This is a genomic window from Endozoicomonas sp. 8E (assembly GCF_032883915.1).
Classification (GTDB): Bacteria; Pseudomonadota; Gammaproteobacteria; order Pseudomonadales; family Endozoicomonadaceae; genus Endozoicomonas_A.
Map to the genome: position 1 here is coordinate 5,680,230 of NZ_CP120717.1, position 115,343 is coordinate 5,795,572.

Annotated in this window: 98 protein-coding genes and 1 pseudogene; 51 read left to right on the forward strand and 48 right to left on the reverse strand. The window is 46.6% G+C overall.

The genetic code is table 11. The annotated features are described in order from the left end of the window. Positions 1-14: 14 nt before the first annotated feature. The 4 genes from groL to P6910_RS19850 all read right to left on the reverse strand — a co-directional run bounded on the left by groL (position 15) and on the right by P6910_RS19850 (position 3,454). A complete protein-coding gene (groL, locus tag P6910_RS19835; protein ID WP_317142982.1) occupies positions 15-1,661 on the reverse strand; it encodes a chaperonin GroEL in 1,647 nt (548 codons plus the stop codon). Between the two features lie 55 nt (positions 1,662-1,716). Continuing rightward, on the reverse strand, positions 1,717-2,010 hold the full coding sequence (locus tag P6910_RS19840; RefSeq protein ID WP_257252343.1) for a co-chaperone GroES: 294 nt from the start codon (positions 2,008-2,010) through the stop codon (positions 1,717-1,719). Positions 2,011-2,147: 137 nt separating this feature from the next. Then, positions 2,148-2,615, reverse strand: coding sequence for an FxsA family protein (locus tag P6910_RS19845; protein ID WP_317142983.1), 468 nt, complete (start codon positions 2,613-2,615; stop codon positions 2,148-2,150). Between the two features lie 116 nt (positions 2,616-2,731). Next, positions 2,732-3,454, reverse strand: coding sequence for a HugZ family protein (locus P6910_RS19850; protein WP_317142984.1), 723 nt, complete (start codon positions 3,452-3,454; stop codon positions 2,732-2,734). Positions 3,455-3,975: 521 nt separating this feature from the next. On the opposite strand from P6910_RS19850, the gene P6910_RS19855 reads away from it, so the two are divergent. Next, positions 3,976-5,028, forward strand: coding sequence for a hypothetical protein (locus tag P6910_RS19855; RefSeq protein ID WP_317142985.1), 1,053 nt, complete (start codon positions 3,976-3,978; stop codon positions 5,026-5,028). A gap of 243 nt (positions 5,029-5,271) precedes the next feature. Continuing rightward, positions 5,272-6,033, forward strand: a complete 762-nt coding sequence (locus P6910_RS19860; protein WP_317142986.1) for an SDR family oxidoreductase — start codon at positions 5,272-5,274, stop codon at positions 6,031-6,033. A gap of 48 nt (positions 6,034-6,081) precedes the next feature. Here the strand turns inward: P6910_RS19860 and P6910_RS19865 are convergent, their stop codons facing one another. Further along, positions 6,082-7,026 (reverse strand): DUF481 domain-containing protein, encoded by a 945-nt coding sequence (locus tag P6910_RS19865; RefSeq protein ID WP_317142987.1) that lies wholly within the window; start codon positions 7,024-7,026, stop codon positions 6,082-6,084. Positions 7,027-7,433: 407 nt separating this feature from the next. On the opposite strand from P6910_RS19865, the gene P6910_RS19870 reads away from it, so the two are divergent. Together P6910_RS19870 and P6910_RS19875 are read left to right on the forward strand one after the other, a co-directional pair. Beyond that, positions 7,434-7,748, forward strand: coding sequence for an MGMT family protein (locus P6910_RS19870; protein WP_317142988.1), 315 nt, complete (start codon positions 7,434-7,436; stop codon positions 7,746-7,748). 3 nt (positions 7,749-7,751) lie between these two features. Then, complete coding sequence (locus P6910_RS19875; protein WP_317142989.1) at positions 7,752-7,946, forward strand: hypothetical protein; 195 nt, start codon at positions 7,752-7,754, stop codon at positions 7,944-7,946. Between the two features lie 144 nt (positions 7,947-8,090). Here P6910_RS19875 and P6910_RS19880 read toward each other — a convergent pair whose 3' ends face one another. The 4 genes from P6910_RS19880 to P6910_RS19895 all read right to left on the reverse strand — a co-directional run bounded on the left by P6910_RS19880 (position 8,091) and on the right by P6910_RS19895 (position 12,138). Further along, a complete protein-coding gene (locus P6910_RS19880) occupies positions 8,091-9,656 on the reverse strand; it encodes an AmpG family muropeptide MFS transporter (protein ID WP_317142990.1) in 1,566 nt (521 codons plus the stop codon). Positions 9,657-9,903: 247 nt separating this feature from the next. Then, a complete protein-coding gene (locus tag P6910_RS19885; protein ID WP_317142991.1) occupies positions 9,904-10,389 on the reverse strand; it encodes a YajQ family cyclic di-GMP-binding protein in 486 nt (161 codons plus the stop codon). A 96-nt stretch (positions 10,390-10,485) separates the two neighbouring features. Further along, positions 10,486-10,707, reverse strand: coding sequence for a dodecin (locus P6910_RS19890; protein WP_317142992.1), 222 nt, complete (start codon positions 10,705-10,707; stop codon positions 10,486-10,488). 255 nt (positions 10,708-10,962) lie between these two features. Next, positions 10,963-12,138, reverse strand: a complete 1,176-nt coding sequence (locus P6910_RS19895; protein WP_317142993.1) for a MerR family transcriptional regulator — start codon at positions 12,136-12,138, stop codon at positions 10,963-10,965. 276 nt (positions 12,139-12,414) lie between these two features. Here P6910_RS19895 and P6910_RS19900 point away from each other — a divergent pair, with 276 nt between their 5' ends. Further along, entirely contained in the window at positions 12,415-12,690 is a 276-nt protein-coding gene (locus tag P6910_RS19900; RefSeq protein ID WP_317142994.1) for a DUF1778 domain-containing protein, read from the forward strand. Between the two features lie 139 nt (positions 12,691-12,829). On the opposite strand, the gene P6910_RS19905 is transcribed toward P6910_RS19900, so the two are convergent. Together P6910_RS19905 and P6910_RS19910 are read right to left on the reverse strand one after the other, a co-directional pair. Next, complete coding sequence (locus P6910_RS19905; protein WP_317142995.1) at positions 12,830-13,972, reverse strand: RNA-guided endonuclease TnpB family protein; 1,143 nt, start codon at positions 13,970-13,972, stop codon at positions 12,830-12,832. 11 nt (positions 13,973-13,983) lie between these two features. Beyond that, positions 13,984-14,268: a hypothetical protein gene (locus P6910_RS19910; protein WP_317142996.1), complete on the reverse strand. Its 285-nt coding sequence runs from the start codon at positions 14,266-14,268 to the stop codon at positions 13,984-13,986. A 75-nt stretch (positions 14,269-14,343) separates the two neighbouring features. Here P6910_RS19910 and P6910_RS19915 point away from each other — a divergent pair. Further along, positions 14,344-14,774, forward strand: a pseudogene (locus P6910_RS19915) (GNAT family N-acetyltransferase); the annotation flags it as partial. 118 nt (positions 14,775-14,892) lie between these two features. Here the strand turns inward: P6910_RS19915 and P6910_RS19920 are convergent. Next, positions 14,893-16,851 (reverse strand): AarF/UbiB family protein, encoded by a 1,959-nt coding sequence (locus P6910_RS19920; protein ID WP_317142997.1) that lies wholly within the window; start codon positions 16,849-16,851, stop codon positions 14,893-14,895. 418 nt (positions 16,852-17,269) lie between these two features. Further along, positions 17,270-18,946, reverse strand: coding sequence for an AarF/UbiB family protein (locus P6910_RS19925; protein WP_317142998.1), 1,677 nt, complete (start codon positions 18,944-18,946; stop codon positions 17,270-17,272). A gap of 512 nt (positions 18,947-19,458) precedes the next feature. Here P6910_RS19925 and P6910_RS19930 point away from each other — a divergent pair. Next, positions 19,459-20,376, forward strand: coding sequence for a 2-dehydropantoate 2-reductase (locus tag P6910_RS19930; RefSeq protein ID WP_317142999.1), 918 nt, complete (start codon positions 19,459-19,461; stop codon positions 20,374-20,376). Between the two features lie 37 nt (positions 20,377-20,413). Here P6910_RS19930 and P6910_RS19935 read toward each other — a convergent pair whose 3' ends face one another. Further along, positions 20,414-20,938, reverse strand: a complete 525-nt coding sequence (locus tag P6910_RS19935) for a hypothetical protein (protein WP_317143000.1) — start codon at positions 20,936-20,938, stop codon at positions 20,414-20,416. A gap of 153 nt (positions 20,939-21,091) precedes the next feature. Here P6910_RS19935 and nadC point away from each other — a divergent pair, with 153 nt between their 5' ends. The 3 genes from nadC to P6910_RS19950 all read left to right on the forward strand — a co-directional run bounded on the left by nadC (position 21,092) and on the right by P6910_RS19950 (position 24,775). Next, on the forward strand, positions 21,092-21,970 hold the full coding sequence (nadC, locus tag P6910_RS19940; protein WP_317143001.1) for a carboxylating nicotinate-nucleotide diphosphorylase: 879 nt from the start codon (positions 21,092-21,094) through the stop codon (positions 21,968-21,970). A 16-nt stretch (positions 21,971-21,986) separates the two neighbouring features. Further along, positions 21,987-23,003, forward strand: coding sequence for a UDP-glucose 4-epimerase GalE (galE, locus tag P6910_RS19945; protein ID WP_317143002.1), 1,017 nt, complete (start codon positions 21,987-21,989; stop codon positions 23,001-23,003). 89 nt (positions 23,004-23,092) lie between these two features. Beyond that, positions 23,093-24,775, forward strand: coding sequence for a helix-hairpin-helix domain-containing protein (locus P6910_RS19950; protein ID WP_317143003.1), 1,683 nt, complete (start codon positions 23,093-23,095; stop codon positions 24,773-24,775). A gap of 104 nt (positions 24,776-24,879) precedes the next feature. Here P6910_RS19950 and P6910_RS26915 read toward each other — a convergent pair whose 3' ends face one another. Further along, positions 24,880-25,353, reverse strand: coding sequence for a pilin (locus tag P6910_RS26915; RefSeq protein ID WP_410493843.1), 474 nt, complete (start codon positions 25,351-25,353; stop codon positions 24,880-24,882). Positions 25,354-25,493: 140 nt separating this feature from the next. Between P6910_RS26915 and P6910_RS19960 the strand changes: the two genes are divergently transcribed. Continuing rightward, entirely contained in the window at positions 25,494-25,934 is a 441-nt protein-coding gene (locus P6910_RS19960) for a hypothetical protein (RefSeq protein WP_317143004.1), read from the forward strand. Here the strand turns inward: P6910_RS19960 and P6910_RS19965 are convergent. Then, a complete protein-coding gene (locus P6910_RS19965) occupies positions 25,927-27,198 on the reverse strand; it encodes an O-antigen ligase family protein (protein ID WP_317143005.1) in 1,272 nt (423 codons plus the stop codon). The two genes, P6910_RS19960 and P6910_RS19965, sit on opposite strands and share 8 nt — an antisense overlap. Positions 27,199-27,868: 670 nt before the next feature. Between P6910_RS19965 and P6910_RS19970 the strand changes: the two genes are divergently transcribed. Continuing rightward, a complete protein-coding gene (locus tag P6910_RS19970) occupies positions 27,869-28,852 on the forward strand; it encodes a transposase (RefSeq protein ID WP_317143006.1) in 984 nt (327 codons plus the stop codon). A gap of 522 nt (positions 28,853-29,374) precedes the next feature. On the opposite strand, the gene P6910_RS19975 is transcribed toward P6910_RS19970, so the two are convergent. Beyond that, the gene (locus P6910_RS19975) at positions 29,375-30,397 is read right to left on the reverse strand and encodes a hypothetical protein (RefSeq protein ID WP_317143007.1); all 1,023 of its coding nucleotides are present in this window, start codon (positions 30,395-30,397) and stop codon (positions 29,375-29,377) included. 459 nt (positions 30,398-30,856) lie between these two features. On the opposite strand from P6910_RS19975, the gene P6910_RS19980 reads away from it, so the two are divergent. The 3 genes from P6910_RS19980 (at position 30,857) to P6910_RS19990 (ending at position 33,918) form a co-directional block, all read left to right on the forward strand. Continuing rightward, positions 30,857-32,704 (forward strand): hypothetical protein, encoded by a 1,848-nt coding sequence (locus tag P6910_RS19980; protein ID WP_317143008.1) that lies wholly within the window; start codon positions 30,857-30,859, stop codon positions 32,702-32,704. Between the two features lie 574 nt (positions 32,705-33,278). Then, on the forward strand, positions 33,279-33,512 hold the full coding sequence (locus P6910_RS19985) for a FitA-like ribbon-helix-helix domain-containing protein (RefSeq protein ID WP_317143009.1): 234 nt from the start codon (positions 33,279-33,281) through the stop codon (positions 33,510-33,512). Further along, the gene (locus P6910_RS19990; RefSeq protein ID WP_317143010.1) at positions 33,499-33,918 is read left to right on the forward strand and encodes a type II toxin-antitoxin system VapC family toxin; all 420 of its coding nucleotides are present in this window, start codon (positions 33,499-33,501) and stop codon (positions 33,916-33,918) included. The genes P6910_RS19985 and P6910_RS19990 overlap by 14 nt, the downstream gene beginning before the upstream one ends. A gap of 97 nt (positions 33,919-34,015) precedes the next feature. Here the strand turns inward: P6910_RS19990 and P6910_RS19995 are convergent, their stop codons facing one another. Continuing rightward, complete coding sequence (locus P6910_RS19995) at positions 34,016-34,345, reverse strand: type II toxin-antitoxin system HicB family antitoxin (RefSeq protein ID WP_317143011.1); 330 nt, start codon at positions 34,343-34,345, stop codon at positions 34,016-34,018. 538 nt (positions 34,346-34,883) lie between these two features. On the opposite strand from P6910_RS19995, the gene P6910_RS20000 reads away from it, so the two are divergent. After that, positions 34,884-35,702, forward strand: coding sequence for a GNAT family N-acetyltransferase (locus P6910_RS20000; RefSeq protein ID WP_317143012.1), 819 nt, complete (start codon positions 34,884-34,886; stop codon positions 35,700-35,702). A 288-nt stretch (positions 35,703-35,990) separates the two neighbouring features. Here the strand turns inward: P6910_RS20000 and P6910_RS20005 are convergent, their stop codons facing one another. The 9 genes from P6910_RS20005 to P6910_RS20045 form a co-directional block, all read right to left on the reverse strand. Then, a complete protein-coding gene (locus P6910_RS20005) occupies positions 35,991-36,431 on the reverse strand; it encodes a type II toxin-antitoxin system VapC family toxin (RefSeq protein ID WP_317143013.1) in 441 nt (146 codons plus the stop codon). Continuing rightward, positions 36,428-36,736, reverse strand: a complete 309-nt coding sequence (locus tag P6910_RS20010; RefSeq protein ID WP_317143014.1) for a type II toxin-antitoxin system Phd/YefM family antitoxin — start codon at positions 36,734-36,736, stop codon at positions 36,428-36,430. Before P6910_RS20010 ends, P6910_RS20005 begins: the two co-directional genes overlap by 4 nt. Before the next feature lie 568 nt (positions 36,737-37,304). Continuing rightward, positions 37,305-37,730 (reverse strand): type II toxin-antitoxin system VapC family toxin, encoded by a 426-nt coding sequence (locus tag P6910_RS20015; RefSeq protein ID WP_317143015.1) that lies wholly within the window; start codon positions 37,728-37,730, stop codon positions 37,305-37,307. After that, positions 37,730-37,942 (reverse strand): AbrB/MazE/SpoVT family DNA-binding domain-containing protein, encoded by a 213-nt coding sequence (locus P6910_RS20020; protein WP_317143016.1) that lies wholly within the window; start codon positions 37,940-37,942, stop codon positions 37,730-37,732. Before P6910_RS20020 ends, P6910_RS20015 begins: the two co-directional genes overlap by 1 nt. A 319-nt stretch (positions 37,943-38,261) precedes the next feature. After that, entirely contained in the window at positions 38,262-38,576 is a 315-nt protein-coding gene (gene tnpA / locus P6910_RS20025) for an IS66 family insertion sequence element accessory protein TnpA (protein ID WP_317143017.1), read from the reverse strand. 87 nt (positions 38,577-38,663) lie between these two features. Next, entirely contained in the window at positions 38,664-38,936 is a 273-nt protein-coding gene (locus P6910_RS20030; protein ID WP_317143018.1) for a CopG family antitoxin, read from the reverse strand. Further along, positions 38,933-39,211 carry a hypothetical protein gene (locus tag P6910_RS20035; protein ID WP_317143019.1) on the reverse strand — a complete coding sequence of 93 codons (279 nt, stop codon included), beginning with the start codon at positions 39,209-39,211 and terminating at the stop codon, positions 38,933-38,935. Before P6910_RS20035 ends, P6910_RS20030 begins: the two co-directional genes overlap by 4 nt. Before the next feature lie 419 nt (positions 39,212-39,630). Further along, a complete protein-coding gene (locus P6910_RS20040) occupies positions 39,631-41,253 on the reverse strand; it encodes a PglL family O-oligosaccharyltransferase (RefSeq protein ID WP_317143020.1) in 1,623 nt (540 codons plus the stop codon). 66 nt (positions 41,254-41,319) lie between these two features. Next, positions 41,320-41,742, reverse strand: a complete 423-nt coding sequence (locus P6910_RS20045; protein WP_317143021.1) for a prepilin-type N-terminal cleavage/methylation domain-containing protein — start codon at positions 41,740-41,742, stop codon at positions 41,320-41,322. Between the two features lie 666 nt (positions 41,743-42,408). Between P6910_RS20045 and P6910_RS20050 the strand changes: the two genes are divergently transcribed. The 3 genes from P6910_RS20050 to P6910_RS20060 all read left to right on the forward strand — a co-directional run bounded on the left by P6910_RS20050 (position 42,409) and on the right by P6910_RS20060 (position 43,442). Further along, a complete protein-coding gene (locus P6910_RS20050) occupies positions 42,409-42,627 on the forward strand; it encodes a hypothetical protein (protein WP_317143022.1) in 219 nt (72 codons plus the stop codon). Between the two features lie 256 nt (positions 42,628-42,883). After that, complete coding sequence (locus P6910_RS20055; protein WP_317143023.1) at positions 42,884-43,123, forward strand: type II toxin-antitoxin system ParD family antitoxin; 240 nt, start codon at positions 42,884-42,886, stop codon at positions 43,121-43,123. A gap of 1 nt (position 43,124) precedes the next feature. Beyond that, the gene (locus tag P6910_RS20060) at positions 43,125-43,442 is read left to right on the forward strand and encodes a type II toxin-antitoxin system RelE/ParE family toxin (RefSeq protein ID WP_317143024.1); all 318 of its coding nucleotides are present in this window, start codon (positions 43,125-43,127) and stop codon (positions 43,440-43,442) included. Between the two features lie 46 nt (positions 43,443-43,488). Here the strand turns inward: P6910_RS20060 and modC are convergent, their stop codons facing one another. From modC to moaD, 5 genes are read right to left on the reverse strand one after another with little or no spacing between them, the layout of a single operon-like run. Then, entirely contained in the window at positions 43,489-44,562 is a 1,074-nt protein-coding gene (gene modC / locus P6910_RS20065; protein ID WP_317143025.1) for a molybdenum ABC transporter ATP-binding protein, read from the reverse strand. Beyond that, complete coding sequence (modB, locus tag P6910_RS20070; protein ID WP_317143026.1) at positions 44,562-45,236, reverse strand: molybdate ABC transporter permease subunit; 675 nt, start codon at positions 45,234-45,236, stop codon at positions 44,562-44,564. Before modB ends, modC begins: the two co-directional genes overlap by 1 nt. Further along, on the reverse strand, positions 45,236-45,985 hold the full coding sequence (gene modA, locus P6910_RS20075; protein WP_317143027.1) for a molybdate ABC transporter substrate-binding protein: 750 nt from the start codon (positions 45,983-45,985) through the stop codon (positions 45,236-45,238). Before modA ends, modB begins: the two co-directional genes overlap by 1 nt. Then, positions 45,982-46,437 (reverse strand): molybdopterin synthase catalytic subunit MoaE, encoded by a 456-nt coding sequence (gene moaE, locus P6910_RS20080; RefSeq protein ID WP_317143028.1) that lies wholly within the window; start codon positions 46,435-46,437, stop codon positions 45,982-45,984. The genes modA and moaE overlap by 4 nt, the downstream gene beginning before the upstream one ends. Before the next feature lie 2 nt (positions 46,438-46,439). Beyond that, a complete protein-coding gene (moaD, locus tag P6910_RS20085; RefSeq protein WP_317143029.1) occupies positions 46,440-46,685 on the reverse strand; it encodes a molybdopterin converting factor subunit 1 in 246 nt (81 codons plus the stop codon). Positions 46,686-46,738: 53 nt separating this feature from the next. Here moaD and P6910_RS20090 point away from each other — a divergent pair, with 53 nt between their 5' ends. Beyond that, the gene (locus tag P6910_RS20090) at positions 46,739-47,296 is read left to right on the forward strand and encodes a hypothetical protein (protein ID WP_317143030.1); all 558 of its coding nucleotides are present in this window, start codon (positions 46,739-46,741) and stop codon (positions 47,294-47,296) included. 42 nt (positions 47,297-47,338) lie between these two features. On the opposite strand, the gene moaC is transcribed toward P6910_RS20090, so the two are convergent. From moaC to P6910_RS20105, 3 genes are read right to left on the reverse strand one after another with little or no spacing between them, the layout of a single operon-like run. Next, positions 47,339-47,812, reverse strand: coding sequence for a cyclic pyranopterin monophosphate synthase MoaC (gene moaC, locus P6910_RS20095; protein ID WP_410493844.1), 474 nt, complete (start codon positions 47,810-47,812; stop codon positions 47,339-47,341). Then, positions 47,812-48,336 carry a molybdenum cofactor biosynthesis protein B gene (gene moaB / locus P6910_RS20100; RefSeq protein ID WP_317143031.1) on the reverse strand — a complete coding sequence of 175 codons (525 nt, stop codon included), beginning with the start codon at positions 48,334-48,336 and terminating at the stop codon, positions 47,812-47,814. Before moaB ends, moaC begins: the two co-directional genes overlap by 1 nt. 26 nt (positions 48,337-48,362) lie before the next feature. Beyond that, positions 48,363-48,944, reverse strand: a complete 582-nt coding sequence (locus tag P6910_RS20105; RefSeq protein WP_317143032.1) for a molybdenum cofactor guanylyltransferase — start codon at positions 48,942-48,944, stop codon at positions 48,363-48,365. A gap of 174 nt (positions 48,945-49,118) precedes the next feature. On the opposite strand from P6910_RS20105, the gene P6910_RS20110 reads away from it, so the two are divergent. From P6910_RS20110 to P6910_RS20125, 4 genes are all read left to right on the forward strand, one after another. Further along, positions 49,119-52,331, forward strand: coding sequence for a hypothetical protein (locus P6910_RS20110; RefSeq protein ID WP_317143033.1), 3,213 nt, complete (start codon positions 49,119-49,121; stop codon positions 52,329-52,331). A 77-nt stretch (positions 52,332-52,408) separates the two neighbouring features. Continuing rightward, positions 52,409-53,893: a DASS family sodium-coupled anion symporter gene (locus tag P6910_RS20115; RefSeq protein ID WP_317143034.1), complete on the forward strand. Its 1,485-nt coding sequence runs from the start codon at positions 52,409-52,411 to the stop codon at positions 53,891-53,893. A 13-nt stretch (positions 53,894-53,906) separates the two neighbouring features. Continuing rightward, positions 53,907-54,254 (forward strand): hypothetical protein, encoded by a 348-nt coding sequence (locus tag P6910_RS20120; protein ID WP_317143035.1) that lies wholly within the window; start codon positions 53,907-53,909, stop codon positions 54,252-54,254. Between the two features lie 99 nt (positions 54,255-54,353). After that, entirely contained in the window at positions 54,354-55,139 is a 786-nt protein-coding gene (locus P6910_RS20125) for a YcgN family cysteine cluster protein (protein WP_317143036.1), read from the forward strand. A gap of 17 nt (positions 55,140-55,156) precedes the next feature. On the opposite strand, the gene P6910_RS20130 is transcribed toward P6910_RS20125, so the two are convergent. Then, on the reverse strand, positions 55,157-55,903 hold the full coding sequence (locus tag P6910_RS20130; protein WP_317143037.1) for an enoyl-CoA hydratase-related protein: 747 nt from the start codon (positions 55,901-55,903) through the stop codon (positions 55,157-55,159). 254 nt (positions 55,904-56,157) lie between these two features. Further along, positions 56,158-57,054, reverse strand: coding sequence for a 1,4-dihydroxy-2-naphthoyl-CoA synthase (locus P6910_RS20135; protein WP_317143038.1), 897 nt, complete (start codon positions 57,052-57,054; stop codon positions 56,158-56,160). Between the two features lie 226 nt (positions 57,055-57,280). On the opposite strand from P6910_RS20135, the gene P6910_RS20140 reads away from it, so the two are divergent. The 8 genes from P6910_RS20140 (at position 57,281) to P6910_RS20175 (ending at position 66,826) form a co-directional block, all read left to right on the forward strand. Further along, positions 57,281-57,688, forward strand: a complete 408-nt coding sequence (locus tag P6910_RS20140) for an SCP2 sterol-binding domain-containing protein (protein ID WP_317143039.1) — start codon at positions 57,281-57,283, stop codon at positions 57,686-57,688. A 146-nt stretch (positions 57,689-57,834) separates the two neighbouring features. Beyond that, positions 57,835-58,356 (forward strand): flavin reductase family protein, encoded by a 522-nt coding sequence (locus P6910_RS20145; protein ID WP_317143040.1) that lies wholly within the window; start codon positions 57,835-57,837, stop codon positions 58,354-58,356. 73 nt (positions 58,357-58,429) lie between these two features. After that, a complete protein-coding gene (locus P6910_RS20150; RefSeq protein WP_317143041.1) occupies positions 58,430-58,996 on the forward strand; it encodes a DUF4202 domain-containing protein in 567 nt (188 codons plus the stop codon). 11 nt (positions 58,997-59,007) lie between these two features. Next, positions 59,008-59,508 carry a protein disulfide oxidoreductase gene (locus tag P6910_RS20155; protein WP_317143042.1) on the forward strand — a complete coding sequence of 167 codons (501 nt, stop codon included), beginning with the start codon at positions 59,008-59,010 and terminating at the stop codon, positions 59,506-59,508. 66 nt (positions 59,509-59,574) lie between these two features. Further along, positions 59,575-60,999: a TolC family protein gene (locus tag P6910_RS20160; protein WP_317143043.1), complete on the forward strand. Its 1,425-nt coding sequence runs from the start codon at positions 59,575-59,577 to the stop codon at positions 60,997-60,999. Between the two features lie 91 nt (positions 61,000-61,090). Beyond that, on the forward strand, positions 61,091-62,197 hold the full coding sequence (locus P6910_RS20165; protein WP_317143044.1) for an efflux RND transporter periplasmic adaptor subunit: 1,107 nt from the start codon (positions 61,091-61,093) through the stop codon (positions 62,195-62,197). Further along, positions 62,194-65,286 carry an efflux RND transporter permease subunit gene (locus P6910_RS20170; RefSeq protein ID WP_317143045.1) on the forward strand — a complete coding sequence of 1,031 codons (3,093 nt, stop codon included), beginning with the start codon at positions 62,194-62,196 and terminating at the stop codon, positions 65,284-65,286. The genes P6910_RS20165 and P6910_RS20170 overlap by 4 nt, the downstream gene beginning before the upstream one ends. A gap of 103 nt (positions 65,287-65,389) precedes the next feature. Continuing rightward, positions 65,390-66,826, forward strand: coding sequence for a hypothetical protein (locus P6910_RS20175; protein WP_317143046.1), 1,437 nt, complete (start codon positions 65,390-65,392; stop codon positions 66,824-66,826). Between the two features lie 24 nt (positions 66,827-66,850). On the opposite strand, the gene P6910_RS20180 is transcribed toward P6910_RS20175, so the two are convergent. Continuing rightward, the gene (locus tag P6910_RS20180) at positions 66,851-69,586 is read right to left on the reverse strand and encodes a hypothetical protein (protein WP_317143047.1); all 2,736 of its coding nucleotides are present in this window, start codon (positions 69,584-69,586) and stop codon (positions 66,851-66,853) included. Positions 69,587-69,917: 331 nt separating this feature from the next. On the opposite strand from P6910_RS20180, the gene P6910_RS20185 reads away from it, so the two are divergent. The 4 genes from P6910_RS20185 (at position 69,918) to P6910_RS20200 (ending at position 77,910) form a co-directional block, all read left to right on the forward strand. Continuing rightward, positions 69,918-71,720 (forward strand): hypothetical protein, encoded by a 1,803-nt coding sequence (locus P6910_RS20185; protein ID WP_317143048.1) that lies wholly within the window; start codon positions 69,918-69,920, stop codon positions 71,718-71,720. A gap of 268 nt (positions 71,721-71,988) precedes the next feature. After that, the gene (locus P6910_RS20190) at positions 71,989-73,770 is read left to right on the forward strand and encodes a hypothetical protein (protein ID WP_317143049.1); all 1,782 of its coding nucleotides are present in this window, start codon (positions 71,989-71,991) and stop codon (positions 73,768-73,770) included. Between the two features lie 300 nt (positions 73,771-74,070). Next, positions 74,071-75,882 carry a hypothetical protein gene (locus P6910_RS20195; protein ID WP_317143050.1) on the forward strand — a complete coding sequence of 604 codons (1,812 nt, stop codon included), beginning with the start codon at positions 74,071-74,073 and terminating at the stop codon, positions 75,880-75,882. A gap of 219 nt (positions 75,883-76,101) precedes the next feature. Further along, complete coding sequence (locus P6910_RS20200; RefSeq protein WP_317143051.1) at positions 76,102-77,910, forward strand: F-box/WD repeat-containing protein; 1,809 nt, start codon at positions 76,102-76,104, stop codon at positions 77,908-77,910. Between the two features lie 368 nt (positions 77,911-78,278). On the opposite strand, the gene P6910_RS20205 is transcribed toward P6910_RS20200, so the two are convergent. The 4 genes from P6910_RS20205 to P6910_RS20220 are packed head-to-tail and all read right to left on the reverse strand — an operon-like array spanning position 78,279 to position 80,265. Next, entirely contained in the window at positions 78,279-79,445 is a 1,167-nt protein-coding gene (locus tag P6910_RS20205) for a hypothetical protein (protein WP_317143052.1), read from the reverse strand. Between the two features lie 39 nt (positions 79,446-79,484). After that, a complete protein-coding gene (locus P6910_RS20210) occupies positions 79,485-79,736 on the reverse strand; it encodes a hypothetical protein (RefSeq protein WP_317143053.1) in 252 nt (83 codons plus the stop codon). After that, positions 79,723-79,971, reverse strand: coding sequence for a hypothetical protein (locus P6910_RS20215; RefSeq protein WP_317143054.1), 249 nt, complete (start codon positions 79,969-79,971; stop codon positions 79,723-79,725). The genes P6910_RS20210 and P6910_RS20215 overlap by 14 nt, the downstream gene beginning before the upstream one ends. A gap of 51 nt (positions 79,972-80,022) precedes the next feature. After that, positions 80,023-80,265: a hypothetical protein gene (locus P6910_RS20220; RefSeq protein WP_317143055.1), complete on the reverse strand. Its 243-nt coding sequence runs from the start codon at positions 80,263-80,265 to the stop codon at positions 80,023-80,025. Positions 80,266-80,318: 53 nt separating this feature from the next. Here P6910_RS20220 and P6910_RS20225 point away from each other — a divergent pair, with 53 nt between their 5' ends. Then, the gene (locus P6910_RS20225) at positions 80,319-82,109 is read left to right on the forward strand and encodes a WD40 repeat domain-containing protein (protein ID WP_317143056.1); all 1,791 of its coding nucleotides are present in this window, start codon (positions 80,319-80,321) and stop codon (positions 82,107-82,109) included. 337 nt (positions 82,110-82,446) lie between these two features. Continuing rightward, positions 82,447-84,372, forward strand: coding sequence for a hypothetical protein (locus P6910_RS20230; protein WP_317143057.1), 1,926 nt, complete (start codon positions 82,447-82,449; stop codon positions 84,370-84,372). A 218-nt stretch (positions 84,373-84,590) separates the two neighbouring features. On the opposite strand, the gene P6910_RS20235 is transcribed toward P6910_RS20230, so the two are convergent. From P6910_RS20235 to P6910_RS20245, 3 genes are all read right to left on the reverse strand, one after another. Beyond that, positions 84,591-86,471, reverse strand: coding sequence for a hypothetical protein (locus tag P6910_RS20235; protein ID WP_317143058.1), 1,881 nt, complete (start codon positions 86,469-86,471; stop codon positions 84,591-84,593). A gap of 418 nt (positions 86,472-86,889) precedes the next feature. After that, positions 86,890-87,198: a hypothetical protein gene (locus tag P6910_RS20240; RefSeq protein ID WP_317143059.1), complete on the reverse strand. Its 309-nt coding sequence runs from the start codon at positions 87,196-87,198 to the stop codon at positions 86,890-86,892. 55 nt (positions 87,199-87,253) lie between these two features. Then, positions 87,254-87,625 carry a hypothetical protein gene (locus tag P6910_RS20245; RefSeq protein WP_317143060.1) on the reverse strand — a complete coding sequence of 124 codons (372 nt, stop codon included), beginning with the start codon at positions 87,623-87,625 and terminating at the stop codon, positions 87,254-87,256. A gap of 18 nt (positions 87,626-87,643) precedes the next feature. On the opposite strand from P6910_RS20245, the gene P6910_RS20250 reads away from it, so the two are divergent. The 4 genes from P6910_RS20250 to P6910_RS20265 all read left to right on the forward strand — a co-directional run bounded on the left by P6910_RS20250 (position 87,644) and on the right by P6910_RS20265 (position 91,199). Further along, a complete protein-coding gene (locus P6910_RS20250) occupies positions 87,644-88,147 on the forward strand; it encodes a hypothetical protein (RefSeq protein WP_317143061.1) in 504 nt (167 codons plus the stop codon). A gap of 46 nt (positions 88,148-88,193) precedes the next feature. Beyond that, entirely contained in the window at positions 88,194-88,322 is a 129-nt protein-coding gene (locus P6910_RS20255; protein WP_317143062.1) for a type II toxin-antitoxin system ParD family antitoxin, read from the forward strand. A 130-nt stretch (positions 88,323-88,452) separates the two neighbouring features. Continuing rightward, positions 88,453-90,384: a hypothetical protein gene (locus P6910_RS20260; RefSeq protein WP_317143063.1), complete on the forward strand. Its 1,932-nt coding sequence runs from the start codon at positions 88,453-88,455 to the stop codon at positions 90,382-90,384. 629 nt (positions 90,385-91,013) lie between these two features. Continuing rightward, positions 91,014-91,199 carry a hypothetical protein gene (locus tag P6910_RS20265; protein WP_317143064.1) on the forward strand — a complete coding sequence of 62 codons (186 nt, stop codon included), beginning with the start codon at positions 91,014-91,016 and terminating at the stop codon, positions 91,197-91,199. 636 nt (positions 91,200-91,835) lie between these two features. On the opposite strand, the gene P6910_RS20270 is transcribed toward P6910_RS20265, so the two are convergent. Then, positions 91,836-93,368 carry a hypothetical protein gene (locus tag P6910_RS20270; RefSeq protein WP_317143065.1) on the reverse strand — a complete coding sequence of 511 codons (1,533 nt, stop codon included), beginning with the start codon at positions 93,366-93,368 and terminating at the stop codon, positions 91,836-91,838. A 679-nt stretch (positions 93,369-94,047) separates the two neighbouring features. On the opposite strand from P6910_RS20270, the gene P6910_RS20275 reads away from it, so the two are divergent. The 4 genes from P6910_RS20275 (at position 94,048) to P6910_RS20290 (ending at position 102,364) form a co-directional block, all read left to right on the forward strand. Then, complete coding sequence (locus P6910_RS20275; RefSeq protein WP_317143066.1) at positions 94,048-95,964, forward strand: hypothetical protein; 1,917 nt, start codon at positions 94,048-94,050, stop codon at positions 95,962-95,964. Between the two features lie 260 nt (positions 95,965-96,224). Further along, positions 96,225-98,138, forward strand: a complete 1,914-nt coding sequence (locus P6910_RS20280) for an F-box/WD repeat-containing protein (protein WP_317143067.1) — start codon at positions 96,225-96,227, stop codon at positions 98,136-98,138. A 173-nt stretch (positions 98,139-98,311) separates the two neighbouring features. After that, entirely contained in the window at positions 98,312-100,303 is a 1,992-nt protein-coding gene (locus tag P6910_RS20285; RefSeq protein WP_317143068.1) for an F-box/WD40 repeat-containing protein, read from the forward strand. Between the two features lie 126 nt (positions 100,304-100,429). Next, positions 100,430-102,364: an F-box/WD repeat-containing protein gene (locus P6910_RS20290; protein WP_317143069.1), complete on the forward strand. Its 1,935-nt coding sequence runs from the start codon at positions 100,430-100,432 to the stop codon at positions 102,362-102,364. Here the strand turns inward: P6910_RS20290 and P6910_RS20295 are convergent. Next, positions 102,314-103,081, reverse strand: coding sequence for a hypothetical protein (locus tag P6910_RS20295; RefSeq protein WP_317143070.1), 768 nt, complete (start codon positions 103,079-103,081; stop codon positions 102,314-102,316). The two genes, P6910_RS20290 and P6910_RS20295, sit on opposite strands and share 51 nt — an antisense overlap. Positions 103,082-103,601: 520 nt before the next feature. Here P6910_RS20295 and P6910_RS20300 point away from each other — a divergent pair. The 5 genes from P6910_RS20300 to P6910_RS20320 all read left to right on the forward strand — a co-directional run bounded on the left by P6910_RS20300 (position 103,602) and on the right by P6910_RS20320 (position 112,449). Beyond that, positions 103,602-105,431 carry a hypothetical protein gene (locus P6910_RS20300; RefSeq protein WP_317143071.1) on the forward strand — a complete coding sequence of 610 codons (1,830 nt, stop codon included), beginning with the start codon at positions 103,602-103,604 and terminating at the stop codon, positions 105,429-105,431. A 499-nt stretch (positions 105,432-105,930) separates the two neighbouring features. Continuing rightward, a complete protein-coding gene (locus tag P6910_RS20305) occupies positions 105,931-107,742 on the forward strand; it encodes a WD40 repeat domain-containing protein (RefSeq protein WP_317143072.1) in 1,812 nt (603 codons plus the stop codon). 313 nt (positions 107,743-108,055) lie between these two features. Next, a complete protein-coding gene (locus P6910_RS20310; RefSeq protein ID WP_317143073.1) occupies positions 108,056-109,759 on the forward strand; it encodes a hypothetical protein in 1,704 nt (567 codons plus the stop codon). A 203-nt stretch (positions 109,760-109,962) separates the two neighbouring features. After that, a complete protein-coding gene (locus P6910_RS20315; protein ID WP_317143074.1) occupies positions 109,963-111,774 on the forward strand; it encodes a hypothetical protein in 1,812 nt (603 codons plus the stop codon). Positions 111,775-111,843: 69 nt separating this feature from the next. Next, positions 111,844-112,449 carry an RING finger domain-containing protein gene (locus P6910_RS20320; protein ID WP_317143075.1) on the forward strand — a complete coding sequence of 202 codons (606 nt, stop codon included), beginning with the start codon at positions 111,844-111,846 and terminating at the stop codon, positions 112,447-112,449. Between the two features lie 283 nt (positions 112,450-112,732). On the opposite strand, the gene P6910_RS20325 is transcribed toward P6910_RS20320, so the two are convergent. Next, positions 112,733-115,069, reverse strand: coding sequence for a hypothetical protein (locus P6910_RS20325; RefSeq protein WP_317143076.1), 2,337 nt, complete (start codon positions 115,067-115,069; stop codon positions 112,733-112,735). Between the last annotated feature and the right edge of the window lie 274 nt (positions 115,070-115,343).

Here is a 115,343-nt window from a genome sequence, read left to right on the forward strand (position 1 = left end):
CTTCGGGAGGATGACTACATCATGCCGCCCATACCGCCCATACCACCCATGCCGCCCATGTCAGGCATAGCAGGAGCAGCAGCGTCAGCAGGCTCATCAGCAACCATGGCTTCAGTAGTGATCATCAGACCAGCAACAGAAGCTGCCGCCTGCAGGGCAGAACGGGTTACCTTGGCAGGGTCCAGAATACCCATTTCGATCATGTCGCCGTACTCGCCGGTCGCAGCGTTGTAACCGAAGTTGCCTTCGCCGGACTTAACCTTGTCAACAACAACAGAAGCTTCATCACCGGAGTTGGAAGCAATCTGGCGGATTGGACCTTCCAGAGCGCGCAGAATCAGTTCAACACCGGCTTTCTGTTCAGCGTTCGCTGTTTCAACAGAGATCTTGGAGAGCGCGCGAACCAGAGCAACGCCACCACCAGCGACTACGCCTTCTTCTACAGCAGCGCGGGTAGCGTGCAGTGCGTCTTCTACACGAGCCTTTTTCTCTTTCATTTCCACTTCGGTCGCAGCACCAACCTTGACCACAGCAACACCGCCAGCCAGCTTAGCGACACGCTCTTGCAGTTTTTCCTTGTCGTAGTCGGAAGAGGAGTTTTCGATCTCGGCACGGATCTGCTCAACACGGGAAATGATATCAGCCTGGTTACCAGCACCATCAACAATGGTGGTGTCTTCTTTGGTGATAGCTATACGCTTGGCAGAACCCAAGTCTTCCAGAGAAGCTGCTTCCAGAGACAGACCTACTTCTTCAGAAATAACAGTACCACCGGTCAGGATCGCAATGTCCTGCAGCATGGCTTTGCGACGGTCACCAAAGCCAGGTGCTTTAACAGCAGCTACCTTAACAATGCCACGCATGTTGTTTACAACCAGAGTGGCCAGAGCTTCGCCTTCAACATCTTCTGCAATGATCAGCAGAGGCTTGCCAGCTTTGGCTACGTTTTCCAATACTGGCAGCAGATCACGGATGTTAGAGATCTTTTTGTCAACCAGCAGGATGAAAGGATTTTCCAGTTCAGCAGACATGCTTTCCTGGTTGTTGATGAAGTAAGGAGACAGGTAGCCACGATCGAACTGCATACCTTCTACTACGTCCAGCTCATTTTCCAGACCGGAACCTTCTTCAACGGTGATAACACCTTCCTTGCCTACTTTCTCCATGGCTTCAGCGATGATCTGACCCACCAGCTCATCGGAGTTAGCGGAGATAGTGCCTACCTGAGCAATGGACTTGCTGTCTTCGCAAGGTGTGGCCATAGCTTTCAGTTGTTCAACAACAGCCGCTACCGCCTTGTCGATGCCACGCTTGAGATCCATTGGATTCATGCCGGCAGCTACGTACTTCAGACCTTCGTTCAGAATTGACTGCGCCAGTACCGTTGCAGTGGTCGTACCATCACCCGCCTGGTCGTTGGCCTGCGAAGCGACTTCCTTAACCAGCTGAGCACCCATGTTCTGGAATTTGTCAGCCAGCTCGATTTCTTTGGCTACAGACACACCATCTTTAGTGATGGTAGGAGCGCCGAAAGACTTTTCCAGCAGAACGTTACGGCCTTTTGGGCCCAAAGTCGCTTTTACAGCGTCGGCCAGAATGTTGACGCCTTCCAGCATTTGTTTGCGAGCTTCGTCGCCGAACTTAACCTGTTTTGCTGCCATGATGGGTAATCCTTTGGAAATTTAAAACAGTTGCTATGAAATCGGGGTTCCGGGATCAGTCTTCCAGAACAGCGTAGATTTCGCTCTCGGATACGATGATCAGCTCTTCACCGTCAATCTTCACGGTGTCAGAACCAGCGTACTTACCAAATATGACTTTGTCGCCGACGCTTACACCCACAGGACGCTTTTCGCCGTTGTCCAGAAATACGCCATCACCGACAGCCACTACCACACCCTGGTTTGGCTTTTCAGTAGCAGAACCTGGCAACACGATACCGCCAGCAGAGGTAGTGGTTTCTTCTTCACGACGAACGACCACGCGATCACGCAACGGACGGATTTTCATCGATGTATCTCTCCAACTGTTTATGCCGAAAAATCAGCAATCAACTCTTGTATAACGGTCTGACTTGCATCGCCAGAACCGAACCCAATTATCGGTACTAAGTAAGTAGGGGTGGCTTTAACCTTTTCAAGGGGGTACTAAGATTTTTTTTCATCTTCCCGCTTGAACTCACCTTCGAAGGTCTGGTGAATTCCCCGGTTCGTGTCGATGTCTTCACGGTAGTATTCACCCTCAAAGGTGTTGGATGACGCTTGCCAGCGACCATTTTTGATCATTCGTCTTACCAGCATATTGCGCACCGGCGGAATGAGCAGAACCAGCCCGGTAAAATCGGTGATAAAACCGGGAACCATTAGCAACACCCCGCCCAGGGCGGTTACAAAACCTTTCAGCAATTCCAGTGCAGGCTTCTCGCCACGATTCATTTTCTCCCGGGCCTTGAGCATGGTACGAAAACCCTGACGACGGATGACCGCCATACCTGCCACCATACCCAGGATAACCAGAGCCAGTGTATTAAGAGCGCCAATATAGCTACCTACCTTGATCAGCACGACCAGTTCAAGAGCAGGGAGCAGTAAAAAAATCCAAACAGGGAAGCGCATAGAAGCCTCCAGAGACAATGGTGCTTCTTATATAATGTTAATTGTGCAAACTTCAAGAGTTTAGACGCAAAAAGCCCCGAACAAGTCGGAGCTTTTGCTCAAAGCAAAGCGTTTTATCAGGCCACTTTAGCCATCTCAACCAGAGTCTTGCGCACTGCCATTGGCTCGTCCACTTCTGTCGGGAAAGGAATACGAACCAGCTTGTCTTTCAGTAGCAGGTGCATTCCAGTGGCATCAATACCTGCCATCTTTGGCTCAACACCTTCCGGAAGATCAATATCAGCAGCTTTGCAGTACTTCACCATCGCCTCGACATGATCTTCGTTCATATGCTTGACCATGCCATTTTCTACACTGCCGTAAAATGGGTTTTCACGAGTCATCAGCTCATTTTTCACCCAGAAAATCTTACCAAAACCACCGATGAAACGAGCACGCTTCAGATGAATTCGGTAGAAGTCAAAACCATGGGTTTTGTGATAGTGTGCAGAAGGTGGGAAGAAAGAGTAGTAACGTTGCTCTAACTCCTTCAGTTCTTCGCTGCCCGTTGCAATCTTTTCCGCATCACCCATCCAGGTCAGACGACCAGCTTTATGAATATCGTCTACACCGCTCTGGGTAATGATCAAAGAAACCTTGGGGTTGGCTTCAATGTTTTTGGTGTGCTGAGCGAGATCACTGATCAGGATGATCGGGTTGCCCTGCCTGTCCAGGCAGTAAGGCATCACAGAACCAAACGGGTACCCGGGCACATCATCAGAGTGAGTCGACAAAATACCGTGGTACTCATTCAAAAGTAAGTTACGTGCGTCGTGTGCCGCCTGAACCTTGGGTTCCATCTGTTTCCCCCTGAATTTTCATATCATAAAACATACCACTTATAACCACTGCCTTTGAAGATTTTCCAAATCCAGTAGGTCTATTTCGATATGTAGAATACTGCTGATCAACCTATAGCCGGAATCAACTGTCTATAGCCGGAATCAACTATGGCTGCTAATTAAGACACCTGTTTCAGGCATTTTTCGGCGATTATATATTAATGAGAGTGATTATCAATATGATTTTCATGCAGTGTTAGCCACTGTCAGACTGGTGCAGCCAGGCAATGATACAGGTACACATTCCGTGCACTCCGGGCTTGTCAAAGGATGATATCACCGCAATCCCTCTTGAGCTTTCAGAGATCGCCCTCTCACAGTAAGGAACTAATCATCAGGCAGACACGCAATCATTGAACAATACCGCAGACTCTTATAGTTGGAACTTTATTCGAGAATTGAGGTCGAAATTCTCTTGCAGGCTGGTAACGCATTTAAATCAGCCAATTTACCTCAATTTAACTGACAGGAGTTTCGTTATGCAGATCGGTAATCCAATGGCTCAGAGCCTGGCAGTGGGGCAGCCTGTTTCCACACCAGCCAATGCTTCTAACAGGGGTTTGTTTCAAGGTATCAGGGAAACTTTTTTAACCTATGATCCGGTGAATGGAACCCGGAGAAAATTAATACCTTCACTAGCCCTCATGGCAGGGGCTGCTTCTGCCGGAGCTGTTTCTCTGGATACTTTGGTAAAGAACTGGACTCCCTTTACTGCGCCAGCCGGTGCAGCTCTGGCCGATCGCGTCATTACCGTGCTTGAAAATACCGTCCAGAGACACCCATGGGTCTGTGGTGCAGCTGCCGGCGCAGCCACTGCTTTAGTGGGCTTAAATATGCTTGCCGGCAGTATGAAGCCTGTAGCCAGGGAGTGTATAGAAACTGCGATGGAAGGGCTAAGACATCAGCTTCACAGGGACTTTCACGAAATCACGGTTCTCAAGGAGCTAATTGCTCAACATCAGAAAAAGATGTCGGAACTTAAGCCTCTTCTATCGGAGGAGAAAGCAAGATACAAAAGACATTCACAGAAAGCCTATGAGAATCGCCTGGCCGAGTTCCGGCAGGAAGCTAATAGTATGGCGGGGCATTTGAAAGGTTATGTCGATGGTTTGTTGTCGTCTGGCCGCAGTAACCGGAGAAATGTCCTGCGTGGAGATAACCCGGCTCATCTCTACAGGGCTGGCGTGGAGTTAGAAAGGTTTGTCAGCAAGGAGAATCAGGACTATTCATTCCTTTCCCAACGACAACTGCTTGATGCACTCAAACCTGTCTTAAGTGAGGATGAATTAAAGAGAGTTAAAATCATACTCCGAAACTTTCCTGTCAAACCCTCTCTTTTCGTCCGTCGCGGGCCAATAGCCAGAGAGTACGCAGAAATTCGGGAACAAAACGCATCAGACCAAAGAGAGGTTGGCGAATTGCAATCCAAAATCAGAAAAGTGCTGGCCCAATACCCGAATTTAAACCCTGACGCTGCTGGTAATATCCCCAAACCTCCGGCTAAGGAGTTTGGGCGCTATATGCCAGAGTAATTTGATCGATGTTCTCGTCAATAAACAAAGGCCAGGTTGCGGGCTCAGAGTTCCAGAGAGGCTCTTTATCCAAAAAGGCTCTTCTGATAGTGAAAGATATCGCTACATCTCTGGCTGATCAGGAAGAACTCTGACAAAGCAGCTCTTATTAATGGCTGCTCCAGATAACAGAGCCGTTCATAGAGAATTCGCTATGTTCCGTTACAATCAATAAGTAATTTTCAGACGCAGAAGAACAAAAGAATGAATCTTGAACGAAGCAACATCCTGATTACCGGTGCTGCCCGTGGTCTGGGTAAGGCCATGGCGCTGCACCTGGCAAAAAAAGGTGCCGGCCTTGGACTGATAGATCTTGAAGGCGAAGCCCTGGATCAGACGTTAAAAGAATGCTCTGAGCTGGGAGCAAAAACCATTGCCCTGCCCACCAATGTCGCCAATGAGCAGGAAGTAGAAAACAGTGTCAGGCTTGCCAGAGAGAAACTGGGCCCGCTCAATGGTCTTATCAATAATGCCGGCATCCTGCGTGACGGCTTACTGATCAGGGCAAAAGACGGCAAGGTCACTGACAAGCTTTCATTGGCAAAATGGCAGTCAGTCATTGACGTCAATCTCACGGGTGTTTTTCTCTGTGGTCGTGAGGTGGCGGCCAGCATGATTGATTCAGGCAGCAAAGGATTGATTCTGAACATTGCCAGCATTTCCCGCTCAGGCAACTTTGGACAAACCAACTACTCCGCCGCTAAAGCCGGTGTCGTGGCTATGACAGTATCCTGGGCCAGGGAACTGGCTCGTTTTGGCATCAGGAGTGCGGCAATTGCACCGGGCATGATTGAGACAGAAATGACGCTGGGCATGAAGCCTGAAGCCCGCGCCAAAATGAATGCAGGTATTCCGGCTGGACGTATGGGCAAGCCTGAAGAGATTGCGGCAACCGTCGCCTTCATTTTTGAAAACGACTACTTCAATGGTCGTGTATTGGAACTGGATGGAGGTTTACGTCTCTGATTAGTCGCCGCAGAAGCTATCAGTCTCTGCGGCCAGCCTTCATCCTCTCTACCAGGAATAACCAATGCCCACCTTGATCTGACTGGAGGTTTTGTCAGCCCCCTCTGTTGGAATACTGTCGTAATCCAGATAATGCATCAGGTTTAAAGAAAGACTTTCAGATAACCCCACCCTCAAACCATGCTCTCCATCAAACAACCACTGCTGACCTGAGTTCAGACGGTAAAACAGCTTGCTGTTAAAGTAATACTCAAGATTATCAATGAGCTTTTTCCGGTACACCAGCCCTGTTGTCACGGCCAGGTTTTTCTGGTTATCTTCGAGCTGATAATCTTCCCAGAGATGGGTCAGGCCGACAGTAGTAATCAAGGTTTCTTTGACCGTTTCCCTGAAGCGGTAACCGACCGACCCTCCCAGTGTCAGTCTTGATCTCAGATCTTCCGTGGAGTCGTACTCCTGGTCCAGAGAGCCCTGAACAAACCAGTGTTCAGTGAAATAGCGACTGTACGCATACCCCAGCTCCCACTCTTTGGTGGCAGAGTCTGAGTCTTCTTCTTTCTCTACTTCAATGTCCCACTTAAAACTGTTCTTGTTCCACTCGTCATTGATATCCAGATTGCCACTGAGCGTGAAGGTGGTTTCATTGTCCTCACCCTGATCACTGTCCAACCCAAAGTTGACCTTGCCTGCAATGTTCCAGTTTGAAGCCAGCAAGGGTTGTTCACGGCGAATTTCTGCTACTGGCCAGGCTGCCGAGAAGCTCCGCTCAAAACCGTCGGGATCCACAACCACCAGTTGATCACCATCGCTCTTTAACTGACGCTGCTGAGCCTCTTTCTCACCAATCAAACCAATCCAGACGGGCTGATCGGTTTCAAGAGAACGAACATGGCGCCAGTTAATAGAAATATCTCCCGCATACCGGGTAGAAACAGTCAGTTTGCCCGCTTCCAGCCCGATGATCTTGCCACTGATTACATCTCCGTTTTCCATCCATATCTTATCCCCATGGGCCATTGTTGCCATGCAGGAAAGAAATAGTACCCAGACTGTACGCAACCCAGGAAAACGGCCAATGCCCCTGAAACACTGGAGCCCCATGAATACCCCTCGATGAATCGATGTATTATTGCTTTTTAAGGGGGACAAGAGTTCCAAATTAATGAAAGCTTAACAAGAGGGAAAGCCGCTATAGGCATCTGTTTTACCTCTACAAACGGGTGCCCGGAACGAACAAAAGGGCAGAATCGTCGTTTGTCTTGCCAGCTTAATGTGCTTCGTCGGGGAAAATTGAAAAACTTTTCACGACAAATGGCCAACAGATTGAGATATGCTTGGCAAGTTCGCTGATGATATCCACCCCTCGATGACTACTTTTTCAATCACTCTGGAGACCAGGCTTGCAAGCACCATTCAGTCCATCCGATATCTGGCTCATCCTGACCAAAATACCCGAGGGTAAGGTGGTCACTTATGGACAACTGGCCAATATGGCCGGTGCTCCGGGCTATGCCCGGGTAGTCGGTAACATTATGAAGCAACTGCCTTCAGGTTCCGGACTTCCCTGGCACAGAGTCATCAATAGCAAGGGACAGATTTCGTTTCCAGTAACCAGCGCCAAGTATCAGCAACAGCAATCCTTGCTTGAGTCAGAAGGCATTACTTTTCTTAATGGCAAGGTCAATCTGAAGCTACATCAATGGAGTGGAGACTAAAGTTTGAACGATCAGGATCAGTACCCGGAAGACATTGCTCTGGCAATTGAAATTATTCGCCAGTTGGAAAACCTTAACTATCAGCCCGAAACCATTCTCCAGGCAATGGTGCACATTTGCAGAGATTCTCTCGGCAAGCTCCCTGAGCAGGAAAAAGAACAATGGCAGGCAAAACTCATTGCCGAGATCAAACGCTAGGAGGCTGACCGAGAATAGTCTGCCCTACGTGGCAACTGCTCCTGCGTTGCTCTAGCTCCTGCATCCATGCAGTCGTGCGGCGGCAGGACGGGCGCTACTCTCGGTCAGGCTCCCAGGTTTGGCGAGCTTTCAGCCCGCCTGTTGTCAATCGCGTGCAGCTTCCTCCGATTGCTCCATAAGTCTTTGCACATAACTGATTAACAGCAGCACCGGCAAACCAAGAATAGCGGAGCCTGCAAAAAAGATAGGATAGTTCACCGCATCCACCACGCTACCTGAGTACCCCGCCATCAGTTTCGGCACAAGCGACATCAGTGAACTGAAGACTGCGTATTGCATCGCTGTGAATGCCCGGTTCGTCAAACTGGAGAGGAAAGCAACAAAGGCTGCAGAAGCAATACCTGCACTAAGATTGTCAGTTGCGATGACCACAGCCAGAATCCAGGTTTCGGGTTCCATTTGAGCCAGCAGGGAGAACAGCAGGTTACTGACCGCAGCTAATAGCCCACCGATCCAGAGGATTTTCATCACCCCGTAGCGAAGGGCTAACAATCCACCCAGAAAACCACCGGCAATGGTCATTAACAGACCAAAGGTTTTGGTGACAGCTGCTATCTGTTCCTTGCTGTAACCCATGTCCTTGTAGAACACATTAGCCACTGCTCCCATGACAATATCGGCAATCCGATAGGTGCCTACCAGCAGCAGAATATAGATCGCCAGCTTTCCGTAACGCGCGAAGAAATCCGTAAAAGGAGCCACATAGGTTTCTCTGACCATCCCCCTGGGCGCGACGTTCAGGCTGATCATTAACCAGGCAGCCCCCCCACCCAGAGCGACACTGAACAGCAACCGGAAGGATTCAGAAAAGAACCCCGCAACATGAACTGAAACACCCCCATCAACCAGTGTTGTTTTCAGCTGGGAAGAAAGCTCAGGAGTTAATGTAAAGCCTGCAACAAAAGCCCCTGCTGCTGCTACAAACAACCCCAGAAAACGAACATAGTCACTGGTGCCATATTCCTGAGAGAAGGCAGACTGATTGTTTTCAGGCTCCGGAATCAACAAAGTGGTGACAACCCCTACCAGCATGAACGCAGCCATACAGCGATAGACAGAAGCCCAGGCTTCGTAGTGGTAAACGGATTCATCACCCCCTGAAAACCAGCTGGCCAGTGCCAGACTGCCTGCCCCGGCCACCAGCATGCCGACTCTGTAGCCAGCAATATACGCGGAAGACATCATGGCCTGAAGTTCGCTCCCTGCAGCTTCTATACGGTAGGCATCAATCACTATATCCTGTGTAGCAGATGAGAATCCCAGCATCACAGCACCCACTGCAACCCAGGTCAGCCCATAGACAGGATCATGACTCGCCATAAATAAAAGAGCAGCCATCACCGCAAACTGGGCGAGCAGTAGCCAGGCTCTGCGACGGCCGAGACTTTTCGTCAACCACGGCAGAGGAACCCTGTCTACCAGAGGGGCCCAGACAAACTTGAAGGAGTAACCCAGGGCAGCCCAGCTAAAGAAGGTCACCATGCTGCGCTCAACACCTGCCTCCCTGAGCCAGATAGAAAGGCTGCTGAATATGAGCAATATGGGAAGGCCGGCTGAAAAACCAAGAAACAGAACACTGATGACTCTTGGATGCCTGAAGCTTTTCCATGCCTCTTCCCAGGAACGGGAAGAAGAGTCCATTAGTTGCATTCTGCTCCTCCGGGTTTCTCTTCACAGATGTTAAAGAGTTCATCGTTGAACTCATAGAAAGGTGCCCAGATAATAACATACCGTCAAGGCCTTCCAGTGGTCGAATCTGGCAAACTTATTTTATAGTGTGGAACTCTCGAGAAAGTCTAATAAAAGCACATCTGAACATGCCGGGGAATATTTTTTTGTCTCGATGTTGATTAACCGAATGCCGGTTAACAGGAGAGGCAGGCTCCTCCTGCCAGAATCAGTCTCTGAAGTTGTTGTATTGCAGAGGCATCTCGGTATCCGCTTCTCTCAACAAAGCAATAGTGGACTGAAGATCATCACGTTTCTTACCCGTGACGCGAACCTGCTCACCCTGAATGGCTGGTTGTACCTTGAGCTTGGCATCCTTGATCATTTTGACGATTTTCCTGGCCTGCTCTTTATCCAGCCCCTGACGAACTACTACATCCTGTTTGACCTGTTTGCCAGAACCATAATGATCTTTCACTTCCAGACATTTAACATCAATGCCCCGCTTGACCATTTTGGTTTTCAGCATTTCAACCATTTGCAGGAGCTGGAAGTCAGCATCGGCCGTCATCACAATCTGGTTTTCACCGCTTTTTTCAAAGCTGGCTTCAACCCCTCTGAAATCATAACGGGTGGTCAGCTCACGATTTGCCTGATCGACCGCATTGGTCAGCTCGTGCATATCCACTTCTGAAACAATATCAAATGAAGGCATGAGGGATTCCCCAATCAACAAATTTTAAACGTTGACAGCTATTGTATCCGAGAACCCCTGTTGAATGGCAAGCTTAGGTTGAATAGGGTATGGCAATCAGGATGATTGACCACGGTCTTCCAACCTGAAACCAATTCTGACGGTCACCTGAAAGTGCGCGATCTCACCATCCTCAACATGGCCCCGATGCTCCACCACTTCGTACCAGCCCAGATGATTAAGAGTGACACTGGCAGTGGCAATAGCATTGCGAATAGCGTCATCGCTGCTGACGGTCGAGCTGCCTACCACTTCCAGGATTTTATAGATGTGTGCCATAAATACTCTCCACGACATTGGAACGTCAGGAGAAGTATAGACATCGATTTAATCGCGTTTGCCTGGCAGCCTGTCGGACTTAAGCGTCCGTAGCGAGGATTGCAAGAAATTGAGGATAAAAATCTCTGTTTCTGAGGAGAATAGCGAGCTATTTGACGAAGAAACAGGGATTTTTAGACCAATTTATTGCAACCGCACGACTGCATGGATGCAGGAGCTAGAGCAACGCAGGAGCAGTTGCCGTGTAGGACAGTCTTAAGTCCGACAGGCTGCTAGAACAAACATTTGATAACCGAACTGTCCCAGGAATTTTCTGTAGATTTCCAGCTCAGTTTCAATATTCTTTAGCGCTAATGAGTCAGGCATGACAGGTGACAAATCATGGATTCGTTTTTTCAGTGGTTCGCAGTAGTTATCCCACGACTCCCGGCTTAGAGAAAAGTGGTCGACTACATTATATCCGGCAGCGTTCATTTGCTTGAGACGAGTGCTGATTGTCTGCATATCAGGGTAGTCTTGCTGCCAATGGGCCATCGCTTCCTGGTCCGGATTATCAGTCAGCCATACCAGGTCGCTTACCACCATGAAGCCACCGGGCCGCAGTATTGGCTTCCATTGCGTCAGGGCTTTTTGGACCCCCATGATATAGGCACTGCCTTCCGACCAGATAAGACCAAAGCTTTCAATCTCAAAGGGCAATTCAGTCATGCTGACGCACACGCTGGAGAGTCGTCCGGAAATATCCTGCTTCTCAAAACGCTCTTTTAATCGAGCCAGTGCTGACGGTTCATTATCTATGGCAGTGATGCTTGCTTCGGTATTTTCCATCAACACTCTGGTTGACAGGCCTTTGCCACAACCAATCTCCAGAATATCAGCAGAGGCTTCAGGCACCAGTGATAATGCTTTCAGCGTGTCTTTTTCACTGCCTGGCCCCCAGCGTTCCAGCGTCTCATAAACTTTCATAAAGTCGTTCATATAAGTCTCGTGATCATTCATATCTTTTGATAACCATTTCAATCTGAGGGCTTCTTTTTCACTAAAACCCTGTTTCACTAACCAGTTCAGATGAGCATCGGGAGCAACCTTCTCAAGGTCTTCATGCCAGGCTCTGAGGTCACCTTCACCCAGCATGGCTGCCAACAGGGCTCGTGACTGCTGCTTCAGCGCAATGTCTTCATCAAGCTGCCTGAGGCGGTTTTTCAACAGGTCCCTGTCTATCTTTTTCTCAAGGCAAACTTTGCACTCTTTCAAAGTCAGCCCTCCTGCCTGCAGTTGCTGAATCAGGCGGACTCTTTGAAGGTCTTTATCACTGTAAAGACGGTAGCCATTTTCAAGTCTTTTACCTGAAATAAGCTGCTGCTTCTCGTAGTAGAGAAGCGCTGTACGTGAAAGCCCTACAGCGGCGGCTAACTCAGAAATCCGGTACACACTGATGCATCCTCAAACCATCAACAGGAAGGAACTTTAAGCTATAAAGCTGTAGACAGGTCAAGGAAAATTGAATGATCGAAAACAAATAGAGACCAGCACCTTGAGCCTGAGGTGAGGCGATTCTCCGGTATTTCCAGTTCCAGAAACCTCCTTGAGTTGGTCAGGCTGGTTGCCCGATGCAGAACATAAAGCAATTTCTGCACATAAATTTGATTTTCAAAAAAGATTGAACAATACCTTATGTGCCATTTTGACACATAACAAGGAGGATTTATGGCAACATCACTCCCCAGAATCACCGCTCGTATTGATACCGATACAAAAGAACTACTGGCTGAGGCTGCGGCTATTATCGGTGTTTCCAGCATTAATTCCTTTGTACTGTCCGCTGCTATTGAGAAGGCCAGACAAATCATGGACAGGGAGCGATCCCTGAAACTGAGCCAGCAAGATGCTCTTTTGCTTGTGCAGGCTCTGGATAAAGCTTTAAAACCCAACCCTCGACTTAAGCAGGCAGACCAGCGTTATAAAAAGACTGAGAATAAATGAAAACTGTAATTCTCGATAACAGCAAACACGACCGTCAAGGCTTTGATTGCGGTATTTCTGCCGCTACTAAAAATCTAACATAATCTGTAATTATGTAGACTTATCTACGCAATCGACATGGATGCACGACGAATCGTGTCTAACTACACTCTTGCGTAGGGTTTAGGGTCTGGGCGACCCCGTCGAGCTGTAACCTGTCTCGACCGTAATTATCAAGGTTCAAACTCGCACTGTAATCCCTATCATGCAGAGTTTTACATTTTGGACACCGCCACTCACGATCAGACAGAGTGAGATTGTCATTTACGTAGTCGCAAGTATGAACCGCACACTTCTTCGAGCTGGGAAAGAACCGATCTGCAATCACAACCTGGCATCCTCTCAGCTCTGCCTTGTATTCAACCAGTTCTCTCAGCTTACCGAAACCTGCATCACTGATTGCTCTTGCCAGTTTGCGGTTTTTTACCATGCCTTTGACATTCAGATTTTCGAGGGTGATTATTTTGAATCTTGAAGTCAGATAATCACTTACCTCATGTAGTACGGCTGTTCGCTGGTTACTTATCCGGTAATGCAGTTTGGCAATCGCTCGCTTGGCTTTCACATAGCGGTTGCTTCCCTTTGTTTTGCGGCTTAACGCCCTCTGTTTCCTGTTAAGGCGTTTCAGAGAGCCTTTCAGTTTCTGATTAGCAGCAAAGGTTTTGCCATTCGAACAAATAGCTAAATCCTTGATGCCAAAATCAACGCCTACAGACTCATGGCTTTGTGCTTTTGGGTCGTAATCCTGAGTGTCTACCAAAATAGAAGCGAAATACTTTCCGGCTCGCTTACTGATCGTCACCTGACAGGGTGTTCCTGTAAATCTCAGCTCCTGGCGCATCTTGATGCGGGTTTTCAGTTTCTCAATGCGAAGTGTTCTGCCATCAACATCGAACTTGGGTTTTTCTCTGAGAGAAAAACTGTCGTGTAGTCCTCGCTTCTTGAATCTTGGATAACCTGCTTTTTCTCCTTTCTTCACCCGACGAAAGAAGTGAGTAAAGGCGTCATGAAGATCGTCGATTGTGTTCCTGGTGACACGTTGGCTGACTTCGGCATACCAGGGAAACTCAAGCCTGAGTTCCTGGTATTTTTCATTCGCAGCCTTCTTTGACCATTTAACGCCTTCTTGATTGAAATGGGCTAACAATTGATTGAACGCATGACGACGAGAACCACAAGCCCTATCAAGATAATCGGCTTGTTGTTTTGTCGGTCTGAGTTCAATCTTGTGAGTTAACAACATCTCGCAAAGTCTCAAGCATTTTTTTGTATAACCTGAGTTCGCCAACCTTTTGCAGAACAGCAGGCTTCCAGTAACTCTTGCTGCCTGTCTAAGTCTGGCTTTTGGTCGTGACCGGATACTCTGCAATAGCAAAGCGTAGGCGCAGCTTCGTTACTGTAGCCCATCAATTCAGACACGTCGTAGTAACAAGTTCCAACTTTGGTCTTTCTGGCAGGAAGCAGCTCACCTGTACTCTCCGATTTTCGTAGTGTTACTGGGTCTGTACCATGCAAACGAGCTGCCTCACCTATCTTCACTAATCACTTATCCATGCTTGAGATTTTATAAGATAGTTTTAGATTATAATAGATTTCTGCGAACTGTTTTTAACCCTGAACAATTATCTTCAAATGATGGTGAGGCAACAGGCAGGGAACGACAATACCCGAACCTTTGTGCTGGAGGACTCAGATTGTCCCGAAACCATTATCGGGTACTACACGCTGACTATGATTCCACTGGATTTGCAGGCTCTGCCTGCCAGACTGCAAAAAAAAAACACAGCAGCGCCGGTTCTGCAGGGCTGATTGCCCGCTTAGCCATCAACAAATGCTACTCCGGGCAGGGTTATGAAGAGTGGTTGTTAGTTGACGCTTTGCATAAATTACTACAAGCCAGCGATACCGTCGGGTTCCCATTGGTTATCGTGGACGCCAAATCCGGCGTGGCCGCTTTTTATGAGAAATTGGGTTTCGCACCTTTTATTGATAATCCAGACAAATTGTTTATCACCATTAAAAAGATCAGAGCCAGCCTGCGATAATCATTGCAACTGTTCAGAGATACTCCCCGATTTGTCGAGGGTGTCACAAAAATACTTACCCATTCAGATCAGGTCTTTATTATTGCAACTACTGATTATGTGGTCGCCCGGACGGGCGCTATTCTATGTCAGGCTCCAATTTATCCAATAGCGCCTCCAGACACCCTATATACTGACGATATGCAGATAATTGCCACCCAACCCGCAGTGCCCTGGGATCGATCGGTCTGATCTGAAAACCGAGACTTTTAGCCAATTTGTCAAAAGGAACACCGACGACTTTGTTCAAGGTCGCTTTGCCAGCCTTCTGCATATCTTGCTCCTCATGCTCCATGGCAAGCCTGATCAAAAATCGCGACAATAGCCCTACAAACGCAGCCTCTGATTGAACAGGCCCCTTCGTATTAGAATCGTCCGAGATGTCTTTTAACCAATGATAAATCTGACTGCAAACTGCTCCAACGGTAGTTTCTCTCTGAAATTGTTGTAATTCATCAATGGGGTGTATGATACCCCGTCCAAAGCCGCTACGATGAGGTTCAATAAATTCTTCTAAAGATTCCAGCATTTCCGGAGATATTGGCGTGTAAACCAGATCCCGGACATCAACTTCGTCGGTTGTATCCGTTGGGCTGGGGGTATTTTGCTCCTCAACCAGACCATTCCCGGTAGCACGGCTATGAAAAAGCAAGAACAGTCCAATAACAACTGAATAATAAACAGTATCTTTTACTATGCGCAAAATATCGTTATTGGCACTACTGTTAGCGTGATCAATACAATAAATACTGATACGATCGCTCTCCAGTTTCATCATGAAATTACCCGATTGGAAATCGGTGTTTAAAAAACAGGATTCACTGACCGAATCCAAATAAACCGCTAGCACAAGTTTATGAATGCCGACGATAATAGTCTTTATTTCCGCTTCACTTAACCTTCCACCCTCTTTCCAGTCCGGCTGCCATGAAGCGAGCCTCTCCTTTAACGCGTCTGTACGATCAAGAGAACAGCCATCAATATACTCCATCACAAGGGCATCGGGGCTGGATAACGGTACACACACCTCAGGTACCCTGAATTGAACCGGCACCTGATGGCCTGAACCGGTAGCTACATTGTACTGCTTGCTTTCTGTCAAATCTTTTAATGCCACAGACGCTTTTTCGGTAAACTTAAGTTCCTGTGATAAATCACACTCATTACTAAAACTCTTCAATGCCCTGGAAAAGTCGTCAAAGTCCTTCTCTGACATAAAACCCGAGTCATTAAGGTTAGAAAACAGGCCGGTCATTATCGAAACATCAGTGTTAATTTTTTCTGCCAATTCTGGTGATAAATATTTAACAGCAAAGTCTTGTCCATCAATATTAAATTGATCGACCTGGCAAATAGTCCCTCGCCCAAGTGTTTCAACATGCCGGACAGTTGCTGCTGAAACGGCAGTGTTAGCCATGACCTGGCTACCGCTGTCATTATCAGCTGTGCCTGATCGTTCCTGCATGGCACCTTCAGAAAGCAGCCTGTCAGAACGCAATGCAGCATTAGCCACATTGCGCTCGACAACTTTCCTGATTACCTCAGGATCAACCTTGCCTGCCGAACACTGACTTGCGACTTTCACCATGCCAGTCACATAGTTATAAAGCTTTTGATCTGATTTAAAATACTCAGCCGGTGCCTGAGTTGCTGCCAGGTATTGGCCTATTTTGCCGAATAGTCCACCATTTTCATGGTAAAACTGAGCAACTGCTTCAGGAGAACGTAAACAGACTTTCTTCGCCACTGTAGCGCCGCAACTGGCAGCCACCCCAAGAACACGTGATGTCCTCTTCAGGGTGCGGGTGACTCCTTGTGTTATTGAGCCAGCCGCCTGAGATATCGTCCTGAAAACCAGGGAGTCACCTGCTTTGGAGTGACCTGCTGCAGGGTGTTCATGGGCGGGTTGCAATTGCTTATGGGGATTAATGGCGGTGACAGTGCTTTTTGATGATGCACTGGTGGAAGCTTTAGCCTCAGACACCCTATTGTATGCACCGGTGCTGGTCAGTCCTGCGGTATTATTCGAAACGTCCATATCAACTCCCTGGTTCATCCATATTATTTACATACAATCTTTGACTTGAATGAATCAAGGAAGTTCATTTTTAATGCTTATTATTTATTTTGAAAGAAATTAAGGGCGCAATCCCGCTTCTTTAGAGGCGGGTCAAGCCCTTGCAAGGCGTTAGCCTTGCTGTGACAATTGCTTAGATATTGTTACTGACTTTTTCCGAGGTAGTGACCAATAAGACTGCAGTCGTCGGCAACTGCTCCTGCGTTGCTCTAGCTCCTGCATCCATGCAGTCGTCGGCAACTGCTCCTGCGTTGCTCTAGCTCCTGCATCCATGCAGTCGTCGGCAACTGCTCCTGCGTTGCTCTAGCTCCTGCATCCATGCAGTCGTAGGTGGCAGTGAATTGGCCTGAAAACCCGCTTTTGTTCGTCAAAAAGCTCGCTATTCTCGATAAGACTCCCAGTTATCCATTAGCGACTCCAGTTGCTCTATGTACTGACGATATGCAGACAATTGCCACCCAACCCGCAGTAATATGGGATTGGTCGGACTGATCTGAAAACCCAGACTTTGAGCAAATTTGTCAAAAGGAACAGCGACAGCTCTGTGCAAGGCTGTAATGTCAGCCTTCTGCATATTTTGCTCCACATGTTCCATGGCAAGCCGGATCAAAAATCGCGTCAATAGCTCCACAAACGCAGCCTCTGATTGGACAGGCCCCTCCGTATCAGAATCCTCCGAGATGTCTTTTAACCAATGATAAATCTGACTGCAAATTTCTCCAACGGTAGCTTCTCTCTGAAATTGTTGTAATTCATCAATGGGGGGTATGATATCCGGTCCAAAGCCCCTACGATAAGTTTCAATAAATTTTTCTATAGGTTCCAGCGTTTCCGGGGATATTGCCGTGCAAACCAGAGTTCGGATGTCAACTTCGTCAGTTGTATCCATTGAGCTTGGGATATTTTCCTCTTCAATCAGGCCATTCCCGTTAGCACGGTTATGAAACAACAAGAACAGTCCTGCAAGAAGTGAATAATAAACAGGGTCTTTCATCATGCGCAAAATATCGTTATTGCCAGTACTGTTGGCGTGATCAATACAATAAATACTGATACGATCGCTCTCCAGTTTCATCATGAAATTACCCGTTTGGGGGTCAGTGTTTAAAAAAAAGGATTCACTGACTAAATCCAAATAAACTTTTAGCACAAGTTTATGAATGCCGACGATGATAGTATTTATTTCCGCTTCACTTAACCTTCCTCCCTCTTTCCAGTCCGGCTGCCATGAAGCGAGCCTCTCCCTTAACGCGTCTGTACGATCAAGAGAACAGCCATCAATATACTCCATCACAAGGGCATCAGGGCTGGATAAGGGTACAGACACCTCAGGTACCCTGAACTGAACCGGCACCTGATGGCCTGAATCGGTAGCTACATGGTAGCGCTTGGTTTCTGTCAAATTTTTTAAGGCCTCAGACGCTTTTTCGGTAAACTTAAGTTCCCGTGATAAGTCACACTCATTACTAAAACTCTTGAATGCACTGCAAATGTCGTCAAAGTACACCTCTGAGATAAAATCCCAGTCATATAAGAAGGAAACCAGGCTGTTCATGATCGAAACATCAATGTTAATTTTTTCTGCCAACTCTGGTGATAAATATTTAACAGCAAAATCTCGTCCACCAATATTAAACTGATCGACCTGGCAAATACTCCCACGCCCAAGTGTTTTAACATGCCGGACAGGTGCTGCTGAAACGGCACTGTTAGCCATGAACTGGCTACCGCCGTCATTATCAGCTGTGCCTGATCGTTCCGGCATGGCATCTTCAGAAAGCAGTCCGGCATTAGCCACATTGCGCTCAACAATTTTCCTGATTACCTCAGGATCAACCTTGCCTGCCGAGCACTGGCTTGCGACTTTTACCATGTTAGTCGTGAAGTTATAAAGATCTTGATGTGATTTGAAATACTCAGCCGGTGCTTGTTTTGCAGCTACGTATTGGCCTATTTTGCCCCACAGTCCACCATGTTTATGGAAAAACTGAGCAATTGGTTCAGGAGAACGATAACAAGCAACCTTCGCCAGAGTAGCGCCACCACTGCAAGCCAACCCAATAACACGCGATGTCGTCTTCAGGGTGCTGGTGACGCCTTGTGTAATTGAGCCAGCCGCCTGAGAGATCGTCCTGAAAACCAGGGAGTAGCCCGCTCTGGAGTGACCTGATGCAGGGTGTTCATGCGCGGGTTGCAATTGCTTATGGGGATTAATGGCGGTGACAGTACTTTTTGATGATGTACTGGTGGAAACGTTAGCCTCAGACACCCTATTGTATGCACCAGTGCTGGTCATTCCTGCGGTATTATTCGAAACCTCCATATCATCTCCTTGGTTCATCCATATTGTTTACATACAATCTTTGACTTGAATGAATCAAAGAAGTTCATTTTTAATGCTTATTACTTTCAATTTTGAATTGAAAAAACTTTAGATAGGTGGAGAAAAATTGAATGGCCGAGAACAAATAGAGACCAATCTTACACCACTGGCAACACTCAATATTCACATATCACCATTGACTGTTTAAACTCGCCCGGGTTATCTCAACCAGAGTGGGCCAAGAAGTGATCTGGCATATCATCGGTGCTGGCAGTATGGGCTGCCTGTGGACAGCCCAGTTCCTCAAGGCGGGCATGAAAGCTACCCTGCTTGTTCGGGAACAGAGCTTGCGCTCACTGAACGTTACCCAGCCTGTTCTGGCCATTGATGAACTGGATGGAGTCAGTCAACACTTCCCTATCAAACTGGATTCTTCCGAATCTCTCACTGACTCGATAACCCATTTATTGGTCTGCACAAAAGCGCAGGATGCCGAACCGGCTGTTCTTTCACTCGCTGATCACTTATCAGACCAGTGCCAGATACTATTAATCCAGAACGGTATGGGTAGCCAACAAGCAATAGCACAACGTTTCAGTTCACAAACCGTATGGGCCGCATCGACAACAGAAGGAGCATGGATGAAAGACGTTCTGCATGTCTGCCATGCCGGTCGTGGATCAACCTGGGTGGGTCCTGTTGGTCAGAAGCCTGACAATTCTGTATGCCAGGCGTTAAAAGGCGCTCTGGAAATACTGCCAGTTGACATTCAGTTTACCCATCAGATTGAAGAAAAGCTCTGGGATAAACTGGCAGTCAATTGTGCCATCAACGGTCTTACAGCCTTGTATGATTGCAGGAATGGAGAACTGCTGGACACTGAAGAGCGTCAACACCGTTTAGCAGCATTGGCTGAAGAAGTGACACAGGTGAGGCAAGCCGCCGGTGTTCCCGGATCAGGAAACCTTCTTGAGCTGGTCAGGCAAGTCTGCCGGAATACCGCAATGAACCACTCTTCTACCTGCATGGATGCCCGACAGGGTCGAAAAACTGAGCTGACGTTTATTAACGGTTATCTGATTGAACAGGCTGAAAAGCTGGGAGTGGAAACGCCTGCCAACCAGACACTGATAAGAGAGCTGGCGGAACTCAACATCAGTTAACCAAAAAATAACGTCAAGGCATCAGCGACAGGTCAATTCAGGAGTGAGGTGTTCGCCATAACTTAACGGCTGATCCAAATAAACAAGTGAAGTGATCGGTTTTGAGGGTCTCTCCGGTTTTTGCATCCGAGGCAATAAACCAGATATTAAATTCTTTATCATTGTCTCTGGAGAGGGTGCAGGCACTTTGCCACTCTATCCAGGCTGGCCAATCTATCCAGTCTGGCAGAGGTCTGGCATCCCTGACTTCAGCCATTAGATAGGTATTGAGTTTATAGCTCGTTAACATCATTATCGAGCCACCCTCATTGATGGTGTTTCGTTTAAAAATAGTGACCTCTTTTCCACGGAAACTCTGTACTGCCAGAGATTTTTGCTTAAGGTTCTGGTACTTATGAGTACACTGTCCAAAATCAATCACACCGATAACAGGCACTTCTCCCTGTTCAAGAGCATCCTTGAGAGCAATGTAGGAATTAATTGGTGTGGCTTCGGCCCATACCTGAGAGCAGGACATGGTCAGGGCAAGAAAAGCACACTTAAACGGCTTGGTAATGTACATATCTTTTCTCTTCTGCTGTGTTCTGAATAAGACCCCCGAGTATAGATCATGACAGGCTATTACAGTCGGCAAGACCAAAGACATGAGACAACGATTTGTTTATAATCCCCGCCAATTCTTCATGATTTCCGGCCATATATTAGTAGAGTCAACATGCAGCCCCGAGACAATCTCGCTTCCGACCTGACCGACACCATCCAGCACAATGTTCGCAATGCCCTGGAAGAAGACATCGGCTCAGGTGATATCACGGCCTCCCTCATTCCTGCCGGGCAAATGGCCAAAGCACGCATCCTCTGTCGTGAACCCGCGGTTATTGCGGGACGCCCCTGGTTTGATGAAGTATTCAGGCAGATTGACCCATCGGTGGCTCTGGACTGGCAGGTTCAGGAAGGTGAACGGGTGGAAGCAGATCAGGTTCTGGTTTTTATGGAAGGTCCTGCCAGAAGCCTGTTGACCGGTGAACGTGCAGCCATGAACTTTCTTCAGACCCTTTCCGGCACTGCTACCCGCTGTTATCACTATGCCAATCTGGTCAAAGCGACGGGCGTTAAACTGCTGGACACCCGTAAAACCCTGCCCGGTCTTCGCCTCGCCCAAAAGTACGCCGTCATGGCAGGCGGATGCCACAATCACCGGATCGGGCTTTATGATGCCTTCCTGATCAAGGAGAATCATATTGCCGCCTGTGGCGGGATTGAGCAGGCAGTCAGCACCGCCCGGGCCATGGCTCCAGGCAAACCTGTGGAAGTTGAGGTCGAGAACATGGAAGAGTTCCAGCGGGCAAGAAGCGCTGGTGCCGATATCATTATGCTGGACAACTTCCCTCTGGACGCGCTGCGTGAAACCGTCAAACTGAACAACTCCCTGCCAGCGCCTCAACCTGGGCTGGAAGCTTCCGGGGGTATTACCGACGAGCGCCTGCCGTTGATCGCAGCGACCGGAGTCGACTTTATTTCCATCGGAACACTCACCAAAGACATTCAATCCATTGATCTGTCCATGAGACTGGTTGATACCACAGAGATCTGAACAGGAAGCCAAAACCATGAGTAAAATTCTGGTCACAGGAGGTGCAGGCTATATCGGTAGCCATACCTGTCTGGAATTATTAAACGACAACTACGAAATAGTGGTTCTGGATAACCTCAGCAACAGCAGCCAGGAATCTCTGCGCCGGGTTCAGGAGATTACCGGCAAGACACTGGAGTTTGTCAACGGCGACATCCGCGATCGAGCCTTGCTGGACGGCCTCTTTCAGCAGCATGATTTTGAAGCCGTTATTCACTTTGCGGGGTTGAAAGCCGTAGGGGAGTCTTGCGAAATCCCTCTCGATTACTATGAAAACAATGTGTACGGCACCCTTATACTCTGTCAAGCCATGCAGGCAGCCAATGTAAAACGCATTGTCTTCAGCTCGTCAGCGACTGTTTATGGCGATCCAGCGACTCTGCCGATCACAGAAGATTTTCCGCTGAGTGCCACTAACCCATACGGTCGCTCAAAACTGATGGTGGAAGAAGTTCTGGAAGATCTCTTCAAATCGGATACTGACTGGAGCATTGCCCTGCTTCGTTACTTTAATCCGGCAGGCGCTCACTCTTCTGGTCGTATTGGCGAAGATCCTAATGACACCCCGAACAACCTGATGCCCTATGTGACTCAGGTGGCCATTGGGAAGCTGGAAAAGTTGAGCGTTTTTGGTAACGACTACCCCACCATCGACGGCACCGGAGTTCGTGATTATATTCACGTCGTGGATCTGTCACTGGGTCATGTCAAAGCCATAGAAAAACTTCGTACGACCAAAGGCGTACATACCTGGAACCTCGGCTTAGGTAAAGGCTACAGTGTTCTGGAAATAGTTGCGGCGTTTGAAAAAGCGTCTGGACAAAATGTACCTTACGAGATCACGGCACGCCGTCCCGGTGACATTGCTGCCTGCTATGCCAATACCGACAAAGCTCTTAATGAACTGGGTTGGAAAGCAGAGCGGGGGTTGGAAGAAATGGTGACCGACGCCTGGCGCTGGCAGTCCGATAATCCGGATGGATACAACCCATAACTTTAATGGGGCTTTAATGCCCCATTTCGATCAGTTTCGTCTTATATGGCCGATCAATTAAAGACGTCCCCCTCCCCGGAAAACTGATCATGAAACACCTTTTTTCGCTTTTTCTCCTGCTCATTCCAATGGCTGTATGGAGTGCCTGCCCAAGCTGGACTTCCGAGCAGGCTCAAAAGCAGATCGTCGCTCTGCAAAAAGAGATCAGACATAACGATGATCTTTACTACAACAAGCACTCTCCCGTGCTAACCGACCATGAATACGATGGGCTGAAAGCTCAACTGCAATCTCTGATACAGTGTTTTCCGGAACTGACACTTCCTCCTGTTGCTGAGGAGAATACCGAGGGAGACGTTGATCATCGCGCCTTTATGGGTAGCTTGAAAAAAGCCCGGGACATTGATGACATCAAAAAATTTCTCAAACAAGCCGGTAAGGAAATCATCCTGGTTCAACCCAAGATTGACGGTGTTGCGGTTGAGCTGGTTTATCAAAACGGCAAACTGGTCGCCGCTTCTACCCGGGGCACAGGCGACAGGGGGCAGAATATTCTTGATGCCGTCAAACACATGCCCATGATCCCGAAAGCGCTGATTACGGAATATAACGACATTGTCTTGCACGGAGAACTCTTTGCCCGTCTGAATGAGACCGTCAAAAATTCCGTTTATAGCAGTGCCCGCCATTATGTCTCCGGCCATATCAGCCGCAACCAACTGGATGTTTCGTCACTGGGCAGTATCGAATTCTTCCCATGGCGCTGGGTCAACAGTCCCTTTGATAGCGACAAGACGGTTATTAATACCCTGTACGGCTATGGTTTTGAGCTACCTGCCCAGCATACCCAACGGGGTAATACTCTGAAAGAGATAGAAAAAATCCGTCATACCTATAATAAACGCAGCGGTATTGAGCCCTTCCTTATGGACGGCATTGTTCTGAAACTGGATAACCTCGAACTTCGTAAAAAACTGGGCTGGGAGAGCCAGAATCCAGCCTGGGCCATTGCCTGGAAATTCCCTTCAGACAGTGCGATAACCACAGTTAAAGACGTTGATTTCAGAGTCGGACGTACCGGCCAAATCACCCCTGTACTTCAGCTGGAGCCGATAGCGATCGGAGGGGAAACCGTTCGGCAGGTATCACTGGGCAGCACCAAAAACCTGACTGAGAAGGATATTGCTATTGGCGACCAGATTTCTGTGCAACTGAAAGGTGCTGCTACACCGGTTTTTGGTCAGGTTGTTCTGAGGCCGGAGCATCGCACCCGACCAAAACTTCCAGACCCGAAAAAATACGACGCCTTCTCCTGCCTGGAGTTAAAGCCCGGCTGTGAAGAACAGTTTACTGAAAGATTGAAATGGCTGGGGATAAGTTTGGATATTCCCTTTTTGCACGAACCACTGATAAAAAAGCTGATGGCAAATAAGGCCATTGACCGCTTTCCAGATAGTTTTAAAGTGTCTGAGTCTGATCTGAAAGAGGCTGGCTTAAATGAGCATTCATCGAAACAGCTGCTATCGGTACTCAACACACTTCATAGGGTTTCTCTTAGGTCCCAGATAAGAGCCTTGAGCATTCCACAGCTGGGAGAAACTCGTTCCGGAAAGCTGGCAAGCCATTTTAAAAGCTGGGACAAAATTCTTGATGCCACGCCAGAGGAAATGGCGGCTGTGGCTTTGATTTCCGTTGAGCAGGCCCGGAGAGCTAAAGACTATTTAAACACTTCAGACATCAGGGACTCTATTGAGTGTTTTAGACGGCCCTGATTCTACTTCTGGCCTTCATTCTCAGGTCACTCTCATCTAATGACCAAACAGAAAAAAAGGCCGGAATTAAATCCAGCCTTCTAAGGAACTATGCCAACAAAGTTCTAGGGTGAGAAATCAGGTGTAGCATTTAAAGTATCATTGCTGCACAGTGTACCACCACCATTACACGTAAGACTCCATACGGTGCCTGTTGCATCGGGGGTGTACGTTAAAGTCTGTAAAGCAAAAGCCCCACCTGGAGTAATTGTGATGACCCCGTCCGCTACATCGTTTATTGTGTTTCTTGCAGCAGGAATACCATTTGATCCATCATCACAATTAGCGATAGGGTTGGTTTGAGCACAAATACCTACAGCCGTCTTATACTGGCTGGCTTCACTCAATGCGGCGTTTATCGTCGCATTACGGGTATAGTTCTGATACTGGGGAATCGCCACTGCCGCCAGAATACCAATGATCGCCACTACAATCATCAGTTCGATCAGCGTGAAACCCAGCATCCTGGACATCCATGTTTTCATCTCGTTATCCTCGGTCATTGAATAGCTGCCCTCCGCCAATACACTGGGCCCCACAGGTCAGTCTCTAGCAAGATGTCGGCGCTCATGACCAGAGCTTTAGGACTTACCTTGCGTTTTTAAAACCGTTGATTTCTCGTGATTTTCAGATGTGGCCCGATAAGCCTTATACAGGCTTTTCTTCAGAGGCAGCTGCCATGAAAAATCTCACCCTTTTCGCTAATAAAAGGCTCTCCCTTGTCGCCCGGGTCATTACTGTTGTGCTGGTACTGACATCCACTGCGATCACTGGCGCTGTGAGTCTTCAACATGTGTATCAAGGTGAAGTGGATCGTTATTTTCAGCAGGGACAAGGCTCAGAGCTGATGCTGATCATCCAGTCGGGGCACCACACACTCAAAACCACAGGCACTGGAAAAGACAATTTCAGACCGTTATTAGGCAGTGAGCTGGGGGAATATCAGAATCACACCTTTGTTGGCTGGCACGCAGATTTCAGACAAATGACCCGGGAAGGTGGATTTCCTTTCTTCATGCTCTACGAAGTCAGCTATCAGAAAGGGCGGACTCAGGAGTATTTTTCCTACCAGGGTTTACTGAATCCACAGCTCGTAGCCAGAGAAGTTCATATTAATTAACAAGGTGAAAGGCTCCATTCTGCCAGAAACGTGGGGCCATGGATTCAAAGGGAATTGAAACAGGGTAGGTTGCCTGAATAAACTCAACGTAGAAAATGGTAAAGAAGATAATCGACAACAAGATAAGCATTGAAGCCAACAGCCATGACACACTCAGTTCGTAATCCCTCACTTCAGCACTGGCTTTTACCCTGTCCTTATCGTGAGCATAAAGACAATAGCCCACTACCAGCAACATCATCATCTGACTCATAGGCGTGATAAATACACCACTGATCTGGGCATGAAGCGCCGCACTCAGAATGGCCCAAAGGGCCGATATCTGGATATAGGCTTGCTGCCTGGACAATGACCCTCGCTCTAACCGTTTTTTCAGCCGCATCAGGTAAGAAACGCCACCCCAGAGCAAGACAATAACAAAGCAGAATGTAGCCAGGGCTCCCCACTCAGAAAGCCATTGCAAAACAACATTATGGGGTGATCCCAGTCCATTGCCTGATGAAAGAATAAAGTGCTGGGGCCCCACCCCAAAGAGGGGATTATGTAATGCCATTTGCCAGGCAGTCATCCAAAGCTCAACACGATCATAGGTTTTCAATGCCGCTGAGAGTGGCCTGAATCCATTGACTCCATGCCCCAATAAATAAGGAATGAGCCAAATAAAAACCGTATAAGCGATCAACCCAACCATTAATGCTTTTGTATGAACTCGAATAATGGGTGTTATTACTTTCTGGAAACAAAAGTAGATAGCTATTCCACTCATAACCAAAGACAGAAGGATGCCTCGGCTCTGTGATAAAAAAATGAAAAAATACATAACCACCAAGGGAATCCAGATTAGCCTTTGAACCAGAGATCCTGTGCTTTTCGACAAAAGAGGCAGTAAAGCCAAAAGTGGAATCAGCCAGTTCTGCGCATGATTCAAAATCCTGGGGTTAGTAAATCCATAAATCGTGTGCATCCAGGATTCAGGCGGATATTGTAAATAAACGGCATAGTGAAACAGGTAGCCAAAACCATAAAGCCCTATAGCCATGCCAATGACACTGATAATGCCTGCCAGCTTTCTCTCATCAATACTTTTGGCCAGGAGTAATGTGCTCATCATCAGTAAACCATAGAGCCCAACCTCCTGAATGCCTTTTAACGGATACTCACTCATTAATGCCGAGCATGATCCAAACGCTAAGCCAAGGAAGATCAAGACTCTGGCCAGAACGGGCAAATAAGCAAAGCTATTCAGGGACTGATAGCAAACCATAAACAACCCAGAGGCAACAGCAAGAAAAACAACTTGAACAACTCGCCTGAAATTGTAGCTGGACAGTCCGAAATCCCAGATTAGAAAAGCCGACCACATTGCCAGCAGTGTCAGCGCTATTAAAAGAAACACTGCGCTTTTATGGTAGGACTGATCAATGACTGTGAGCATGAGAGCTGAATTTATGTGGACATAATCATCATGTATCGGCTGTGAGCCAGACAAGAGTAGTGAAAAAAATAAAAAGCAAAATAACAAAATAAAAAATCAAAAAGCAATAAAAACAATAAAAAGCAGCAATAAAAAGGACAATAGAGCAATAAAAAAGCAATAAAAAGGACACCCACAAAAATGAAATAACAAATTAAAGAGCAATAAAAAGGACACCCAATAAAAAGGACACCCAATAAAAAGGACACCCACAAAAAAAATTAAAAAGGACACCCATATATTTGACCAATCGACCGATTAAGCTATTTTTCTCATATTTCCGATTTTTACCCAATAAAAAGGACACCCACAAAAATGAAATAACAAATTAAAAAGAATAAATTAAAAAGGAACAAATTAAAAAGAATTAAAAAGGACACCCATATATTTGACCAATCGACCGATTAAGCTATTTTTCTCATGTTTCCGATTTTTACCCACCATAGTAACTGGGGATCCCATGACACAAGCCCGCAGCAACCTGATTGATTCAGGTTCGACACCCTATTACCACTGTGTGTCTCGGTGCGTCCGCAGGGCTTACTTGTGTGGTGAGGATCATCTGACCGGGAATAATTTTGAGCATCGCAGGCAGTGGGTGGTCGACCGTCTGCGTACATTGGCCTCTATCTTTGCCATCGAAGTCTGTGCTTATGCTGTGATGTCTAATCATTATCACCTAGTACTACACATTAACACCAGTGAGGCTGATAAGTGGAATCGAGATGAAATACTGCGGCGATGGACTGCCCTTTTCACAGGTCCATTATTGATCCAACGCTATTTGAGCAATGCTACGCTCAGCTGCTCAGAACTCAACCGTGTCGATGAATATGTGGCAGAGTATCATAGCCGTTTGAAGAGTATCAGCTGGTTTATGCGTTGTTTGAACGAACATCTGGCCCGTGAAGCCAACAGGGAAGATGGTTGTAAAGGCCGATTCTGGGAAGGACGTTTTAAGAGCCAGGCGTTACTGGATGAAGCCGCTTTACTGACCTGTATGGCTTATGTTGATCTAAACCCTATCAGAGCAAAGCTTGCATCAACACCAGAGCAATCAGACTATACCTCCATCCAGAAACGCATTGAAAAAACTACCGAAGCAACAGATAGCAGGCAGCCGTTCATGTTGAAGCCTTTTCAGCACCAGGAGCAAGACCCGAATAAAACATTGCCATATATTCTTCATGATTATCTGGAGCTGGTCGACTGGAGTGGAAGAGCGGTCAGAATGAATAAGAAAGGTTCCATTGCGGAAAGCTCACCTCCTATCTTGGCAAGACTTGAAATAGACGGTGATGAATGGCTAAAAACCATGAGCAGGAAGAATCGATTTTATCGTGCAGCCGGACGACTGAAGGCCATGAAGGCATATGCGATCAGTACAGGTCAACATTGGCTTCAGGGGTTATATTATTGTGGCCGATTATTTCAGTCTGGTTGATTCATCTTTTTTGCCTTATACGCCACATTCTTTCTACATAGATTTGGTGAGATGTCATTCTGCGTATTTCATAAACCTATTAAGTCGTTTTTCCTTGTTTTATCGATTTTAGGGTCGTCCCAAGCTTGATCCGGTCAGGTGCTTTTTATGCGTGGCGGATTATGTGTTGGCTTCTAGTTAAGAAAATTTTTGGGTGTCCTAGTTTTTTCTGAGAGGGTATCTGGCTCGGAGATTTTATGGGTGTCCTATTTCTCCTCTATTTCTCCCCATTTCTCCCAGATGCAGACATACCAGCTTTGGCAGGCAGGTGTGTGTCCTGAGTTGATTCATGCTGAAAAAGAAGGGTGAATATATTTCATCAAGGATCGATGAATGGAGGTTAATGTTTGAGCCGATCAGGTGGTTTTTATGCGAGACCGATTATGAGAGGGTATCTGGCTCGGAAATTTTGCGGGCGTCCTATTCCTCTCTATTCCTCTCCGGTGACCTATTCTTCTCCTCCTCCTATTTCCCTCTCTTCTCTTATATTTTCCCCTTATAGACTTCAAGCGCAATCTTATCTTCTTTTTTAACTCCCAAGTGTCTCCTTGAAGATGAGAATATTTTAAAATATGGACGATCATCCGAATTTTTTAAAGCTGAGAATAATGTAGGCACAAACTTCTGGCCAAATGTAGATTTAGAACAGACTTTATTATTCTTTGTTTTTACAACTCTACCGAATGACGATTTTATTTTTTCAAATTCCTTGTGAATTCTTTTCATTTTTTTAGCGGAAGAAGGGAGAGATTTTTTTTCGCACTGCAATAAACTCAAATCAAAATCTTCTTTAAATTCTTTTGCCTGATTGTTTATCATTGAAGAGTCACCAGTAATCCATTGTTCAAGAGTGAATGCGCCAGAAACTGACTGTAGTATGTGAAATTTGTTACCTCCCCTAACAATAACAAAATCATGAATACTTTCCTCTTCGTCATCATCCGAAACTTTAAGCTTATGAAAAAACACGTAATCATTCTTTGGGTCGCTATTGATGTACTTCTTATATCCATCCTGATCATCAGCTGAAAAAATAGTAGATTCTGATTTGCTTTTCAGATCGAAGTTTTTTTGAAGAACTAAAGACGTTACGCTGCTTAACGTTTCTTCTTCCAGTTGATCTAAACTCAATTCTAATGCTAATGAAAATGTGTCGCTTTTTTTTGCAAGAACCCTATCAGGTACATATTTTTTGTCGACACCCAATATTTTTGAAACATCGGATAACAGGCTACTATCTACCTCACTATAAAGTGAAACAGGCCTTGAAAAAGCACAGACAGCCTCATCTAAAGTACTTTGAAAAAACTGTGACTTTTCCTGTAGCTCGGTTGATTGCCCTGTATAGGGCGCTAAGGGCAAATTGAGACAACGCGGGAGACTTTCGTTATATGCAGTAACTTCTTTACCCATAATGACACCTGTGGGTACTTTCCCTGTTCGGGCGCGCTTGGGTGGTGGTGAGTCTGAAAAAACTGTGCCGGAATTTTTATTTATGCCATTCATGTCGGTTATCTCCCAAATTAGTATTTTTCCTCGATTAACGAGAACTTTCAATATTGGTTCTTAGAATTTAGAGGCGTTTTTAGCATAAAAGTTCATAGCAAGTTGTTAAGTGCAACTAACAAAGTTTCTTTCTTTCACGGTTTCTCTCATTGATATCTTGTTTCCAGGCTCTACAGACTGGCGTAAAACTCTGGCCCCCATGCTTTTAGACCCTCTGGGTCCGAGCGTGGGAGCCCATACGTTATCTCAAGTTGCAGAACTCGGCTTTCAAGGGGGTATGAGCTCCCAAACAGGTTGCGAGTGCAAATCAGAAATTTTTTGGGTGCCCTGGTTTCTTTGGGAACGAGTAAAAAATTTTATGGGTGTCTCACACACTAATCTATCCTTCCTCTCTGTAAACCAGAAGGCAAGGGTAGAATTATTAAACACTCACTCTTTGCAACACTGCTGTTACTGTCGTTGTCTGTCATCTGTCAGGCTAAACCGTTGACAAGGCGTTTTATTATCGAGCTTGAACAGAATGCAGGTTTTCCAAACCAGAACTTTTCTATAAAGATTGACCGACGTACATTGTCGGGAAGCCTGCCAGACATTGCCGACACAAACGGCTGCGAAGAACCAGATTTACCGCCTGATAAAAAACGACACAAACCCGACAGTTACAGGGTAAAAACGACCCTCGTTGAGTCGATTTCCTGGCAATGGCTTTACACCACAAACCTGCCGTTTACCTACGAACTGTTCCTGACCAGCAGAGATATCCCTCTATGTTCAAAACCTTATTCATGGATACTTGTAGAAGCAGTTATAACCGTTGGCTGGCTTTTAAAAAGCAATTGGAACCCGGATTCATTGCTGTTTAAGCCGATTGAACAACATGAAGCGAGTCAAAGTCACCTGCTTGCGATCACCGCTATGATGCCTGGCTCTGAACATGAACAACAAGGCCAACCAGCAGAATCATCCGGTCAGCAAGCTCCACGTACCGACACCTACCCTAAAGACTATTTCACCAATCTGCTGTATTCTGACTCTGGCGACGATAGCGGAAACCCTCAACAACACTCGCACACTTTGGGTCTGAATTGTTTCGTCTTTCCCTGCAGTGACGTTTGTCAATTCCGACAATCTTCCGATGCGTCCGACAGCGGAGCGCCAGATTGTAGAGAAAGTTCAACAAACCACGAAGAAGCAGGGCCCGGACGCCCCTGTTTGACCGATACAAACACCCCAGCCAGACAAGCAACCTGCAACGTGATAGTGTTCGGGAAGGATGGCCAGCTGCGACAATGCGAAAGGATCTACAAGAATAAAAAAATGCTACAGTCTCATAAAAGCAGATTCCATAGCGGTCAAAAGACCTGTGACCTGATGGTGATCGGAGAGGGTAACCAGTCGCAGCCATGCGGAAAGGTCTTCCAGAATGCAAGAGGCCTGACAAATCACAAAAGCATTGTCCACAGCGGGCAAAAAAACTGTAACGAAACCATAATCGGGAAAGATGGCCAGCCGCAGCCATGTGGAAAAATCTGCAGCAATGCTCGATCGTTGACGGTGCATAAAAGCCGATACCACACCGGACAGAAAACCTGTGCCGTAACCGATATCGGGGAGGATGGACAACAGCGGCCATGCGGGAAGGTCTGCAAGAATGCATTAGCCCTGACGGAACACAAAAGCAAACGCCACACCGGGCAAAAAACCTGTAACTTATCAGTAGCTGGGGAGGACGGCCAGCCAAGACCGTGCGGGATGGTCTGCCAGAATGCTATGGCCCTATCAAATCACAAGAGAAACTTCCACTCCAGGCAACAAACCTGTACGGAAAACGTGACCAGGGATGATGGCCAGCTGCGGCTATGCGGGACAATCTGCAAGAATATTCCAACCCTGTCGTACCACAAAAGAAGAGAGCACTCCGGGCTACAAGCCTGTAAAGTAAACATAGTTGGGGAAGATGGTCAGAAGCGGCATTGCGGGAAAGTCTGCAAGAACCCTGATGCCTTGTCGAATCACAAAAGAAGAGATCACAGCGGACAAAAAATCTGTGATGTAACCATAATCGAAGATAATGGCCAGCTGCGGCCATGCGCGAAGGTCTGTAAGAATGCTAAAGCCCTGTCGGATCACAAATCCAGATACCACACCGGCCAACAAATCTGTGACCTTACCGTGATCGGACATGATGGCCAACCGCAGCTGTGCAGGAAGGTCTTCAAAAATGCAAAAGCCCTCTTGAATCACAAAGGAATACATCGAAAACGCAAGCCTTTTGATGTGGATCGGGACACTTATCCCATACCATGAACTGACACCTGCCCTTGCATGAGGAAAACTCAAAAACACACTTTTTTCTTTTTACTCGTTCCCGCGCTCTGAGTCTGTCACAAAACCGTTAAGTCGGAATTTTTGTGGGTGTCTCATTTCTTACGCTCAAAAAGTCAGGCCACCACAACCATTATTGGGGCGACTGCGGTGGCCCGGAAGTACTGGCAACACAGATCGAATGGTGGAGTGCGCCGATTTGATGAATTTCTGACGCACAGATCAAACACTTACCAAATTTCGCGTAAAGTATCGCCCAAATGGATTCAAGGACACCCATACATTGGATTCAAGGACACCCATACATAAATGTAGGTGTCCTAGTTTAATTCAGTTTATAGTTCGGAAAATTTGTGAATTTTGTGGGTGTCTTTTAAATCTTAAATCCATCCCTTAAATCCACTTAAACCCACAGAGCGTGGGAACGAGTCAAATGTGGGTGTCCCATTTATTGCCATTTATTGCTCTTCCCATTTCTCTCTTTTTTACCTTTATTCTCGTCCATTTCTGATATCAATGCTATCATTTACGAATCGAATGTATCTGGATGACTCTTATGGCTAACCTGATAGTGCGCAATATTGATGAGGAAATAGTAGATGCCCTCAAAGCTCGGGCAGGAAAACACGGGAGAAGCGCAGAGGCTGAGCATCGAATAATTCTGGAAGCAGCTCTCCTTCGTCCCAGGAAAAAAAGCTTCACTGAAGCATTGAAAAACATTCCAGATGTCGGCTCAGATACGGACTTCGAACGTATCAATGATAACGGTGATCGTGATGTATTTAATTGACACCAATGTCATCAGTGAATTAAGAAAAAGAAACAGTGCAAATCAGGGCGTTCAGCTTTTTTTCAACACAGCACAAAAAAAATCATTAAAGCTCTACCTTAGTGTTATCTCCATAGGTGAGCTCCGTAGAGGCGTCGAAAAAATTCGTCATCGAAATGACTCTATTCAGGCAAAGCAGTTAGAGCTATGGCTAAATCATCTGATAGATGATTATCGAGATCATATTCTTGACTTTGGTAGCACCGAAGCTCAGATTTGGGGAAAACTCAGAGTACCCCGCCATGAAAATGCAATTGATAAACAAATTGCAGCAACAGCCCTTGTTTATGACCTGACAGTAGTCACAAGAAACACCGGGGATTTTGTGGATACAGGGGTTAATTTGTTCAATCCATTCCTGGATTGAACAAAAAGATTATGTCGATGGGGCGGAGTAGTCATTTCCAGAAATTTTGTGGGTGTCCTATTTATTTTTTATCAGAGAAATTTTGTGGGTGTCCTATTTATTTGTGCAATCTACTGGCTATATAACGATTCAAGCTTACACCTGATTCGGCTGCCTGGATAACTAACAAACGATGCGTTTCCGGAGTAATTCTTAACAATACTTTCCCGCTATAGTCTCTGGTTGAAAATGGCTGCGGTATCTCTTCATTTGCATTGTTCATTTCAGCTACAGTTTCCAGAACTAAATTCTGGATTCCTGATAAAGCACCTACTTGCGTCTCTTCGAGCCAGCTCAAACTGGGAAATTCAGCACACAAACCAATATATTCCTGATCCTCTTCAGACCAGGTTAACCGGTATGTATATCGATCAATTTTCCTATCCATTTTTATCAACCTCTATACGTTCGATCGCCTGTAACACCTGCCTTACCTGATAAGGTTTAGCTTTGCCCTTGTTATTTTGAATATTCACTCTTGGGTCAACAACCCAAAGTGTTTTATACACCTTATGACTTGATCCTGACTGTCTTGGTGCACCAAAGTATGAGTCACAGAATTTTCAAAGGTCTCTGAACTTCACGCCTTTGGGGTTGCTCCTCACCTGGGTGAGAATTTCAGTGATATTAGCCATACAAGAATAGTTGCACTATTTATACTACCTGCAAACTGTTAAACACTGCAGGGGCATTATCAGGCCCTGCGGGTCTGGGCGTGGGAGCCCATAGGTTTTCACATGTTGGAGAGTTCGGCTTTCCAGGGAAGAGGTATGTATTTCCAAACAGGGTGCGGGTATGAGTCAGAAATTTTTTTGGGTGTCCAAATTTTCCCTTCTCCAGGTAATAACGAATGTTTTACTGGACGCAGCAATCTATCATTGCCTAACCTCTCCTGACCATCAAAAAAAGAAATCAGGATTATACCAATGCCGCTTACCCTGTCTTCCGGCCAATACCGCCTGGTTGATAAAAATAACCGAACCGAAGTCGACCTTTGGCATCACTATGAAGAACTGATATGCGACGACAATTTTGGCAGAACGCCATCAAATCCTTGGTACGAGCCAGAATGGGCTGATGAGGCAACAAAGAGCCAGTTTCTCAAAGATCATCTGGCTCATATCAGGCTTTATGGTTCGCATTTTCACAGATATTTCATTCTTCACGACTCTCAGATAGTCGGTACTTTTGCCGTTAAAAAGGACTCTTCAGCTGTAAGTTATCTTCCGGTCGAGTGTTTGTACGTCTTGCCAGAGTTTCGTCGCCAGGGGCTTGCGAATAAGGCTCTTAATGCAATTTACGAGCAGACCTGTGCCGCTGGTTTGGATGGTATAAAGCTCCAGACTGAATACCCGTGGAAACCGGCCATTAACTTTTACCTGCATAACCGTTACTGGCTTCTGCACTGGAATCCGAACCTGAACTTTGTAAGGTCAAGACAATTTCCAGATTATCAAGTTACCCATGCTGGCGAATGGCTAAATTTGTCCATTCAGAACAAAACACGTTATACCCCCCTCCTCTCTGCAAGAAACGATGGAGATACATTGCAATGGAAGGTTCACGAATATACCCGGGAAGTTTCAGAAAACCTTCTGGTTACGGCTGAAACAACCTTTTCTCTGCACCTGGACGTTTTGGGCTGGCCCCTCAAAAGGTCAGGCCATCACAACCATTATTGCGGCGACTGCGGTGGCCCAGAAGCACTTGCAACACAGATCGAATGGTGGAGTGCGCCGATTTGATGCATTTCTGCCGCACAGATCAGACACTTACCAAATTTCGCATAAAGTATCGCTCAAATGAATTCAAGGAAATGGATTCAAGCATGGATTCAAGGGCACCCATATATAAATGTGGGTGTCCCAGATTATTCATATAAATGTGGGTGTCTTATTTCTTTATACTATACCGTAAGATGCAAAAGTGAAGGAAACCCTCGTTTTGGTATCAGGACTGAAAAATTGCTTTGAAAGCGGGGATTCAAGGACACCTAATATATAAATGTGGGTGTCCCTTTTTACGTCATCGGTTTATGGACTGGAAGACGCTATATCTACCCATGGGTTATATAGCTTTGCCTGGCTCATACGCATATCGTTTGTATTTCGAGTTACTACAGTACAGTCATGGACTAAGCCAGTGACAGCTATTAGCCCATCAATAACAGGCATGGGTGTACCCTTTTTTTCAGATTCAGAGTGAATTCTCCCCCAAGCCATTGCCACCCCAAGATCTACAGGTAATATTCTATGCTTGAAGCGCTCCATAAGATCAAACTCAAGCCAGGTCCGCAATTTATCTTGCCTTATCGGCTCCTGGCACTTTCCTATCCCCTTTTCTATTTCTCCCAAAGTCAAAACACTCAAATAAAGCTTGTTTTCCTCACAAGCATCCATCCATTCAATTACATGCTGATCAGGATTTTTTTTGAATGCTTCTGACAACACACAGGTATCGAGTAAATACTTCACAGATCTATATCCCTCGGGGTTTCTTTACTTCTGTCAAACGCTTCAACATCAGAATCCGAAAAGGGAGATGCTTTGAGAAAGTCACTCAGACTATTCTCTGGTGCACACATCTTTTGATAGTCTTCAAATGAGAGAACAACAGCCGCTTTATGCCCGTGCCGGGTCACAAATTGTGGACCGTACTGACGAGCCCGATCCACAATATGACTAAACTTGCTTTTCGCCTCTTGTAACTGCCATTGATTTTCCACTTTAACCTCCTGAATCATGACAAACCCTCGATAAAAACTAGTCTGACTAGTCATTTCTGTCAACCTCGGCAACTACGCCATCAACTCTATAGACAGGCTGGAGATGCGATTGCCGAGAATATCTAACTTTATGCAGAGCACGTGAGAGGAAGTTAACAATAAGGCCCGTAGAAGGTGGTGAGGTATACCGGTTTTAGCATGAAGGTGAATATCCTGAGTTGATTCGTACTCTTCGAGGACATCCATATATTAGCGTAGGTGTCTCATTTCTTTCTGGGGATAACCCCTAAAACCCTTTAGAAACCACCCGCCACCACAGCCTTTAACCTGAGCTGAAGGCTATGAACACATCCTATCTCTCAACAGCCAGAAACCCTCACAGGATGAGGCCAACCGGCTGGCGCTTAACCTCCAGACCGGATTCAAGGCGGACTCAAGCGGACTCAAGGACACCCATATATAAATGTGGGTGCCCCAGTTTAACCTCTTTTCCACGTATAAATGTGGGTGTCCCAGATTACTCCAGATTATTGTTTCTTCCTCATATAAATATGGGTGTCCCGGATTATTGGGGATTCAAGGACAGCTATATATAAATGTGGGTGTCCCAGTTTATTACGATCTAATTCGGAGCCTTGGCTCCAGGTAGTTTTTGTGCAGCTTTGTCAAAAGTGAAAGAGCCATTGAATACCTCTTTCTGCTTCTCAATCACGCTTCGACCTTTGCACACAATGAGCGCATCAGCAAAGCCCGCTTCCTTACCTTTTAGAGGCTTTGTGTTCTTAAAGTCACTCAGGGCTTTCCAAACAACCTGGCCGTCCTCAAAGTGAAGGTAGGCTTCCTGAAAAAGCTGCAAAACGGTCTCAATGATTTCAGATTTGGTAAGCTGGTATTTTTTGCCCTTCAGCGTCCAGACTGTCTCAACCAGAGCAGCATCAGTCACCAGAACCTTTTCCTCTCCCTGAATCAACCGAGTGGCCTGTGCTGACTGCTTCTCATCGTCTTGCAGTAAGTACCGGAGTAGAATATTGGTATCAATGACTATCACTACAAAGCACTCTGAAGTGAATCGTCGTCTGAGATGTCCTGCTTGGCCTTGACGTGCTTCAGAAACCCTTTTGCTGCCCCTTTATGCTTCTTGATCAAGGTAATCCGACCATCGACGATAAAGCTGTCGATTTCATCTCCTGGCTGGATGCCAAGTTCCTTACACTGACGAGCAGGGATAGTGATTTGCCGTTTGGCACTGAGTTTAGGCATAGCTTTATTTCTTTACATTTTTCGTTTAGTAAAGATAGTGCATCACTTTAATTATCGCAATATATAAAGCAAAGGCAGGGACTCAAGGACAACCATATATAAATGTGGGTGTCCTATTTATTGCTATATATAAAGCAAAGGCAGGGACTCAAGGACAACCATATATAAATGTGGGTGTCCTATTTATTGCTAGGGAAGGGGTATGTATTTCCAAACAGGGTGCGACTACGAGTCAGAAATTTTGTGGGTGTCCAAGATTATCCCGTGTCTGTCACACCCGTGGCCAGATACACAGGGTGATTGATATTAGCAGTCATCATCAGCCGATTACCTGGAGTAAACGTTGCAGACAGGCGACATCGAAATCTGAAGCCAGAGCCACAGTAAAGCCTCGGGGCGTTACAAGAGAGATGCCGGATTCCGGTGTTTGAACCTGATAGGTGTCATTATTATCTACTTTTACAGGAACCAGTGTTTGCTGCGGTTTCGGGGCAGATTGAAGGCGACGTTTATGGTAGCCGAATGTTTTGATTGGCAGCCCGTTGCGGCGGACATATTCAGCCTGGGACAGGCCACTGTTCTGCCAGGCTTCGATGTGGTCTTTCCAGTATTGCTGCTTTTGTTCTCTGGTCATAGGAACCTCCAAGGTCAGGGAGGTTAAAGTATTCAGGAGGTTGTGCAGGGTTTGAAGGTGTTGTTGGCTAAACGCTTACGTTTCTTGTCAGACATCCCGCAAAGCCCCTGACAAATACTTATGAATAATACTGGACACCAGTGTCTGGTATGGAATCCCTTCCCGCTGGGCCCGTGACTTAATCGCCATCAGGTCATGTTGGGAAATGCGGATATTAATACGCTTATCCTTTTTAAACGTCTCACTGGCCATGGCTTCCAGCGTCGTCTTGCGCTCAGGGGTCATCACAGACTCATACTCACCCTGTTCAAGGGCATTGAGCAACGTTTGCTCCTCGTTATCCAATGTCGTTTTTTTCATGATCGATCTCCCAAATAGTCACGGGTAAATTTGCGGCTGGGAATCAGTGTTTTCAAAAAGATCTCCTGCTCACTTTCCACATAGGGCACCAGCCAGACGTAACCCTGTACATTCACCACAAAGATCCGCTGATGCGGATACGCTTGCGGATTAGGATGGACGATGTCATCCAGTAGGCCACCATTCTCTATGTGGAAAATGACTTCCTCGAAAGACTGATCCCGTTCGCGGATCAGCTGCTGATTCTTCTGAGGGTTCCAGTTAAAGCGTTTCATGAGAGAAGTATAGCGAATGTGTGCCTTTTGTCATCAAATAAAGCAGGCAATAGTGATTCAATAGTTCGGCTTTCTGGGGGATTCAAGGATGGGGGATTCAAGAACACTCATATATAAATGTGGGTGTCTTAAATTACTCAATTTAGAAACCCACAAATAAATGTGGGTGTCTCAGATTATTCGCTTGATGAGAAACCCACAAATAAATGTGGGTGTCCCAGATTATTTCAGGACAAGCGGACCCAAGGACACCCATATATAAATGTGGGTGTCCTATTTATTTCATTCGATAAAGCAAACGGACTCAAGGACACCCATATATAAATGTGGGTGTCCTATTTATTCTGGGTGTCCTATTTATTTCATTCGATAAAGCAAACGGACTCAAGGACACCCATATATAAATGTGGGTGTCCTATTTATTCTGGAAATAAATGTTTCATTTCATTCTCAACAATCTTTGCCTGTTCTATTTTACCAAGCGCTTTCAGAGCTACGATTCTATTAATGTATATCCCTTTTCTTGGCCACTTACTTAAAGCTTTTTCCGACCATGAAATATAATTAAATAAATTCATCCTATCATTGTCTTTCAACGCCTTATACAACATCAAATAGTTCACTTCACCTTCAAACTTTAGAGAAAGAGTCATCGGGTTCACAACTTTCGATAGGACGGAAGGGTCTTTTTTCCCATTACGCTCATATTCATAGAATACATAGATCGTATACAAATTGCTCAACATAAAGACAGCTGAAAAGACTGGTAAAGGATATAATAACAGTTTTAATTTTTTGTTTATACAAAAGAAAACCCTTTCCACTTTAAAGTCGAAACAATAAATAAAGAATAAAAATATAATTGCGTGAGTGATAGACAAATAAAACGGAAGCTCTGTTTGCGTGTGAAAAGCAATAGGAAAAAAAAGCCCCATTATGGCGAGGATCAAACTCCATTCTTTTCCTTTAAGCAGGTAAAATCCACCAATAACCAATACTAACAAAGCAATGATAGATAGAACACCTCCTTCTATCCCCCAATAAAGAAATTCATTATGAGGGTGAGAAAACACAGTCTTAAAAATAACTTCTTCGTTATAATTCTCTCTATTATCAGCAATAAACTCTCTATAGGAACGCTCAAAGTTTCCGTAACCGAAGCCTGTAAAGGGTTTTTCAAGAATCATATCAAAAGAAGCTGAGTATAAATTCAATCTATGTTCAATCCGCTGAAATGACTCAGCCGATCTTACTCCCTCTTTAATGTCCGCTAGTAGACCAGCTGTCACTCCAAGTGAGAGGGATAGAACTATCAGTCCTGTAAGTTTCCTACTCTTCATTATCAACAAAGGTATTGAAAGAATAAAAGCTAGTGAAGCTCCTATTAGGCCAGTTCTTGATTGAAGGACAAAAAGCACAAAGCTGGACATAAAAACGGTAATTAGCACCAACGCTCTTTTTATCGTTTCACCTCCCTGGCTGAATGACATTAGAATAATTGAAAGAGGTATTGAAGACGCTAAATAGCTTGCCAAAACATTGGGTTGCTGAAAGACTCCACCCGGTCTTATTGAGTATTTGTAGCCGTAAAGTTGACTTTCAGGGATAGGCTTAACAATCTCGAAGAACACATAAAGGCACTGACACGTAGCTGATATTAGAATAAAGTAAAGAATGACGAGCTTATGCTTTCTATTAAGCTCTAATTGAACCAATGAAAAGTAGAAAAATAATAACGCAGCCATTGCAATAAGCCGGTTTGGAAGGCCACTGCTTTGTTTATAAAAAACTGGCACAACTAAGATTACAAGAGCAAAAGAAAATATAAGCAAAACCCTTGTATACTCTAATTTCTGCTTTCTAAAAACACAAACAATACCTAAGAAGCTAATCAGTGAGATAAAAATCCAAGCAAAACTGTTTTGAGGTAGGTACAAGTCACTTCCACCACCATTTGGAAGAACTAAGTGCATAAAGAGCAGGAAATGAAAGCCAAATAAAGTAACGGCTATATTTGATGTATTAGCTTTAAAGTAAGCCATGTAATTCTACAAAAAAGATTAATTCAGAAAAAGCGAAAAGGGGGCGAAAGCCCCCTAGAGAAGAAATCAGCAGAAGCCTTCAGTCGTGCAACCACCACTAACAGTCCAATCGACACGCCCACCCGAAACTGAGCCAGTCAGAATATAGTCTGTCGCAGAGGAAATATTATTGACACCATTTGTTGGAGTCACAGTGATGGTAACGGAATTAGATGCACCACCAATTAAAACTGAGTTTACTAATGACGTAGCATTACTAGTAGCTAGGATTTCTGTAGCTGCTAGCTGAGAGCAGTCAGCAGGACGCCCTGTTTGAGCACACACTTCTACAGCTGTCTTGGAAGGTCCAGCAGCAGCAATTATTTCAGAGTATGCAGCACGTGCAGTGTAAGTTTGATAAGCAGGCAAAGCCACAGCCGCCAAAATCCCAATAATCGCCACAACGATCATCAATTCAATCAGCGTAAAACCACTTTGTTGTTTGTTCATTATTCCTAGCCCCCTGAGGACATACATTTTTATTATTCATTATTAAGCCACTGCGGAGCGTAAGCACCTGCCAAAAACGACGCATGGCCGCCCTGGTCTGCTCAGTCTACCCACTGCACCCGACAGTGACGCGTCCATAAATACTCTTTCATCCAGTCCATTGTTTGATGGGCAGAATACGATGAAAAAAATAACCACTCATGGCTGTAATGTCTTCCTGACTGCTCGCTGAGAGCTTTTTGATGCAAAACTTTCTGTCCTGAGACCCTGTGCGAAAGTGGTACATCAACCTTATCCAACTGCAGAGACCGCACACAGATAAGGACAAATCCTTAGAGCATTACGATATATTCCACAACGAAAAAAGCAACCTTTTTCTGGTGTATTTATGTTGTTTTGGTCAACTTTTTTAAGCTTGACAAGAAAGACGGTTTCTGACGTTTAGTTGTCTGGTAAAAGACAGCCCCTGAACCACACAGAATTCTGGCAAAGAGAAGGGTTTCAACTATAGTTCCTCCCGCTATCCGTTTAAGACCAACGAGGAGCCCACCTGTGCAAAATGCCCTGTTTAAAGAACTCAAAAGAATGGGTATGGACGAGGATATAGCCTTGGAGTTCGTCACTAGAAGGCTCCCTTAAAATCTGGCCACAAAAGAAGATATTCTGGTGCTTCGGGAAAACATCCTGCAAGTCAAACTTGATTTAGAACGTAGTATTGCACTATTACGAAAAGAAATGTACGCCGGTCATAATAAACTACAGGCTGATATTTTAAATCTACGAAAAGAAATGCATGCCGGTCACAATAAACTTCAGGCTGATTCCGTAACTCTACGAGAAAAAACTCATCAATCCATTCACGAACTGCGCATGGAAAATAACTGAAATGAAAGAAATGAGAGCTGAGATTGGCAGTGAACTGGCTTTACTGAGCCGACAGCTCTGGATTACTTTTGGAGGTCTGATTACTACTATTGTTAGTGTCTTTCTGATCAATTATTACTTTCACATGCCACAGTGCTCTGACCCGGACATTGGGATTTGAGAACAGTCACACAAACCAGAATGAATCATTGATGGAACTTGACACCAGACCATTTGATACCATAATCGGGTATATATTGGTACAGGAACCAGCAAGATGGCTAAAAACACCAGCATTACTCTTGGAGATCACTTCGATGGCTTTATCTCCAGCCAGATCGATAGCGGTCATTATAGCTCTGCCAGCGAAGTAATCAGGGCTGGTCTCAGACTGCTTGAAAACCGCGAAACAAAACTGGAAACGCTGCGACAGTTATTGATAGAAGGCGAAGAGAGTGGAAATGCAGACTACAATCTGGACTCAATAATTGATGAGTTGGACAACGAGCTCAATTAACATGCAGCCAGCGTTTGTATTAACCAAAAAAGCCAAGAGCGATTTGCTGAGCATCGCTCGATATACCTCCAAACAATGGGGGAAAGCTCAACGAAATCTTTATCTGCAACAATTGGATGAAACCTTCCATACATTAGCTAAACATCCTGACTCTGGCAGCCCAAGCGACCATGTTCGAACGGATTACAAGAAATTCCCCCAAGGCAGCCATATTATTTATTACCGAATTAAACCAAAGGGTGGGGTTTCAATCGTCAGGATCCTTCACAAAAGTATGGACGTTAATTTACAGATAGAGTTGACTCGCTGCGAACAATAAAAGTAGCTATTATAGTCATTCATTCTGAATTTAGTGCGTCTTAACCTCAAACCACCTCCAACCCCGAAGCCTTAAAATGAGCAAACACCTTCATGCCAATTTTCAGCGCCAACCGATCCACCGACTTTCGTGTCACCAGGGCCATTAATGTCTGCTTACCCAGACTTAATGTAATTAACTGATGCCAGTCGTCTCTTGTTTGTATTGAATCAATCACCACCGGCAAACGATTCAAAACACTGGTGTCGCAAAAATCTTCCAGAACAATACTTACTTCATGGGCAGGGACAATCATTCGCACTCTGGCCCCCAACGCCAACCCCGACTCGTGAACATGCAGCTTATGGCCTTCCGCATTCAGAACGGTAAGCCCATAGTCTTTATCATGATCAACCACTTCTGCTTCCAGCATGGATAACAGTGGCTCATGCTGATCATCTACGGCCAGTGCGCTGTTTAGCAACCTTTGGCTCTGGTCTTTGCCGGTCACAGCGCCCCGGTGCAGTAATAAAACCTTGTCCGTCAGGCGAGCCACCTCTTCTCTTGAATGGCTGACCATGATGATGGGGATATTAAAATCCCGATGAATACTTCTTAAGCAAGGCAATATCGTTGCCCTGGAATCCCAATCCAGAGATGCCATAGGCTCATCCATTAACAGCACCTGTGGCGCATTCAACAAACTACGGGCAATGGCTACACGCTGTTTTTCGCCGCCGGACAAGGTTTCAACGCCGCGATTTAACAAGTAACCAATGCCTGATTGATCGACGACTTCTGCAAAGGTTAATCCCTGTCGATCGGTGTTTGAGCGCTTCATGGAAAACTGCAGGTTACCCAGAACGCTCAAGTGTGGAAATAAACGCGCTTCCTGAAAGATGTAACCAATCCCACGTTGTTCCGGGGGCACAAAAATACCCTGTGCGCTGTCCATCCAGACCTGTTCATTAAACTGAATCCGACCCTGCGCCTGTTTTTCCAGACCGGCAATGGCTCTGAGCAGAGAAGTTTTACCACAGCCCGAAGCCCCCATGATGCCCCAGACTGCATCCAGCCCCAGAGAGGTATTGATGGAAAGATCAAATCGATCCCGGGGTAGTTGAATATCCAGTTTCAACATCAATGGCTACTCACTCCAGACACCTGTCGCTTATCAATGCTGTAGAGGGCGACCAGCATCACAAGAGCAAAGGTTAACAAACCCGCTGCCATAGCGTGTGCCTGATCCAGCTGTTGAGTTTCCACCGCATCGTACAAGGCAATGGACAACACCTGGGTTTCTCCGGGAATGTTGCCGCCAATCATCAGCACCACACCAAACTCGCCCACAGTATGAGCAAACCCCATGCAGGCAGCCAGCAAAAGTGCTCTGAGAGAATTAGGCAGAACCACATTCATAAACCGGTCGAGCCGACTAGCCCCTAACATGGAGGCGGCTTCAAGCAGACCATAATCCAGCTGCTCAAACGCTCTTTGCAGAGGTTGTACGACAAACGGCAACGAATACAGTACAGAGGCAACCACCAACCCTGAAAAACTGAATGCGAGGGTAGAACCGGTTAAATCAACCCACCACTGGCCCAGAGTATTGTCTGGCGAGAAGGCGATTAACAGATAAAAACCGAGTACTGTCGGCGGAAGTACCAGTGGCAACCCCACAAAAGCTTCTATGAAAGGCCGAAAACGACTTTTCATATTGGCCAGTTTCCAGGCCAGAGGCACACCCACCAGCATTAATAGCAGTGTTGTCGTCAGAGCCAGTTTAATGGTCAGCCAGATGGCTGTGGTCAGCATTATTTCGCCCTATCTTTGATGGCTGGAAAATAGCCATGCTCTGCAATATATTTCTGGGACGAGACAGACAACACAAACGTCGAAAACGCCTGAGCTATCTTTTTATGCTCTGTCCTTTTCAGTATCACCATATCCTGACGAACCGGATCATAAAGCCTGTCTGGCACATAGGTGATTCGCTTCAGCTCATTTCCTGACAACTGAGATAAGGCAACCAGTCCCATATCAACATTACCGCTGGCAACAAACTGCCAGGTTTGCTGAATGTTAGCGCCCTGTACCAGCCGCCCCTGATAACTCTGCCATAAACCCGATTTTTCCAGAGACTGTTTTGCTGCCAGTCCGTAGGGAGCGGTTGCGGGGTTGGCAATAGCCAGTTTTCCTTGCCAGTCTTTGAGCTGCTCAATGGCAAATGGGCTTTTATGTTCTGTTCGATCCCAAAGCACCAGACGTCCATAGGCGTATGTTCTGCGGCTGTCTGGCAGCGCCCTGCCATTGTTTTCCAGCTTCAGGGGTCTGGTTTGATCGGCTGAGAAAAAAAGATCAAAAGGTGCTCCGTGCATAATCTGGTGATAGAGCACGCCGGTCGACGCTGAAGAGATACTGACCCTGTGGCCCGTCTGACGCATAAACTGTTCAGCCAGATGTTCCAGCACAGGTTTAAAATTGGCCGATACCGCCACTCGAAGATTGGCGGCGGTTGCGCTTATGCTCAACAACAGTGTCAGCATACCCAGCCAATATTTCACAACGACTCCTGTCCCCAGCGTTTTGCTGCCTGTTCATCGGACTCTCTCGCATCTACCCAGCGATCACCTTCTGGCGTGGTTTCCTTTTTCCAGAAAGGAGCGCGGGTTTTCAGGTAATCCATAACAAACTCACAGATCTCAAAGGCCGCTTTGCGGTGGGCACTGGCCACACCGACAAAAACAATTCTGTCACCCGGCTGCAGCTGTCCGACCCGGTGAATTACTTTTATGGCTTGCAGTGGCCAACGCTCAGCGGCTTCATCAATAATTTCCTGAAGCGCCTTCTCGGTCATACCCGGATAATGTTCCAGGTACAGCCCCCCCACATCATCCCCGAGGTTTTCATCCCGCACCAGTCCGGTGAAAGTCACCAGCGCCCCGGTACCGGTGTTGCTACTGAGCTGATCCTGTTCATAGCCCGGATCAAAGTCGTCTTTCTGTATTGAGATCATGATCACCCTCCGGTGACGGGGGGAAAGAAAGCAATTTCGTCGCCTTCTTTTATTGCAAAATCCTTGCGGGTCATGGTCTGGTTCAAAGCCACCAGGGTGCGTGAGTCATTGACGACTTCCTGCCAGTCTTGCCCCCTTTCAGAGAGCAGGCTTCGGAGTGCAGAAAGATTCTCTGGAATCTCTGCCAGCTCCAGTCTGTCTGTACCCAGCTTTTCCCGGTAGCTGGCAAAAAAAAGAACCTTAATCACCGGATTCACTCTCCTCTGGAAAAAGTCTGCTACTTTGAGAGTTCTACTCAATAATGTTCTACTTAAACAAGGCTGTATCTATGTCACCCATCGAAGCCAGACTCGACATACTGGAAATACAACATAAAAACCTGGACGCCGACGTGCATAGCCTCGCAAAGGTCTGTGCAGAAATCAAAAATATCGCCCTGACCAATCAGAGTGATATCACCGGGTTAAAGCTTGATGTCGCAGACGTTATCAACGACATTGCTGATGTTAAAAATGATGTTGGGTCGGTTAAGGAACATGTCAATGCGTTAACCACTGCAACCCATGCCGGCTTTATGAGAACCGACAAACGCTTTGATGAAATGGATGCCAGATTCACCGAGCGTATGGATCAAACGGATAAAACAATTAATCAAATGAACACTGAGCTCAATGAACGCATGGATCATATGGACTCAAAATTCACCAAACGCATGGACCAGATGGACTCAAAATTCACCGAACGTATGGACCAGATGGATTCAAAATTCAGCGAACGCATGGAGCAGATGGATGCCAAGTTCACTGAACGCTTTGAACAACTGGAATTGTTAATCCGGCAACGACAACCTGTTAACTAAAACCCGCAAACCAGTGGCAGCTTCAACTGTTGCCACAGCCCTTTATCCCGCTTTGTAATGACCACCCTTGCCACCGCTTTTCTCAAGCACCCGCACACCTTCGATGCACATATCCTTATCTACCGCCTTGCACATGTCGTAGATCGTCAAAGCTGCCACAGAAGCTGCTGCCAGTGCTTCCATTTCAACACCGGTTTTACCGCTCAGACGACAGCAGGTCTCAATGCGAATGCGGTGTTGCTCTGGCTCAAGTTCAAATTCTACGCCAATGAAGTTAAGCATTAACGGATGACACAGAGGGATCAGGTTGCCACACTGTTTGGCAGCCTGAATACCGGCAATGCGCGCTACCGCCAGGACATCGCCTTTCTTGAGACCATTGTCGGCCACCAATGCCAGTGTTTCCGGCTTCATCACCACGAAACCTTCTGCCCTGGCTTCACGCCGGGTGACATTTTTGTCACCCACGTCCACCATGCTGGCCTTGCCCTCGTCGTTGGTATGGGTCAGCGACATCAGCCTTCAACCTTCTTGAGTTGCTCCACAAAGTTGCAGGGGCGGTGACGACGGTCCAACTGCTCTCTGATAATACCTTCCCAGGCAGTCTTGCAGGCATTGTTGGAGCCCGGCATCACAAAAATGATAGTGCCATTGGCCAGGCCGGCAACGGTTCTCGACTGAATGGTAGAGGTACCCACCTGTTCATAGGAGAGTTGCCGGAACAGCTCGCCATAACCGTCTACCTCTTTGTCAAAAATGGGGAGTAAGGCTTCCGGTGTACTGTCACGACCCGAAAAACCTGTACCGCCAGTCACCAGAACGACCTGAACATGATCCGAGGCGATCCAGTGGGATACAACTTCACGAATCTTGTAGATGTCGTCTTTGACAATGACTTTGTCAGCCAGTTTATGACCGCTGGCGGTCACATTATCCACCAACAGGTGGCCGGAGGTATCTGTTTCCTCTGTGCGGGTATCAGAAACAGTGAGTACCGCAATATTCAGGGGTACAAATTCAGTTACTTGCTTATGAGCCATCGTGTCTCCGTTGATACCGTTAATCATTACTCAAGCTTATCCCCGTTCATGGCTGTCAGGGCGCGATGCCACTCATCGGGGGTATTGGTGTTCTGGAAATGCACTGCCATTGGGTCAGGAAGTGGGACAGCCACCCCCTGCAGACGATCAAACAGCCGCCCAAGAGAATAGTCTTTGTGATCCTGACTGCTCAGCGCATTATCGACGGCACTTCGAAGCTGGCTGTCGACAGGCAGAATAAGTGGCAGGGAAAAGGTTTCAAACATAACCGCCCTGCCCAGCTCAGCTATAGATAATACCAGCTTCCTGCAGGCTTCCGGTGGTAATAAAGGCATATCCACCGGTACCACTAAAAGGTTCACACCATCGGGTAGAGTGTCAATAGCCGCATGAACACCGCCAAGAGGTCCCCTGCCAGGGATTTTATCCACCAGCGCCCTGCTGCCAAACTGGTCACCACTGAGCAGTACTTTATCGATACCCGACTCAAACAGCAGATTTTGCATATGCTGAAACAGGGGAATGTTCTGCCAGAGCAAGCGAGCCTTGTCCTGCCCCATTCGGGTAGACTGGCCACCCGCCAGCACCAGTCCGATTGTTTGGGTCATATTCAGGCACCCTGACCATAAAGCGTTTTGCCAGATGAACGGGTTGAGGATTCTACCAGCCTGTCCTGTAGAGGTTAAGGCTAAACAGTTGCATAGCCGAAACCAGTAACCAAAAATTACTGGTCGTTTAAATCTGCTCTTTACCGACCTGATTCCGTGCCGCTAATTAAATTGATGGATTCCATCCTGCAGACTCCCGGGAGCGAAAAAAGACTTTCCCGGTCAATCAGGGAAGCATCAGAGACTGACATGCCCAGCATAGAAGAACACATAAGCCATCATCTGGGGCTCATCGACCAGGCCACTCAGGAAGGTCGGGCCTGTCGTGTCGCTATGGACAGGGATGGTCGACCCGTTGTAGAGACCTCCCCAAAAGAATTTCTGAAGAAAGGCCCCTGGAAACTGTTACACCGGAGGAACGAAGAGGCTGAAAGAACGCTCAGGGAAATGATCATCGACGTTATTCGCAAGCCTGAGACTAGCTTATCTCTGCGAAAACAGGTCTTTGAAGGCGCCAAAGCCGGTCGATACGTCTTTTTTTCGGAAAGGGAAGCCAAAGTAATAGAAAAAAACCCTGAACTGATGTTACACCCTGACCAAAAAAAAGAGCCCGTTACCAGCAAACCTCTGCCAAAAAGAAAAGTCAAACTGCTGGACGCTATGAACTTCAAAGGACGGATCAGAGAGGTGTCCGGCAACCCGAAGAGGCACCGGTTTGCCGATGCCATGAAAAGCAGTGGCCCTGCCAGAGAGGTTAAAAAAAGGACACCTCCGGAAATCCCTGCTATTCCCTTTACGCCACCGACCATTACTGTCACTCCACCCGCTGAAGAGGCCGAACAGCCGGGTTTATCAACACCGATAGACTTCGAAGCAACGCCTGTGCTTCAGCCGCCGTCTGAAACCACAGACTCTCCACCCATCACCGGCGACATCCCCTACATACCGACACCGGTGGAATTGCCGGAAGACCCACCTGAGGCTCCGGTTTCCGTGATATCAGGACCTATCACTCTGGTCCCAAAGGATTCGCTTGAACGCCCGGTCATTTTTCCGAAAGTGCCCCGGATTATGCTCGAAGAGGCTCGAAAAGAGCTGGAGACAAAGCTGCCTGCAATCAATCTTGCCGACGCAGATCAGTTTCTCTGGTTGTACTACACCTGTGTGTTTCTCGAAGAACACACATCTGACGACTCGGATGAATTAAAAACGCAGCTGGAGCAAAGCTTTGCCGCTGCTGGTCTGTCTAATCAATACAGAAAACGGCAAACCGAGCAAATGTGGCAGGCGGTTCGCATGCTGAAAGCCGACTTGTCGCCCGAAGCGTTCACTGAATGCACGGATGAGATCAGTCAAATCAGCAGCCCCATGCGTTTCAACCTTACCCAACATCTGGTCAGGGATATCAATCAACTCGCTTTCCGAAAAGTGCCCTACCCCAACGGCGATCCGGCTAAAAAAATCGAAGCATTTCAGCTGGAGTTTCTCGAGCAGGTTAAAGATACCGACGAATTAATGGAAGAGCTGGGCTTTGAAATCGAAGATCCCGATGAAAGTGACCAGCCTCTGGAAGCCAGGGCAAAACTGGTGGATGTCAGGGCACAGTTAGAGAACGAATTATTAACCTACAGCACCGAACATGAGTCCTTTGCTCAGTTGGTTGACCAGCTGGAAGAGGTTGATCCTGCTGCAATCAGAAAGAAAATCGAAGATGGAATAACACTCACCGGGGAAGAATTACAGGCGATTATCGCAGCCAAAAAGCAGAAACTGGAAATAGCGCAGCGGCTTGGAAAAAAGTGGGGAGACTCCCTGCTGCTGGACGGGCGTAACTGGCCAGACAGGTATTCCAGGCAAACGTTATCGAAACTTTATGATCTTGCCAGTCTGGACAGCCCGGCCATCAACGCCTCCCTTAATGGCTGGATTCTGGATAAACATCAGGAAGCAGAATACCACCCACAAGTCATCATCGATGGTTCCGGCATCCATGGACTGCTGGCGGCCTTAACGCAGGTTGAAGCAGGCGCCGATGTTACCCTGTTATTGAACCCGGAACCCATCTTTGCTGCCAACGAGACAGTCCGGCTCGACCCGCAATGGATGGAAGCATTACGCTTTCATCTCGGTGGACAGTTTGACCTGCTGTTTACAAGCCCGCCAGCCTCTGAACACCATTCTCCACAAAACAATGACAGCAGCTCAGGTCTGCTGCACCCGGACGGGTTTGGTGAAATTTCAGCGGGCACCCTGCATCAGGCTCTCTGGAAACAGGTCCTTGAGATGGCCCAGCCTGAGTCCTCGCCCCTTAAAACGGTCACCAATGCCCGGGTCGTCGATATTGAAGCGCCTGATCAGCAAAATGCAAAATATCTTGTTCATTTGGAACATCAGAGCGAACAGAACAGCGACAGGAACAAAGTCCCTGCAGACCTCCTGATCAATGCCCGGTCAGAGCCTAATGCTCCCAGCGCTGAATATCTGGCAACAGAAACCGTCGATGATAAAGCCCATAAGGCCGGGACTAACGGGCAAGCCAGACCGCCAAAGCGTTTAGCCTGTCGGTGTGCATTTTCACTGCCCCTGTCTTCCGCTCGCAATGAACCTGCGCTAAAGAGCCCTTTCAAGATGATGGTTACCGACTCGTCATTCAGCCAGTCTTTGGCCAAGAATATGCAGAAGAGACTGGGTCATAAGGCGCCTGTCCCTCCCGGTATCAGAGAGAACATCCTGAACAGGTTCCAACTCATCCTGATCGAAAGGAAGGAAGATTTCGACAACAACAGCCAATATCCAATCACGGGCGAATTGGAAAAGCTCTGCCTCTCAATAGTGAATGAACCGGTACCGTTGAAAATCTTTCACAGTGAAAACCGGCACGTCATCCAGATTGACATGGAACTACCTGCCCAACTGTGCCAGTTTCTTGAAATTGCCGATGCTTACCTGCAACACAATGACGCAACTCCCGAAGAGGCAGCAGCCATTCGTCAGCAGATTCTGGCGGTCTGGTTTGAAGCGGTAGCGGTGCAAATAGAATTGCCTGAACGGGACATCCAACCGGAACAACTGAGACTGGATTCCCTGTCTACTTTTGCACCGGAAAAGACAGCTCTTGATCCCGCCGTTGAGACCCTTGAGGCTGATAACAGCATGCTCACCATAACGGCCATTGGCCCCGCAGCCGTGAAAAACACAATGTCTCCCGAAGCTAACCAGACCTCGGCCAGAGAACATATCTTCCAGTGTCAGGCGCTCACTGAAAAGTTGTCGGAGCACTACGCCCCTGAGGGTCATCTTAAGGACGCTGAAAACCTGCTGGAAGACGCAGAAGATATGGTACAAAAGTACTTATTACTGAAAAAATTCGTTTTTGAAGACGATTAATCCTGCAAGAACTTCATCCTTTATTAGACTTTAGGGTTCCTCTCCTACGAACACTAATAATTGAATGAGGTTGTATCATGTCCAGCCATCTGGAAAACGCTACTGCAATGAAACAATGGACTGCAAGACTGGCTGTTCCCCTGTCGTTCTGTGCACTCCTTCTGGTAATCTCTTTGCCTCTTGAAGGCTTGACTGCTTATGGCCAGATTATGCTGGGCATCCTGGTTATGGCGGTCATTCTCTGGGTAACAGAAGCTTTGGCTTATCCTATCAGTGCCCTGCTTATTGCAGCACTGATTACCCTGCTGACAGGTCTTGTCCCCAACAGTGAAACCGGTGCAGTCCTGGGTACCAGTAAAGCACTGGGACTGGCCATGAAAGGCTTTTCATCGCCCAGCATCATTGTTATAGCCGGTGCACTGATCATGGCCGCCGCCATGCAGTCCACTGAGCTGGACAAACGTATCGCTCTGACCATTCTGTCACGCATTCGCCCCAGCCCCGGCGCTATTATCGCGGGCTGCCTTCTGGTCGGCGTGGTGTTTTCGTTTATGATTCCTTCACCCACCGGACGTACAGCCGTTCAGGTTCCTATTCTGGCAGGGGTGATCGCCACACTGGGCCTGGACCCTAAAAGCCGTCTGGCAGCGGTATTAATTATGGGCGCAGCCCAGGTCAGCACAATATGGAACGTTGGTGTCATGACAGCCACCGGCCACAATGTGGCGGGTCTTGAGTTGATGCATGAACACAGTGGCTTCACCATGACCTGGATTCAATGGTTGATCCATGCCGGTCCCTGGTCGGCCCTGATGACGGTAATCCTGTATTTTATTTTGAAAACGGAGGTCAGGGGACACTCTTTAAAAGACGACATCAGCCAATGCCTGGACACCTCTTCCGACCCCTGGTCCTCCCGACAGAAAAAGCTGGCGCTTTTTACCGTTCTCCTGATCAGCCTCTGGGTGACCGAGGGCACGCTTCACCACATTACTGTTCCAGCCACCATGTTATTGATGTCCGTTTGTCTGCTGCTGCCCGGAATTGGGGTCTTTGAGAGCTGGAAAGATATTGAGAAGCGCATTCCCTGGGGCGTCATCGTCATGTTTGGCATCAGCATCAGTCTGGGTCAGCAACTGGTGAGTACAGGCGCCGCTGCCTGGCTGGCAGAACGCTGTTTTTCATCCATGGAAATTCACACTATGTCGTTGGCCCTGCTAGTGTTCGTCATGACCTTGTTTACTGTGGTCATGCATTTGGGCTTTGCTTCGGCAATGAGCCTGACCGTAGCATTACTGCCGGTATTCCTGGCTTTTACCGACACTCTGCCAGACAGCATGATACATAACGCCATGGGGCTGGTGCTCGTACAACTGTTTGCCGTGAGCTTTGGCATGATTCTGCCGGTGAACTCACCCCAGAACATGGTGGCCTACTCAACAGGCACCTTCCAGGCCAAAACATTTGCCCGGATCGGTTTGCTGCTGACCCTGGCCAGTCTGTTGACCTTTGTACTCTTCTCCATGACCTGGTGGCAGTGGACCGGACTCCTGTCTCCGTAGCCAAGAGGGTGGGGTGTCGCAAAACTCTCTCCAGCGTGGGAACGAGTTAACTCCCGTCATTCCCGACTTCATTCTCGTCATTCCCGACTTCATTCTCGTCATTCCCGCGAAGGCGGGAATCCACACTGACTCACCACCAGAACCATACTGCCCGGTGCCCCCCTGGCCTTGTCATCCTCAAGAAGGCAGAGAACCACCGTTGGCGCTGGATTCCCGCCTTCGCGGGAATGACGACCTCAGAGCATGGGAACTCTCTCCTCATTCTCGTCATTCCCGACTTAATTCTCGTCATTCCCGACTTAATTCTCGTCATTCCCGACTTAATTCTCGTCATTCCCGCGAAGGCGGGAATCCACACTGACTCACCACCAGAACCATACTACCCAGTGCCCCCCCTGGCCTTGTCACCCCCGAGAAGGCAGAGATCCACCGTTGGCGCTGGATTCCCGCCTTCGCGGTAATGACGACCTCAGAGCATGGGAACTCTCTCCTCATTCTCGTCATTCCCGCGAAGGCGGGAATCCACACTGACTCACCACCAGAACCATACTGCCCGGTGCCCCCCTGGCCTTGTCATCCTCAAGAAGGCAGAGATCCACCGTTGGCGCCGGATTCCCGCCTTCGCGGGAATGACGACCTCAGAGCATGGGAACGAGCTGTTGGAGTTTTGCGACACCCTCCCAAAAGAGCGGGGTCGCAAAACAGCGGAGAGTGTAAAGTCACCTATTTCTTTAGCCGAAGATTTGCGGTAGGTTTCGCACTCTCAATACCATCCGATTACCAGCTTATGCCCTCCCGAGCTCAAGAACCTTTCTGGCGCACCAAAAGCCTGAAGGACATGACCCGAAATGAATGGGAGTCTCTTTGTGATGGCTGCGGGCGCTGTTGTCTGAACAAACTCATTGATAACGACACCGGCGAGATTCATAGCGTCGCAATTTCCTGTAAATTACTGGATCTGACAACGGGTCGATGTCAACACTACAAGCATCGCCACAAGTTTGTGCCTGACTGTATTATGCTCACCCCCGGGACCATGCAGGAACATCTCCCATGGTTGCCCGACAGCTGTGCCTACCGGTTATTGCATGAGGGCTATGATCTACCTGAATGGCACCCTTTGGTTACGGGTGATCCGGACTCAGTACACAAGGCTGGTTTTTCAGTAAAAGGAAAACCTGTCTCATCCGAAGAGGACGTGCCAGACCCTTCGGATTGGTTTGATTACATTATATGCAAGGGATAACGGATAACTGCTGAGTATCAGGCTTTCCCCATGAAGGCCCCGATAATCTCCCGGGCCTCGTCCGACTGAAGTCGTTCAGCAAAAAGAGCGCCTTCATCGGTCAGTCTTTTTTCGACATCACTGCGGTAGGACTGCTTAAGGAGCTGCTTGGTGTACTTCAGTGCTTCTTTAGGCTTGGCGGCCAACTCTTCAGCCCTGGCCAGGGCATGTTCAAAGATATGATCGGTATCCACCGCTTCGTTGGCTATACCGTAATCCCGGGCCGTTTCTGCATCAAAGAAGTCCCCCAGCATCAGCAGTTCTGCAGCACGCTGATGACCCATCACCTGGGGCAGCAGAAGGCTGGAAGCCGCCTCCGGGACCAGGGCCAGGTTCACAAACGGTAATCTCAGCTTGGCGTTTTTAGCAATATAAACCAGGTCGCTGTGCAACAGCATGGTAACACCAACACCGACAGCGACACCGCTGACCGCTGCCACCAGGGGCTTTTCCAAAGCAACCAGTTGACGAAGGAACGTCATTACAGGGGAATCGAGACCCGGACCCTGTTTCAGAAAGTCACCCAGATCATTGCCTGCCGTAAAGGCATCGGTGTATCCCTGAATCAGAACAACACGAACAGCATCATTCTTATCTGCGTCGGCCAGTGCTCTGGCCATATCGGCATACATGGCACTGGTCAGGGCATTCTTTTTTTCCGGCCTGTTCATGGTCACAATCAAGACCGAACCATTTTGCTCAAGTACTACATTATTTTCAGACAAATTCATCACCTTTGAGAGTTGTTTTGTTATTTTCCTGAGTTCACTAATCTGGACATTAACCGCAATCAGTCTCTGTAAATTGAGACAAGTATCTCGACCCAATTATTCTTTCCCAAGCTCCGGGTGCGGGAATGCATACCCCCTGAAAATCCGGGCTCTAAAATCTGTGGTAAGGAATCGGTTCCCATGCATGGGCCCACAGAGTTCAAAAGCATGGGAGCCAGAGAAACTATAGACTAACGCCTCGACCCAACCTAATAATGATAGGGAAAACGAGAAAAGTCCTTGGGTCGCTTTTCCAGGAAAGCATCACGACCTTCTTTGGCTTCTTCCGTGCCATAGGCCAGCCGGGTCGCTTCACCGGCAAACAGCTGCTGGCCAACCATACCATCATCAGTCATGTTTAAGCCAAATTTCATCATGCGAACAGCTGTTGGTGATTTCTCGCCGATAATGCCTGCCCATTCCAGCGCCACTTCTTCCAACTTTGCGTGAGGCACCACTTTATTGACCATACCCATTTCAAAGGCCTCCTGGGCGGAGTAATCCAACCCCAGGAAGAAGATTTCACGGGCCCGTTTTTGTCCGACCATCTTGGCCAGATAGGCTGAGCCATAGCCGGAATCAAAGCTGGCTACATCCAGATCAGTCTGTTTGAAAACGGCGTGTTCTGCCGAAGCCAGTGTCAGGTCGCACACAACATGCAGGCTGTGTCCACCTCCTGCGGCCCATCCGGGCACTACCGCCATCACCACCTTGGGCATAAACCGGATCAGTCGCTGAACTTCAAGAATGTGCAAACGCCCCAGACGGGCATGATCCAGCGCATCCTGAGGTATTCCCTCATACTTGTAGCCGTCTTTGCCACGAATACGCTGGTCGCCTCCGGAGCAGAAAGCCCAACCTCCATCTTTCGGTGATGGACCGTTGCCCGTCAGAATCACAACACCTATATCGCTGGAGATTCTGGCATGTTCAAGCGCCCGAAACAGTTCATCCACTGTCTGGGGTCGAAAAGCATTTCGACACTCGGGCCGGTTAAAAGCAATTCTCACGGTTCCCTGATGTCCGGCTCTGTGATAGGTAATGTCATCAAATTCAAAGCCATCCACTTCCTGCCAATGTTCCGGATTAAAAATTTCAGAAACCATAAGACCTCCCGAGACGCACATGCCGTAGCGACAAAAGATTTTAGCGAACAATTGTCGCACAACAGCCAGGCAGCGCCAGTACGTAATCCATAAAAAAACCATGATCCAGAAGCCTTTCGGATTGACTGAAGCATAGCCCTGTCTAAAAGTTATGAAAAACCTTTGCCATGGGTTGGAGTCTGTCAATCAAGGCAATATCCAGGAGAGTTTTTCATAAAAATCAGATATGATCTGCGAATATCTCACAGCACATAAAAGCCTGACCCACTTAAGAGCCTCAGGATATAACAGAAAAAATACTCATGGAGTTATAACAATGGCCACGGTGCAAGAAATCTTTGATCAAATGCCCAACCGTTTTGATGCCATTGCGTCAGTAGGGCAAAAACTGATTTTTCAGTTTGATATTACAGACGGGGATACCTATCACATTGCCATTAATGACGGCACTTGTCGCGTGGTTAAGGGCGCCAGTGATGACCCCAGTGTCACCTTAATCACAGACACTGAATCTTTTGTCGGTATCATGACCGGTAAACTGGACGGCATGCAGGCCTTCATGGCTGGCAGGGTTCGAACTGAAGGCAATATGATGCTGGCTACCAGGCTCAACGACTTTTTTCGCAACGAATGACCTTCTCCGGAGTTAATGGCCTCTCGACCTGTTGGAAATCAACAGGTCTCTCCCTCTCTATCGGCACTTCTGTTTGATTGGTATCATAGTACCCAATCTGGCATAAGTATCTATTTTCAATCCTTTTCAAATCGTGAGTGCAGTTTATGAGTGATCAGTCTCTGGTTTCGGACTTTAAACAGGCCATGCAGGAACTGGCAGCCTCCGTCAACGTCATTACTTCACAGCATGACGGATCAAGAAACGGTCTTACTGCCACAGCCGTATGCTCTTTATCCATGGAACCGGCTTCCATGCTGGCTTGCATTCATGAAGACGTAGAGGCACTGGCAGAAATCAGAGCCAGTGGTTATTTCTGTATCAATATTCTGAGCGCAGACCAGCAAAATGTATCTGATGTATTTGCCGGCAGTTCAGGTGCCAGAGGCGAGCAACGATTCCTGGAAGCAGGAGAATGGACAACTTCTCAATACGGAACACCTATGCTGGATGGAGCTTTGGCCAGCGTCGTCTGTGAACTGCAGGAAATCAATAAGTCAGGTACCCATCATATTTGTATTGGCCATGTTCGCGAAGTTCGCCTGAACCGGGGCTCATCGCCACTGGTTTATGCCCGGCAACAATACGGCACTCTCACCGATCTGTCTGGAGCAGAAAGAGCTGCCTGAATATGAGAATTCTTACGATAGCAACGCCATCTATCCTGATAATAGAAATCCACCCACAAAAACATAAAAGTCCATGAGCCGTATTCAACATACTCTTGCAGCGATCGACAAGCTGCATGAACAAGACCCTGAAACCTTCGAAGGCAAAGCCAAAGAACTGATCTATGCAGAGAATATGTCTGCATGGCTCGATAAGTTATGCCCGGATGCTTCTGAAGAATTGCAGATTGCCGTTCGCAGCCAGCATCTCTGCCGTTGGGAAATTCCGCGCTCAGAATTCCCGATGGATCGGCCGGGATACCTCAAATGGCGGACCGAACTGGGCAAGCTGCACGCCCGAAAAGCAGTAGGAGTCATGCAGGAGAATGGTTACAGTGAAGAGAGTTGCAAGCAGACCGAAAGTATCATTCGCAAACTTGGCATCAAACGGAACGCCGAAGCACAGACCCTTGAAGACTGCGCCTGTCTGGTGTTTATTGAAACCGACTTTCTGAACTTTGCCGAGAAACACCCGGAAGATAAAGTTGTTCGGATCGTCCAGAAGACCTGGGCCAAAATGTCAGAACAGGCTCACCGGGAAGCACTTGCACTGGATCTGCCTGCTGAAGCAGTGAGCCTGATCCAGAAAGCTCTGACTTAGAAAGGATTTCAATGAGCATACGTCTTGGCAAGTTTATTCGGGAAGCCTTCTTCACGCTGCTAATCGGGGTTGCAGTCATGACGGCGTACAACGTCTATCTGCAAAAAGACATGCCTTCGGGCAGGGCTCCGGAGCTGCGTGCAATACCCATAAACGGAGAAGCGGTCGACCTCTACACACTGTCTGAAGAAAAGCCCGTCCTGCTTTATTTCTGGGCCAGCTGGTGCCGGGTCTGTCATTGGGTCAGCCCTGCGGTGAGTGATTTGTCAGAAGAGTATCAGGTCGTTAGCGTGGCCCTGGCCTCGGGCAACAATGAGAGAGTAGCCCGATATATCAATGCTAAAGATTTGCACTTTCCAGTCATTAACGATCCACAGGGCTCTGTCAGCAGAGCCTGGAATGTCAGTGTGACGCCCTCTATTTTTATCATCCGAAACGGTGAAATCAAAACCATTACAACAGGCTACACCAGCAAGGCAGGAATGCTGGCAAGGTTGTGGATAAATCAATAGATTATCTAAGCGTTTGGTAATTCCCTTTGATCAAAAATCATGGTTTCAGGATAATGGCTGTTTAGAATGACTCGTTTTTCAGCCATGAAATACCCACGATGCCTGACAATAGGAACCTTGCTCCTCCTGATGTCAGGTTGTGCCACGCAGAACACCTTATCGTCACCAGAAGTTTCTCTGCCAACGGCCTTTTCTCAATCCGGCAATGAAGCTCGGAACAGTCTCTGGTGGCAAAGCTTCAATGACCCGCAGCTCAATACTCTTATTGAACAAGCATTGACCGATAATTTCAGTCTTAAAGCGGCAACGGACAGGCTTCGTCAGGCTGAAGCCGTTGCCAGACAATCTGGAGCAGCATCGCTTCCCAATGTTGATGCAACCTTCGGAGGCAGCCAAACCCGTCAGTCTTCCAATAATGTGGAGCAATTTCAGATTGGATTGATGGCCAGTTATGAAATTGATCTCTGGTCACGCCTGACAGCCAGTGAAGCCTCTGCAGAATTCGATCTTCTCGCTAGCCAGGAAGCACTGGCCATTGCAACAATAACATTGTCGTCTGAAGTAGCCCGTCATTGGTACGAACTGGTCACCCAGCAAACTCTGATCAAACTCTATCATAAGCAGATTGAAAATCTGACCCGTCAGCTGTCAGTGATTGAACTGCGATTCCGATACGGTCAGACACAGGCAGAAGACCTGCTGCAACAGCAACAGCTACTGGAAAATCTCAAGGCCAAAAAACTCACCGCCGGGCACCAGAAGCAGCTGACCTCACTACAGTTGGCTGTTCTGATTGGGACAAGCACTCTGCCCTCAATCGATATTCCGGAAACTCCAGAGCTGAAACCCCTTCCTGCTACCGGCTTGCCAGCTGACCTACTGAGTCGTCGCCCAGACCTGAAACAGGCCTGGTTTAATGTCGAGCGTCAAAACCAGCAATTAATAATGGCCGAAGCCGACCGGCTACCTCAGATCAATCTCACGGCCTCGGTGTTATCCACCAGCTCAAACTTCTCTTCTCTGATGAATGATTGGGCAGCCAATCTGGCGGCCGGACTCATAGGCCCACTCTTTGATGGCGGGATGCGTAAAGCTGAAGTCGATCGTCGGGAAGCTGCTTTAAGCGAATCTCTGAACGCTTACTCTCAAGCAGTTCTCGAAGCCTATACGGAAGTTGAAACCGCACTGACTCGCGAACAGTCCGGGCAACAGCAACTAAAGAGTATCGACAAACAATTGTCGTTAGCTTTGAAGGCAGAGCAGTTCAAACTCACCCGATACCAGAATGGCGACAGCACTTTTCTTGAAGTGTTAACCGCACAAAGCAGCAGATTGGATCTGGAACAACAGAAATTGATCAGCAAGGGCAATCTTCTGGCCGAGCGAATTCAACTTTACAGGGCTCTGGCGGGTGATCTGAATACAGAAAAGCTCGTTCGGCATGAAAGCATCGCTAGCACTCAACAAGACAAGGCTCTGGTCACACACTGATATGAAAATGAATCCCCCCATCCAACACTTGAAAAAACTTGCTGCTCCTCTATTGATCCTTGTTATCTCGGGTGTAGCAGCATGGTTGCTGATGACAACCTCCCCCAAAGCCGGTCGTGCCGAACCCGGGAAAAAAGCCCAAATGGTGGAAACGGTTACCGTTAAACAGCAAACCGTCAACATTCCTGTCAGCGGTCTGGGTACCGTTATCCCCAGTCAGCGGGTCACTCTTTATCCTGAGGTCAGTGGCAGGGTAGACAGTATCCTTGATGGTCTGGTGCCCGGCTCCCGTGTCAGGAAAGGTGAGCTGCTTGTGGCTCTGGATCAGGATGAATATCAGATTCTTGTTCGGGAACAGGAAGCCGTTGTCGCTCAGGCATGGTCAGAATTGAAGCTGGAGCAGGGACAGCAGAATATCGCCCGGCAGGAGTATGAACTGACAGGCAATAAGCTCTCTCCGGAAGAAGAAGCCCTGGTCCTTCGGCAACCTCAACTGGAAGCCGTCAAAGCAGCGTTAAGTCAGGCTCAGGCGAATCTGGATCAAGCAAAACTGAACCTTGAAAGAACACACATAACAGCTCCGTTTGATAGCCAGATCATCAACAACACTATTTACCCTGGCAGTCAGGTCAGCAACAGCACCGCTTTGATGGCGCTGATCTCTACTGACCGTTTCTGGATCGAAATGGAAGTACCTGCCGAGCAATTGAAATGGCTGAATTTTGCCAACGAAAGTCCTGCCGGTAGTGCTGTGAAAATCACCAGCCCGGAGTGGGGTTCAGAGTCCCGTCAGGGCACACTGATTTCCGTATCTCCCGAGCTGAACGACGGTTCTCTGATGGCAAAAGTCATTATTGAAATTGAGGACCCGCTGGCTCAACGAGAAGAGAATAACGGTGAACCTCCGGTCATGATAAATGATCTGCTTCGAGCAGAGATCCTGGGCAAAAAAGTGGACAATGCCTTTGTCGTTCCTGAAGCACTGATAAGAAACAGCCATCAGGTCTGGCTGTTAACCCGGGATAACAGCCTTGAGATTCGTAATCTCTCACCTGTATACCGTGATTCCGAAAAAGCGATCCTGCTTTCTGGTCTTGAAGATGGTGACCAACTGGTCAGCTCCTCGCTGATTACCCCTGTCGATGGCCTGCCCTTGCGAACACCTGAAAAGCCTTTTGTTGCAGGTAAGCAGCCATGAACGAAAATAAAGGCGCTATCGCGTGGATGGCTCGTGACAAGATCACTCCGAATCTCCTGATGCTCTTTCTGATTATTGGCGGCCTGTTTGTCACCTGGGGCATCAAGAAAGAAATTATGCCGGAATTCAATGTTGATCGGATCGAGGTCGCTGTCAGTTATTCGGGCGCAACACCCGAAGAGATCGATCTGAGTATTGTGCTGCCTGTTGAAAATGCCATCCGAGGCATTGAAGGCATTGATGAGATCAACTCAACTTCGGTTTCAGGCTCAGCCTCAGTCACCGTCAAAGTGATGGAAGGGTACGATGCCAACCAGATGCTTCAGGAAATTGATCAGGCAGTAAACCGGCTCACCACGCTACCGGAAGAATCTGAAAAACCCCGGATATCCGTCAAGAGTCGTAAAAGAGAAGTCATGGAAATCATGATCTACGGTGATGTCGACAAGCGGATTTTGCGTACTCTGACAGAAAACGTTCGCGACCGCTTACTGCAAGACCCCGGACTCACCCAGATTGAGCTGGATATGGAACCAGGGCATGAGATTCAGATCAGCATCGATCAAGATCAGCTACAACGTTATGGATTGACTCTGGGGGAGGTCTCCGAAGCTATCAGTCAACAGGCATTCGATCAAACTTCCGGAGAAATTAACGCTATCGGGGGCGACATCAGTGTAAGGGTTCAGGAACGTCGTGAACAGGTTGACACTTTTCGTGATGTTCCGATCAAATCAATGACCAGTGGCAGCACGCTGAAACTGGGAGACATTACCACACTCAGCCATGAATTCGACGATGACGGTATGGAAGCACGTTATAACGGTCAGCTGGCAGCCGGACTGACTGTTTACCGTGTAGGAGAACAAACGCCCATCGGTGTATCGGATACCGTAAGGCATATTCTTCCTGATATAAGGGCGGAACTACCTCCCGGAGTGAGCATCGATATCACCGATGATGACTCGGTAAACTTCAAAAACCAGATGAACCTGCTGTTGAAAAATGCATTCCTGGGGCTGCTGCTGGTGCTGGTTCTTCTAAGCCTGTTTCTGGAGTACCGCCTGGCCTTCTGGGTCACTATGGGGATTCCGACATCCTTCCTTGGAGCTATGCTATTACTGCCCGGAATGGATGTTTCCATCAACATTATTTCCATGTTTGCCTTTATCATCGCCCTTGGAATAGTGGTGGATGATGCCATTATTGCCGGTGAAAACATCTACCATCGTCGTCAGGAAGGAATGAGCTTTTCCAGAGCAGCTATTCTTGGCGCCAGAGACGTTGCCGTACCACTGACGTTCAGTATCCTAACCAATATGGTAGCCTTTCTCCCGATTCTGACCCTGCCCGGTATGCTGGGTAAGCTACAGCAGGCCACTCCGCTGGTGGTCATCAGCGTATTCGCTATTTCATGGATCGAGGCCCTGTTTATTCTCCCCGCCCATCTTGGACAAACGAAAGACAGGCCAAAAGGTAAAGCAGGTCAATGGCTGGATAGCGTTCAACAAAGTGCCGACAAACGTCTAATGTCGTTTATAGACACAAGATACAAGCCAGCACTAAACAGCGTTCTTAATCATAAATACCTGTCACTTTCCGTTGCCCTGGCTATTGTGGTGCTGGTTGGAGCATGGCAAGCCAGCGGCAGGCTGGGCTTTTATCTGATGCCCAGAACCGATGCCAGCTTTGTCAGGGTCATCGCGACCCTCCCATACGGTAGTCCAGAAAGTAAAATCAGGGAAACTCTGGCAATCATTGAAGCTGGCGCTCAGAAGCTGGCCCTGGAAAATGGCGGCGATAAACTGGTTAGCGGCCTCACAACCATCATTGAGAACGAGGTGATTAGAGTTTCTTTGAACCTGACGGCTCCTGATGTACGTCCAATCAATACGGCTGAAGTTGCCAAACTGTGGCGGGAAGCCAATGGTGAGATGACCGACCTGCTGAGTATCACTTACACAACGACGGGTCATGGACCGGGAGGTGATCCTGCCCTGACCGTTGAACTGAGCCACAGCGACACCGAGGTCCTTCGTCAGGCCAGTGAATTCCTCTCACGGCAACTGCGACAGTTTAGCGGAGTCACGGATATCTCCAGCAGTTTTGCCAGTGGTAATCCTCAGCTGGATATCCGTATCAGTCAGGAAGGCATGGCACTGGGACTCACTGCTGATGATATTTCAAAGCAATTGCGCAATGCTCTCTTTGGAGTCACTGCTATAAAACAACAGGAAGGAAGAAACGAAGTTTCGGTAAAAGTCATGTTGAACGAAGCACTGAGGCAGAGTGAAGCCGATCTTCTCAATATGATGATTCGTACTGACGACGGCAGCTACATGCCTCTGACGCGTGTCGCATCCATTGGCCATAGTATTGCACCATCAACTGTAATCCGCAGGGATGGTAACAGAACCGTTGATATTACCGCAGAAGTGAACCCCAGAGGCTCTACACCTCAGATCATCAGCTCTTTGCAAAAAGATGTGTTTGAGGAGCTTTTGGCAAAGTATCCGGGACTGCAAATCGACCTGGGAGGAGACCAGAAACGTGCGGCAAAAAGCATGAGTGCACTGTTGAAGTCGAGCCTGCTGGCCATGCTTCTGATCTACGCTCTACTGGCTATACCTTTCCAGAGCTTTACCCAGCCGCTGCTGGTTATGGCAGCTATTCCCTTTGGACTGGTAGGCGCTTTCCTGGGTCATATGATACTGGGTTACACCCTGAGTATGATCAGTTTTATGGGCGTCATAGCACTCTGTGGTGTTGTTGTGAACGACAGCCTAATTCTACTCACTACCTACAACAAGCACAGAAAAGATGGAAAAGATTGGAGAGAAGCGATTAATCAGGCTGCAACCCGACGATTCCGCCCCATTATCCTGACGACACTGACCACTTTTGGTGGACTAGCTCCGATGATTTTCGAAACGTCCCGCGAAGCTCAAATGCTCATCCCCATGGCGATCTCCCTGGGCTTTGGTATTCTCTTTGCCACATTTATCACCCTGGCCATCATTCCCTGTCTGATTGGCGTTGGGCACGATATCAAAAGTCGGCTTAAGTGGGAGGCAGGGCAAGCTTATTGATGTGAACCGGAACAATGCCTTAGGCCTTTGAACCAAAAATCGCCATTTCTGGTGGCTTTCCTGGTCTATCCTTCCTCTCTGTAAATCAGAATGCAAGGATAGGATGATTAAACATTCATGCTTTATAACACTGCTGTTGCTTTCGCTGTCTGTCATCGGCCGGGCCGAGGCTTTGACAAGACGTTTTGTTGTTGAGCTTCAATCTGATTCGGATTCTCCATACCTGAGCTTTTCTTTAAAGCCAGGCCGCCACCATACGTCGTCAGGCAACCCATCCGATATCGCTGACGCAAGCCGCTTTGCAGGATCAGACTTGCCCCCTGATGACAAACGACACTACCCTTATGATTACGGGATAAAAACAACCATCATTGAGTCAATTTCGTGGCAATGGCTTTACGCCACGAAGCTGCTGATTGCTTATGAAATGATCCTGCGCACCCAGGACACCCCTCTAAACTCCAACCTTTATTCATGGCCACCTGTCGAAGCGTTTATCACTGTCGGCCTGCTTCTGAAAAGCTATTGGAACCCCGATTCCCCCCTGTTTAACCCGATGGGACAACAAGAGGCTGCATCGATGTTGACACAGGGGGAGTATCCGTTTGTGATCAACACTATGGCCTCTGGCTCCGGAGCTGACCAACAATATGACCAACAACAAGGCCAGCCGCCAGCATCATCCGACCAACAAGCCTCAGGGACAGTCTCAGTGACAACCACCCGGCTTGGAGGCACTATCACCAGTCACCTGCATTCTGACTCTGGCGACGGTAATGGAGACCCTGAACACCAGCAGCACACTTTCGGTTTACATTGTTTGGCAGATAACTGTAATGGCGTTTGTAAATTCCGACAATCAGGAGCAAGACCGAAACAATGGTCAAGGCTCAATGAAGGTTCCGATGGACAGAGCGCCGCTTCCAGAAAAGTCAGGTTCTCCTTTTCGCTTACCCGGTTACCACCCAACTCCCTCCCGGCAGCGACAGCACAGGCAATGCCGGTTTACCAAAACAGAGACAACACCGGGCAACAAACCTGTCACAGAATAGTGGTCGGGCCCAATGGCCGTCTGATGCTGTGCGGGACAATCTGCCAAAATACTCAAATTCTGACGGATCACAAAAGAAGATTTCACCAAAAAACCTGTTACGAAACAATGATCGGGCCGAACGGTCAGCTGCGGCGATGCGGGATGGTCTTCCAAAATGCTAAAACCATGACGGATCACAAAAGAAGATGCCACCCCGGGCAAAGATTCTGTGACGTAACAGTGGTCAGGCAGGATGGTCAGCAGAGACCATGCGCAAAGGCCTTCCCCAATGGCCAGAGCCTGTCGATTCACAAAAGCAGATACCACCGACATTGCTGCGACGTAATAGTGGTCTGGCCGGATAATCAACAGAGGCCATGCGGGCGTGGCTTTAGAAGCGCCCAAGATCTGATGACCCACAAAAGAACCCATCAAAGACTCGGGCCTATAGCCTTAAAAAGGCTAAGAGCCATTAAGAAAGCTTTTTTTATCTCAAGGCAAAAATGACTAAAAAATGCTTTCATCAACAGATCAATCATGATCTTTGGGAAGCAGTGTCTCAAACAAATTTTGGTATTTCTCATGCAAATGATTATTGCGCTTTGAAAAATGATCCATAACAGTATTGCCCTGGTTGTCTTTGATGTGCATTAGCTTAAAAAATGTTTCAAGACCAAGTTTTTGAATTAAAAGATCACCGATTTTGTTATTGATATATTTACAGGAAAAGAAATTGTGCAGCGGTGTACAGCCGTTATCGTCTTTAAGCTTAAATAACTCAACCAGCAGGAGAGCATCTGCATTTGGTTGACATAGCCGATTCAGAATATGCTCTTGTAATGTTTGTGAATTAATGCATTGAGATCGGAGCGTTGGATTGGCGGTTGCCAGGAAGAGTAAATGTAAAGGGGTTGAGCCATCGTTTTTCAAACGAGCTTGCAAAAACAGGGTTAATCCATAGTTTTCATCCAGCCAGTTGACGGTATTAATGATATCATTCAGTTCTGTATCTTCAGAATTAATAAGGCTGGACTCAAACAGAATATGCAATACATTTCCACCGGTCGCAGGATTTATTTGTTCAAGAAAGGCTTTGCCCGAATCACCCAGAACATAAACTATGGTTTTAAGTATTTCTTTATATATAACCAGATGTAAAACTTTATAACGATCATCCTGTAAAGATAAGAAGAACTCCTTTACTTTCTCCTCACTCATCGTCCTTACTATTCCCTGGAATATCTGCATATTCAAGCAGGCTAGCATTTCCCGGTGTTCACCTCTATCAGAAAAGAGCTTGAATTCCTGAGGATATTTCCATTTTCGGTAAGCTATGACGGATCGACTCAGGGCTATGGTTATTGGGCATTGTCCACCTTGCTGTGGACTGGTAGCCCATTTGGAAAAAGTATCTTTATTGACTGCATCCTTCTGCAATGTAATAAAGTGAAGAAGGTTTTCCGGCAAGGATTTTTTATTGTAGAGAGTTTGTTCAAGTATATAGATTACAGATTCTGTGCATTGGGATGGCGTTTCCTGACTGAAAAAACGTTCAATATCCGCCTCTGTTTTCCTGGAGAGACTCATTAAAAAATATTTGGGATCGTTCGACAGATCGTGTTTTAATTTTGTATCACTTATTTGGCTGAAATAATATTCTGCATCAACAAAACGTTCGGCAGCCAAGGCATGGCGGTACAATTCAGCAGCAAATGAATTTTGCAAGGCCTCGTTACTGGTGTTCATGATCCTGTATTTGAAATAATCCCACTGCCCCCTGACATCAAGCATATGCTGCAACAGGGTTGTCTGATGTTTGGTTTTGTAAAGCAGCAGTTTAATCCTTAATTCTGGATCCGCAATCTGCTTCCAGAGACATTCAGCCAAGTCCATTTTTTTGCTGTTCATGGTCTCTACAATCGGAGTTTGCTCTTGCTGCCGTGTGATGTTCTGATGATCAGTACCGTCGATTGCCTGATCCCAAATAGATCGATCACCAGCAATGATCAGAATCCGGTGGTAAGCGTTCATCCCCCGCAGCATGTACTCTATATTTTCTTCATTAGAATCATTAGAGTTAAGAAGCCACTGTTTAAAGAAGGAATGGCCTTCCCATGTGCAGATCGACAGCACCTTAAACCTCAGTGATTGATCATGGAGTGTCATGCAGAGAGAGGCAACTTTATCAAGCTTGTTAAGCTCAAGGCACTTTTGTATCAGTGAATGGCCCGTTTCCGATTGCAGGGTACAAAGCCTGGCTTTTTGAACATCATCCAATTCTTCAGTCAGTATCAATACCAATTCATCAGAATGGAGTCGTGTGCCTGTGCAGGCCCAGAGTAAAGCAGACTCATTGGATTTACCGGTAAATTGGATAGCGTCAAAGCGGTCCTGCGGGGTCAGGTTATGTAACAGGTATTTAATACGCTGATAGTATTTTTCAGTCGTTAGCTGGAGGGCTCCACCGGGCCTTGCACTGTCATTGCACATGAACTGTAGTATGCTTTGATCAATGTCGGGACTCCCCTTCAGGAGTTTTACAATCAATTCCCTCTTTTCATCAAAGACGGTGTAAAACAGATGGGTACTTTTATTATAGAGACAGGCAAATGCAAGGGGAGGAGCAAGGTTATTTATGGGTTGGGTGAGCATCTCGAAAAGGGTTTGTCTATCTATTTTCTCTTCCAGCTTCTTGAGTAATGGCTTATCTATAACACGGCATATCAGATGTAAAAACGTTTCGTTGTCATCGAACGGTTCTAACAGTGCATGTCGTAGCTCTTCCGAAGAGAGTCGGTCAAATAAAACCTGGAAAAAAATACGGCCTGCCTGTTCGGAAAGGACGGCCAATTCAATAAGTGAATTCGTAGGTTCAGGTCTTCCCCCGATTTGAGAGGGTCGGGTAACAGTGAACAGACTTTGAATCTGAGCATCACTGAGAGCATTTACCTGGGCCTCAATCTCCTGGTGTTCTTCTTGCATCAGGGATTGATGGATACACTCGAATTCATTGCCCCATGGAATCATATTGCAGGGCTTATCAGCATCTGAGTAGATAAAGGGTTCAAGTGTGGTGACCGATCGAGCATTAATGTTACCTTCAGGAGAGCATGTTGCAACCGGGGCTAAAGATGGCAGCTTGGCGGGGTGCGGATCATCTGAGTCCAAAAAATTCAGTTGCCTTTTAAAGCTTTTAGATAAACTGCCCCCTTTGGGTTCAGTGTCTGAATTAACGGGTAGGGGGCCTGGGTTCGGGCGAATATTCATTCAAAAATCTTCCTTCTGATTGTTACACAATACTTTAATCTGAGGATCGTAAACTTGAGTCTCCCGCAGTATCGCTGTGCAGCATTAAATTATAATTTTTCGGTTGATCTGTTCGTAATCTCTTGCATTTAGACTCTTGACAATGAGAAAGGTTCAATGGCAAGTACAATAAAATATCTCCATAAACGTCTGGGGAGCCACTTAACGTTCAACAGATTCTTGTTAGTCGGGCTTTCATCAATGTCTTGAACTTTCATGCTAAAACCGACTCTAACTCTCAGAAACAATTTTGGGTATCCCTGCCAACCAAAGTTAAATGGAGAAACAAGCCATGAATTTTATAAGAAGCCTTTCCTGTTTTGGTGGCTCACTCTCATCAACTGCGGATCAAACTCGATCAGGTACACCATCTGGCACCACTTCGGGTAGGAACGTGATTCCAGGTAAGAAGGAAAAGCCTTTAGTTTTGCTCGATTTGCCCCCGGACATACAATCCGAAATTTCTACTTATTTGAAGGATTATGACGTTGCCAAATTAACACGGACACATTCCTACATTAACAGCACACTCAAAAATGATACGGCAATGGCAAAGGCATGGTATCGCCGGTTTCCTTCATCCCATCAGGCTCTGCTGAAGAGAATCATCGCTGCAAAAGATAAAAATCAACTTGAGGTTTGGTTGCGGCGCTTTACAAAAGACGAGGCATTAATCAAGTCAGTTATGGATCGCCAGAAGAGTATTTATTTTCCTGCTGTGTTTTTTTCCACTCTCAGTAAACTGATGTCTAAATGTGAAACATTTAAATTAGAGAGAAGAGCCACCCTCCCCGATAGTGCTGATGTGAAATCAGCCAGCTTCAGCCCCGATGGTAGCCATGTAATCACCTGCAGTAGAGATAACAGGGTGAAAGTTTATGGTCTTAAGGACGATGGTTCAATGGAAAAAAAAGTCACTATTACCCATGAAGACAGGGTCAACTCAGCCATCTTCAGCCCCGATAGTCACCATGTGTTGACCAGAAGTGACGATAAAACTGTGAAAATCTGTAGCCAGAAGGACGATGGATCATGGGAAGAAAAAGTCACTATTTCCCATGAAGAAAGGGTCAGGTCAGCCAGCTTCAGCCCCGATAGTCGGCAGATGGTGACTGCCAGTGATGATTGCAAGGCGATTATTTATGGCCTGAAAGACGATGGCTCATGGGAAGAAAAAGTCATCATTCAACACGATGATACAGTCATGTCAGCCAGCTTCAGCCCCGATAGCCGCCACCTGGTGACCCGCAGTGCCGATGAGGAAGCGAAAATCTATTACCAGAAGGATGATGGGTCATGGGTAGAAAAATTCACTGTTGCCCACAACAACTATGTCTTCTCAGCCACCTTTAGTGCCGATGGCCGCTATTTGGTGACTGCTGGTATCGATGACAGGGTGAAAATCCATGGCCTGGCGGCCGATGGTTCCTGGAAAAAAAAAGTCATCATCCGTAATAAATACGTCAAATCAGCCACACTGAGCGCAGACAATCGCCATTTGGTGATCACCTGTCACAATGGCAGGGCGATAATCTATGGCCATAAGGACGATGGATCATGGGAACGAAAAGCCCTCATTGCCCATAAACATGTCAATTCAGTCACCTTCAGCCCCGATAGCCGACATTTGCTGACCTACTGTAAAGATGGTAAGGCGAAGATTTATGGCCAGAAGGACAATGGATCCTGGGAAAAAAAAGCCATCATTCGCGATAAAGATACTTTCTTCTCAGCCACATTCAGCGCCGATAGCCGTCATGTAATCGCCCGCAGTGGAGATAACACGGTGAAAATCTATGGCCGAAAGGTCAATGGATCGTGGAAAGAAAAAACCACCATTTCCCATGTTGGTCTTGTCACATCAGCAAGCTTTAGCGTCAATGGCCGCCACCTGGCCACTGTCAGTAACGATGGAACGGCGAAGATTTATAGCCAGGGGAACTCTGGATCATGGGAAGAAAAAGGCATCATTTACCGTCGTAATCCGATCCGGGCAGCCACCTTCAGCGTCGATGACCATGTGTTGACCACAAGTGACAAAGTACAAATCACTGAATTAAGGATGAGTAGCTTAATGTTTGTGGACACTCATTAAGGCCCACATTATTTGCTGCAACACCTTGCTCAGCACGATAGTTTGAGCGCACCAGAACACCGGCCAGGACTTCGACAAAACCTCTTTCCAGACGCCACTGACAATACTTCTCAGACGCCTGGGGAGCCACTTAACGTTCAACCGATTCTTGTTAGTCAGGCTTACATCAATGTCTTGAACTTTCACACTAAAACCGACTCTAAGCTGCAGAATTAATTTTGAATATCCTTGCCAACCAGTGATAAATAACAACCACGAAAAACGAACGATGGATTGCATAAATAACAATTCCGGTATTGGTGATAAACTTCCATCAAAACCAGATCAACCAGAGACGCCAAGTGGTACCACTGCGGGTAGGGTAGTCATTGTACGTGACAAGAATGAGTTTTCATTATTGCTCCATTTGCCCCCGGGAATACAGTCCAAAATTTTCACCTATTTGCGGGCTCATGATATTACCCAATTAACACGGGCAAATTCACACATTAACAACAGGCTCAAAAATGATGCTGCAATGGCAAGGGCATGGTATCGTCAGCTTGCTTCATCACACCAGACTCTACTAAAGACAACCGTCGCTAAAAAAGATAAAGATGAACTCCAGAAATGGTTGCAGCGCTTTACAAAGGATGAGGCATTAGTCAAGTCAGTCACGGATCGTCAGGCGAGTATCTATTTTCCTGCGCTGTTCTTTTTTACTCTCACTAAACTGATGTCTCAATGTAAAACATTTAAATCAGAGACAACCATCCTCCCCGGTAATAACAGGGCGGACACGGCTGCTATCAGCCCTGATGGCCGCCATCTGGTGACCGCCATTGACAATAAAACGCTGAAAATCTATGGCCAGAAAGACGATGGATCATGGAAAGATAAAAGCACTGTCTCCCATAATAACGATGTCAACAAAGTCACTTTCAGCCCCGATAGTTGCCATGTGGTGACTGCCAGTTTTGGTGGTGAAGTGAAAATTTATGGTCAGACGAACGATGGTTCATGGTTAGAAAAAGCCAGTGTTTCCCATGACGATTTTGTTTTCTCAGCTATCATCAGCACCGATGGTCGCCATCTGGTGACCGCCAGTTGTGATAACAAGGCAAAAATTTATAGCCACAAGGACGATGGATCATGGTCAGAAAAAGCCATTATTCGCTACGATGAACCAGTCAGATCAGCCACCTTCAGCAACAATAACTGCCATGTGGTGACCACCAGTTTATTCGGCAAGTGGAAAATCTATAGCCAACAGAACGATGGATCATGGACAGAAAAAGCCGTTAACCACGATGATTCAGTCCAATCTATCAGCTTCAGCCCCGATGGCTGCTATTTGGTGACGACCATTCTCGATCTCGGTGTAAAAATCCATGGCCTTGAGGCCGATGGAGCATGGGAACAAAAAGCCATCTTATCCGATATGTATTGGGTCATATCAGCCATATTCAGCAACGATAGTCGCCATTTGGTGACCTCCAGTTACAATGGCAGGGCGATAATCTACGGCAAGAAAGACGATGGATCATGGAGAAGAAAAACTATCATTTCCCATGGTCATCGTGTCGATTCTGCCACCTTCAGCCCCGATAGCCGCCATGTGGTGACCGCCAGTTGGGATTGCACGGCGAAAATCTACGGCCTGAAGGACGATGGATCATGGGAAGAAAAAGCCATCATTTCCCATAACAAATTTGTCTACTCAGCCACGTTCAGCCCCGATAGTCGCCATGTGATTACCCGCAGTCAAGATAACACGGTGAAAATCTATGACCAGAGGATCAATGGTTCCTGGGTAGAAAAAGCTACCATTTCCCATCTTATGGAGGTCGGATCAGCAACCTTTAGCATCGATAGCCGCCTTGTGATCACCGGCAGTGACGATGGAACGACAAAAATTTTTGGCCAGCAGAGTGATGGATCCTGGGAAGAAAAAGCCACCATTTCCCTCAATATTCCGATCGGATCAGCCACCTACAGCATCGATGGCCATGTGTTCACCATCCATGGCTTTAACACAGTGAAAATCACTGAGCTACAGATGAATGACTGATTGTTTGCCGTCAATCCTGTGATTAAGTACTCAACCATACGAAATCATATTTTCTGACTCATTGTTCAGGCACTCTGACTGCGTTGCAACTCTGGTCACATAGCTTGCTATGTTCCCGTCGTTGCGCCTTGCAGAGCACCTGCCCAATAAGCCAGAAATATTCGATTCCATATGGCTGAGTACTTAGAAACTGTCCTGAGAGCATGAGAACTTTCATACTAAAACCGACTCTAAGCTGCAGAATCAATTTTAAATATCTTTGCCAATCAGAGCTAAATAAGAACAACGGTAAAACGAACTATGGACTGCACAAATAGCAAATCTGGTATAGGTGATCGACTTTTATCAACACCAGATCAACCTGAATCAGGGGCGCCAAGTGGCACAATCGAGGGTAAGAAAGTCATTGTACGTGACAACAATGAGTTTTCATTAATGCTCGATTTGCCCCCGGGAATACAATCCAAAATTTGCACCTATTTGCGGGCTCGTGATATTGCCCAATTAACACGGGCAAATTCACAGATTAACAACAGCCTCAAAAATGATGACTCAATAGCAAAGGCATGGTATCGGCAGCTTGCTTCATCACACCAGACTCTACTAAAGGCAATCGTCGCTAAAAAAGATAAAGATGAACTTCAGAAATGGTTGCAGCGTTTTACAAAGGATGAGGCATTAATCAAGTCAATCACAGATCGCCAGGCGAGTATTTATTTTCCTGCGCTGTTCTTTTCCACTCTCACTAAACTGATGTCTCAATGTAAAACGTTTAAATTAGAGACTAAAGTCAGCATCCGCTGTAGTAGTTCAGAAAACTCAGCTAAATTTAGCGACGATGGCAGCCACCTGGTGATCGCCTGTAACTCTAAAACATGGAAAATCTATGGCCAGCAGAGCGATGGATCATGGGAAGCCAAAGGCACTATCTCCCATGATGACCGTGTCAGATCAATCACCTTCAGTGCCGATGGTCGCTATGTGGCGACAGCCAGTGCAGATGGCAAGGCGAAAATTTATGGCAAGAAAGACGAACGATCATGGGAAGAAAAAGCCACTATTTTCCATGATGACTTTGTTATATCAGCCACCTTCAGCGGCGATGTTCGCTATCTGGTGACCGCCAGTGAAGATGGCAAAGCGAAAATTTATGGCCAGATGGACGATGGATCATGGGCAGAAGAAGCCATCATTAGCCACGATCGTTTTGTCTTATCGGCAACCTTCAGGAGCGATGACCGCTATGTGGTGACCGCCAGTCTTGATGGCAAAGCGAAAATCTATAGCAGGAAAGATGATGGGTCATGGATAGAAAAAGCCATTATTCCCCATGATAAATGGGTCCATCCAGCCAACTTCAGCGCCGATGGTCGCCATTTGTTGACCGTCAATGGCGATTACGAGGTAAAAATCCATGACCTGGAGGCCGATGGTTCGTGGGAAGAAAAAGCCATCATTCGCCACGACCTTTATGTCAATTCAGCCACCTTCAGCGACGATAGCCGCCATGTGTTGACCTCCAGTGATGATGGCAGGGCGATCATCTACGGCAAGAAAGACGATGGACCATGGCAAGAAAAAGCCACTATTTCCCATGGAAGATGCGTCAACTCAGCCGCCTTCAGCTCCGATAGCCGCTGTGTGATCACCAGCAGTAGTGACAAAACGGCGAAAATCTATGGACAGGAGGACGATGGCTCATGGGAAGAAAAAATAACCATTTCCCATGATTTGTACATTTATTCTACAACCTTTAGCGTCGATAGCCGCCATGCGATCACCTTCGGTGAAGATGACAAGGTGAAAATCTATGGCCGTAAGGACAATGGATCCTGGGTAGAAAAAACTATCATTCCTTTTGGGGGTATCATATCAGCAGCCTTTAGCGTCGATGGCAACCACATGGTCACCTCCAATGTCACTGGCAGGGTGAAAATTTATGGCCTGGCGAGCGATGGATCATGGAAAGAAAGAGCCTTCATTTCCCATCCCGAAGGGATCAGGTCAGCCACCTTCAGCGCCGATGGCCATGTGTTGATCATCCATGGCGGTAACAGGGCGATGATCACCGAACTATGGATGATTGACCGATCGTTTACTGTCACTCATTAACCCAAACTCTCATATTCTTCTGGAACACCTGCCGGTACGACTTCAACAGAACCTCTTTCCAGACCCAATCACGATACATCTCAAACGCTTGGGGAGTCACTTATTTGTTAGTCAGGCTTACATCAATGTCTTGAACTCTCGTAATAAAACCGACTCTAAATTGCACAGTCAATTTTAAATACTAACCCAATTTAAATAATAACTATGGGGAAACAAGCCATGCATTTTATAAAAAGCCTTTCCTGTTTTGGTGGCTCACTTTCATCAACAGCGGATCAATCTCGATCAGAAAGAAGAAGTGGTACCGCTATGCATAGGAACGTCTTTATACATAAAAGGAAAAAGCCTTCGCCATTGCTCAGATTGCCCGAGGAACTTCAATCCAAAATTTTTACTTATTTGCAGGCTCATGATATTGCCAAATTAGCGCAGGTAAATTCACATATTAACAACACTATCAAAAAGGGTGATTTAATAGCAAAGGCATGGTGTCGCCGGTTTGCTTTATCGTACCAGACGCTACTGAAGACAACCCTCACTTCAAAGGACAAAAATCAACTCGAGGGTTGGTTGAGGCGCTTTACAAAAAATGAGGCATTAATCAAATCAATCATGGATCGCCAAGAGAGCAAGTATTTTCCTGTTTTGTTCCTTTCCACTGTCACTAAACTGATGTCTGAATGTGAAACATTTAAATTAGAGACAAAAGCCACATTCCCCGCTTTTGGTAAATCGAACTTCTTTAAGTTCAGCCCCGATGGCCACCATGTGATAATCCCTATTGACAAAGAAACAGTGAAAATCTACGGCAAGAAGGACGGTGGATCATGGGAAGAAAAAATCACTATCTCTCATGATGACTGGGTCAGGTCGGTCACTTTCAGCGCCAATAGCCGCCATGTGGTGACCACAAGTGACGATAAAACCGCAAAAATTTATGACCTGAGTACCGATGGATCATGGGTAGAAAAAGCCACTATTTCCCATGTTAAATCTGTCTTTAAAGGCACCTTCAGCCCCGATGACTGCTATGTCGTGACTGCCAGTATAGATGGCAAGGCGAAAATTTATGGCAAGCAGGACGATGGGTCATGGGTAGAAAAAGCCATCATTTCCCATGACGACTGTGTCAACTCAGCCATATTCAGCGCCGATGGCCTCTATATGATGGCCATTGAACATCGCAGAGCAATAATCTATGGCAAGCAGGACGATGGGTCATGGGTAAAAAAAGCTATTATTTCCCATTACAAACCTGTCAGGTCAGCTAAATTCAGCGCCGATAGCCGCCATTTGGTGACCGTCAGTGACGATCACATGGTAAAAATCAATGGCCTCAAGGCCGATGGATCATGGGAACAAACAAACATCATTCCCCATTTTCATAAGCTCAACTCAGCCAAATTTAGCAACGATAGCCGCCATTTGGTAACCTGCAGTAACGATGGCACCGCGACAATCTACGGCAAGCAGGACGATGGATCATGGCGGATAGAAATCATCATTTACCATGAGGATAGAGTCTTCTCAGCCACCTTCAGTCCCGATAGCCGTCGTGTGTTGACCTGCGGTGACGATGACAAGTTGAAAATCTTTAGCCAAGAAGTCAATGGATCATGGAAAGTAGAAGCTGTCATTTCCCGATTAGAAAGGTTCTTCTCAGCCCAATTCAGCCATGATAGCCGCCATGTGTTCATCGACAGCGGAAATTACACGGTGAAAATATGTGGCCAGAAGGCTAATGGAAGCTGGGAAGAAAAAGCCAGTTTTTCCCACGAACTAGCAATTAATTCAATAGACATTAGCCCCGATAGCCGCCATTTGGTTACCGCCAGTACCGATGGCACGGCGAAAATTTATGGCCAGACAAGCCATGGAACATGGAAAGAGAAAGCCACCATCATTTCCGAGCAATTCAACGCAATCAATCTCGTCATCTTCAGTGCCGATGGCCATGTATTGACCGTCCATGAAGATAACACGGCAAAAATAACTGAACTGCGGATGAATGAGTTAATGACTGACTGACTGATTGTTTGTTGTCACTCATTAACCCTGATCCACATTTTTCTTCTGCAACGCCTGCCCGGCACCTTAAGTACTCAGCCATACGGAATCGAATATTTCTGCCTTATTGGGCAGGTGCTCTGCAAGGCGCAACGACGGGAACATAGCAAGCTATGTGACCAGAGTTGCAACGCAGCACGACTGCATGGATGCAGGAGCTAGAGCAACGCAGGAGCAGTTGCCGCGAGTGCCTGAACAATGAGTCAGAAAATATGATTTCGTATGGTTGAATACTTAGCAGTCGAGCTTTCTAACTCCCGTGGTGAACATGGAGATTTGAGCCTTAAGACAAGACGACAATTGCCAACGCAGGATTAAGGCTCAAATTTTCAGCGCACCAGGGGGTTAGAAAGTTCGATTGGTATTAGCCCCGTTGAGTTATCAGAAGCCGAGACAACTCCGGGCTCTGAGTCGCCTTTGACTCCCTCTGAGACTTCTCCTGCTTTTTCATCCACGCAACGAAAAGCTTTAAAGGTGGCCTTCACCATATGTTTGAACAAATCATTGTCGGGCAAATCAACTGGATAAAGCTTACCTCTCTCCTCATTCAGGTAGCAGTTGATCGCAGAAATAACCTGACTTTCCTGATTACTGGCATAGGCCATCACTTCGTCATCTTGATTCAGAAGAAAAACAAAGACCATATTGTCTTCTTTGATAAGAACAGCAAGGAAACAGCCTCCCTGAGGATTAGGAAGCGTCAGAACGTACTCATCCTCTTCCAAAGTCCGGATATAGCGCCGGGGCCAAGTGTACTCGCTCATCCAGCCAAAAAGGATCAACCCTAACGGGACATTCTGTCGAATGACAGACTGTACCTGAGTTAATAGCTGCCGAAATTTATTTACCTTGCTATCTGGATCGTCGAAGACGAACGCTTCCATGTTGCTTTCCAAATAACAGTCATTGAAGGATGAAGTTGTTGTGTCTGGTTGCTCGTCGGCAGGTTCATCAACCAATAAAGTCTGCTGCTGGACAAGGCTAAAATCATACTGCTGATTAACCCATTCACAATCAAACTGATTTCCCGCGTCTGGAGCAGAAGCAATAAGCACTTCATTGAAAAAACCACTCGCGGACGACTCTAACAAAGCCATTTTGCTTGTTGAAGGTCCATCAAAAGCAACAGCCTTTATCCTGGGACCCAGCTTCAGACTGGAAGCTGGTGCTAGCTCTTCACACTGGCAAGTATTCTCTGTGGATAAATACACCACTTTGGGCTTGGGGTCTTTACCTCTGGAACTTGGGGTATTAGCCGACTGCCCTCTTTTTCTTATTCTTGCCTGGGCGATTTCCCTTTTTTCCCTGAACGGCCTGTGACATCGATAACATCGACAATTGCAGTCAACAAGATTACGGTTACACTGCTTACACCTTTGACGACCCGATTCATCCGTTACTATTTTATCTTTCCCGTAGCCGTTAGATCCATGACTGTGGAAGGCTGCAGGCAAAAAAAATGCAAACAACAGCGCACTCAAACCCGCTCTGAGCATAAACCCTCCTGAACCAGACCGTTCAGGCAGACTAGTTAATTAACTGAGATTCGTCATGTTGAATTCCATCGCTTTTAGCGTTTGTAGCCGGAACTGTTCGATAAAGAACCCCGACCCGATTCCCGTCTGAATGACGCTCTGCAATATCTTTGTTGGTCGCTTTCCAGCCTCCTCCCTTAGAGGCTGTCGCAAAACTCCAACAACTCGTTCCCATGCTCTGAGGTCGTCATTCCCGCGAAGGCGGGTGTCGCAAAACTCCAACAGCTTGTTCCCATGCTCAGAGGTCGTCATTCCCGCGAAGGCGGGAATCCAGCGCCAACGGTGGATCTCTGCCTTCTCGGGGATGACAAGGCCAGGGGGACACCGGGCAGTATGGTTCTGGTGGTGAGTCAGTGTGGATTCCCGCCTTCGCGGGAATGACGAGAATGAAGTCGGGAATGACGAGAATGAAGTCGGGAATGACGGGAATAAAATCGAGAATGACGGGAGTCAACTCGTTCACACGCTGGAGAGAGTTTTGCGACACCCTCAGAGCGCGGGATCGAGTTGTGAATAACTGATTGTTTGCTGCCACTCATTAGCCCAGATCTACATTTTTCTTCTGCAACGCCTGCCCGGCACGGTACGAGCGCACCAGAACACTGGCAAGGACTTCGACAAAACTTCTTACCAGACTCCACTGAAATGTGCTGAAAGACAGAAACCCGCTTTCTACTGATTGATCATTTCCCCGGATCAAAGCCTCGTTTTCTTGGTTGGTTACGATTAGATCAATCTTGTGAACTTTCACACTAAAACCGACTCTAAGCTGCAGAATCAATTTTGAATATCCTTGCCAACCGGGGATAAATAATAGCAGCGGAAAAACAAACTATGGATTGCATAAATAGCGATGCCCGTACTGGTGGTCCACTTTCATCAACAACAGATGAATCTCGACCAGGAACGCCAAGTGGTACCTCTGCGAGCAGAGACGTCATTGAATGTGACAAGAATGAGTTTTCATTATTACTCCATTTGCCACCGGGAGAACAATCCAGAATTTTTACCTGTTTGCGGGCTCATGATATTGCTCAATTATCGCGGGTAAATTCACGCATCAACAACAGACTCAAAAATGATGATGCAATGGCAAGGGCATGGTATCGCCAGTTTGCTTCAACACACCAGGCTCTATTAAAGACAATCGTTACTACAAAAGATAAAGAGGAACTACAGAAATGGTTGCAGCGTTTTACAAAGGATGGGGCTTTAGTCAAGTCAATCATGGATCGCCAGGCCAGTATTCACTTTCCTGCTTTGTTCTTTTCCACTCTCACCAAACTGATGTCTGAATGTAAAACATTTAAATTAGAGACAAAAGCCACCCTCCCCTGTAATGGCGGGGCCGATTCCGCTACCTTCAGTGCCGATGGCTGCTATCTGGTGAACACCGGGTATAAAACGGTGGAAATCTATGGCCGGGAGAGCGATGGATCCTGGGAAGCAAAAGGCACTATCTGCCACTATGGCCAAGTCATGTCAGTCACCTTCAGTGCCGATAGTCGTTATGTGCTGACTGCCACCTATGAGGGCGAGACGAAAATCTATGGCAGGAAGGACGAACGATCATGGGAAGAAAAAGCCACTATTTCCCATGATGAGTGGGTCACATCAGCCACCTTCAGTACCGATGGCCGCTATGTGGTGACCGCCAGCGCAGATGGCAGGGCGAAAATTTATGGCCAGGAGGACGATGAGACATGGACAGAAAAAGCCATCATTCGCCACGATTATTTAGTCAATACGGCCACCTTCAGCGCTGATGGTCGCTATGTAGTGACCGCCGACCAGGACAACAAAGCGAAAATCTACGGCATCAAAAATGATGGTTCTTGGGAAGAAAAAGCCATTATTACCCACGAAGACTCTGTTGAATCAGCCACCTTCAGTGCCGATGGTCGCTATGTGGTGACGACCAGTGACGATCGCAAGGTAAAAATCTATGGCCTGGAGGCCGATGGATCATGGGAAGAAAAAGCTATCATTACCCACAATGGAGAGGTCAACTCAGCCACATTCAGCTCCGATAGCCGCTATTTGGCGACCGCCGGTGATGATGGCAGGGCAGTCATCTATGGCCTGAATAAAGACGGATCATGGACAGAAAAAACCACCATTTCTCATGATGGTTGGGTCTACTCAGCCCTCTACAGCCCCGACAACCGCCAGGTGGTGACCTGCAGTCAAGATTTCACGGCGAAAATCTATGACTTGAAGGACGATGGATCATGGGAAGAAAAAGCCATCCTTTCCCATGAGAATAAGGTCTACTCAGCCAAATTCAGCCCCGATAGCCGCTATGTGGTCACCCGCGATGAAGATGACACGGTGAAAATCTATGGCCAGAAGCTCAATGGATCCTGGGAAGAAAAAACCACCGTTTCCCATGATATGGATATTATATCAGCAACTTTTAGCATCGATGGCCGCCATGTGATCACCGCCAGTGTAGATGGCACTGCGAAAATTTATGGCCAGACAAGCGATGGATCATGGCAAGAAAAAGCCATCATTTCCCATAATGCCGGGATCCTGTCAGCCGCCTTCAGCGCCGATGGTCTGGTGTTGACCATCCATCCCGATGGAATGGTGAAAATTACTGAACTAAAGATGAATGAATGAGTCTTTGCTGTCACTCATTAACCGAGATCCGCATTAGCCCGACAGGATAGCCCCCTGTGTCAAGGTAGATGTTGCCTCTTTTGATTCATGACTCTCAATAACTGAGAGCATTTAGCAAGAGGCTGTTATGGCTCACTATTCCAAAGAAATGAAAGAGCCCGTTATCAAGAAACGGGAGGATCAGCATCAATATGCAGACCGGACAATGCCTGCCAGCCAACTAACCGATAGTGAACAAATATTGTGAACTTTCACACTGAAACCCACTCTAAGCTGCAGAATCAATTTTGAATATCCTTGCCAACCAGGGATAAATAACAACCATGGAAAACGAACTATGGATTGCATAAATAACAATTCCCGTAATAGTACGCCATGCTCATCAGCACAGGGCCAAACCCCACCAGATTCACCAAGTGTTTCCGCTATGGGCAAGAACGTCATTGCACGTGACAAGAATGAGTTTTCATTATTGCTCGATTTACCCGAGAATCTACAATCCAAAATTTTCACTTATTTGCAGGTTCGTGATATTGCCCTGTTAACACGGGCAAATTCAAACATTAACAACAGGCTCAAAAATGATGCTGCAATAGCAAGGGCATGGTATCGCCAGTTTGCTTCATCACACCAGGCTCTGCTAGAGACAATTGTCGCGACAAGAGATAAAGAGGAACTCCAGAAATGGTTGCTGCGTTTTACAAAGGATGAGGCATTAATCAAGTCAATCACGGATCGCCAACCAAGTGTTTATTTTCCTGCTCTGTTCTTTTTCACTCTCAACAAACTGATGTCTCAATGTAAAACATTTAAATTAGAGACAAAAGCCAGCCTCCCCTGTGATGGCAGGTCCGACTCCGCTGCCTTTAGTGCCGATGGCCGCCACCTGCTGAGCTTCAGGAATGATAAAACGATGGATATATATGGCCACAACAGCGATGGATCATGGGAAGCAAAAGGCTCTATCTCCCATTATGACCATATCAGATTGGTCACCTTCAGTGACGATAGCTGCTATGTAGTGACCGCTGGAGTGGATGGCAAGGCGAAAATTTATGGCATTAAGGACGAACGATCATGGGAAGAAAAAGCCACTGTTTCCCATGATCAGTGGGTCAAATCAGCCACCTTCAGCACCGATAGCCGCCATGTGGCGACCTGTAGTAAAGACGGCAAGGCGAAAATCTATGGCAAGAAAGACGAACGATCATGGGAAGAAAAAGCCATTATTTCCCATGATAAATGGGTCAGCTCAGTCACCTTCAGCGTCGATGGTCGCTATCTGGCGACCACCAGTGGAGATTACAGGGCGAAAATCTATGGCCAGAGGGACGATGGATCATGGGCAGAAAAAGCCGTCATTCCCCACGATTTTATAGTCGATTCGGCCACCTTCAGCGCCGATGGTTACTCTCTGGTGACCACCACCCTGGAAGGCAAAGCGATAATTTGCGGCAAGAATAACGATGGATCGTGGGTAGAAAAAGCCATTATTTCCCACGACAAGTTTGTGCACTCAGTCACCTTCAGCGCCGATAGCCGCTATCTGGTGACGACCGGTTACGATAGCAAGGTGAAAATCCATGGTCTGGAGGACGATGGATCATGGGAAGAAAAAGCCATCATTTCCCATGATAAAGAGGTCAAATCAGTTACCATCAGCTCCGATAGCCGCCATTTGGTGACCGCCAGTGATGATGGCAGAGCGATAATCTACGGTCAGAACGAAGAAAGATCATGGGAAGAAAAAGTCACCATTTTCCATTACCTGGGTGTATGCTCAGCCACATTCAGCGGCGATAACCGCCATGTGGTGACTGCCAGTTTAGATGGCGAAGCGAAAATCTATGGCAAGAAGGACGATGGATCATGGGAAGAAAAAGCCATCATTTCCCATAACAGAAGTGTTGACTCAGCCACATTCAGCCCCGATAGCCGCCATGTGATCACCCTCAGTAATGATAACACCGTGAAAATCTATGGTCGGAAGATCAATGGGTGCTGGGGAGAACAAGCTATCATATCCCACCTTATGAAAATTAAATCAGCAACCTTTAGCATCGATGGCCACCATGTGATCACCGCCAGTGCCGATGGAACCGCGAAAATTTATGGCCGGCAGAGTGATGGATCCTGGGAAGAAAAAGCCATCATTTCCCATCATAGTGCGATCGTGTCAGCCAGATTTAGCACTGATGGCTATCTATTGACCACTCATGGCGATAAAACAGTGAAAATCACTGAACTGCAGATGAATGAATGATTGTTTGCTGTCAACCCTGTGGTGAGAAGTTGTCGCATAATGCCAACAACTCGTTCCCACGCTATGCAAGGCTGTCGCAAAACTCTGGTTTTGCGGCACGCCCTCTCTTCAACGTGAACAGGACTTTAATTCGGGACAATGTTTCGTCCCCTTGCTTCCACCAAAACCATTTGCCGATTAAACGTTAACTGAAGCCGGAAGAGTTTGAGAAGTATCAGTCATTCATCCATGCTTAGTTCAGTGATTTTCGCCGACTGATCTTCATGGATGCTTAACACATGGCCATCGACGCTTAAGGTGGCTGACACGATCCCTCCAGGATAGGAAATGGTGGCTTTTTTTTGCCATGACCCATCGCTTACCTGACCGTAAACAATAGCAAGATGAAAATTTAACGGCGGCAATAAACTTAAAAATGTATGTCTTAACTGGTGATAAATAAATTCCGACGCATTATCGTTATTGGCAGTGACCAAATGGCTGCCATCAGCGCTGAAGGATGCTGATCTAATATACATACCATTGGAAACGGTGGTTTTTTCTTCCCAGGATCCATTAACCTTGCGGCCATAGATTTTCACCTTCCTGTCTTCACCGTGGGTCATCACATGGCGGCTGTCGGCGCTAAAGGTTGCTGATTTGATTGGCATACGATGGGAAATGGTAGCTCTTTCTACCCATGATCCATTATCGTTCAGGCCATAGATTTTCGCCTTTTTATCTCTACTGAGGGTGATCACACAGCGGTTATCGGGGCTGAAGGTGGTTGAGTAGACCCAATCATCATGAGAAATGATGGCTTTTTCGTTCCATGATCCGTCTTCCTGACCATAGATTATCGCCCTGCCATCTTGACCGGAGGTTACCATATGGCGGCTATCGGCGCTGAATGTGGCAGAGAAGAAACGATCCTCATTGGAAAAGATGGCTTTTTCTTCCCATGTCCCATCGTCCTCCAAGCCACAGATTTTCAGCCTGTTACCTTCACAGCAGGTGATTATATGTCGGCTATCGGCGCTGAATTTGGCTGACCAGACTTTATTGTCATGGGAAATGATGGCTTTTACTATCCATGACCCATCGTTCATCTTGCCATAGATTTTCGCTGTGCGATCCAGACTGGTGGTCACCACATAGAGACTATCGTCACTGAAGGTGGCTGATGTTAAAAAATCGTGGCTAATGATGGCTTTTTCTGCCCATGACTGATCGTCTTCCAGGCCATAGACTTTCGCCTTGCCATCGTGACTGGCGGTCACTAAATAGCGATCGTTGGCGCTGAAGGTGGCTGACATGACAGGTTTATCATGGGAAATGATGGCTTTTTCTTCCCATGATCGTTCGTCCTTCTTGCCATAGATTCTCGCCTTGCGATCTTCACTGGTGGTCACTACATAGTGGCCATCGTTACTGAGCATGAATGATATGACACGACCATCATGGGTGATAGTACCTTTTGCTTGCCATGAACCATCGGTCTCCCGACCAAAGATTATCACCGTTTTACTATCACTGACGCTCACCAGATAGTGGCCATCGGCACTTAAGTTAGCAGAGTTGATCCTGCCGTTATTGGAGAGGGAGGCTTTTGTCTCAAATTCGAATGTTTTACATTGAGACATCAGTTTAGTGAGAGTGAAAGAGAACAGAGCAGGAAAGTCAATACTCCCATGACGATCCATGGCTGACTTGACTAATGCCTTATCCATTGTAAACCGGCTCAACCAATTCCCGAGTTGATCCTTATCTTTTTCAGTGACGATTGTTTTTATCAGAGCCTGGCGTGATGAAGCAAACCGGCGATACCATGCCCTTGCCATTGAATTATCATTTTTGAGCGTCTTGTTCATGTATGAATTTGCCCGTGTTAAATTGGCAATATCACGGGTCTGCAAATGACTATAAATTTTGGATTGTATTTCAAAGGGTAAATCGAGCAATAATGAAAGCTTATTCTTGTCACGTACAATGACGTCCCTACCCATAGTGGTAGCAATGGGTGTCTCTGATTGAATCTCTGATTGAATCTCTGATTGAGAGTGATCGGGTGTTGGTGAGAGTGGCCCACCAAGGCAAGAATGGTTATTTATGCGGTCCATAGTTCGTTTCTTAAAAGTTGTTATTTCCGCTGGTTGCAGTGATATCCAAAATTGATTCTGCGGCTTAGAGTCGTTTTTAACATGAAAGTTCATAACATTGATGTCAGTGAAACTAACAGGAAAACAGGACTTTGATTCGGGAAAATGATCAATAAGTACTCAACCATACGAAATCATATTTTCTGACTTATTGATCATTTTCCCGGATCAAAGACCTGTTTCTCTGTAGGGGACAATTTCGTAACGAATCTTGATATAAAAGGGAGACCGGGTACTCGCCAGCAGGTATAACTGCATGCTTATTAACTCACGTTGCTTACAGATACTGACCCATCACTTTCTCCCACGAGAGTTGGGCCACTCTCTCAAAATGTTCTTTGTTTTGAGCCTCGAACAGTTGGTTAGCGTGCGAACAGATTTATTTTTCCTGGCCGAGGCCGTTCATATCCAGCAAATCAATATTCATTTTCATCCACAGCAGAGTTGCAGCCAGGTTCACGTTATGGCAGATTCCATCATTGAGGGTTAACAAGCCCCGGGTTTCATCAATCACCTGGTTCACCTCCTTTTGGCGTTCTTCAGGAAATCGCTCCAGCAAACGTTTTAGATTCAGTTGTCCTTGGGTCAGATATGCAAACCTCAGGGGAAACTGACGCAACTGATACAATTTAACCAAATCTGGTGCCAACCCCGATTTCTGCCAGGTTTGGAGTTCCACAAGAATCATGGAGTCCAGGTGATGCTTGTCAATGGCAGGTTTGTCTACTGTTTCGATAAAGTCCTTACTTTCCCCATTGACTAACAATCGTCCCAGTTGTTGCCCCCCCTAAATAAATTGTTTGCAAAAAAAACTGCAACATATTGTCTTTAGCAAGGGGTTCTTTGTCTACATAATAACCGTTACAAGCCAACATGGGGGATTCCAACAATGTTACCAGATCGTGCAACGCAAACGACTCACAACCAAAGCCACTGAGTTGACGACCAGGCAGAAAGAAAAACCGGGAGTCAGTAAAGCCGTGATATTTTATCGCCTGTTTCAGATGACTCACTGCAGGCAACGTAATTTGAAACGACTCGATTATGCTAAAACTGATACTTAATTGCAGGCAAAGAATATAACCGGTATTTATATGAGAACTTGTTCCAGACATATTACAGCAATAATAATCATGATAAGTGCCACTTTTTCTCCCTCAACGTCAGCCATAAAAGTGTATAAGAAAGAAGGGAGAATCCTGGTGTTAAGGGATGTACCAATTAGTCAGGTATTTACTCCTCAGGTAATGATGGCCGCAGCAGTGTACAATTCACCGGTAGCTTTATCTGGTGCGATATTGGGTAGTTTCTTTGGTGGCCTTGGAGCCCTACTCTTTCAGGATGCTGATGCTCTTAATTCACTGGCCTCTAGCGGTATCAGCGACATCGGCTCTCATGCTTTTGATTATACCGTGTCTATTGCTGCCGCGTCACCTGAGGTGCTGGCTGTTCGTGATGCCGTTGATAGCGGAATAGGAATTGGCTGCTCTTTAGGAACAGCTTTTGGAGCTTCGTTTGGTGCTTTCTCCATAGGTTTTATTTTTAGCAATATGATCCAGCGATATGGATTAGATGAGGCAATAAGACGATTTACCCACCCTTGGGATCGAAATAATAATGACACGGAATTTGAATAGAGCTTGACAACCTCCGTATTGTTAAAAATGTATAATCGGGTGAATCATGGAAACTACCCGCTTAAGTTTGGGCGAATACTGGGAGGTGTTCATCAAGAATGAGGTTTCCAGCGGTCGTTACGGCTCCGACAGTGACGTGGTGCGAGACGCTTTACGCGCCGTGGAAGAACGCTAAGTACCTGGCCAGTTGGTTACGATTAGATCAATATTGTGAACTTTTTTACTAAAACCGACTCTAAGCTGCAGAATCAATTTTGAATATCCTTGCCAACCGGGGATAAATAATAGCAGCGGAAAAACAAACTATGGATTGCATAAATAGCGATGCCCGTACTGGTGATCCACTTTCATCAACAACATGTGAATCTCGACCAGGAACGCCAAGTGGTACCTCTGCTGGCAAGAACGTCGTTGTACGTGACAAGAATGAGTTTTCATTATTGCTCGATTTACCCGAGGATATACAATCCAAAATTTTCACTTATTTGCAGGTTCGTGATATCACCCAGTTAACACGGGCCAATTCAAACATTAACAACAGGCTCAAAAATGATGATGCAATAGCAAGGGCATGGTATCGCCAGTTTGCTTCATCACATCAGGCTCTACTAAAGACAATCGTTACTACAAAAGATAAAGAGGAACTCCAGAAATGGTTGCAGCGTTTTACAAAGGATGGGGCTTTAGTCAAGTCAATTATGGATCGCCAACCCAGTGTTTATTTTCCTGCCCTGTTCTTTTCCACTCTCACTAAACTGATGTCTCAATGTAAAACATTTAAATTAGAGACAAAAGCCAGCCTTCCCTGTTATGGCAGGACAAACTCCGCTACCTTCAGTGCCGATGGCCGTCATCTGCTGAGCGTCAGGAATGATAAAACGGTGGATATTTATGGCCACAAGAGCGATGGATCATGGGAAGCAAAAGGCACTGTCTCCCATTATGACTCTGTCATATCGGTCACCTTCAGTGCCGATAGCCACTATGCAGTCACCACTGGAATGGATGGCAGGGCGAGAATTTATGGCAAGAAGGACGAACGATGGGAAGAAAAAGCCACCATTTCCCATGATAGGCCGGTCATATCAGCCACCTTCAGCACCGATAGCCACCATGTGGTGACCTGCAGTAACGACGGCAGGGCGAAAATCTACGGCAGAAAGGACGAACGATCATGGGAAGAAAAAGCCACTATTTCCCATGATAAATCGGTCAACTCAGCCACCTTCAGCGTCGATGGTCGCTATGTAGTGACCACCAGTGGAGATCACAGGGCGAAAATCTATGGCCAGAGGGACGATGGCTCATGGGCAGAAAAAGCCACTATTTTCCATGACAACCGAGTCTGCTTAGCCACCTTCAGCCCCGATGGTCGTTATCTGGTGACCGCCAGTTTTGATGGCAAAGTGAAAATTTGCGGTCAGAAGGACGATGGGTCATGGCTGGAAAAAAACATTATTTCCCATGACGACTTTGTTGACTCAGCCACCTTCAGCTCCAACTTCAGCTCCGATAGTCGCAATGTGGTGACCATCGCAGGTGGCACGGCAAGAATTTATGGCCTGGTGGCCGATGGATCATGGGAAGAAAAAGCCACTATTTCCCATGATAAGTGGATCAACTCAGCCACCTTCAGCTCCGATAGCCGCCATTTGGTGACCGCCAGTGATGATGGCAGAGCGATAATCTATGACCAGAACGAAGAAGGATCATGGGAAGAAAAAGTCACCGTTTCCCATTACCTGAGTGTCGAATCAGCCACATTCAGCGCCGATGGCCGCCATGTGGTGACCGCCAGCTTAGATGGCAAAGCGAAAATCTATGGCAAGAAGGACGATGGCTCATGGGAAGAAAAAGCCATCATTTCCCATAACGATATTGTTTACTCATCCACATTCAGCCCCGATAGCCGCCATGTGATCACCCTCAGTCGAGATAACACGGTGAAAATCTATGCCCAGAAGATCAATGGGTGCTGGGGAGAAAAAGCTACCATATCCCACCTTATGAAAATTAAATCAGCAACCTTTAGCATTGATGGCCACCATGTGATCACCGCCAGTGACGATGGAACGGCGAAAATTTATGGCTGGCAGAGCGATGGATCCTGGGGAGAAAAAGCCATCATTTCCCATGATAGCGCGATCGTATCAGCCATTTTCAGCATCGATACCCATGTGTTGACCATCCATCTCGATAAAACACTGAAAATCACTGAACTACAGATGAATGAATGATTAAGTACTCAACCATACGAAATCATATTTTCTGACTCATTGTTCAGGCACTCGCGGCAACTGCTCCTGCGTTGCTCTAGCTCCTGCATCCATGCAGTCGTGCTGCGTTGCAACTCTGGTCACATAGCTTGGCTACGCGCCCGTCGTTGCGCCTTGAAGGATGAAAAAATCCTCTCGCCAGAATATGCGAAACCAACTGGCCAGGTACTTAAAAAGGAAAGTGGGTACTCGCCAGCAGGTATAACTGCAAGCTTATTAACTCAATTTGCATACAGATCCTGACTCATCACTTTCTCTCACGAGAGTTGGGCCACTCTCTCAAAATGTTCTTTGTTTTGCACCTCGAACAGTTGGTTAGCGTGCGAACAGATTTATTTTTCCTGGCCGAGGCCGTTCATATCCAGCAAATCAATATTCATTTTTACCTCGCTCCCATGCTCCGGCGTGAGAGCGTGACGCGCTGCCAGTATGCATTCCCACGCAGGACCCACAGGGCCTAACCGTTCGTGCTCCCGGCACTTTTATACCCTTCGGGTACTGCGGCATACACTCCATCCATGGAGATAAAAGCGTAGAAACGAGTTGATGGTCTATTATGGCTTTGCAAGATGTAGATAAGGATTAACAAGGTGAATAAAAAGCAAAGAGAGAACACGGCAAAAATGTTCTATGATCTGGTCAAGGTACCACTGGCGGTTTGTTGCTTTGGGACCATTGCAGCAGAACACAATGATTTACTTTATTTTTTTACATTCGGAATCAGCATTACGGTGCTTTTCTTTTACATTGGCTTTCAGTTGGACGGTAACTTATGAGCATTGGTGAATACTATTTATTATTAGGCTTGCTAATTGCCATCCCCTGTCTGGCCTTTCTCGCCTGGGTGAAATATCAGGACAGGAAAGAACACAACAATAAAAAGCATTAATCCCCCCATTGCACCCACGCGGGGCGTGGGTATACCCACCCAACAACACCTCGTTCGCGTTCCAGACGCTCTGCGGGATACACCGCCCCCTGGGGATAAACCCTAAAAACCTTTAGAACCCACCCGCCACCCTGGCCTTTAACCTGAAGGCTATGAAAGAACAAACCTACCTCGCACTGAACTCAAAACAGGACCAGGATCATGTATCCCCGGGGATGGGGGGTATCCCGCAGAAGCCGAGATCCACATTATTCTTTTGCAACACCTGCCCGGCACGATAGTGACAGAAACCCGTTTTTTACTTATTGATCATTTTCCCGGATCAAAGACCTGTTTCTCTGTAGGGGACAATTTCGTAACATAAAAAGGAAAGTGGGCACTCGCCAGCTGGTATAACTGCAAGCTTATTGACTCACTTTGCATGCAGATCCTGCCCCATCACTTTCTCCCACGAGAGTTGGGCCACTCTCTCAAAATGTTCTTTGTTTTGCACCTCGAACAGTTGGTTAGCGTGCGAACAGATTTATTTTTCCTGGCCGAGGCCGTTCATATCCAGCAAATCAATATTCATTTTCATCCACAGCAGAGTAGCAGCCAGGTTCACGTTATGGCAGGCTCCATCATTGAAGGTTAACAGACCCCGAGTTTCATCGATCACCTGACTCACCTCCTCCTGGCGTTCTTCAGGAAACTCCTCCAGCAAACGTCTCAGATTCCGCTGTCCCTGGGTCAGATGTGCAAACCTCAGAGGAAACTGACGCAACTGATACAAATTAACCAAATCTTGTTCCAGCCCTGATTCCTTCCAGGTTCGGATCGCCATGGCAATAAAGAAGTCCAGGTCTTGCGCATTAAAGGCAGGCTTGTCTGCTGCTTTGATAAAGTCCTTAACCTCCCCATTGACTATCAATCGTCCCACTTGTGCGGCCCCCTCCAGATACATTATCTGCAAAAAAAACGTCATCATGGTGTCTTCATTAAGGGGTTCTTTGTCGGCATAATAACCGTTTTGGGGCAACATGGGGGATTCCAACAATGTTTTCAGATCGTGCAACATAAATGACTCACAACCAAAGTCATTGACTTGACGTCGAGGCAGAAAGAAAAACCGGGAATCAGTAAAGCCGTGATATTTTATCGCCAGTGTCAACGCTAAACCGACAAGGTGCGACATGGGTGAATACGTTTGTTCCGGGTAGCGCTTGAAAGTACTTAGACTATCAACAAAAAAAAGCCGATAATGCCCTTGGCTATTCCTCCTGATAGAAACAACACTGACGTGACCTGATTTATCCTGAAAAATATAATTTTTAGGGTCTTCTGTTGCCATTAATGGCAGCTGGATTATAAACAATGCCAGTAGCTGATGAAGACAATGATAGCAGCCAAGATAAGCATGCATGAGTCTTCTTATATCCAGATTAGCTGCTTCCACAAGCCTGTGAACAAACTCGTGATCGGGCAGATCTTCAGGTAACTCAATTTCAGGAAAAAGAACTTTGGCAAATAATTTGGTTATATGTATTGGAAATATCTTAAGCCCGGGATAGTCAATCAAAACATGTATCATTTCACCTTTTTCCAGCTTTCCGGGAAAATAAAGCTGAAGTAGTCTCTGAATCGCTTTCCCACGGTGCCGTTTGTTTTCCAAAGCTCCTTTTTCTTCCAAAACATCGGGGTTTGCCTCATAGAGTTTTTCCAATGCTTCATTAAAGTCATCAATATTTTTTTTCTGATCTACAGTTTTCAATGACTTTTCAGCGGCCTTAAGTATTTCTTTCAGTTTTTCAAGATGCCTGGCATAACTCTTATCGTTGCCGGAAGCCGATGCTGATGATGCACCAGAGCCTGATGAACCCGAAGAGCCAGAGCTTCCCTGCCCTTTAGTACTTTGTTTTTTACTTTGTTGCTCTTGCTGCGGTGGCGGAGATTTACCGTCGCTTTTAGATTGCTCCTTGTTTTCTTTGCCATAACGGTTTAATTCGAATGAATAGCCGGTAAACACCGTTCCTTTATCTGGCTGAAGCCCTGCCCCCTCAGAAACAGGCGAGCTCATTATTGAACCTTTTTTTCCCTTCTGTAACAGCAACAGCGGAACAACTTTAGACTTAGGTAAACGAATGGGGTCGGATAAGAAAGAGGAAATAATCGAATCGGCACCATTGCCCGAGACTAATGATAAAGCATAAGGAATTCCAGCCTGGCCACCAACTGACAAAAAAATGCTGGCAACAACAAAGACACAGCACATATTCTTCATTGCAGATAACCAAGCTCAAATAGAGATAAACACATCATTCTAGACAAAAAACTCAGAATTTCCTGATTTAAGGAGCCTGCTAAATCCGTCGGAAGATGCTTATCTCGCTATTATTTATGGCCAGGTGAGCGATGGAACATGGCAAAAAAAGCCACCATTCCTTATCGTAGAGGGATCATGTCAGCCACTTTCAGCGCCGATGGACATCTGCTGACCCTCCATAACGACTATGGACCGGCGAAAATCACTGAACGATAGCACAATCAATAGCCCTGAGAGCCACTCTACGTGTGCTGAAAGACAGAAACCTGCTTTCTACTCATTGATCACTTTCCCAAATCAAAGCCCTGTTTTCTTGTTGATTACGATTAGATCAATATTGTGAACTTTCATAGTAAATCCGACTCTAAGCTACAGAATCAATTTTGAATATCCGTGCCAACCAGAGATAAATATCAACTATGGAAAACGAACAATGGATTGCATAAATAACCATTCCTGTATTGATGATCGACTTTCATCAAAACCAGATCAATCTCAAACAGGGCCGCCAAGTAGTACCTATGCAGGTAGGGAAGTCATTGAACGTGACAAGAATGAGTTTTCATTATTGCTCGATTTACCCGAGGATATACAATCCAAAATTTTTACTTATTTCCGGGCTCGTGATATTGCCCGGTTAACACAGGTAAATTCATCCATTAACAACAGGCTCAAAAATGATGATGCAATGCCAAGGGCATGGTATCGCCGGTTGGCTTCATCACACCAGACTCTTCTAAAGACAATTGTCGCTACAAAAGATAAAGATGAACTCCGGAAATGGTTGCAGCGTTTTACAAAGGATGAGGCATTAATCAAGTCAATCATGAACCGCCAGGCAAGTATTCACTTTCCTGCTTTGTTCTTTTCCACTCTCACTAAACGGATGTATCAATGTAAAGCATTTAAATTAGAGACTAAAGCCACCATCCCCTGTGAAAGTTCAAAGCACTATGCTGCCTTCAGCGCCGATGGACGCCACCTGGTGATCTCCTGTGTTCCCAAAACCTGTACAATCTATGGCCAGGAGAGCGATGGATCATGGGTAGCAAAAGGCACTATCTCCCATAATAACTATGTCAGATCAGTCACCTTCAGTGCCAATAGCCACTATGTAGTGACCGCTGGTATGGATGGCGAGGCGAAAATTTATGGCAAGAAAGACAATCGATCATGGGAAGAAAAAGCCACTATTTCCCATAATCGCTGGGTCCGCTCAGCCACCTTCAGCCCCGATAGCCGCCATGTGTTGACCTGCAGTAACGACGGCAAGGCGAAAATCTATGGCCTGATGGACGATGGTTCATGGGAAGTAAAAGCCATCATTTCCCATAACGATGGGATCTACTTAGCCACCTTCAGCGTCGATAGTCACCATGTAGTAACCGCCAGTGGAGACGGCAAGTCGAAGATCTATGGCAGGAAAGACGAACGATCATGGCAAGAAGAAGCCACTATTTCCCATGATGACTGGGCCAAATCAGCCACCTTCAGCTCCGATGGCCGCTATGTGGTATCCGTCTGTGGAAATGGCACGGCGAAAATTTATGGCAAGAAGGACGATGGATCATGGGAAGAAAAAGCCATTATTTCCCATTTTGTCTCAGCCACCTTCAGCTCCGATAATCGCCATGTGGTGACCACCAGAAGAAATGGCAGTGCAAAAATCCATAGACTTGATGCCGATGGATCATGGAAAGAAAAAGCCATCATTTCCCACAATGGAGAGGTCAACTCAGCCACATTCAGCCCCGATAGTCGCTATTTAATGACCACCAGTGACGATGGCAAGGCGATAATCTATGGCCAGGATAAAGACGGATCATGGAAAGAAAAGGCTACCATTTCCCATTACCTAAGTGTCTGCACAGCCAAATTCAGCGCCGATAGCCGACATGTAGTGACCGCCAATTTAGATGGCATAGCGAAAATCTATGGCAAGAAGGACGATGGACCATGGGAAGAGAAAGCCAGCATTTCCCATAAAAAAAGTGTCTACTTTGCCACATTCAGCCCCGATAGCCGTCATCTCATCACCTGCAGTCATGATGACACGGTGAAAATCCATGGCTTGGAGATTGATGGATCATGGAGAGAAAAAGCCATCATCTCCCTTCGAAGGGGTATTACATTAGCAACCTTCACTGTCGATGGCCGCCATGTGGTCACTGTCAGTTACGCTGGAACAGTAAAAATTTTTGGTCAGAACAGCGATGGATCATGGAAAGAAAAAGCTACCATTTCCCATCTTGGTGTTATCCGATCAGCCACCCTCAGCACTGATGACCATTTGTTGACCATCCACAACGCAGAAACGGCGAGCATCACTGAACTAAGTTTGAATGAATGATTGCTGTTACTAGCCCAGCCTCACATTATTCTTCTGCAACACCTGCCAGGCATGATAGTTCGAACGCACCGGAACACCGGCCACGACTTCAACAATTTCATGGATCAAAGTCCTGTTTTAAGCACCTAACCAGTTACTTATTATTAGTTACGCTTACATCAATATTGTGAACTTTCCTACTAAAACCGACTCTAAGCTGCAGACTCAATTTTGAATATCCTTGCCAACCAGGGATAAATAACAACCATGGAAAAGGAACTATGGATTGCTCGAATAGCAGCTCCAGCATTACTCCACGCTCATCTGCACCAGGTCAACCTCCATCAGATACCCCAATGGGTACCATTATGGGCAAGAACGTCATTGAACGTGAGAAGCATGAGTTTTCATTATTGCTCGATTTACCCGAGGATTTACAATCCAAAATTTTTACTTATTTGCAGGCTCGTGATATTGCCCATTTAACACGGGTAAATTCATCCATTAACAACAGGCTCGAAAATGATGATGCAATGGCAAGGGCGTGGTATCGCCAGTTGGCTTCATCACACCAGACTCGTCTAGAGACAATTGTCGCTTCAAAAGATAAAGATGAACTCCGGAAATGGTTGCAGCGTTTTACAAAGGATGAGGCATTAATCAAGTCAATCATGGATCGTCAGGCAAGTATTCACTTCCCTGCTTTGTTCTTTTCCACTCTCACTAAACTGATGTGTCAATGTAAAGCATTTAAATTAGAAACTAAAGCTACCATCCCCTGTAATACTTTAAAGGACTTCGCTTCCTTCAGCGCCGATGGACACCACCTGGTGATCGCCTGTGACTCTGAAACCTGTAAAATCTATGATCAGGAGAGCGATGAATCATGGGTAGCAAAAGGCACTATCTCCCATGACGAGCAAGTCAGATCAGTCACCTTCAGTGCCAATAGCCGCTATGTAGTGACCGCTGGCATGGATGGCAAGGCGAAAATTTATGGCAAGAAGGACGAACAATCATGGGAAGAAAAAGCCACTATTTCCCATGATCTGTGGGTCAAATCAGCCACCTTCAGCCCCGATAGCAGCCATGTGTTGACCTACAGTAACGACGGCAAAGCGAAAATCTATGGCAAGAAGGACGAACGATCATGGGAAGAAAAAGCCACTATTTCCCATGATGATAGGGTCATTTTTGCCACCTTCAGCAAAGATAGTCGCCATGTAGTAACCACCAGTCTGGATCAGAGGGCAAAAATCTATGGCCAGAGTGACGATGGGTCATGGGCAGAAAAAGCCATCATTCCCCATGATGACACTGTCTACACAGCCACCTTCAGCCCCGATAGCCGCTATGTGATAACCACCAGCCGGGATAGCAAAGCGAAAATCTATGGCAAGAAGAACGACGGGTCATGGCTGGAAAAAGCCATTATTCCCCATTTTGTCTCAGTCCAATTCAGCTCCGATAGTGGCCATGTGTTGATCACCAGAAAAAATGGCAGTGCAAAAATCTATAGACTGGATGCCGATGGATCATGGGAAGAAAAAGCCATCATTCCCCACAATGGAAAGGTTAACTTAGACAAATTCAGCCCCGATAGTCGCTGTTTAATGATCTTCAGTGACGATGTCAAGGTGATAATCTCTGGCCAGGATAAAGACGGATCATGGAAAGAAAAAGCCGTCATTTCCCATGCCAGGAGTATCTGGTCAGCCAAATTCAGCGCCGATAGCCGCCATGTGGTGACCGCCAGTTTAGATAACAAAGCGAAAATCTATGGCAAGAAAGACGATGGATCATGGGAAGAAAAAGCCATCATTCCCCATAACAAAGGTGTTTACTATGCCACATTCGGCCCCGATAGCCGTCATGTCATCACCTGCGGTATAGATAACACGGTGAAAATCCATGGCCTGACGATCAATGGATCATGGAGAGAAAAAGCCATCATCTCCAATGGTGACGATATTAGATTAGCAACCTTTAGTGTCGATGGTCGCCATGTGGTCACTGCCAGTTTCGATGGAACAGTGAAAATTTATGGTCAGAACAGCGATGGATCATGGGAAGAAAAAGCCACCAGTTCCCATCCTGGTGCACTCGTATCAGCCACCTTCATCATCAATGGCCATGTGTTGACCATCCATGGCGGTAACACAGCGAAAATCACTGAACTACGGATGGATGGATGACTGATTGTTTGCGGTCAATCCTGTGGTTAGAAGTTGTCGCATAATTACCACTCGTTCCTGCACGAAGCGAGTTAATATTGTGAACTTTCATAATAAAACCAACTCTAAGCTGCACAATCAATTTTGAATATCCTTGCCAACCAGGGATAAATAACAATCATGGAAAAGGAACTATGGATTGCTCAAATAGCAGCTCCTGCAATATTGCTCCACGCCCATCAACACCTGTTCAATCATCATCAGATACACCAAGTGGTACCATTATGGGCAAGAACGTCATTGAACGTGACAAGAATGAGTTTTCATTATTGCTCGATTTACCCGAGGATATACAATCCAAAATTTTTACTTATTTGCGGGCTCGCGATATTGTCCATTTAACACGGGTAAATTCATGCATTAACAACAGGCTCAAAAATGATGATGCAATGGCAAGGGCATGGTATCGCCGGTTTGCTTCATCACACCAGACTCGTCTAAAGACAATTGTCACTACAAAAGATAAAGATGAACTCCAAAAATGGTTAAAGCGTTTTACAAATGATGAGGCATTAATCAAGTCAATCATGGATCGCCAGGCAAGTATTCACTTTCCTGCCTTGTTCTTTTCCACTCTCACTAAACTGATGTGTCAATGTAAAGCATTTAAATTAGAGACTAAAGCCAGCATCCCCTGTATTACCAGAGAACACTTAGCTGCCTTCAGCGCTGATGGACGCCACCTGGTGATCGAATGTGACTATGAGGCCTGTAAAATCTATGGTCAGGAGAGCGATGGAACATGGCAAGCAAAAGGCACTATCTCCCATAATCGGATTGTCAGATCAGTCACCTTCAGTGCCAATAGCTGCTATGTAGTGACCACTAGTATGGATGGCAAGGCGAAAGTTTATGGCAAAAAGGACCAACGATCATGGGAAGAAAAAGCCACTATTTCCCATGACCATGATCAGTGGGTCAAATCAGCCACCTTCAGCCCCGATAGCAGCCATGTGTTGACCTACAGTGACGACGGCAAAGCGAAAATCTATGGCAAGAAGGACGAACAATCATGGGAAGAAAAAGCCACTATTTCCCATGACTCCAGAGTCAGTTTTGCCACCTTCAGCAAAGATGGTCGCTATGCAGTAACCACCAGCTGGGATCAAATGGCAAAAATCTATGGCCAGAGTGACGATGGGTCATGGACAGAAAAAGCCATCATTCCCCATGATGACAATGTCTACACAGCCACCTTCAGCCCCGATAGCCGCTACGTGGTGACCGCCAGTCTGGACAGGAAAGCGAAAATCTACGGCCAGATAGACGATGGGTCATGGCTGGAAAAGGCCATTGTTTCTCATTTTGTCTCAGTCACCTTCAGCTCCGATAGTCGCCATGTGGCGATCACCAGAGATAATGGCAGTGCACAGATCTATAGACTGGATGCCGATGGATCATGGGAAGAAGAAGCCATCATTTCCCATAATGGAAAGGTCAAGTCAGTCAAATTCAGTCCCGATAGTCGCTGTTTAATGACCTCTGGTGACGATGACAAGGCGATAATCTCTGGCCAGGATAAAAACGGATCATGGCAAGAAAAAGCCATCATTTCCGATTACCTGAGTAACTGCTCAGCTGGTACAACAGCCTGGAAGTTTCTTGAATCAATTTCCGGTTACCTAAGGAAGTGCTCAGCCAAATTCAGCGCCGATAGCCGCCATGTGGTGACCGCCACTTTAGATGACAAAGCGAAAATCTATGGTAAGAAGGACGATGGATCATGGGAAGAAAAAGCCATCATTCCACATAACAAAAATGTCTACTTTGCCAAATTCAGCCCCGATAGCCGTCATGTCATCACCTGCAGCAATGATCTCACGATGAAAATCTATGGCCTGAAGATCGATGGATCATGGAGAGAAAAAGCCATCATCTCCCATGATAGTTTTATTACATTAGCAACCTTTAGTGTCGATAGCCGCCATTTGATCACTACCAGTTTCACTGGAACAGTGAAAATTGTTGGTCAGAACAGCGATGGATTATGGGAAGAAAAAGCCAGCATTTCCCATCCTGATATTATCCGATCAGCCACCCTCAGCGCCGATGACCATTTGTTGACCATCCATGGCACGAACACGGCGAGCATCACTGAACTAAGTATGAATGATTGCTGTTACTAGCAGCCATAGCAATCGAACTTTCTAACTCCCTTTTGCGCTAAAGATTATTGTGAACTTTCCTACTAAAACCGACTCTAAGCTGCAGAATCAATTTTGAATATCCTTGCCAACCATGGAAAACGAACTATGGATTGCTCAAATAGCAGCTCCTGCAATATTACTCCACGCCCATCAACACTTGGTCAATCACCATCAGATACTCCAAGTGGTACCGCTATGGGCAAGAACGTCATTGAACGTGACAAGAAAGAGTTTTCATTATTGCTCGATTTACCCGATGATATACAATCCAAAATTTTTACTTATTTGCAGGCTCGTGATATTGCCCATTTAAGACGGGTAAATTCAGCCATTAACAACAGGCTCGAAAATGATGATGGAATGGCAATAGCGTGGTATCGCCAGTTGGCTTCATCATACCAGGCTTGTCTAAAGACAATCGTCGCTACAAAAGATAAAGATGAACTCCAGAAATGGTTGCAGCGTTTTACAAAGGATGAGGCATTAATCAATGCCACCATGGATCGCCAGGCAAGTATTCACTTTCCTGCTTTATTCTTTTCCACTCTTAATAAACTGACGTGTCAATATAAAACATTTAAATTAGAGTCTAAAACCACCCTCCCCTGTAACACTTCAGAGGACTTGGCTTCCTTCAGCGCCGATGGCCGCCACCTGGTGATCGCCTGTGACTCCAAAACCTGTAAAATCTATGGCAAGGAGAGCGATGAATCATGGGTAGCAAAAGGCACTATCTCCCATGATGAGCAAGTCAGATCAGTCACCTTCAGTGCCAATAGCCACTATGTAGTGACCGCTGGCATGGATGGCAAGGCGAAAATTTATGGCAAGAAGGACGAACGATCATGGGAAGAAAAAGCCACTATTTCCCACAGATACTGGGTCCGCTCAGCCACCTTCAGCCCCGATAGCTGCCATGTGTTGACCTTCAGTAACGACGGCAAAGCGAAAATCTATGGCAAGAAGGACGAACGATCATGGGAAGAAAAAGCCACTATTTCTCATGATGATGAGGTCCATTTTGCCACCTTCAGCAAAGATGGTCGCTATGTAGTAACCACCAGTTGGGATCACAGGGCAAAAATCTACGGCCAGAGTGACGATGGGTCATGGGCAGAAAAAGCCATCATTCCCCATGATGACATTCTCTACACAGCCAGATTCAGCCCCGATAGCCGCTACGTGGTAAGCGCCAGCCTGGATAGCAAAGCGAAAATCTATGGCAGGAAGAACGATGGGTCATGGCTGGAAATAGCCATTATTTCCCTTTTTGCCTCAGTCACCTTCAGCTCCGATAGTCGCCATGTGGTGATCACCAGAGAAAATGGCAGTGCAACAATCCATAGACTGGATGCCAATGGATCATGGGAAGAAACAGCCATCATTTCCCACAATGCAAAGGTCAAATCAGTCACATTCAGTCCCGATTGTCGCTGTCTAATGACCTCCAGTAACGATGGCAAGGCGATAATCTCTGGCCAGAATAAAGACGGACAATGGCAAGAAAAAGCCACCATTTCCCATATAAAAAGTGGCTTCTCACCCAAATTCAGCGCCGATAACCGCCATGTAGTGATCGCCAGTTCAGGTAACAAAGCGAACATCTATGGCAAGATGGACGATGGATCATGGGAAGAAAAAGTCATCATTTCTCATAGCAAAGGTGTCTACTATGCGACATTCAGCCCCGATTGCCACCATGTCATGACCTGCAGTAAAGATTTAACGGTGAAAATCCATGGCCTGGAGATTGATGGATCATGGGGAGAAAAAGCCATCATCTCCCATGACACGGGTATCAGATTAGCAGCCTTTAGTGCCGATGGCCGCTATGTGGTCACTGTCGGTTACGATGAAACAGTGAACATTTATGGTCATAACAGCGATGGATCATGGGAAGAAAAAGCCAGCATTTCCCATCCTGGTATTATCCTATCAGCCACCCTCAGCGCCGATGACCGTTTGTTGTTCATCCATAGCGCGGGCAAGTCAAGAGTCAATGAATACTCTCTGTTTCACACTAAATGTCGCCTCTTTTGATTCATGACTCTCAATAACTGAGAGCAATGGATCATTAAGTAACGATTTGGTCTGTAATGCCTTAAATTCAGTTTTTGCCGATTGATAACCGGGGGCACCAGGAGCATAATAGAGCTCATCAAATAAGGGGGTGGTCTCAGTAGCCAGAGACCAACTCACACCAGAAAAGCTATCTTGATTATCTTTAAGGGTATTGGTAACAGAAAATAGCACCTCCCCCTCATAACTAACATCATAATAAGAATTAAATAGTTGAGAAAGGCACGTCCCATCATTAATTTTTTGACTTTTTGAAATATTGCGAGGTTCAAGATATTCAAGTAATTGGATGACATTCTCAAGTACTTGGATACCCTGAGCAGGTGCTGTATTTCTACTACACCTATCTTTATTAATCAGATATTCTTGTTTCAGATTATCTAGGTAATTTATGATTCTTTTCACAGTTTCCCGGGCTTTTTTGTTTGCTGCGTCTATTTCGGTGCTCTCCTGGCTAGACACTACCCTCTGTTCAAGTGATGTGCTGGTGCTGGCAACCGCTCCCAACCTCTGACTTGAGTGATCAGGATCACCTCCGTTGACGGCACGCCTCGATGAAGAATCAATTTTGCCAGATGCCGTTGTAGTTCTTCCGAAGCAGACAGCCTCTGGTGATTCCTTCTCAGGCTTTGGTGAAAATAAACCAACAACGCCGGAATTGTTATCTACGTTATTCATATTTGATATCTCTTTAGTTAGCTTCGTTCTCACTTAGCAAGAATATTCAAAATTGATTCAATAGTTTTGAGTCGGTTTTGGAAAGTAAGTTCATAACATTGAAGTCAGTGCGATTAACAAACCTGTGAACAATCCAGCAGTACCTGCTCACGGACAAAGTATGAATCAAACTCCCGGAAAACATCATCTTGACTGCCAGTCGCGATCACAAGGTGAGGATCCATGACCTGGCTGACAATGCCATGATGACCGGGTCAACTCAGCCACCTTCAGCACCGATGGCCTTGTGTACAACTCTTTCCTACGCTAGGACCCACAGGGGCTGAAAGAATGGGAACCAGAGTTTTGCGACACCCTCTTGCTACGGATTGATCATTTTTCCGGACCAAAGTCCTGTTTCTTGTTCGTTACGATTAGATCAATAGTGTGAACTTTCTTACTAAAACCGGCTCTAAGCTGCAGAATCAATTTTGAATACCCTTGCCAATCAGGGATAAATAACAACTATGGAAAACGAACAATGGATCGCATAGATAACAAATCACCTGGAAGCACGCCAACCTCATCGACACTTGAACAACCTCCATCAATTACACCAATGGGTACCATTATGGGCAAGGACGTCATTGTACGTGACAAGAATGAGTTTTCATTATTGCTCGATTTACCCGAGCATATGCAATCCAAAATTTTCACTTATTTGCAGGCTCGTGATATTGCTCATTTAACACGGACAAATTCATCCATTAACAACAGGCTCAAAAATGATGCCACAATGGCAAGGGCGTGGTATCGCCGGTTTGCTTCATCACACCAGGCTCTACTAAAAACAATCGTCACTGCAAAAGATAAAGATGAACTCCGGAAATGGTTGCGGCGTTTTACAAAGGATGAGGCGTTAGTGAAGTCAATCATGGATCGCCAGGCCAGTATTCACTTTCCCGCTCTGTTCTTTTTCAGCCTCACTAATCTGATGTCTCAATGTAAAACATTTAAATTAGAGACAAAAGCCAGCCTCCCCTGTAATGGTGGGATGAACTCAGCTGTCATCAGCTCCGATGGCCGCCATGTGGTGACCCATACTGACGATACATGGATGAAAATCTTCAGCCAGAAGGGCGATGGGTTATGGCAACCAAAAGGCACTATCTTCCATGACGACTTCGTCATATCGTCCATCTTCAGCGCCAATGGCCGCTACCTGTTGACCGTCTATAACGATTACAAGGCGATAATCAGTGGCAAGAATGACGATGGATTATGGGAAGAAAAAACGACTATTAACCATCATCGCTTTGTCAACTCAGCCTTCTTCAGCGCCGATGATCGCTATGTAGTGACCGCCAGTTGCGATAAGAAGGCGAAAATTTATGGCCAGAAGGACGATGGATCATGGGAAGAAAAAGCCGTCATTCACCACGATTCCTGGGTCAATTCGGCAACCTTTAGTGCCGATAGCCGCTACGTATTGACGGCCAGTGAAGATGGCAAGGCGAAAATCTATGGCCTGAGGGACGATGGGTCATGGGCAGAAGAAGTCATTATTTCTCACGATGACCAGGTCGACTCAGCTAACTTCAGCGCAAGTGGCCGCTACGTGTTCACCCGCGCCGGAGATAAAAAGGTGAAAATCTATGGACTGGACGATGGGTTATGGGAAGAAAAAGCCACTATTTTCCATAACAGCCGGTTCTACTCAGCAGCTTTCAGCGCCAATGACGGCTATATATTGACTGCCAGTCACGATCACAAGGTGAGAATCCATGGCCTGACTGACAATGGATCATGGGAAGTAAAAGCCACCATTTCCCATAAAAAATGGGTCAACTCAGCCACCTTCAGCCCGGATAGCCGCCATGTGTTGACTGGCAGTCTAGATGGCAAGGCGAAAATCTATGGCCAGAAAGACAATGGTTCATGGGAAGAAGAAGCCATCATTTCTCATGAACACTGGGTCTTATCAGCTAGCTTCAGCGCTGATAGCCGCCATGTGATCACCTGCAGTGAAGATCACACGGTGAAAATCTACGGTCTGAAGTACGATGGAACATGGCAAGAAAAAGCCATCATCTCCCATGGCGATAGTATTAGATCAGCCACCTTTAGCGTCGATGGCCGCCATGTGGTTACTGCCAGTTTCGATGGCAAGGCGAAAATTTATGGTCAGAACTGCGATGGATCATGGGTAGAAAAAGCCACCCTTTCCTATCAAGGTACTGTCCTATTATCCACCTTTAGCAACGATGGCCTGGTATTGACCATCGACCGAACAGCCACCCCCAGCGCCAATGCCCTGGCGTATATCCACGATCGTGCGGCGAATATCACTGAACTAAGTATGAATGAATGATGGTTCGCTGTTCCATTCAGCCGTGTACCGAAGGCGCATCAGTTGGAGGATTCCGTTAGCCATACCAAAATTTCTGATTAGCCTCGATCTTGCTTTGTGCGGCTAATGTCTGCTGATATCAGATGGTTAGAAAAACTCACATTTCAGGAGTCCCGATTTTTAAATCAAACTTCACATTGCATTATTCATGGGCGTTCAGGGATAGATATTGAACTTTAATACTAAAACCGAGTCAAAATCATGGAATCAATATTAAGTACTCAGCCATACGAAATCGAATATTTCTGGCTTATTGGGCAGGTGCTCTGCAAGGCGCAACGACGGGAACATAGCAAGCTATGTGACCAGAGTTGCAACGCAGCACGACTGCATGGATGCAGGAGCAGTTGCCGCGAGTGCCTGAACAATGAGTCAGAAAATATGATTTCGTATGGTTGAGTACTTAAATACCCTTGTTATTCAAGGGTAAACACTGTCTATGGAGAAAGAGAAACGAACAATGGATTGCATAAATAAAAATTCCTGTGATATTACTCCACCCTCATCAACAACAGGTCAACCGCCGTCAGATACATCAAGTGGTACCATTATGGGCAAGAACGTCATTGTACGTGACGAGAGTGAGTTTTCATTTTTGCTCGATTTGCCCCCGGGAATACAATCCAAAATTTTCACCTATTTGCGCGCTCATGATATTACCCAATTAACACGGGCAAATTCACAAATTAACAACACACTCAAAAATGATGCTGCAATGGCAAAGGCATGGTATCGCCGTTTTGCTTCATCACACCAGAGTCTACTAAAGACATTTGTCGCTGCCAAAGATAAAGATGAACTCCAGAAATGGTTAAAGCGTTTTACAAAGGATGAAGCATTAGTGAAGTCAATCATGGATTACAAGGCGAGTATTCACTTTCCTGTCCTGTTCTATTTCACTCTCACTAAACTGATGACTCAATGTAAAACATTTGCATTAGAGACAAAAGCCACCCTTCCCTGTTATGGCGAGATCCCCTGTTATGGCGAGACCGGCTCAGCAACCTTCAGTACCGATGGTCGCCATCTGGTGAGCGTCAGGAATTATAAAACGGTGGAAATCTATGGCCAGAAGAGTGATGGATCATGGGAAGCAAAAGGCACTATCTGCCATGATAACCGTCTCAGATCGGTCACCTTCAGTGACGATGGCCGCCATATAGTGACCGCTGCTGAAGATTTCAAGGCGAAAATTTATGTCCAGAAAGACGAACAATCATGGGAAGAAAAAGCCACTATTTCCCATGATAACTGGGTCAATTCAGCCACCTTCAGCGCCGATAGCCGCCATGCGGTGAGCTGGAGTAAAGACGGCAAGGCGAAAATCTATGGCAAGAAAGACGAACGATCATGGGAAGAAAAAGCCACTATTTCCCATGATAACTGGGTCAATTCAGCCACCTTCAGCGTCGATAGTTGCTATGTAGTGACCGCCGCTGGAGACGGCAAGGCGAAAATCTATGGCAAGACAGACGAAGGATCATGGGAAGAAAAAGCCATTATTTCCCATAATGACTGGGTAAAATCAGCCACCTTCAGCACCAATGGCCGCTATGTGGTGACCGCCAGTGGAGATGGCACGGCGAAAATTTATGGCCAGGGGGACGATGGCCTGTGGACACAAAAAGCCATCATTACCCACGATATGTTAGTAGCATCGGCCACCTTCAGTACCGATGGCCGCCATGTGGTGACCGCCAGTTTTGATGGCAATGCGAAAATCTATGGCAAGAATAACGATGGGTCGTGGGTAGAGAAAGCTGTTATTCCCCATGACAACTGTGTCAGGACAGCCACCTTCAGCCCCGATGGTCGCTCTGTGAGGACGATCAGTGATGATCACATTGTGACAATCTATGGCCTGGAGGACGATGGTTCATGGGAAGAAAAAGCCGTCTTTTCCCATGATGAAGAGGTCAACTCAGCCACATTCAGCCCCGATAGCCGCTATTTGGTGACTTCCAGTGACGATGGCATAGCAATAATTTACGGCAAGAAGGACGATGGAACATGGGAAGAAAAAGACGCTATTTGCCATGATGATTGGGTCTTCTCAGCCACCTTCAGCCCCGATAGCCGACATGTGATCACCGCCAGTAGAGATGGCACTGCGATAATTTATGGTCGGCAGAGTGATGGAACCTGGGAAGAAAAAGCTATCATTTCCCATCATAGTTCGATCGAATCAGCCACCTTCTGCACGGACGGCCATGTGTTGACCATCCATGGCGATAGAACGTTGAAAATCACTGAACTGCAGATGAATGACTAATTGTTTGCTGTCACTCGTTAGCCGAGATCTGCATTATTCTTCTGCAACACCAGCTCAGCAGGATAACTTGCGCACCAGGGCACCCGCCAGGAATTCAACAAACCCTATTTCCAGACCCCACTGAGGATTATGAACTTTCCTACTAAAACCGACTCTAAGCTGCAGACTCAATTTTGAATATCCTCGCCAATCAGGGGTAAATAACAACGATGGAAAACGAACTATGGATTGCCTGAATAACAATTCCGGTAGAAGTACTCCACCCTCATCAAGACCGGGTCAACCACCATCAGATAGACCAGGTTGCAACACTATGGGCAGGAACGTCGTTGTACGTGACACGAATGAGTTTTCATTATTGCTCGATTTACCCGAGGATATACAATCCAAAATTTTTACTTATTTGCAGGCTCGTGATATTGCCCATTTAACACGGGCAAATTCATCCATTAACAACAGGCTCAAAAATGATGCTGCAATGGCAAGGGCATGGTTTCGCCGGTTGGCTTCATCACACCAGACTCGACTAAAGACAATTGTCGTTACTAAAGATAAAGATGAACTCCAGAAATGGTTAAAGCGTTTTACAAAGGATGAGGCATTAGTTAAGTCAATCATGGATCGCCAGGCGAGTATTTATTTTCCTGCTCTGTTCTTTTCCACTCTCACCAAACTGATGTCTGAATGTAAAACATTTAAATTAGAGACTAAAGCCAACATCCGCTGTAGTAGTCAACAGAACTCAGCTATCTTCAGTGCCGATGGCCGTCACCTGGTGATCGCCTGTGACTCTGGAACATGGAAAATCTATGGCCAGGAGAGCGATGGATCATGGGAAGCAAAAGGCACTATCTTCCATGATTACTCTTTCAAATCGGTCACCTTCAGTGCCGATGGCCGCTATGTGGTGGCTGTCTATATAGATGACAAGGCGATAATTTATGGCCAGAAGGACGAACGATCATGGGAAGAAGTGACTATTTCCCACGACGACTCGCTCTGCTCAGCCAGCTTCAGCAACGATAGCCGCTCTGTAGTGATCACCACTAAAAATAACAAGGCGAAAATTTATGGCAAGAAGGACGATGGCTCATGGATAAAAGAAGTCACTATTTCCCATGATAAACGGCTCCAGTCAGCCACCTTCAGCACCGATGGCAGCCATGTTGTGACCGCCAGTTTTGATGGCAAGGCGAAAATCTATAGCAAGAAGAACGATGGTTCATGGATAGAAAAAGCCATTATTTCCCATGATAAATGGGTCTTATCAGCCACCTTCAGCGCCGATGATCGCCACGTGGTGACCCGCAGTACTGATCGCAAGGTGAAAATCTATGACCTCAAGGCCGATGATTCGTGGGAAGAAAAAGCCATTATTTCTCATAATGAAGACGTCAACTCAGCGACATTCAGCGCCGATAACCGACACTTGGTGACCTCCAGTAACGATCGCAGAGCGATAATCTACGGCAAGAAGGACGATGGATCATGGGCAGAAAAAGCCACTATTTACCATGATAATTGGGTCTTCTCAGCCACCTTCAGCCCCGATAGCCGCTCTGTGGTCACCCGCGGTACAGACAGAGTGGCGAAAATCTATGGCCAGAAGGACGATGGATCGTGGGAAGAAAAAATGATCATCTCCCATTATTTGAAAATTATATCAGCAACTTTCAGCGTCGATGGCCGCCATGTGATCACCAGAGGTAAAGATAGCAAGGTGAAAATACGTGGCCATAAGGACAATGGATCCTGGGAGGAAAAAGCCATTATTTCCCATGTCTATGGTGATGTCATATTAGCAACCTTTAGCCTCGATGACCGCCATCTGGTCGCTGCCGGCAACCATAAAACGGTGAAAATTTGTGGCCTGGTAAGCGATGGAACATGGAAAATAAAAGCCGCCATTTCTCATCGCGAAGGGATCAGGGCAGCCATCTTCAGCGCCGATGGCCATGTGTTGACCATCCATGACGATGACACGGCGAAAATCACTGAACTATCAATGAATGACTGATCGTTTACTGTCACTCATTAGCCCAGACCTGCATTATTCTTCAACAACGCCTCTTTCCAGACCCCGCTGAGGCTACTTCCCAAACGCTTGGGGAGTCTCATGCAATATTGTGAACTTTCCTACTAAAACCGGCTCTAAGCTGCAGAATCAATTTTGAATATCCTTGTCAATCAGCGATAAATAACAACGATGGAAAACGAACTATGGATTGCCTGAATAACAATTCCGGTAGACGTACTCCACCCTCATCAATACCAGGTCAACCACCATCAGATACACCAGGTTGCACCACTATGGGCAGGAACGTCGTTGTACGTGACAAGAATGAGTTTTCATTATTGCTCGATTTACCCGAGGATATACAATCCAAAATTTTTACTTATTTGCAGGCTCGTGATATTGCCCATTTAACACGGGCAAATTCATCCATTAATAACAGGCTCAAAAATAATGCTGCAATGGCAAGGGCGTGGTATCGCCGGTTTGCTTCATCACACCAGACTCTACTAAAAACAATCGTCACTGCAAAAGATAAAGATGAACTCCAGAAATGGTTGCAGCGTTTTACAAAGGATGAAGCATTAGTTAAGTCAATCATGGATCGTCAGGCGAGTATTTATTTTCCTGCTCTGTTCTTTTTCACTCTCACTAAACTGATGTCTCAAAGCAAAACATTTAAATTAGAGACTAAAGCCAACATCCCCTGCAGTAGTTCAGAGCACTTAGCTGTCTTCAGCGGCGATGGCAGCCAAGTGGTGATCGCCTGTGACTCTAAAACATGGAAAATCTATGGCCAGGAGAGCGATGGATCATGGGAAGCAAAAGGCACTATCCCCAATAACTACCGTGTCAAATCGGTCACCTTCAGTGCTGATGGCCGCTATTTAGTGGCTACCAGTAAAGGTGGCAGGGCGAAAATTTATGGCAAGAAGGACGACCGATCCTGGGAAGAAGCAACGATTCCCCATGACGACTCTGTCCACTCAGCCACCTTCAGTCCCGATAGTCACTATGCAGCGACCGCCAGTAGAGATGGCAAGGCAAAAATTTATGGTCTGGAGGCCGATGGGTCATGGGTAGAGAAAGCCATCATTCGCCACAATAATTTTTTAAGCTCAGTCACCTTCAGCCCCGATAGCCGCCATGTGTTGACCGCCAGTTTTGGTGGCAAAGCGAAAATCTATGGCAAGAAGAACGATGGGTCATGGGCAGAAAAAGCCATTATTTCCCATGATAACCGGGTCAACTCAGACACCTTCAGTGCCGACGGTCGCCATGTGATGACCCGCAGTGCCGATAACAAGGTGAAAATCTATGGCCTGGAGGCCGATGGTTCATGGGAAGAAAAAGCCATCATTTCTCATGATGATGGAGTCTGGTCGGCCACCTTCAGCCCCAATAGCCACTGTGTGGTGACCGCCAGTATGGATGGCAGGGCGATCATCTACGGCAAGAACTACCATGGATCATGGGAAAAAAAAGCTATCATTACCCACGATGATTGGGTCTTCTCAGCCACCTTCAGCTCCGATAGCCGCTGTGTGGTCACCCGCGGTACAGATAGAGTGGCAAAAATCTACGGCCAGAAGGACGATGGATCATGGGAAGAAAAAATGATCATCTGCCATTACCTTAAGGTCTGCTCAGCCACATTCAGTGCCGATAGCCGCCATGTGATCACCAGCAGTGAGGATGAAACGGTGAAAATCTATAGCCGGAAGGACAATGGATCCTGGGAGAGAAAAGCTACCATTTCTCATGATAGTAGTATCGGACCGGCAACCTTCAGTATTGATGGCAACCATGTGGTCACCTGCGGTACCGATGGTAAGGGGATAATTTACGGCCTGGGGAGCGATGGATTATGGAAAGAAAAAGCAGTCATTTGCGATAATACTGAGATCAAATCAGCCATCTTTAGCATGGATGGCCATGTGTTGACTATCCATGGTGGTAACAGGGCGAAAATCACAAAACTATGGATGATTGACCGATCGTTTACTGTCACTCAATAAAATTTGGGGAACTTTTCTCCCGGTTTTTTATCTCATTATTACAATGAACAGAAATGGAGTTTATTTTCGATGAATGTTGCGGATGTATGTCAAATCTGTTTCGAGTCTTTTAATGAAAATGATAATGAAGATCTTCGATGTGATGATAAAGTAGTTCTCCCGTGTCATGATACTCATGTCTTTGGAAGAAAATGCATTGCTCAATGGTTTGACCGATCTAAGAAATGTCCTATTTGTAGGTCTGAAGTGCCATCATTTATCCTTGAGAGTATGCCTCCTACTCGTTCATTGCGTGAACGGGTAACCAGAAAAGTTTCTCAAATTGCTAATGATACTTTTATTTGTGCTGCTAGCTCTGCTCTTACTGCGGCAACCTTTATTGGTGCCCCCTGCATTATTAACTTTGCCACTGGTTTGGCTGGGGCTGGTGATGTTCAGTCTGCTTTGGCTGCTGGTGTAAGGACAGCCATTGTAACCGGATCTGTTTTTGGAGTGGCAAATAGCCTGGCTGACTTAAAACTTTTCGGGTTTACAGGTGCGGTTGTTGGCCTTGTCTGTTGTCCTATAGCTTATGCAAGTTATGGCTACCTTTCTGCTTCTCATTTTGCTGGTTTTGCTACTGGTGCATACGTTGGCGCAGTTTGGTCCTATATCAGTGCTGATATATACCCATAACCCGGGTGCAGCCCACCCATTGAGACAGAACCAACTTTTGCTGATCTGTTGGATTGGCTTTTAGTCGGATACCCCAGAGCATTTTATTGGTCACTACCTCGAAAAAGTCAGTAACAATGTCTAAGCAATTGTCACAGCAAGGCTAGCGCCTTGCAAAGGCTTGACCCGGCTCTAAAGAAGTGGGATTGCGCCCTTAATTTCGTTCAATTCACGCAAGAACCTCAACAGGCTGAGGTTGTTACAAAAGTAGCGAGCAAAGCACAGCACTTTTTCGACAGCCTTTTTAAGCCTGAGGTATGTTCAGGTACAGGCTCAACATCAGGGTCAGACTGGTCATGACATCCAACACAGTGGTCATGACTTTTGTACCCGCTGATGGCGTGGAGGACTGGTTAAAAGGAGGAACAGATGTCGAATTGTCTGTCAGGTTGGTCATGACACCCAACACAGTCGTCATGACTTCTGTACCTGCTGATGAAGTGGAGGTCACGTCATAAGGAGAAACAGAGGGCGAATTGTCTGTCAGGTTGGTCATGACACCCAACACAGTCGTCATGACTTTTGTACCTGCTGATGAAGTGGAGGTCACGTCATAAGGAGAAACAGGGGGCGAATTGTCTGTCGGGTTGGTCATGACACCTAACATAGTCGTCATGACTTCTGTACCTGCTGATGAAGTGGAGGTCACGTCATAAGCAGAAACAGAGGGCGAATTGTCTTTCAGGTTGCTCATGACACCCAACACAGTCGTCATGACTTCTGTACCTGCTGATGAAGTGGAGGTCACGTCATAAGCAGAAACAGAGGGCGAATTGTCTGTCGGGTTGGTCATGACACCTAACATAGTCGTCATGACTTCTGTACCTGCTGATGAAGTGGAGGTCACGTCATAAGCAGAAACAGAGGGCGAATTGTCTGTCAGGTTGGTCATGACACCCAACATAGCCGTCATGACTTCTGTACCTGCTGATGAAGTGGAGGTCACGTCATAAGGAGAAACAGAGGGCGAATTGTCTGTCAGGTTGGTCGTGACACCCAACACAGTCGTCATGACTTTTGTACCTGCTGATGAAGTGGAGGTCATGCCATAAGGTGAAACAGAGGACGAATCGACTGTCGGGTTGGTCATGACACCCAACACAGTCGTCATGACTTTTGTACCTGCTGATGAAGTGGAGGTCATGCCATAAGGTGAAACAGAGGACGAATTGACTGTCAGCAAAACTGATGAGTTAAAGTAGAATTGACCCTCGACGTTGGTGAGTCCACTTAAAGCACTGGCTGTGGAATTCTCGATGGGTGTCCAGATATTCACAATCCGGGAAAGTGTAAGTGGGCCGACAGTTGCCATGCTTGCATTCACGGATCTTTCGCACTTATCTGCCAGTGATAATGGATCTGCGGCTTTAATGCTGTATTCATGCTGCTGTTGTCGCCAGAGTTTGACTGCCTGAAAGTGGTTGCAAGCGAGGGCCAGCTTAACGATTCCTTTGATATCTAAAGCTGTATTTTTTACCCGGATCTGATTGCCCGCAAGATTATAAACAGGAGGTTCTTCATTGGTATCCGAATGACCGACAAGAGAGAAACCAAATTTTTCTTTTTTATATACCGGCGACGAAATTTCCCCCCCAATTTCGCCTACATTGTCAATGTCGATCGTGTTTCTAAAGATATCGATACTGCTTCCCGGTCCAATATGTAACTCAGCCACCCACCCCATCTTCCCCTGGAATGTGTTCCCGTTAACGGCGATCCTATGTGACTGGCTTTTGATGGTGGGAAGTTTAATAAATAGCCCTCCATCAGGAATGTAGTCGCCGAGCCACGTACCGATGGTATTACCAGTGACTGTGTTATTGGTGAACATCAGGGCCGGACCCTGGTGTAAATCATTGACAGATGCATCCAGAGGTAGTCTGCAATCAATTCTGACTCCCTCCTGGCAACTGAGATCGAATAGATTGTTTTCTACAATCAGTTTCCGGTTAATACAATGTGCCGAAATAATAGAGCTAATTGGTTTGCGCCCACCAGGTGCAGCTGGCTGGAAAGTAATGTGTCTTATATGGCTGTCTTTTGTTTGATTGAAACTAAAGTAATTATGGGACCCAAACGTGATCATATCTAAATCTCTATACATTGCAAAAGGCGAGATGATGATTTCGTAACCTTCATTTGGAGCCCCGATAATGTCCTGACCATCCTTCAAAACTATTTCACTTTCAATTAGATACACAACCGGGATTTTACCTGGTGAATGGGTAATAACAGGTGGATAAAGCGTTTCACCAGAAGTAGTTTCGGAAGAGAACAATATAACGGTGTCCTTTGGAATCTCATTTAAAAACTTGCCAAAATTTTCTGAAGAGTTGGTTCTGAGAACAATGCACTGTCGTCTGCTAACAAGGTCTTTATAATCGTTTAACCGCTGATGAACCCCTGTCGTCTGACCTTTAAGAGAATCGCATGGTACCGTCAGAGGAGGGGGGCTTGTAGGAATAGAGGCTGTAGGAATAGCGGTTGTAGATTGAGTGATGTTCTGAGCTTGCAGGCTAAGAGTCTTCAGGAGGAATAGAGGAGGGATTAAAAAAGCAAAACAACGCTGAAAATTATTCATTTTCATGATTCCCTGTAAAACGTCTTTAAAGGCCTCAGTGTAGTGCATCATTGTATTTTGAGATTAATCGACGGTTACACGAACCTCCTTTTCCAATGAAACAAAAGAATACCCATCTGAATGAGGCCAAAAATAACCAACGCAATAAGGTCAATACGGGATTGTTGCCAGCCAAGAGAGGTTTTAAGAAGATTTGCCAGTGAATGAGACAAAAGTCAGCCTCCCCTGTTATGGGAGGGTCGACTTAACTAGCTTCAGTGCCAATGACCACCCT

What these genes read in the sequence shown, in the direction of transcription:
- P6910_RS20205 (WP_317143052.1), bottom strand. Translation starts at nt 79,445, where the DNA reads ATGCTCAGAGCGGGTTTGAGTGCGCTGTTGTTTGCATTTTTTTTGCCT.
- P6910_RS20275 (WP_317143066.1), top strand. Translation starts at nt 94,048, where the DNA reads ATGGATTGCATAAATAACCATTCCTGTATTGATGATCGACTTTCATCA.
- modC (WP_317143025.1), bottom strand. Translation starts at nt 44,562, where the DNA reads ATGTTGAAACTGGATATTCAACTACCCCGGGATCGATTTGATCTTTCC.
- P6910_RS20155 (WP_317143042.1), top strand. Translation starts at nt 59,008, where the DNA reads ATGAGCATACGTCTTGGCAAGTTTATTCGGGAAGCCTTCTTCACGCTG.
- P6910_RS19960 (WP_317143004.1), top strand. Translation starts at nt 25,494, where the DNA reads ATGAAAAATCTCACCCTTTTCGCTAATAAAAGGCTCTCCCTTGTCGCC.
- P6910_RS20110 (WP_317143033.1), top strand. Translation starts at nt 49,119, where the DNA reads ATGGATTCCATCCTGCAGACTCCCGGGAGCGAAAAAAGACTTTCCCGG.
- tnpA (WP_317143017.1), bottom strand. Translation starts at nt 38,576, where the DNA reads ATGACCAGAGAACAAAAGCAGCAATACTGGAAAGACCACATCGAAGCC.
- P6910_RS20245 (WP_317143060.1), bottom strand. Translation starts at nt 87,625, where the DNA reads ATGTCTGGAACAAGTTCTCATATAAATACCGGTTATATTCTTTGCCTG.
- P6910_RS20115 (WP_317143034.1), top strand. Translation starts at nt 52,409, where the DNA reads ATGTCCAGCCATCTGGAAAACGCTACTGCAATGAAACAATGGACTGCA.
- P6910_RS20160 (WP_317143043.1), top strand. Translation starts at nt 59,575, where the DNA reads ATGACTCGTTTTTCAGCCATGAAATACCCACGATGCCTGACAATAGGA.
- P6910_RS20230 (WP_317143057.1), top strand. Translation starts at nt 82,447, where the DNA reads ATGGATTGCATAAATAACAATTCCCGTAATAGTACGCCATGCTCATCA.
- moaB (WP_317143031.1), bottom strand. Translation starts at nt 48,336, where the DNA reads ATGGCTCATAAGCAAGTAACTGAATTTGTACCCCTGAATATTGCGGTA.
- P6910_RS20270 (WP_317143065.1), bottom strand. Translation starts at nt 93,368, where the DNA reads ATGAGCTCGCCTGTTTCTGAGGGGGCAGGGCTTCAGCCAGATAAAGGA.
- groL (WP_317142982.1), bottom strand. Translation starts at nt 1,661, where the DNA reads ATGGCAGCAAAACAGGTTAAGTTCGGCGACGAAGCTCGCAAACAAATG.
- P6910_RS20090 (WP_317143030.1), top strand. Translation starts at nt 46,739, where the DNA reads ATGTTCTACTTAAACAAGGCTGTATCTATGTCACCCATCGAAGCCAGA.
- P6910_RS19865 (WP_317142987.1), bottom strand. Translation starts at nt 7,026, where the DNA reads ATGGAAAACGGAGATGTAATCAGTGGCAAGATCATCGGGCTGGAAGCG.
- P6910_RS20035 (WP_317143019.1), bottom strand. Translation starts at nt 39,211, where the DNA reads ATGAAACGCTTTAACTGGAACCCTCAGAAGAATCAGCAGCTGATCCGC.
- P6910_RS19905 (WP_317142995.1), bottom strand. Translation starts at nt 13,972, where the DNA reads ATGTTGTTAACTCACAAGATTGAACTCAGACCGACAAAACAACAAGCC.
- P6910_RS20320 (WP_317143075.1), top strand. Translation starts at nt 111,844, where the DNA reads ATGAATGTTGCGGATGTATGTCAAATCTGTTTCGAGTCTTTTAATGAA.
- P6910_RS19965 (WP_317143005.1), bottom strand. Translation starts at nt 27,198, where the DNA reads ATGGTTTGCTATCAGTCCCTGAATAGCTTTGCTTATTTGCCCGTTCTG.
- moaC (WP_410493844.1), bottom strand. Translation starts at nt 47,812, where the DNA reads ATGTCGCTGACCCATACCAACGACGAGGGCAAGGCCAGCATGGTGGAC.
- P6910_RS20250 (WP_317143061.1), top strand. Translation starts at nt 87,644, where the DNA reads ATGATAAGTGCCACTTTTTCTCCCTCAACGTCAGCCATAAAAGTGTAT.
- P6910_RS20300 (WP_317143071.1), top strand. Translation starts at nt 103,602, where the DNA reads ATGGATCGCATAGATAACAAATCACCTGGAAGCACGCCAACCTCATCG.
- P6910_RS19985 (WP_317143009.1), top strand. Translation starts at nt 33,279, where the DNA reads ATGGCTAACCTGATAGTGCGCAATATTGATGAGGAAATAGTAGATGCC.
- P6910_RS20255 (WP_317143062.1), top strand. Translation starts at nt 88,194, where the DNA reads ATGGAAACTACCCGCTTAAGTTTGGGCGAATACTGGGAGGTGTTCATC.
- P6910_RS20235 (WP_317143058.1), bottom strand. Translation starts at nt 86,471, where the DNA reads ATGGACCGCATAAATAACCATTCTTGCCTTGGTGGGCCACTCTCACCA.
- P6910_RS19975 (WP_317143007.1), bottom strand. Translation starts at nt 30,397, where the DNA reads ATGAATGGCATAAATAAAAATTCCGGCACAGTTTTTTCAGACTCACCA.
- P6910_RS20180 (WP_317143047.1), bottom strand. Translation starts at nt 69,586, where the DNA reads ATGAATATTCGCCCGAACCCAGGCCCCCTACCCGTTAATTCAGACACT.
- P6910_RS20145 (WP_317143040.1), top strand. Translation starts at nt 57,835, where the DNA reads ATGAGTGATCAGTCTCTGGTTTCGGACTTTAAACAGGCCATGCAGGAA.
- P6910_RS20165 (WP_317143044.1), top strand. Translation starts at nt 61,091, where the DNA reads ATGACAACCTCCCCCAAAGCCGGTCGTGCCGAACCCGGGAAAAAAGCC.
- P6910_RS20185 (WP_317143048.1), top strand. Translation starts at nt 69,918, where the DNA reads ATGAATTTTATAAGAAGCCTTTCCTGTTTTGGTGGCTCACTCTCATCA.
- P6910_RS19880 (WP_317142990.1), bottom strand. Translation starts at nt 9,656, where the DNA reads ATGCAACTAATGGACTCTTCTTCCCGTTCCTGGGAAGAGGCATGGAAA.
- P6910_RS19950 (WP_317143003.1), top strand. Translation starts at nt 23,093, where the DNA reads ATGAAACACCTTTTTTCGCTTTTTCTCCTGCTCATTCCAATGGCTGTA.
- P6910_RS20030 (WP_317143018.1), bottom strand. Translation starts at nt 38,936, where the DNA reads ATGAAAAAAACGACATTGGATAACGAGGAGCAAACGTTGCTCAATGCC.
- P6910_RS19970 (WP_317143006.1), top strand. Translation starts at nt 27,869, where the DNA reads ATGACACAAGCCCGCAGCAACCTGATTGATTCAGGTTCGACACCCTAT.
- P6910_RS20240 (WP_317143059.1), bottom strand. Translation starts at nt 87,198, where the DNA reads ATGATTCTTGTGGAACTCCAAACCTGGCAGAAATCGGGGTTGGCACCA.
- P6910_RS19860 (WP_317142986.1), top strand. Translation starts at nt 5,272, where the DNA reads ATGAATCTTGAACGAAGCAACATCCTGATTACCGGTGCTGCCCGTGGT.
- P6910_RS20325 (WP_317143076.1), bottom strand. Translation starts at nt 115,069, where the DNA reads ATGAATAATTTTCAGCGTTGTTTTGCTTTTTTAATCCCTCCTCTATTC.
- moaE (WP_317143028.1), bottom strand. Translation starts at nt 46,437, where the DNA reads ATGATCTCAATACAGAAAGACGACTTTGATCCGGGCTATGAACAGGAT.
- P6910_RS19845 (WP_317142983.1), bottom strand. Translation starts at nt 2,615, where the DNA reads ATGCGCTTCCCTGTTTGGATTTTTTTACTGCTCCCTGCTCTTGAACTG.
- P6910_RS20150 (WP_317143041.1), top strand. Translation starts at nt 58,430, where the DNA reads ATGAGCCGTATTCAACATACTCTTGCAGCGATCGACAAGCTGCATGAA.
- P6910_RS19840 (WP_257252343.1), bottom strand. Translation starts at nt 2,010, where the DNA reads ATGAAAATCCGTCCGTTGCGTGATCGCGTGGTCGTTCGTCGTGAAGAA.
- P6910_RS20280 (WP_317143067.1), top strand. Translation starts at nt 96,225, where the DNA reads ATGGATTGCTCGAATAGCAGCTCCAGCATTACTCCACGCTCATCTGCA.
- P6910_RS20200 (WP_317143051.1), top strand. Translation starts at nt 76,102, where the DNA reads ATGCATTTTATAAAAAGCCTTTCCTGTTTTGGTGGCTCACTTTCATCA.
- P6910_RS20135 (WP_317143038.1), bottom strand. Translation starts at nt 57,054, where the DNA reads ATGGTTTCTGAAATTTTTAATCCGGAACATTGGCAGGAAGTGGATGGC.
- P6910_RS20210 (WP_317143053.1), bottom strand. Translation starts at nt 79,736, where the DNA reads ATGACGACCTCTGAGCATGGGAACAAGCTGTTGGAGTTTTGCGACACC.
- P6910_RS20260 (WP_317143063.1), top strand. Translation starts at nt 88,453, where the DNA reads ATGGATTGCATAAATAGCGATGCCCGTACTGGTGATCCACTTTCATCA.
- P6910_RS20010 (WP_317143014.1), bottom strand. Translation starts at nt 36,736, where the DNA reads ATGACTAGTCAGACTAGTTTTTATCGAGGGTTTGTCATGATTCAGGAG.
- modB (WP_317143026.1), bottom strand. Translation starts at nt 45,236, where the DNA reads ATGCTGACCACAGCCATCTGGCTGACCATTAAACTGGCTCTGACGACA.
- P6910_RS20140 (WP_317143039.1), top strand. Translation starts at nt 57,281, where the DNA reads ATGATCTGCGAATATCTCACAGCACATAAAAGCCTGACCCACTTAAGA.
- P6910_RS20105 (WP_317143032.1), bottom strand. Translation starts at nt 48,944, where the DNA reads ATGACCCAAACAATCGGACTGGTGCTGGCGGGTGGCCAGTCTACCCGA.
- P6910_RS20020 (WP_317143016.1), bottom strand. Translation starts at nt 37,942, where the DNA reads ATGCCTAAACTCAGTGCCAAACGGCAAATCACTATCCCTGCTCGTCAG.
- P6910_RS20225 (WP_317143056.1), top strand. Translation starts at nt 80,319, where the DNA reads ATGGATTGCATAAATAGCGATGCCCGTACTGGTGGTCCACTTTCATCA.
- P6910_RS20195 (WP_317143050.1), top strand. Translation starts at nt 74,071, where the DNA reads ATGGACTGCACAAATAGCAAATCTGGTATAGGTGATCGACTTTTATCA.
- P6910_RS20125 (WP_317143036.1), top strand. Translation starts at nt 54,354, where the DNA reads ATGACGACCTCAGAGCATGGGAACTCTCTCCTCATTCTCGTCATTCCC.
- P6910_RS20060 (WP_317143024.1), top strand. Translation starts at nt 43,125, where the DNA reads ATGCAGCCAGCGTTTGTATTAACCAAAAAAGCCAAGAGCGATTTGCTG.
- P6910_RS20040 (WP_317143020.1), bottom strand. Translation starts at nt 41,253, where the DNA reads ATGGCTTACTTTAAAGCTAATACATCAAATATAGCCGTTACTTTATTT.
- P6910_RS20290 (WP_317143069.1), top strand. Translation starts at nt 100,430, where the DNA reads ATGGATTGCTCAAATAGCAGCTCCTGCAATATTACTCCACGCCCATCA.
- P6910_RS20295 (WP_317143070.1), bottom strand. Translation starts at nt 103,081, where the DNA reads ATGAATAACGTAGATAACAATTCCGGCGTTGTTGGTTTATTTTCACCA.
- P6910_RS20045 (WP_317143021.1), bottom strand. Translation starts at nt 41,742, where the DNA reads ATGAACAAACAACAAAGTGGTTTTACGCTGATTGAATTGATGATCGTT.
- P6910_RS20305 (WP_317143072.1), top strand. Translation starts at nt 105,931, where the DNA reads ATGGATTGCATAAATAAAAATTCCTGTGATATTACTCCACCCTCATCA.
- P6910_RS19850 (WP_317142984.1), bottom strand. Translation starts at nt 3,454, where the DNA reads ATGGAACCCAAGGTTCAGGCGGCACACGACGCACGTAACTTACTTTTG.
- P6910_RS20170 (WP_317143045.1), top strand. Translation starts at nt 62,194, where the DNA reads ATGAACGAAAATAAAGGCGCTATCGCGTGGATGGCTCGTGACAAGATC.
- P6910_RS20190 (WP_317143049.1), top strand. Translation starts at nt 71,989, where the DNA reads ATGGATTGCATAAATAACAATTCCGGTATTGGTGATAAACTTCCATCA.
- P6910_RS20175 (WP_317143046.1), top strand. Translation starts at nt 65,390, where the DNA reads ATGATTAAACATTCATGCTTTATAACACTGCTGTTGCTTTCGCTGTCT.
- P6910_RS20000 (WP_317143012.1), top strand. Translation starts at nt 34,884, where the DNA reads ATGCCGCTTACCCTGTCTTCCGGCCAATACCGCCTGGTTGATAAAAAT.
- P6910_RS19900 (WP_317142994.1), top strand. Translation starts at nt 12,415, where the DNA reads ATGGCAACATCACTCCCCAGAATCACCGCTCGTATTGATACCGATACA.
- nadC (WP_317143001.1), top strand. Translation starts at nt 21,092, where the DNA reads ATGCAGCCCCGAGACAATCTCGCTTCCGACCTGACCGACACCATCCAG.
- P6910_RS20315 (WP_317143074.1), top strand. Translation starts at nt 109,963, where the DNA reads ATGGATTGCCTGAATAACAATTCCGGTAGACGTACTCCACCCTCATCA.
- P6910_RS19920 (WP_317142997.1), bottom strand. Translation starts at nt 16,851, where the DNA reads ATGGACGTTTCGAATAATACCGCAGGACTGACCAGCACCGGTGCATAC.
- P6910_RS19935 (WP_317143000.1), bottom strand. Translation starts at nt 20,938, where the DNA reads ATGTACATTACCAAGCCGTTTAAGTGTGCTTTTCTTGCCCTGACCATG.
- P6910_RS20055 (WP_317143023.1), top strand. Translation starts at nt 42,884, where the DNA reads ATGGCTAAAAACACCAGCATTACTCTTGGAGATCACTTCGATGGCTTT.
- P6910_RS19890 (WP_317142992.1), bottom strand. Translation starts at nt 10,707, where the DNA reads ATGGCACACATCTATAAAATCCTGGAAGTGGTAGGCAGCTCGACCGTC.
- P6910_RS20310 (WP_317143073.1), top strand. Translation starts at nt 108,056, where the DNA reads ATGGGCAGGAACGTCGTTGTACGTGACACGAATGAGTTTTCATTATTG.
- galE (WP_317143002.1), top strand. Translation starts at nt 21,987, where the DNA reads ATGAGTAAAATTCTGGTCACAGGAGGTGCAGGCTATATCGGTAGCCAT.
- P6910_RS19995 (WP_317143011.1), bottom strand. Translation starts at nt 34,345, where the DNA reads ATGGATAGGAAAATTGATCGATATACATACCGGTTAACCTGGTCTGAA.
- P6910_RS19990 (WP_317143010.1), top strand. Translation starts at nt 33,499, where the DNA reads ATGTATTTAATTGACACCAATGTCATCAGTGAATTAAGAAAAAGAAAC.
- P6910_RS19885 (WP_317142991.1), bottom strand. Translation starts at nt 10,389, where the DNA reads ATGCCTTCATTTGATATTGTTTCAGAAGTGGATATGCACGAGCTGACC.
- P6910_RS20285 (WP_317143068.1), top strand. Translation starts at nt 98,312, where the DNA reads ATGGATTGCTCAAATAGCAGCTCCTGCAATATTGCTCCACGCCCATCA.
- P6910_RS19855 (WP_317142985.1), top strand. Translation starts at nt 3,976, where the DNA reads ATGCAGATCGGTAATCCAATGGCTCAGAGCCTGGCAGTGGGGCAGCCT.